107 protein-coding genes, 1 tRNA gene and 1 pseudogene (1 of these 109 running past the window's edge) are annotated in these 115,343 nt (G+C 61.4%); 39 read left to right on the forward strand and 70 right to left on the reverse strand.

The window, feature by feature from the left end:
• Positions 1-92: 92 nt before the first annotated feature.
• The 6 genes from ACODSR_RS12715 to ACODSR_RS12740 form a co-directional block, all read right to left on the reverse strand.
• A complete protein-coding gene (locus tag ACODSR_RS12715) occupies positions 93-392 on the reverse strand; it encodes a hypothetical protein (protein ID WP_489077008.1) in 300 nt (99 codons plus the stop codon).
• 256 nt (positions 393-648) lie between these two features.
• Positions 649-996: a hypothetical protein gene (locus ACODSR_RS12720; protein ID WP_489077010.1), complete on the reverse strand. Its 348-nt coding sequence runs from the start codon at positions 994-996 to the stop codon at positions 649-651.
• Positions 993-2,510 (reverse strand): type IV secretory system conjugative DNA transfer family protein, encoded by a 1,518-nt coding sequence (locus tag ACODSR_RS12725; RefSeq protein WP_489077012.1) that lies wholly within the window; start codon positions 2,508-2,510, stop codon positions 993-995. Before ACODSR_RS12725 ends, ACODSR_RS12720 begins: the two co-directional genes overlap by 4 nt.
• 1 nt (position 2,511) lies before the next feature.
• Positions 2,512-3,300, reverse strand: a complete 789-nt coding sequence (locus ACODSR_RS12730) for a hypothetical protein (protein WP_489077014.1) — start codon at positions 3,298-3,300, stop codon at positions 2,512-2,514.
• Between the two features lie 115 nt (positions 3,301-3,415).
• Positions 3,416-3,673, reverse strand: a complete 258-nt coding sequence (locus ACODSR_RS12735) for a hypothetical protein (RefSeq protein ID WP_489077016.1) — start codon at positions 3,671-3,673, stop codon at positions 3,416-3,418.
• Positions 3,674-3,858: 185 nt separating this feature from the next.
• The gene (locus ACODSR_RS12740; RefSeq protein WP_489077018.1) at positions 3,859-4,251 is read right to left on the reverse strand and encodes a hypothetical protein; all 393 of its coding nucleotides are present in this window, start codon (positions 4,249-4,251) and stop codon (positions 3,859-3,861) included.
• Between the two features lie 231 nt (positions 4,252-4,482).
• On the opposite strand from ACODSR_RS12740, the gene ACODSR_RS12745 reads away from it, so the two are divergent.
• Positions 4,483-4,917 carry a hypothetical protein gene (locus tag ACODSR_RS12745; RefSeq protein WP_489077020.1) on the forward strand — a complete coding sequence of 145 codons (435 nt, stop codon included), beginning with the start codon at positions 4,483-4,485 and terminating at the stop codon, positions 4,915-4,917.
• Between the two features lie 94 nt (positions 4,918-5,011).
• On the forward strand, positions 5,012-7,585 hold the full coding sequence (locus ACODSR_RS12750) for a tetratricopeptide repeat protein (protein ID WP_489077022.1): 2,574 nt from the start codon (positions 5,012-5,014) through the stop codon (positions 7,583-7,585).
• A gap of 87 nt (positions 7,586-7,672) precedes the next feature.
• Here ACODSR_RS12750 and ACODSR_RS12755 read toward each other — a convergent pair whose 3' ends face one another.
• The 3 genes from ACODSR_RS12755 to ACODSR_RS12765 are packed head-to-tail and all read right to left on the reverse strand — an operon-like array spanning position 7,673 to position 9,046.
• On the reverse strand, positions 7,673-8,263 hold the full coding sequence (locus tag ACODSR_RS12755) for a hypothetical protein (RefSeq protein ID WP_489077024.1): 591 nt from the start codon (positions 8,261-8,263) through the stop codon (positions 7,673-7,675).
• A 4-nt stretch (positions 8,264-8,267) separates the two neighbouring features.
• The gene (locus ACODSR_RS12760) at positions 8,268-8,759 is read right to left on the reverse strand and encodes a GNAT family N-acetyltransferase (RefSeq protein WP_489077026.1); all 492 of its coding nucleotides are present in this window, start codon (positions 8,757-8,759) and stop codon (positions 8,268-8,270) included.
• Positions 8,756-9,046: a type II toxin-antitoxin system TacA family antitoxin gene (locus tag ACODSR_RS12765; RefSeq protein WP_489077028.1), complete on the reverse strand. Its 291-nt coding sequence runs from the start codon at positions 9,044-9,046 to the stop codon at positions 8,756-8,758. Before ACODSR_RS12765 ends, ACODSR_RS12760 begins: the two co-directional genes overlap by 4 nt.
• A 237-nt stretch (positions 9,047-9,283) precedes the next feature.
• On the opposite strand from ACODSR_RS12765, the gene ACODSR_RS12770 reads away from it, so the two are divergent.
• Positions 9,284-10,213, forward strand: a complete 930-nt coding sequence (locus ACODSR_RS12770) for a hypothetical protein (protein WP_489077030.1) — start codon at positions 9,284-9,286, stop codon at positions 10,211-10,213.
• A gap of 4 nt (positions 10,214-10,217) precedes the next feature.
• Here the strand turns inward: ACODSR_RS12770 and ACODSR_RS12775 are convergent, their stop codons facing one another.
• A complete protein-coding gene (locus tag ACODSR_RS12775) occupies positions 10,218-10,877 on the reverse strand; it encodes a hypothetical protein (protein WP_489077032.1) in 660 nt (219 codons plus the stop codon).
• Positions 10,878-11,125: 248 nt separating this feature from the next.
• Between ACODSR_RS12775 and ACODSR_RS12780 the strand changes: the two genes are divergently transcribed.
• Positions 11,126-11,728, forward strand: a complete 603-nt coding sequence (locus tag ACODSR_RS12780) for a recombinase family protein (protein ID WP_489077034.1) — start codon at positions 11,126-11,128, stop codon at positions 11,726-11,728.
• Here ACODSR_RS12780 and ACODSR_RS12785 read toward each other — a convergent pair.
• Both ACODSR_RS12785 and ACODSR_RS12790 read right to left on the reverse strand, forming a co-directional pair.
• Entirely contained in the window at positions 11,717-12,106 is a 390-nt protein-coding gene (locus ACODSR_RS12785; RefSeq protein WP_489077036.1) for a helix-turn-helix transcriptional regulator, read from the reverse strand. The two genes, ACODSR_RS12780 and ACODSR_RS12785, sit on opposite strands and share 12 nt — an antisense overlap.
• A gap of 275 nt (positions 12,107-12,381) precedes the next feature.
• On the reverse strand, positions 12,382-12,918 hold the full coding sequence (locus tag ACODSR_RS12790) for a hypothetical protein (protein WP_489077038.1): 537 nt from the start codon (positions 12,916-12,918) through the stop codon (positions 12,382-12,384).
• A gap of 191 nt (positions 12,919-13,109) precedes the next feature.
• Between ACODSR_RS12790 and ACODSR_RS12795 the strand changes: the two genes are divergently transcribed.
• Genes ACODSR_RS12795 through ACODSR_RS12805 form a run of 3 tightly spaced genes read left to right on the forward strand, consistent with a single transcriptional unit; the run spans position 13,110 to position 13,882 of the window.
• On the forward strand, positions 13,110-13,301 hold the full coding sequence (locus ACODSR_RS12795; RefSeq protein ID WP_489077223.1) for a hypothetical protein: 192 nt from the start codon (positions 13,110-13,112) through the stop codon (positions 13,299-13,301).
• A gap of 46 nt (positions 13,302-13,347) precedes the next feature.
• Entirely contained in the window at positions 13,348-13,626 is a 279-nt protein-coding gene (locus ACODSR_RS12800; protein ID WP_489077040.1) for a hypothetical protein, read from the forward strand.
• Positions 13,586-13,882 carry a hypothetical protein gene (locus tag ACODSR_RS12805; protein WP_489077042.1) on the forward strand — a complete coding sequence of 99 codons (297 nt, stop codon included), beginning with the start codon at positions 13,586-13,588 and terminating at the stop codon, positions 13,880-13,882. The genes ACODSR_RS12800 and ACODSR_RS12805 overlap by 41 nt, the downstream gene beginning before the upstream one ends.
• Positions 13,883-13,920: 38 nt before the next feature.
• On the opposite strand, the gene ACODSR_RS12810 is transcribed toward ACODSR_RS12805, so the two are convergent.
• Complete coding sequence (locus ACODSR_RS12810; protein WP_489077044.1) at positions 13,921-14,349, reverse strand: hypothetical protein; 429 nt, start codon at positions 14,347-14,349, stop codon at positions 13,921-13,923.
• A 148-nt stretch (positions 14,350-14,497) separates the two neighbouring features.
• On the opposite strand from ACODSR_RS12810, the gene ACODSR_RS12815 reads away from it, so the two are divergent.
• A complete protein-coding gene (locus ACODSR_RS12815) occupies positions 14,498-14,968 on the forward strand; it encodes a Ros/MucR family transcriptional regulator (RefSeq protein WP_489077046.1) in 471 nt (156 codons plus the stop codon).
• Positions 14,969-15,047: 79 nt separating this feature from the next.
• Positions 15,048-15,296 carry a hypothetical protein gene (locus ACODSR_RS12820; RefSeq protein WP_489077048.1) on the forward strand — a complete coding sequence of 83 codons (249 nt, stop codon included), beginning with the start codon at positions 15,048-15,050 and terminating at the stop codon, positions 15,294-15,296.
• Positions 15,297-15,314: 18 nt separating this feature from the next.
• On the opposite strand, the gene ACODSR_RS12825 is transcribed toward ACODSR_RS12820, so the two are convergent.
• Both ACODSR_RS12825 and ACODSR_RS12830 read right to left on the reverse strand, forming a co-directional pair.
• Positions 15,315-15,752: a recombinase family protein gene (locus tag ACODSR_RS12825; RefSeq protein WP_489077050.1), complete on the reverse strand. Its 438-nt coding sequence runs from the start codon at positions 15,750-15,752 to the stop codon at positions 15,315-15,317.
• Between the two features lie 147 nt (positions 15,753-15,899).
• A complete protein-coding gene (locus tag ACODSR_RS12830; RefSeq protein ID WP_489077052.1) occupies positions 15,900-16,418 on the reverse strand; it encodes a hypothetical protein in 519 nt (172 codons plus the stop codon).
• A 128-nt stretch (positions 16,419-16,546) separates the two neighbouring features.
• Between ACODSR_RS12830 and ACODSR_RS12835 the strand changes: the two genes are divergently transcribed.
• The gene (locus ACODSR_RS12835) at positions 16,547-17,626 is read left to right on the forward strand and encodes a hypothetical protein (protein WP_489077054.1); all 1,080 of its coding nucleotides are present in this window, start codon (positions 16,547-16,549) and stop codon (positions 17,624-17,626) included.
• Positions 17,627-17,789: 163 nt separating this feature from the next.
• Here ACODSR_RS12835 and ACODSR_RS12840 read toward each other — a convergent pair whose 3' ends face one another.
• Positions 17,790-20,267: a S8 family peptidase gene (locus ACODSR_RS12840; RefSeq protein WP_489077056.1), complete on the reverse strand. Its 2,478-nt coding sequence runs from the start codon at positions 20,265-20,267 to the stop codon at positions 17,790-17,792.
• Positions 20,268-20,271: 4 nt separating this feature from the next.
• Entirely contained in the window at positions 20,272-21,288 is a 1,017-nt protein-coding gene (locus tag ACODSR_RS12845; protein WP_489077058.1) for an AAA family ATPase, read from the reverse strand.
• A 438-nt stretch (positions 21,289-21,726) separates the two neighbouring features.
• Between ACODSR_RS12845 and ACODSR_RS12850 the strand changes: the two genes are divergently transcribed.
• Together ACODSR_RS12850 and ACODSR_RS12855 are read left to right on the forward strand one after the other, a co-directional pair.
• Positions 21,727-22,257 (forward strand): antirestriction protein ArdA, encoded by a 531-nt coding sequence (locus ACODSR_RS12850; RefSeq protein ID WP_489077060.1) that lies wholly within the window; start codon positions 21,727-21,729, stop codon positions 22,255-22,257.
• Between the two features lie 2 nt (positions 22,258-22,259).
• Positions 22,260-22,550, forward strand: coding sequence for a hypothetical protein (locus ACODSR_RS12855; protein ID WP_489077062.1), 291 nt, complete (start codon positions 22,260-22,262; stop codon positions 22,548-22,550).
• Positions 22,551-22,632: 82 nt separating this feature from the next.
• On the opposite strand, the gene ACODSR_RS12860 is transcribed toward ACODSR_RS12855, so the two are convergent.
• Complete coding sequence (locus ACODSR_RS12860; protein ID WP_489077064.1) at positions 22,633-22,776, reverse strand: hypothetical protein; 144 nt, start codon at positions 22,774-22,776, stop codon at positions 22,633-22,635.
• A gap of 153 nt (positions 22,777-22,929) precedes the next feature.
• Complete coding sequence (locus ACODSR_RS12865; protein WP_489077066.1) at positions 22,930-23,100, reverse strand: hypothetical protein; 171 nt, start codon at positions 23,098-23,100, stop codon at positions 22,930-22,932.
• Positions 23,101-23,600: 500 nt separating this feature from the next.
• On the opposite strand from ACODSR_RS12865, the gene ACODSR_RS12870 reads away from it, so the two are divergent.
• Entirely contained in the window at positions 23,601-24,032 is a 432-nt protein-coding gene (locus tag ACODSR_RS12870) for a hypothetical protein (protein WP_489077068.1), read from the forward strand.
• 48 nt (positions 24,033-24,080) lie between these two features.
• On the opposite strand, the gene ACODSR_RS12875 is transcribed toward ACODSR_RS12870, so the two are convergent.
• The 4 genes from ACODSR_RS12875 to secA form a co-directional block, all read right to left on the reverse strand.
• A complete protein-coding gene (locus ACODSR_RS12875; RefSeq protein WP_489077070.1) occupies positions 24,081-25,364 on the reverse strand; it encodes a relaxase/mobilization nuclease domain-containing protein in 1,284 nt (427 codons plus the stop codon).
• Positions 25,361-25,729 carry a hypothetical protein gene (locus ACODSR_RS12880; RefSeq protein WP_489077072.1) on the reverse strand — a complete coding sequence of 123 codons (369 nt, stop codon included), beginning with the start codon at positions 25,727-25,729 and terminating at the stop codon, positions 25,361-25,363. Before ACODSR_RS12880 ends, ACODSR_RS12875 begins: the two co-directional genes overlap by 4 nt.
• Positions 25,730-25,923: 194 nt before the next feature.
• On the reverse strand, positions 25,924-26,289 hold the full coding sequence (locus tag ACODSR_RS12885; protein WP_489077074.1) for a PilZ domain-containing protein: 366 nt from the start codon (positions 26,287-26,289) through the stop codon (positions 25,924-25,926).
• Positions 26,290-26,412: 123 nt separating this feature from the next.
• On the reverse strand, positions 26,413-29,139 hold the full coding sequence (gene secA, locus ACODSR_RS12890) for a preprotein translocase subunit SecA (protein ID WP_489077076.1): 2,727 nt from the start codon (positions 29,137-29,139) through the stop codon (positions 26,413-26,415).
• Between the two features lie 193 nt (positions 29,140-29,332).
• Between secA and argJ the strand changes: the two genes are divergently transcribed.
• Positions 29,333-30,559: a bifunctional glutamate N-acetyltransferase/amino-acid acetyltransferase ArgJ gene (argJ, locus tag ACODSR_RS12895; protein ID WP_489077078.1), complete on the forward strand. Its 1,227-nt coding sequence runs from the start codon at positions 29,333-29,335 to the stop codon at positions 30,557-30,559.
• Positions 30,559-31,356 carry an inositol monophosphatase family protein gene (locus ACODSR_RS12900; protein WP_489077080.1) on the forward strand — a complete coding sequence of 266 codons (798 nt, stop codon included), beginning with the start codon at positions 30,559-30,561 and terminating at the stop codon, positions 31,354-31,356. Before argJ ends, ACODSR_RS12900 begins: the two co-directional genes overlap by 1 nt.
• A gap of 43 nt (positions 31,357-31,399) precedes the next feature.
• Here ACODSR_RS12900 and trxA read toward each other — a convergent pair whose 3' ends face one another.
• The 9 genes from trxA to ACODSR_RS12945 form a co-directional block, all read right to left on the reverse strand.
• The gene (trxA, locus tag ACODSR_RS12905; RefSeq protein ID WP_294134703.1) at positions 31,400-31,720 is read right to left on the reverse strand and encodes a thioredoxin TrxA; all 321 of its coding nucleotides are present in this window, start codon (positions 31,718-31,720) and stop codon (positions 31,400-31,402) included.
• A gap of 30 nt (positions 31,721-31,750) precedes the next feature.
• On the reverse strand, positions 31,751-35,182 hold the full coding sequence (gene addA, locus ACODSR_RS12910) for a double-strand break repair helicase AddA (protein WP_489077082.1): 3,432 nt from the start codon (positions 35,180-35,182) through the stop codon (positions 31,751-31,753).
• Complete coding sequence (gene addB, locus ACODSR_RS12915) at positions 35,163-38,132, reverse strand: double-strand break repair protein AddB (protein ID WP_489077084.1); 2,970 nt, start codon at positions 38,130-38,132, stop codon at positions 35,163-35,165. The genes addA and addB overlap by 20 nt, the downstream gene beginning before the upstream one ends.
• A complete protein-coding gene (locus tag ACODSR_RS12920; protein WP_489077086.1) occupies positions 38,125-38,835 on the reverse strand; it encodes a nucleotidyltransferase family protein in 711 nt (236 codons plus the stop codon). The genes addB and ACODSR_RS12920 overlap by 8 nt, the downstream gene beginning before the upstream one ends.
• Positions 38,832-39,818 (reverse strand): aminoglycoside phosphotransferase family protein, encoded by a 987-nt coding sequence (locus ACODSR_RS12925; RefSeq protein WP_489077088.1) that lies wholly within the window; start codon positions 39,816-39,818, stop codon positions 38,832-38,834. Before ACODSR_RS12925 ends, ACODSR_RS12920 begins: the two co-directional genes overlap by 4 nt.
• On the reverse strand, positions 39,815-40,273 hold the full coding sequence (tsaE, locus tag ACODSR_RS12930) for a tRNA (adenosine(37)-N6)-threonylcarbamoyltransferase complex ATPase subunit type 1 TsaE (protein ID WP_489077090.1): 459 nt from the start codon (positions 40,271-40,273) through the stop codon (positions 39,815-39,817). The genes ACODSR_RS12925 and tsaE overlap by 4 nt, the downstream gene beginning before the upstream one ends.
• Entirely contained in the window at positions 40,266-42,611 is a 2,346-nt protein-coding gene (locus tag ACODSR_RS12935) for a sensor histidine kinase (protein ID WP_489077091.1), read from the reverse strand. The genes tsaE and ACODSR_RS12935 overlap by 8 nt, the downstream gene beginning before the upstream one ends.
• Positions 42,612-42,874: 263 nt before the next feature.
• Positions 42,875-44,293: an adenosylhomocysteinase gene (gene ahcY, locus ACODSR_RS12940; protein WP_489077093.1), complete on the reverse strand. Its 1,419-nt coding sequence runs from the start codon at positions 44,291-44,293 to the stop codon at positions 42,875-42,877.
• A gap of 155 nt (positions 44,294-44,448) precedes the next feature.
• The gene (locus ACODSR_RS12945) at positions 44,449-45,009 is read right to left on the reverse strand and encodes a YqgE/AlgH family protein (RefSeq protein ID WP_489077225.1); all 561 of its coding nucleotides are present in this window, start codon (positions 45,007-45,009) and stop codon (positions 44,449-44,451) included.
• Positions 45,010-45,129: 120 nt separating this feature from the next.
• Here ACODSR_RS12945 and ACODSR_RS12950 point away from each other — a divergent pair, with 120 nt between their 5' ends.
• On the forward strand, positions 45,130-45,612 hold the full coding sequence (locus ACODSR_RS12950; RefSeq protein WP_489077095.1) for a peroxiredoxin: 483 nt from the start codon (positions 45,130-45,132) through the stop codon (positions 45,610-45,612).
• 73 nt (positions 45,613-45,685) lie between these two features.
• Complete coding sequence (locus tag ACODSR_RS12955) at positions 45,686-47,140, forward strand: AMP nucleosidase (RefSeq protein WP_489077097.1); 1,455 nt, start codon at positions 45,686-45,688, stop codon at positions 47,138-47,140.
• On the opposite strand, the gene ACODSR_RS12960 is transcribed toward ACODSR_RS12955, so the two are convergent.
• The 8 genes from ACODSR_RS12960 to ACODSR_RS12995 form a co-directional block, all read right to left on the reverse strand.
• A complete protein-coding gene (locus ACODSR_RS12960) occupies positions 47,141-48,292 on the reverse strand; it encodes a GGDEF domain-containing protein (RefSeq protein ID WP_489077099.1) in 1,152 nt (383 codons plus the stop codon). It lies immediately after the preceding gene.
• Between the two features lie 31 nt (positions 48,293-48,323).
• A complete protein-coding gene (locus tag ACODSR_RS12965) occupies positions 48,324-50,075 on the reverse strand; it encodes a M2 family metallopeptidase (protein WP_489077101.1) in 1,752 nt (583 codons plus the stop codon).
• Between the two features lie 180 nt (positions 50,076-50,255).
• On the reverse strand, positions 50,256-51,017 hold the full coding sequence (locus ACODSR_RS12970; protein WP_489077103.1) for an alpha/beta fold hydrolase: 762 nt from the start codon (positions 51,015-51,017) through the stop codon (positions 50,256-50,258).
• Between the two features lie 72 nt (positions 51,018-51,089).
• Positions 51,090-51,527, reverse strand: a complete 438-nt coding sequence (locus ACODSR_RS12975; RefSeq protein WP_489077105.1) for a type II toxin-antitoxin system VapC family toxin — start codon at positions 51,525-51,527, stop codon at positions 51,090-51,092.
• Positions 51,527-51,769 (reverse strand): FitA-like ribbon-helix-helix domain-containing protein, encoded by a 243-nt coding sequence (locus ACODSR_RS12980; RefSeq protein WP_489077107.1) that lies wholly within the window; start codon positions 51,767-51,769, stop codon positions 51,527-51,529. Before ACODSR_RS12980 ends, ACODSR_RS12975 begins: the two co-directional genes overlap by 1 nt.
• Positions 51,770-51,814: 45 nt before the next feature.
• Entirely contained in the window at positions 51,815-52,840 is a 1,026-nt protein-coding gene (locus ACODSR_RS12985) for an aspartate-semialdehyde dehydrogenase (RefSeq protein WP_489077109.1), read from the reverse strand.
• Positions 52,841-52,985: 145 nt separating this feature from the next.
• Positions 52,986-55,214, reverse strand: coding sequence for a S9 family peptidase (locus ACODSR_RS12990; RefSeq protein WP_489077111.1), 2,229 nt, complete (start codon positions 55,212-55,214; stop codon positions 52,986-52,988).
• Positions 55,215-55,332: 118 nt separating this feature from the next.
• A tRNA-Val gene (locus ACODSR_RS12995) sits at positions 55,333-55,407 on the reverse strand.
• A gap of 140 nt (positions 55,408-55,547) precedes the next feature.
• Here ACODSR_RS12995 and ACODSR_RS13000 point away from each other — a divergent pair.
• Positions 55,548-55,664: an entericidin A/B family lipoprotein gene (locus tag ACODSR_RS13000; RefSeq protein ID WP_489077113.1), complete on the forward strand. Its 117-nt coding sequence runs from the start codon at positions 55,548-55,550 to the stop codon at positions 55,662-55,664.
• 15 nt (positions 55,665-55,679) lie between these two features.
• Here the strand turns inward: ACODSR_RS13000 and ACODSR_RS13005 are convergent, their stop codons facing one another.
• Positions 55,680-55,868 carry a hypothetical protein gene (locus ACODSR_RS13005; protein ID WP_119745793.1) on the reverse strand — a complete coding sequence of 63 codons (189 nt, stop codon included), beginning with the start codon at positions 55,866-55,868 and terminating at the stop codon, positions 55,680-55,682.
• 173 nt (positions 55,869-56,041) lie between these two features.
• On the opposite strand from ACODSR_RS13005, the gene hslV reads away from it, so the two are divergent.
• Together hslV and hslU are read left to right on the forward strand one after the other, a co-directional pair.
• Complete coding sequence (gene hslV / locus ACODSR_RS13010; protein WP_489077115.1) at positions 56,042-56,608, forward strand: ATP-dependent protease subunit HslV; 567 nt, start codon at positions 56,042-56,044, stop codon at positions 56,606-56,608.
• A gap of 149 nt (positions 56,609-56,757) precedes the next feature.
• Positions 56,758-58,059 (forward strand): ATP-dependent protease ATPase subunit HslU, encoded by a 1,302-nt coding sequence (gene hslU / locus ACODSR_RS13015; RefSeq protein ID WP_119745797.1) that lies wholly within the window; start codon positions 56,758-56,760, stop codon positions 58,057-58,059.
• Here the strand turns inward: hslU and ACODSR_RS13020 are convergent, their stop codons facing one another.
• The 4 genes from ACODSR_RS13020 to phaR form a co-directional block, all read right to left on the reverse strand.
• Entirely contained in the window at positions 58,060-58,584 is a 525-nt protein-coding gene (locus ACODSR_RS13020; protein ID WP_489077117.1) for a hypothetical protein, read from the reverse strand.
• An 85-nt stretch (positions 58,585-58,669) separates the two neighbouring features.
• Positions 58,670-60,196, reverse strand: a complete 1,527-nt coding sequence (gene proS / locus ACODSR_RS13025; RefSeq protein WP_489077119.1) for a proline--tRNA ligase — start codon at positions 60,194-60,196, stop codon at positions 58,670-58,672.
• Positions 60,197-60,282: 86 nt separating this feature from the next.
• A complete protein-coding gene (locus tag ACODSR_RS13030; RefSeq protein WP_489077121.1) occupies positions 60,283-60,627 on the reverse strand; it encodes a hypothetical protein in 345 nt (114 codons plus the stop codon).
• 6 nt (positions 60,628-60,633) lie between these two features.
• Positions 60,634-61,224, reverse strand: coding sequence for a polyhydroxyalkanoate synthesis repressor PhaR (phaR, locus tag ACODSR_RS13035; protein ID WP_217672347.1), 591 nt, complete (start codon positions 61,222-61,224; stop codon positions 60,634-60,636).
• Here phaR and ACODSR_RS13040 point away from each other — a divergent pair.
• A complete protein-coding gene (locus tag ACODSR_RS13040) occupies positions 61,223-62,311 on the forward strand; it encodes an alpha/beta fold hydrolase (protein WP_489077123.1) in 1,089 nt (362 codons plus the stop codon). The two genes, phaR and ACODSR_RS13040, sit on opposite strands and share 2 nt — an antisense overlap.
• Before the next feature lie 49 nt (positions 62,312-62,360).
• Entirely contained in the window at positions 62,361-63,533 is a 1,173-nt protein-coding gene (locus ACODSR_RS13045) for an acetyl-CoA C-acetyltransferase (protein ID WP_489077125.1), read from the forward strand.
• Positions 63,534-63,591: 58 nt separating this feature from the next.
• On the opposite strand, the gene ACODSR_RS13050 is transcribed toward ACODSR_RS13045, so the two are convergent.
• The 8 genes and pseudogenes from ACODSR_RS13050 to ACODSR_RS13085 form a co-directional block, all read right to left on the reverse strand.
• Complete coding sequence (locus ACODSR_RS13050; RefSeq protein ID WP_294134766.1) at positions 63,592-63,741, reverse strand: DUF2256 domain-containing protein; 150 nt, start codon at positions 63,739-63,741, stop codon at positions 63,592-63,594.
• A gap of 19 nt (positions 63,742-63,760) precedes the next feature.
• Positions 63,761-65,350: an MFS transporter gene (locus ACODSR_RS13055; RefSeq protein ID WP_489077127.1), complete on the reverse strand. Its 1,590-nt coding sequence runs from the start codon at positions 65,348-65,350 to the stop codon at positions 63,761-63,763.
• 165 nt (positions 65,351-65,515) lie between these two features.
• Positions 65,516-66,205, reverse strand: a pseudogene (locus ACODSR_RS13060) (DUF2490 domain-containing protein).
• Positions 66,206-66,329: 124 nt separating this feature from the next.
• Complete coding sequence (locus ACODSR_RS13065; protein ID WP_489077129.1) at positions 66,330-68,330, reverse strand: ATP-binding protein; 2,001 nt, start codon at positions 68,328-68,330, stop codon at positions 66,330-66,332.
• Between the two features lie 470 nt (positions 68,331-68,800).
• Complete coding sequence (bioB, locus tag ACODSR_RS13070; protein ID WP_489077227.1) at positions 68,801-69,805, reverse strand: biotin synthase BioB; 1,005 nt, start codon at positions 69,803-69,805, stop codon at positions 68,801-68,803.
• Positions 69,806-69,926: 121 nt separating this feature from the next.
• Positions 69,927-72,080, reverse strand: coding sequence for a methylmalonyl-CoA mutase (gene scpA / locus ACODSR_RS13075; RefSeq protein ID WP_489077131.1), 2,154 nt, complete (start codon positions 72,078-72,080; stop codon positions 69,927-69,929).
• Positions 72,081-72,267: 187 nt separating this feature from the next.
• Positions 72,268-72,705, reverse strand: coding sequence for a methylmalonyl-CoA epimerase (gene mce / locus ACODSR_RS13080; protein ID WP_489077133.1), 438 nt, complete (start codon positions 72,703-72,705; stop codon positions 72,268-72,270).
• A gap of 102 nt (positions 72,706-72,807) precedes the next feature.
• A complete protein-coding gene (locus tag ACODSR_RS13085; RefSeq protein WP_119745821.1) occupies positions 72,808-74,340 on the reverse strand; it encodes an acyl-CoA carboxylase subunit beta in 1,533 nt (510 codons plus the stop codon).
• A gap of 229 nt (positions 74,341-74,569) precedes the next feature.
• On the opposite strand from ACODSR_RS13085, the gene ACODSR_RS13090 reads away from it, so the two are divergent.
• Together ACODSR_RS13090 and ACODSR_RS13095 are read left to right on the forward strand one after the other, a co-directional pair.
• Positions 74,570-75,985 (forward strand): helix-turn-helix domain-containing protein, encoded by a 1,416-nt coding sequence (locus tag ACODSR_RS13090; RefSeq protein WP_489077135.1) that lies wholly within the window; start codon positions 74,570-74,572, stop codon positions 75,983-75,985.
• Positions 75,986-76,040: 55 nt separating this feature from the next.
• Complete coding sequence (locus ACODSR_RS13095; RefSeq protein ID WP_489077136.1) at positions 76,041-76,748, forward strand: 2OG-Fe dioxygenase family protein; 708 nt, start codon at positions 76,041-76,043, stop codon at positions 76,746-76,748.
• Positions 76,749-76,878: 130 nt separating this feature from the next.
• Here the strand turns inward: ACODSR_RS13095 and gor are convergent, their stop codons facing one another.
• Positions 76,879-78,225, reverse strand: coding sequence for a glutathione-disulfide reductase (gene gor / locus ACODSR_RS13100; protein ID WP_489077138.1), 1,347 nt, complete (start codon positions 78,223-78,225; stop codon positions 76,879-76,881).
• 181 nt (positions 78,226-78,406) lie between these two features.
• A complete protein-coding gene (gene pgi, locus ACODSR_RS13105; protein WP_489077140.1) occupies positions 78,407-79,912 on the reverse strand; it encodes a glucose-6-phosphate isomerase in 1,506 nt (501 codons plus the stop codon).
• A gap of 176 nt (positions 79,913-80,088) precedes the next feature.
• On the opposite strand from pgi, the gene lepB reads away from it, so the two are divergent.
• The 3 genes from lepB to era all read left to right on the forward strand — a co-directional run bounded on the left by lepB (position 80,089) and on the right by era (position 82,735).
• A complete protein-coding gene (gene lepB / locus ACODSR_RS13110; RefSeq protein WP_489077142.1) occupies positions 80,089-80,928 on the forward strand; it encodes a signal peptidase I in 840 nt (279 codons plus the stop codon).
• Complete coding sequence (rnc, locus tag ACODSR_RS13115; RefSeq protein ID WP_489077144.1) at positions 80,925-81,596, forward strand: ribonuclease III; 672 nt, start codon at positions 80,925-80,927, stop codon at positions 81,594-81,596. Before lepB ends, rnc begins: the two co-directional genes overlap by 4 nt.
• Positions 81,597-81,826: 230 nt before the next feature.
• The gene (era, locus tag ACODSR_RS13120) at positions 81,827-82,735 is read left to right on the forward strand and encodes a GTPase Era (protein WP_489077146.1); all 909 of its coding nucleotides are present in this window, start codon (positions 81,827-81,829) and stop codon (positions 82,733-82,735) included.
• Positions 82,736-82,890: 155 nt separating this feature from the next.
• On the opposite strand, the gene topA is transcribed toward era, so the two are convergent.
• The 4 genes from topA to plsY all read right to left on the reverse strand — a co-directional run bounded on the left by topA (position 82,891) and on the right by plsY (position 87,902).
• Complete coding sequence (gene topA, locus ACODSR_RS13125) at positions 82,891-85,464, reverse strand: type I DNA topoisomerase (protein WP_489077148.1); 2,574 nt, start codon at positions 85,462-85,464, stop codon at positions 82,891-82,893.
• A gap of 174 nt (positions 85,465-85,638) precedes the next feature.
• Complete coding sequence (locus ACODSR_RS13130; protein WP_489077229.1) at positions 85,639-85,926, reverse strand: GIY-YIG nuclease family protein; 288 nt, start codon at positions 85,924-85,926, stop codon at positions 85,639-85,641.
• 297 nt (positions 85,927-86,223) lie between these two features.
• Positions 86,224-87,306, reverse strand: a complete 1,083-nt coding sequence (gene dprA / locus ACODSR_RS13135) for a DNA-processing protein DprA (protein ID WP_489077149.1) — start codon at positions 87,304-87,306, stop codon at positions 86,224-86,226.
• Entirely contained in the window at positions 87,303-87,902 is a 600-nt protein-coding gene (gene plsY, locus ACODSR_RS13140; RefSeq protein WP_489077151.1) for a glycerol-3-phosphate 1-O-acyltransferase PlsY, read from the reverse strand. Before plsY ends, dprA begins: the two co-directional genes overlap by 4 nt.
• Positions 87,903-88,003: 101 nt before the next feature.
• On the opposite strand from plsY, the gene murI reads away from it, so the two are divergent.
• Both murI and hemA read left to right on the forward strand, forming a co-directional pair.
• Positions 88,004-88,807: a glutamate racemase gene (gene murI / locus ACODSR_RS13145; protein WP_489077230.1), complete on the forward strand. Its 804-nt coding sequence runs from the start codon at positions 88,004-88,006 to the stop codon at positions 88,805-88,807.
• A 140-nt stretch (positions 88,808-88,947) separates the two neighbouring features.
• On the forward strand, positions 88,948-90,174 hold the full coding sequence (hemA, locus tag ACODSR_RS13150; RefSeq protein ID WP_217674892.1) for a 5-aminolevulinate synthase: 1,227 nt from the start codon (positions 88,948-88,950) through the stop codon (positions 90,172-90,174).
• Between the two features lie 169 nt (positions 90,175-90,343).
• On the opposite strand, the gene ACODSR_RS13155 is transcribed toward hemA, so the two are convergent.
• Positions 90,344-90,988: a class I SAM-dependent methyltransferase gene (locus ACODSR_RS13155; protein WP_489077153.1), complete on the reverse strand. Its 645-nt coding sequence runs from the start codon at positions 90,986-90,988 to the stop codon at positions 90,344-90,346.
• Positions 90,988-92,217, reverse strand: a complete 1,230-nt coding sequence (locus tag ACODSR_RS13160) for a BtaA family protein (protein WP_489077155.1) — start codon at positions 92,215-92,217, stop codon at positions 90,988-90,990. Before ACODSR_RS13160 ends, ACODSR_RS13155 begins: the two co-directional genes overlap by 1 nt.
• A gap of 135 nt (positions 92,218-92,352) precedes the next feature.
• Between ACODSR_RS13160 and ACODSR_RS13165 the strand changes: the two genes are divergently transcribed.
• The 6 genes from ACODSR_RS13165 (at position 92,353) to ACODSR_RS13190 (ending at position 99,208) form a co-directional block, all read left to right on the forward strand.
• Positions 92,353-93,348, forward strand: a complete 996-nt coding sequence (locus ACODSR_RS13165; RefSeq protein WP_489077157.1) for a ligase-associated DNA damage response exonuclease — start codon at positions 92,353-92,355, stop codon at positions 93,346-93,348.
• A gap of 124 nt (positions 93,349-93,472) precedes the next feature.
• Entirely contained in the window at positions 93,473-95,056 is a 1,584-nt protein-coding gene (locus ACODSR_RS13170; protein WP_489077159.1) for a cisplatin damage response ATP-dependent DNA ligase, read from the forward strand.
• 37 nt (positions 95,057-95,093) lie between these two features.
• The gene (locus tag ACODSR_RS13175; protein ID WP_489077160.1) at positions 95,094-95,297 is read left to right on the forward strand and encodes a hypothetical protein; all 204 of its coding nucleotides are present in this window, start codon (positions 95,094-95,096) and stop codon (positions 95,295-95,297) included.
• Positions 95,298-95,381: 84 nt separating this feature from the next.
• The gene (locus ACODSR_RS13180) at positions 95,382-96,587 is read left to right on the forward strand and encodes a saccharopine dehydrogenase family protein (protein WP_489077162.1); all 1,206 of its coding nucleotides are present in this window, start codon (positions 95,382-95,384) and stop codon (positions 96,585-96,587) included.
• 107 nt (positions 96,588-96,694) lie between these two features.
• On the forward strand, positions 96,695-97,867 hold the full coding sequence (locus ACODSR_RS13185) for a carboxynorspermidine decarboxylase (protein ID WP_489077164.1): 1,173 nt from the start codon (positions 96,695-96,697) through the stop codon (positions 97,865-97,867).
• A 150-nt stretch (positions 97,868-98,017) separates the two neighbouring features.
• Entirely contained in the window at positions 98,018-99,208 is a 1,191-nt protein-coding gene (locus ACODSR_RS13190; protein WP_489077166.1) for a type III PLP-dependent enzyme, read from the forward strand.
• Between the two features lie 69 nt (positions 99,209-99,277).
• Here the strand turns inward: ACODSR_RS13190 and ACODSR_RS13195 are convergent, their stop codons facing one another.
• Genes ACODSR_RS13195 through ACODSR_RS13225 form a run of 7 tightly spaced genes read right to left on the reverse strand, consistent with a single transcriptional unit; the run spans position 99,278 to position 107,093 of the window.
• A complete protein-coding gene (locus ACODSR_RS13195; protein ID WP_489077168.1) occupies positions 99,278-100,483 on the reverse strand; it encodes a class I SAM-dependent RNA methyltransferase in 1,206 nt (401 codons plus the stop codon).
• Positions 100,480-101,865, reverse strand: coding sequence for an NAD(P)H-hydrate dehydratase (locus tag ACODSR_RS13200; RefSeq protein WP_489077170.1), 1,386 nt, complete (start codon positions 101,863-101,865; stop codon positions 100,480-100,482). Before ACODSR_RS13200 ends, ACODSR_RS13195 begins: the two co-directional genes overlap by 4 nt.
• Positions 101,862-102,230: a hypothetical protein gene (locus ACODSR_RS13205; RefSeq protein ID WP_489077172.1), complete on the reverse strand. Its 369-nt coding sequence runs from the start codon at positions 102,228-102,230 to the stop codon at positions 101,862-101,864. The genes ACODSR_RS13200 and ACODSR_RS13205 overlap by 4 nt, the downstream gene beginning before the upstream one ends.
• Positions 102,227-102,943: an N-formylglutamate amidohydrolase gene (locus tag ACODSR_RS13210; RefSeq protein ID WP_489077174.1), complete on the reverse strand. Its 717-nt coding sequence runs from the start codon at positions 102,941-102,943 to the stop codon at positions 102,227-102,229. The genes ACODSR_RS13205 and ACODSR_RS13210 overlap by 4 nt, the downstream gene beginning before the upstream one ends.
• Positions 102,940-103,815: a 4-(cytidine 5'-diphospho)-2-C-methyl-D-erythritol kinase gene (locus ACODSR_RS13215; protein ID WP_489077175.1), complete on the reverse strand. Its 876-nt coding sequence runs from the start codon at positions 103,813-103,815 to the stop codon at positions 102,940-102,942. Before ACODSR_RS13215 ends, ACODSR_RS13210 begins: the two co-directional genes overlap by 4 nt.
• A complete protein-coding gene (locus tag ACODSR_RS13220; protein WP_489077232.1) occupies positions 103,802-105,421 on the reverse strand; it encodes a tetratricopeptide repeat protein in 1,620 nt (539 codons plus the stop codon). The genes ACODSR_RS13215 and ACODSR_RS13220 overlap by 14 nt, the downstream gene beginning before the upstream one ends.
• Positions 105,422-105,440: 19 nt before the next feature.
• Positions 105,441-107,093 carry an electron transfer flavoprotein-ubiquinone oxidoreductase gene (locus ACODSR_RS13225; RefSeq protein WP_489077177.1) on the reverse strand — a complete coding sequence of 551 codons (1,653 nt, stop codon included), beginning with the start codon at positions 107,091-107,093 and terminating at the stop codon, positions 105,441-105,443.
• Positions 107,094-107,221: 128 nt separating this feature from the next.
• Between ACODSR_RS13225 and ACODSR_RS13230 the strand changes: the two genes are divergently transcribed.
• The 4 genes from ACODSR_RS13230 to ACODSR_RS13245 all read left to right on the forward strand — a co-directional run bounded on the left by ACODSR_RS13230 (position 107,222) and on the right by ACODSR_RS13245 (position 111,407).
• Positions 107,222-107,953 (forward strand): uracil-DNA glycosylase family protein, encoded by a 732-nt coding sequence (locus ACODSR_RS13230; protein WP_489077179.1) that lies wholly within the window; start codon positions 107,222-107,224, stop codon positions 107,951-107,953.
• Positions 107,950-109,731: a lytic transglycosylase domain-containing protein gene (locus tag ACODSR_RS13235; RefSeq protein ID WP_489077181.1), complete on the forward strand. Its 1,782-nt coding sequence runs from the start codon at positions 107,950-107,952 to the stop codon at positions 109,729-109,731. Before ACODSR_RS13230 ends, ACODSR_RS13235 begins: the two co-directional genes overlap by 4 nt.
• On the forward strand, positions 109,731-110,258 hold the full coding sequence (moaB, locus tag ACODSR_RS13240) for a molybdenum cofactor biosynthesis protein B (RefSeq protein WP_489077183.1): 528 nt from the start codon (positions 109,731-109,733) through the stop codon (positions 110,256-110,258). The genes ACODSR_RS13235 and moaB overlap by 1 nt, the downstream gene beginning before the upstream one ends.
• An 81-nt stretch (positions 110,259-110,339) precedes the next feature.
• Complete coding sequence (locus ACODSR_RS13245) at positions 110,340-111,407, forward strand: PA0069 family radical SAM protein (RefSeq protein ID WP_489077185.1); 1,068 nt, start codon at positions 110,340-110,342, stop codon at positions 111,405-111,407.
• 3 nt (positions 111,408-111,410) lie between these two features.
• Here the strand turns inward: ACODSR_RS13245 and dnaE are convergent, their stop codons facing one another.
• Complete coding sequence (gene dnaE, locus ACODSR_RS13250; protein ID WP_489077187.1) at positions 111,411-114,944, reverse strand: DNA polymerase III subunit alpha; 3,534 nt, start codon at positions 114,942-114,944, stop codon at positions 111,411-111,413.
• 73 nt (positions 114,945-115,017) lie between these two features.
• Positions 115,018-115,343 carry the end of an ABC transporter ATP-binding protein gene (locus tag ACODSR_RS13255; protein ID WP_489077189.1) on the reverse strand. It continues 346 nt past the right edge of the window, so the window shows 326 of its 672 coding nt (coding positions 347-672); its start codon lies beyond the right edge, outside the window; the stop codon is at positions 115,018-115,020.

Consider the following 115,343-nt stretch of genomic DNA (forward strand, 5'->3'; position numbering starts at 1 on the left):
CCGACGGAACGTCAGATCATCACTTTATGCTTGCAACGCGGGAGCCATCCACAGACGACAGTAAATGACGGCCTTGTGATTGGTCTTTCTGGTCATGGCGCACCCGGCTCTTTGAGACTTGGATTGTTGATCGTACCTTCGTCACGAAGGGCTCTCCGCTCGACTATGCGAGACCTGCGCACTTTAGCATATGCGTCAACACCGTCAAAAGAATAGTTTGCGGTTGCGGCAAGAGAAATCTGAATAGAACTGATACCATGAGACTTATCGGCGGAGGCCGTCGCGAAATTGTCGATAATTCGAATGAACTCATCCTGCTTTTCGACAGAAAAATTCATACCAAATAAAATCCTGCGAATTTCAGCTAATTCGTCAGGCGGTAAATTACTCATACATCTCATCCCTGCCGCCATTCACGGCATCAGCAAAAGCTATCGAGAGTATGTTTAGAGCGTTTGTTTCTTTCGCCTGGGCGGAAGCTGTTGGGCTTCGCGCCATTCCTCGTTACCAGCAATTCAAATCAGCTACGCACATTCAGTCTCATGGACAGTTCCGCACATCATCGCGTGCGACAATGTAGGAGCTTACCCCCTATAAATATTGTGGCATAAATCGTTGCAAGATCGCAACAAATTTGCGTTTGCCCGATTATCTTCCGATGCCATCGTCAATGTCGAGACCCGACATTCGCTGCGCTGCCTTCTCAATTCGCATGAGGCGCAAATATTGTTTTCGTTCCACCAGATGCGTAGCGGCGCGGAAGAGATGGGCTTTCCTGTCATCCACCGCGCCATCAGGGCGGAAGGAGGGCTGCGGCTGTTCTTTCAGCAGAAGTTCCGTGTAGCGCGACGAGACCCATTGCTTTGCATTGCGTTCGTAATGCGCCTCTGCATTGCCCCTCACGCGATCCGCTTTGCTCTCGACCGTCGATGCGTTCGATGCGGGCTGGTTCGCGGCGGGCGCGAAATGCCCGCCGAGATTTGGCGTGGCGCTCATTGCGCACCTCTGTGCAGATCGCGAACGTCGCGGATACGTTCGTTCCACGGGGCGACTTCATAATAGGGAATGCTCTGCGCCTTGATGATGTGCGGCATCGTGGCGAGACGGATGAACAAATCCTCTCTGCCGACGATATCGTCATTTTGCAGTACCGAGCGGCGCGTTTCGCCAAGGTTGGCGCTCGCGCTCTCGACTACGCCGCCGCTGTGACTGACGCCCGGCATCAATATGGTGGCACTGCCTGACCAGAGTTCGAGATCGCGGATGAGGCTTGGTTCACGAACATATTTCATCGTCATTACCGCCGCCTGATCCTCAAATTCCTTGATGGCGCTTTCAGACCATCTGTCGGCCATCGAGAATCTGCCCTGAGAAAAAATCCAGAGCTGGACCCCTTTTGCGCGATAGACCTGTAACGCACGACGAATAGACGGTGCGGGCGGAAGTTGGGGAAACTCATCAAGCAGAAACGTCGTGCTAACCGCGCCGTTGTGCCGGGCAATCGTTTCGATGGCATAGTTGACGACGAGGCTGATCCACGGCGCGGCCACACCGAGTTTCACGGCAGGTACCATCACGTAGACCGTGTGGGGTTTCTGCTTCAGTTTGGTGAAGTCGAAATCATGCGCCGCCGTCGCCTTTTCAAAAGTCTTGCCCGGCTCGAATGTGTTGAGCGCATCTACCGCGTCGGCTTTGTAAGCCTCCATCTGCTTAGGCGCTTTTTGCGCCGTGTTTTGTAAGCCTTCAGCCTTTCGTGCAATCGACTCGATGCCGCACGTCTTCATCATTGCGAATGCCAACTCCGTGTCATCGACACTGGAGTTTACGAAGCGCCAAAGGTTGCCAAGCGTGCAACGCTCAGGCTCGAAATGCGCCAGATATTCCAGTCGAAGGGCGATGTACCGCAGCGCCCCTTTTCGGACCCAGGCATCGCCGCCGGGTTTTACGGGCGCAGGCAGGAGGATTTGCGCCATCTCCTCGGCCTCCGTGTCGATCCGCTCTCCCCGCTTGACGATATCGACAAGGAGCTGAAACGGATTGATGCGCGTGTTGGGAAAGCCGTGCAGGTTGAATGGATTGAGAAAGATGCAGCCCGCGCCGAGCGTGCTACGAAACTGCGCCGAGGCCCAGGCATTCTCGCCGTCCTTGGTGTCGAGAATCACAAGGCTTCGCCCTTGGACATGGGCGCAATTGGGCAGGATGAGATCGCGCCCTTTGCCGCCACCCGTCATTAGGTAGGACAGCATCGGCGCATCGCCGTTGTAAAAAATTAAGCGGCCATCAAGGCCGCTTAGGAAAAGTCCGTTGGGATCGAGCAGTCCTGCCCGCTCGACATCCCGCAATTGCGCCAAACGCCCGCCGCCATATCTGGTCGATGCTTTGGCTTCGTGCATCCGCCTTTCGGTTTCATAAGCGCGGCGACGAGCCTGTTCGGCATAATCTGCTTCAAGAGTTTGGCGATGGAGAGCCATGAAACCCTCCATCCCCTTGTAGAAGTTACCGCCGCGCATATCAGCGACGCGCTTCCAGCGTGCCGCCGATAGTGACGGTGCGTTCGCCCAGGCTTGGCGGCGGCGGGATATCCAGCGGCTTGATCGTCGCCAGCGTCGCTGCGACATCCTGCGGGCTGGCGATGTTGACGTTCCAGCCCGTGATATCGGCATGAGCGCCAATTTGAGCGGCCCTGATCAGCTCGGCGGTCAGTTCCGCGCTGCGATTGTCGGCATATTCGCGGGCCATCTGCGATGAATTTTCGTCTACCGCGCTTCCGACTTGACCCCAGAGCCGAGCGAGGTTGATGAGGCCGATATCGACCCCATGCTCGCCCTGCTTCTGCGCGATGAGAGACGCGGCAAGACGCCCCTGCATCTGTGTCGTGGCTTCCGCATAGATTTTTGCCTGATCGTAGGTTGCTGTGTAGTTCGTCAGGACGCCCTGAACCACAGCCTTATATTGCTCGGCCTTTTGATCAGAGGCCAGTTTCAACTGGACCGCCCATGCGTCAAATCTACTTTGTTGTTGTAATTCAGCAGCTTTTACCGCCGCTGCAATCCGAGCATCGTACCTACCCATAAAAGTGGACGGACGAAACCCTGGTGGCGCGTACATCTCCAGCCCGAAAAGCAGCGTCGCGCCCGACATGAACACGACCGCTGTTTTGAGGATATTGGGAATGCGGAAACCGCGAGATGGCCGATACTCGTATCCGTCTTGGCGATGTTCATTGTCGTTAGCGGGTGGCGACGACGATACAGTTTGAGCAGGTTGGTCCCTGCTATAATCGATAGCATATTGGGTCATGATACATTCCTTCGGAAAAGATGAACTGCGCTATGGCGCGTCATCCAGCATCGCGATTGCACGGCGCAATGTGGGCGGAAGTTGGAGCCGCCTAACTTGAGGCGGCTCCATAAGATCAGCAGATGATGAGTGCGGCCTGTCCGGGATGCTTCATCGCCAACGCCAGCCACAGGAGCATCAGCCTTGCCCGTGTCTGTAGTTGCGCTTGCTGGACAGGCGGCGTCACGCCGAACATCATGAAACGGCTCAGCCACCTCAAGGACGGGTCATCTTCCGTCCGAAAAACGTGATCCACGTCGATGTTGAGGGGATTGATCCGCTGTCGTTCATCAGTGACGACAATGCCCCTATAGGTCATGAACTGATCGTTCATGAAATCCAGAATCTTATACCGGGACAAGCCCTTTGCTCGATACGCGATAGCTAAACGGTTGACGCATGACGGCTTCGAGATCGTCTCTTCCGAGGGGCAGCGGATGAAGCCTGAATCGAAAGGTTCGTTATCATTGTCAGCCGAACAGTTGCATGGAATGCGACCATAAAGGCATACGGGACAGGTCATGAGAATGCTCCATCGTTCGGCATCGCTCGCGCGGCACCATGATTGAATAGGATCGAAGGGGGGACGGCCCCGCCGGAACGAGGCCGCCTCACGTCACTGGAAAACGGAGCGCAGCGCTGCGGTGGACGGCTGGCGAAAACTTTCACCTCGCTATTCCATGTGCAGGCCTCGTCCTGCCCATACGACCGATCTATAATATCGGCATCAATATAGAGTCGCCTCCCGTCCCAACCGTAGATCGTGCCATCGAACCCGTATATTTTGGCTGCAAGCCAATCAGTCGATTTTAGGCGAGACAGATTTAGTGCGAGGATTCGGATCGCAAGACTTTCGATGAAATCGAGGCTCAGGAGCCGCTCGCGCGGCAGTGTCGTAATGACGGTATTCATAACGCTCTCCAACGGAAAATAGGGAGCGGCCGCGTCCGGAGCTACCGGACCCTGAATCAGTGCTTACGTATGCCCCTGAGCTAGATCGTCTGGGGTGGAGAGCCTCCGGAGGACGTCCGGAAATCGCCCGGAGCAACGCTCCGGCACAGCTATTCTGTAAATTTGACATCGACTGTACTATTCGTGTAATACAGTCAGATAGGAGACACCGAAGAACGGTGCGTCGCACGTATGGAGCGCTATTGCGTAGATTTTAAAGAAGTAGTGATCGAAGACATGCACTTCGATCTGCTCACCCCGTATTTCAGAGGCCAAACGATGCTGCGCGAGCAATGGACGCGGGCTTCTGACGGAGTCATCCACCGTGAAGGTGGACCTGCCATCCTCTATTATGAACCGGGCTGCTATCCGAACGGTGGTCATGACCCGAACCCGAGCGCGTGGTTCTGGATGAAAGACGGCTTAGTCCATCGCGACTTATTACAGGCGTTCATGGCGAGCGTTCCCGGCTTTCAACTGCGATTTGAAGGCGACTGCCAAAACGGCAAGCTTCATAATAGCGAGAACCCTGCCCTTCTGATCGAAGACTGGGAGGGGAAGAACATAATCAAACTTCACTATCGCAACGGGGTTCCTGGTGGTGGCCCTACGGAGCGCAGTCCCTAATCCGCAACCAGGCAGGCAGCGCCATGGCCTCTCAAATTTGAGTCCCTAGAAACCAAACCCTTCGCTATAAGCATAGCGAACAGGGGTATAGTCGTTGAGTGAGCCGGACTTTGCTGCGTTGGCGGCATCGCTGAAAGGGGCAAAGGAAAAGCCATTCCAAGAAATTGTCGATTATTTTCGCTCAAAATTTCATGGCATTGGTGGCACGCGGTTCGATCAGTTTCTCGAACAGCTCAAAGGCGAAGACTTTGCCGGTTCGCTTGTCCCGCTTCCATCAAAAGCGACTATCCACCGCGCCGAGATTATCAGTGACTGGCTGACCGAAGCTAGGCGAGGAAATCAGCCCGCATTTCGGGCGCTGCTGTTAAAATGGCTCTGGATTTACGACCGTCCGACATTCGCCCTTTACGAGGGCTTGGTTCGGGGAGCGCAGAGAGGCCAGCGGAAAGCAGATCTAGTGCTGCCCGCATCGGCTGAGGATTTGATATACTCAAGCGGCAGTTCGGTCGAAGAGCATAATCCCCTGCGTTTGTTAGGACCTGGTATTCATGCTCACCCGACTCATTTTTCGAACCGGCTCATCCCGCAGATTATTGGTCGCGAAGTTGAACTTGCGACGCTACATAGTTTCGTAGCTCAAGGGCCGGGCTTCCGCTGGGTGCAACTGGCGGGGGGCGGCGGTCAGGGCAAAAGTCGCATGGCCTACGATCTCATCGCGCATGTCGGTGAGCGCTGGAATGCCGGATTTCTATCGAAAGACGATCTCGACGAGTTTCAGGGTGTCAAAGGTGCCTTTCGGTCGGACGTTTGGCGACGCTGGCAGCCGTCGAAACCACAGCTAATTATTTTCGACTATGTGATCGGACGCGAAGCCGAAATCGGTCATGCGATGGATCAACTCGCGAACCGATACGATCAATTCGACGTTCCTGTTTGCGTATTGCTTCTGGAACGTCAGCAATGGAACCGGGGCGCGGCGCGTGAAGGAATAGCGGAATGGTTTGCCGCACTCCACGAAAGAGGCGACAATCAGCGCATACGCAATGACCTGTCGTCTCCGGCATTCCGGTTCGAGACTGGCATCGTCGAACTGCAAAGCCTACCTATTGAAAACTTGGCAAGCATTGTTCGTGAACTCGCGCCTGTTGGTATCGATTGGCTTCAATCTGATATCGGCATCCAAGACATATTAAGCCGGATTGATCAGACAGGTTCCCCTCTCTACGCTTATTTCGTCGCACAGGCGATTACCGAGGAGGCTTTCGTTCCGGAATGGGAAAAGCCGGAATTGCTTCAGTATGTCTTTAGCCAGCATCTACGCAAGCGATGGAACGCGCCACTAGGGCCACGCCCCAGCTTGAGCGACGATCATCCGGCAGTGCAGCTTGCGGTGCTTTCCACCATGACACAGGGCTTCGATTGCAAGACGCTGCCCGCCGCCACGGGTATTGAAAAAAACGGGCTCGTCCGCAGGCAGGCCATTGCCCTCGTTGGCGGTCCTGTCGATGGAGGCCCGATCGGCGTTGGCCACCACATACCTGCGTTAGAGCCGGACATCCTGGGTGAATGGTTCGTGCTCACCGCCATCGAAAATGGTCACACGACCGAACGTGTGATCGACGCCGCTTTTCAAATCCGGCCTGATGCAGCCATTCAGTTTTTACTTCGAGCCTTGGAGGATTTTCCGAACCATCCTGCCATCGTGTCGCTGTTGTTGCGCTATAATGAAACGCTTAGGGAAGATGTCTTTGCCCCTTGGCTAAGAAGAATTTGCATGGCGCTTTATTTTGCCAAGCGACCACTCCCCGATCACATTTTTACCATTTTGAAGAGGCGGTGCGATCGAGATGAATTAGAAAGCATAAATACGCTTGGTTTCATTTCGCGTTATGGTCATGAAATTCAGAGAGATGAGCAGAGCGCATTCGAGCTGACTGTCCGAGCTGCACATTTGGGCGACGCTCACAACATGCTCTCTCTGAGTTATTACTTTGACGAAGAAATTTCGTCTCGAGAAGAGCTTGAGTTCGCTGCAGCATGGTGCCTGCGGGCTGCTGAGGCAGGCAATGTTGAGGCGATGATACAGACGGGCGACCGCTATTGGTATGGCAATGCCCTTCCCAAAGACAGCAATACTGCACTTCATTGGTACAAGTCGGCATTTGACGCTCCGGTCGATGATGAGCGCCAGCACATGGTTGCCGCCTATCGCATTGCGCAAAGCTATGAGTATGGAAACGATGACTTGGAGAAGGATTTCGAGCAGGCCGTAGCGTGGTACAGGCGGGGCGAAGCCATAGGCGATAGCGGCTCAATGCTTCGACTAGCTAACGCCTATATCCACGGACATCTCGGGCTAAAACAAGATGGCAAAAAGGCTTTTGAGCTGATTGAGCGCGCCGCAATACAGGGAAACTATAAGGCTTATACGGCGCTTGGCAATTGCTATGCAGAAGGTCTCGGGATTGTTGAGAATCCTTCCATGGCCGCTCACTGGTATCGCAAATCTGCCGATGTTGAGGACGCTACGGGCATGTTCAATCTCGGTCTCTGCTACGAAGAAGGTTACGGCGTAGAGCAGAATTCAAAATTTTCGAAACATTGGTACGCAAAAGCGCTGAACAATCCCAACTTTCGACCACCGCCGGACTGGGTCAATCCTTTATGATCAGCGTGTTCCGGCATTTTAGACAGGACTGCACAAAGACATCATTCATTGCTGGGCGAAGGTGCGGTTAAGCCGCCGTCGCATTCGTCAGATTGAGTTGCGGGGCGGAATACGCTGTACCTTACCCGGCTTGCGTATGGGCGCTGGCAGAGGAGTAGATAAATCCGGCGCGGCCCCGAGCCACGCCTTCACAAACTCCCAGTAAACTTCGTTGGTCGTGGCAGCCTGTCGATATAGCCAACCCGCGATGATACGGGCGTTCAGACCTTCAGGAACGTGGCTTATGCCATTGAGCAGGGTGGCATGATCGATGCCCGTCCGGGCAAGTTCCGACCGTAGCAACTTCGACATTTCTGCCGTGACCTCGATACGTTTTACGCCGTCCGCAAAACGCTTGCCACGTTTAGGTAGCGGAGCGCCATTGGACGACACGCGCTCGGCATTATCTGGAAGCCTTGCCCACCTTTCGACTACGTAATCTATATGCCGCCCCGGTGCTGAGCCGAGCAGCCCGCTAATCCAGCGGTTCACAGCAGCGACGGTCAACCCGTCCGGTAAATCAGGCGCGTCTTTGAGAAGCATCATGGCAGTGATGCCAGTGCGTTTAATTTCCGCGCGGAGATTTTGCCGCATGGCTTTTGTGATGGGAACAGTCGTGCCGTGGACGCTTGGCTTCATGCAATCACAGTGCGGCTCGTAATTCCGCTATCGAGATCATAAGCGTCATATCGCTGGTAGGCGATTGCAGGAATCCGAGCGCCAAATAAAACGCTTTGGCTTCCTCGCTTATCGCATGGACGACGATCCCGCGTATGCCGATTTCATCGCCTGCGGTGATTACCCGCTTGGCGGCATCGCGCACCATGGCGCGGCCTATTCCCTTGCCGTGGTAGCCTTTGCCGATGGCAAGCCGACCTAATACAACCACGGGAATTGGATCGGGCATGTTCCGCCGCATCGTGCCACTGGCCTCGTTCGTGCTGATCGAACCCGACGAAAGCGCGTAATAGCCAGCTACGTTATCGCCTTCGCAGATAACGAACGTGCGGCTTGCGCCTGCGGCCTGATTGGCGCGGGCGCGGCGACGCAACCATTCATCGAGCGACGCTACCCCTGAATCGAAACCGTCAAGATTGTGATGGTCGGCAAGCGGCGCAGGTGCGGATAAAATCACTGCGGCTCCCAGGGTGCCTTGGTCTGCATGGTTTTGCGCAGCCTGTCATTCGACTGCGGCGGCGCATCGAGCATTGCGACGAAACGCTCATAGGTTTCGGCATCGACGGAAATCACCGTCTGATCAAGAATGGCATCCTCCGCCGCACGGCGCGAAGCCTCGATCATGAAGTCCGTTCGGGAGCGCCCCTGCATCTGGGCTGCGCGATCAATCAGGGCGCGGGTATCCTCCCGCATCTTGAGATTGACGGCTTTAACATGGGTATCGGCGGTTTGCGGTGCTGGCATGGTCATTTCCTTTCCATGATCATATCACAAAAAGATACACGATGTGTATCTAAAAATGGACCACTGGTGAAGGAGGGTTGCCACGCCGGAGTTACATCCGGGGGGACGTGGCTCCGGCGCGACAGTGCAATATACAAATCAGGGCTCAGTAAAGGTAGATAAAAATTGAATTTAATTTTATCTGCATTTTATCATTTACATAACTGTCATTAATAATGATGCTTTATTATCTGACCAATGAGCGACGATATTGAAGACAAAGATAATAATGATAAGCCGATGCAGCCCGATATGGCGCAGGCCGAGCAAATCCTGTTCTATCAGGATGCGCCGATAAGCGGTCCTTCTTGGTTGAAAGATGCCGCCCAATCGAAGGCGAACTTCGCGCAACGCCTTCCTGGCACATCGGAATGGACGATTGGCAACGGCGCGGGATCGTTGAGCCAGCTTACCCGCGAGGAGATAGCGCAAAAGGAAAAGGAAGAATCTGCCGAAATGTTCGAGCAGATATCCGAAACCCTTGAACATATCCGTGAGGAAGAGCGGCAGCGCGAAGAATGGGCGCAAGCCAGACATAAATATGCCGGGATCGAAATGACCGGGGAAGAATGGGGTGAATTTGCCGACCAGTTGAAAGGCGACACCCCTCTTCGCAAATGGCTCCTCGCTCAAATGAAGAAGGACGGTAAAACTGACGCGCAAGCGAAGGAACTGACCGACTTAGTGGCTTTGCGAGCCGAGATGCAAAAAATCCCGGAAAACCAATGGAATGATGAACAGCGTGCGGCGGACGCGCGGTTGAAAGGCGATCCCGACCTCAGCAAACAGGTCGAAGACTACACAGCTAGAGCGGGGAAACAGCATTTCGAGATCAACGGTCAGAAAGTTGAGCGGAACGCCACGGTTGCAAACCTAGAAACGGATGTATCGACCCAAGCCAGAGCGGATATTTTGTCACAGACTTCCGCCACATCGGCTGCGCCCCTTTCAACAAAGCCAGCCATATATGCTTCGGGCTTGGATGAGCCAGCTTTTCCATCCGCTCCAGATTTAGGTGAGCATCATCGCGCAGCGATGCAAGCCAAGGTGCCGCTTGATGCTCCAAAGCAGGTCGCGGCATTAACGCCACCCACGCCCACTTCGCCGGGCGGCGGCTTCGACGTTTAGCGTCTTATTTCGGAGAAACCATCGCCACTTGTGGATTGAGACGGGCCAAACCCGCTGCGGTATATTCTGTGTCGGCCATCTGCATCATGTCGAGTGGGCGACCGTCCGCTAGGCGCGTCACGAGATATCCGCCCTTCACTTCCATATTGCCCAGCAGAACGATCGGCAGGCCAAGTCTCTCAGACCCGGTGGCGTCGCGGTGTACCGTGTCAGCCACAACCATCGGACGAGTGCCATGCTTTTCACTGTTGCGAATAGCTAAATCGAAATCGCCACCCAGCAGCGCTTCTTTAGGAAGCCCCGGCTTGCGCGCGTCAAAAATGTGGACGTTCGTAAGTTTGGATGCCACGCACACCTTTGTGGATGTCTCTGCGCGTGGCTTATCGCCTTCAAGCTGATAGCCTAGCGAACCGTCCGCATTTGACGTGACCGTATTCATCCAACGCGGAAATACCGTATCGGAAATCCTGCCTGTCGGGCTGGTCGGTCGAGCTTCACGATCACCGATGATCATCGTGCGCTGACCTTCGGCTTTCAACGCCGCGTTCATCTCTGCCATCGGAAGACATTGCTTTGCTTCAAGCGCCTGCGCCGACGTAGATACGCAAGCCGTCGCAAGCAATGAAGCCATAAAGGCCGATTTGAGAATGCTGTTACTGTTCATTTTATGCCCAATCTGAAAGACGCTACCTTGTCAGGCAGCAAATCATTCAAAATCGGCGAGCTTCTGTACTTTATACAGTCTCGTGAACCATCGTTGCCGATACTCTTTTTTCTTCAATTCCGATACGGCTTGTGTTAAATATTTATCCAAGGAAGCGGCGGTTTTGCCGTCCTTGGTGATCTGGGCTTTGCCTCGAAACGGGCAGTCTCACTGAGGATGGTTCATGAGACTCCAGCCGGACACAGGACATGGAAACGAAAACCCGGCTGATCGGCTATGCCCGCGTCAGCACCGCAGACCAGAATAGTGATTTACAGATCAATGCCTTACAGGCTGCGGGTTGCGATCCGATCTTTGAGGATCGTATCACAGGCGTTGCCGTCTCCCGCGAAGGTCTGGACCTTGCCTTGGCCTCAATCGGCCAGGGCGAAAAGCTGATAGTCTGGAAACTGGACCGCCTTGGCAGGTCGATCCCCCATGTCATGTCGATCATGGCCGAACTCCGCGACCGGGGCGCAAGCCTCATCAGCCTTACCGAGAATTTCGATACCGGGACCGAGGCCGGAGAGCTTTACAGCACCATCCTCGCCCTCTTCGCCCATATCGAACGGCGCATGATATCCCAACGCACCCGCGCCGGACTCGAAGCCGCCCGCCAACGCGGCGTCCGTCTTGGCGGCAGACCCAAGATGACGGCGGCGCAAATTATTGAGGCGCGGCAAATGATGAAAGATTGCCGTTTCAAGGCCGAAGCCGTTGCCGCGCAATATGGCGTCGGACGGGCAACTTTATTTCGGCACATTAATAGGATGGAAAAAGCAGCACATTTGGCTTCAAACCTAGGCTGTTAAAGCCCATTCACTTCTTGCAGCGGCGCGCGGGAGTTCTCCTGTAGCCGAATAATGATCATACAGTTTCTGCATGTTCACCAAAACATGAGCTGCTTTTGCTCCGAATACGTGAGACAACTTTTTGCTCACAACTCTCGAAACATCCATATTCCCGGTAAGCAATGCATTCAAATCATCTGGAGATATTCGACTTTTATTAGAAACGAAATCCCGATCAATATTCATGTTTGGCATCAAATTGTCACGGATCACTATGCCGGGATGAACCGGCACGAATGCGACGTCACCAGTTTTTGTTGATGCCTCACTGTCGATCGCTGAATCAAAAAAATTCAGCGCATCGTTTCCAAGCATCTTTTCTAACATTTCGCGGCTCATGAATTCTCCCTAGCAATTAATGGTAAAATTACTTTTAATATTGTCCTGCCATTTGAACAAAATGCTTTTACTGCAATCAAGTATGGCGATGAAATAACCGTCTGCCCGAGAACCATCCCGTTTGTAATATGGAAAGATATCGAAATCGAATAACATGAAAATTGACGAAAGTGCGGAATCGGCGCTAGCGATCGCACTCAAAAACTTATCTCTAGATAAGCTACATTCAGGGCATGCAGTAGTATCCAAACTGCAATTAGATAAATCCAGATAACTCAATTCCAGTCCCCCATTCCGGATGCAGTTTCCAATATTTCTGCTTCCAGTCTTCTTCGTTCCTTAGTAACTCTTTGTGCAATTAGCGGACTCATAAAAGAGTTATAAATCAACGCTGCCACAAATCCAGAGAGAGATACAAACAAAAATGCCAGAAAAGTTAACGACGTTGGTCTATTTCCATCAAAGCTTGTTAATAAAAGCAACGCAAAAGATAGAGAAAACCCGGCCAAGCAAAGATACTTGGTAATTTCATCGACATATTCTGTGATGTTTCTTAAAGAATCGAGCTTTCCCTTTATAGTTATTGCTTGGTCGCTGAATGATGGGCCTCCAATCGCCGCTTCGTTCTTGATTACTGGATTCGGGCGCGTGGCCAGCCTGAGAGCTGCATGCATGGTTTCGGATGTTGCTTTCTCTTCCCTCGCAAACACGGCAACCCGGAGCGCGGACAGGGAAAAAAAGGCAGCATTAAGGGCGACCGAAATCTGCGCAAGAGATTGGAAATCCCTTATTTGCACGCACTCTAGTGTCATCGGCTTTCCTGGCTAAAGAGCGCGCAGGATACCGAAAAGCATCGATTTGCCAAGCCACGATGATCATCGCCGATTTTCACCAAGGAGGCGCAAGTCTTATCAGCGTGACCGAGAATTTTGAGACTGGCACCGGAGCCGGATAACTTTAAAGCACCATCCTTGCCCTAGTCGCCTATATCGAGCGGCGGATTATTTCACAGCGGACCCGCGCCGGACTTGAAGCCGCACGAAAGCGCGGCGTCCGCCTGAGTAGAAAACCCAAGATGACGGCTGCGCAAATTATAGAGGCGCGGCAGATGATGAAAGACCGCCGCATCCAAGACCGCTCCTTCATAGCCCATATGCCGCTGCTCTACTCGCCGCATTGGCGCGTAATACCGTGACCAGATTGAGCGGCACATAGAAGATCAGCGTCTTCTAAAAAGTTCGATGACGGTGGCTTCTCTCTATCATTCCTATGTCGCACAGGAAATTGAATTCACCGGGCAGCATATCGGACGCCTCTTTGCACTTCGTCAGCAGGCCGCCAGCGAGCTGCTCGTCATCCGCAGATGGATCAACAACCTCTACCCCGGCTGGTCACACATTTTCGATGAAGCGATGCTGTGCCAACAAACGGACGTATCGCCATGCGCGAAATCACTGAACGCGAGAACGGGGGTCAGTCATGACCACTACTTTCCGCACGATCACGTCGGGCATCGTTGAATGGCATGGCGTCGTGATCGCGGTGACATACGAGCCGCAGCGGTGGGTCGATCATATCCAGATAGAAACGTTGGAACCAAAGCGTGCCCCACTCCCAATCACCGGGACGGGCTACCTGTCCCACTTCTTTTCCAAAGAAGCTGTCGCCAAGGCCGGGGGGCCAGCAGCTTATGTCCGCACGTGGCTCGATCGGTCTACGACGAAGAAAGGCTGGTCCGAAACAGAGGCAGCAGTCCGCCAATACTCGCTGTTTTAACGCAAGCCGCGCCGGGTGAAATTCCGCCCGGCGTCCGCCTATTCTCCCAGTCCGAAATCTCGTGACGCGCCCGTTCGACCGTGCGCATTCCGCCGTTCGATGATCAGGCTCCGAACGGCCCGCTCCAACCGATTGAAACGCTCCCGGATAACTTCTGATTTTTGCGGCGCTGCCTGAACGTAGCGCGGCGGCGACTGCGCCTCATTCGGACGGGATATCCGTACCTGCTTGCTGATCACCATGCGGAAAGCCGCCTTGTCGATATTGAGCTGCCTGCGCTTTTGCTTTTCCACCAGATAGTCAATGTGCCAAGCCGTTTCGTCCAAGGGGCGCTGCGACCCAGCGGCATACTCATCGAGAACGCGGCGCATATGTTTGTCGAGATACGCGTCGGCAGTCGCATAAGCCCGCCTTTTGGCATGGCCAACAGTCGGTATGATTGCGCGGTCTGTTTCACTCTTTTTCACGGCTAACCCATTCTACCATAGTCTTTGGCATTAATGATAATTCGTGATCGCCGATGGTTTGGGCGGAAGTGTCGAACGACCTTCTGACGGTTGGATTATTGGCTGCGATGTCGCTATTCGATAGAGAGCTATATCACCGGAGAAAATCGTGGTCGCTGAAACCGAAACTCTTATCACCCTGACCGCCGACATCGTATCGGCTCATGTCAGCAACAATAGCGTAGCGACTGGCGATGTCGGTGGCCTGATCGAGAAGGTCTTTGCCGCGTTGCAAGGATTGGACGCGCCCGCCGAAGCGATTGAAGAAAAGCCGAAAGGCGCTGTGTCCATTCGCGCATCCATCAAACCCGACCACATCGTCAGCATGATCGACGGCAAGCCATACAAGATGCTCAAGAGGCATCTTGCTCTGAATGGCTATACCCCTGAGTCCTATCGCGACGCCTTTGGCTTGCCGAAAGATTACTCTATGGTGGCGGCCAGCTATGCCGAACAACGCCGCGCCCTTGCCAAAAAGATCGGCCTTGGTCGAAAGGCGAAGGCTGCACCTGAGACCGTCGTCCCTCCGAAGCCCGTCCGCAAGCCGAGAGTCAAAAAGACGGAAACGACAGAAAGCTGACAATCAGGAGCGGCCGATCTTGCCGCCTTCTCCTTTCCAGTTACGATCACGTCCGGGCAGCGGCCAGGAAGGACGCCCTATGACGGAAGAAGACCACGAAGGCAGCGGCGAAGCTTGGTCCGACATTCTCGCGCGCCGCTCACCGGAGGGGCGCGCAGTAGTTGAAGAGCTTATCCGCGCAGAACAAACGGTTTTGGCAATCCAGGCGCGGATCATGGCGGAAATGTCAGAGCGGCGAGAATGTGACGAAGACTATGAAGCCTACCAGGCAGCCATTGCGGAGGTAGATCGCATGAGGGAGAGGGTTTATCATTTGGCACGTCAGTGAGGGCTGCCAAAAACGATATCAGCCCTTCGGGACAGCGCCCCGACCAGAAGCCCGAATGAGGAAACTGCCAACGCGGTACGCCAGCTTCTGTAGCCACGGCGTTTGTGCCGAAATGGCAGGGCCGTAATTGAGGGCGTCGCGCAACCGTATCACCATGGCGGAATCGGGCTCCTCTATGGCTTCGAATTCAATGTGATTGCGGGAGAGGTCAGTGACAAATGTGTGAAGATCGGCAAAGGAGCGCGTGATCCGATCCACGCGGACGACCTTCAATGTATCCCCTGATTTCAGATTGGTTTTTGCTTCCTTGAGTCCCGGACGATGGACGCCGGAGCCGGAAACGGATTTATCCATATATACTATCGAGCATCCCGCCGCTTTGAGCATCTGGACCTGCGGATCGATATCCTGTTCGTTGGTGGCGGTGCGGGCATAGCCTATAATTTTTTCGCTCATCCGTTCTCCTGACTGTTGGGCTGATACAGTATGACATATCGCCGAATCCCTGTGCAAGAGTCATCGTCCAGCCGTTACAAGGCCGAAGATTTCAAAGGAAGAAACGTCGCTTATGCTTACCGCAAGATGTGCGTGGTAGTACCACGCCTATCTTGGCAAGGGAGACGCTGCGCTCTCCCGTTGCATCCCTCTGGCCTGCGGCGCATCACTGGCATCGAGCCAGTTCCACGCCATCGGGGAACCTTCGGCGCTCCCCAAACCCCATCGACAATTGGCGCGTTCCGGCTCCCCTTGACCCCATGACGATTTCATCGGGACCATGGCGTTTGCCGCCCTTGGACCCTGCACATTGGTTTCGCCCATTGAAACGACCGAAGGGGCGTGCCTGCCCCTTGGAACCCAGCCGCCTCCAGCGCGGCAATTGGTGTGCATAATCCCTTTTGGGATGGCAACCACGAGGACTGGATGCCGCTGCTCCGCCAACGGCGGGGCCGCGAGCATGGCGTTGGCATAGTGATAAGCCGCCTCTGCCATTTCAACGGGATCATGTAGCCCGTTGGTGGCGGTGACGGCCTCGGCCAGATCATCGTCGCGCCGGAGTTTGACCGTCGCCCGATCAAAGGCCGGGCCTATTTTTTCGGAAGTAAAGGCATCCGTGAAGAACATGACCCATACGATACTGGCGAGCAGACGGTGGGCCTATCGCCGTCGGGTTACTATTAGCTAGTTCATGTGATATCTGAAATTCGGCAGAGCATTTATGGATTCGCGAATTACATCCGGGGGGATTTTTCATGTCGAGATTTATTCAGCGCTTGGCTATTCCATTAACGGCTATTACTCTTTCAAGCTGCGCTGGAGTTCCGCACCTCTACAAAGCGCCTCCCGAGGATTATCCAATCGCTCTTGCCCCCAAGGTTTATGACATCGTATGGGAGATTTCGTGCGAACTCTCCCTTGCTTCCTCTAAGTATCTTGGAGGCAAAAATTACGCTATCTCCTCGTTTCTCACACTGCAAGTCGATGATGACATCAATCTGACGCCTTCTCTTTCAGCTATTAACCCGTTGAGCGACAAAACTAATTTGACGATCAGTCAAGGCCTGGGGATCGGCGGCGCGAGGCAAAGAACGTTTACCTCTACCTTCAACTTCGACAGCAACACTCTCGTTGGCCGTGAGTGCAAACAGAATGGTGACCGACTTTACAGGTTGGACGGGGATTTGGGCTTGAATGAAATCGTGCGCGATGGTGTTGGCATTGGTAAATTTCAAGATGCAATGAAACTGACTACCCAACCGACACCTCCATCGTTCGCGTCCAAGATCCAGTTCGTTGTGACACGGAGTGTCGGATCACTCGGTCCACTTTGGACCCTGACCAGATTTAAGGGCCCTAGCGGTGCAAATGGCCTGATCAATGGAAAGGCGCTCGCAACTGACAGTCTTATCGTGACATTTGTCTTTAAGCCAGAACCCAAGCCCAATCTTGCTGCAGAACAAGCTTTAATCGCATTGCAGGCCGCAATCGAGGCGTTAATCGAGCAGGAGCGCGCCGCAACGGCCACTGTAAAGGAGAAACGGGAGTTACAGGGTCAATTTGCAGCAAGATTGACAGGACCCGGTTTTAAGTCCTTGCAAACCATAGAGCGCAACAAGTCTATCTTGGAAAGCGCGCGTATTGACGTAGAACGGGCCGAAGACAGGGCTAGCGCCATTAAACAAAAGCGGATTGCTGCGGAGGCGGCTTTGAATGAGGCGAGGAGTGCTTCAATGGCAGCGGCGAATGCCGAAGCTCAGGCGCAAGCAAATGCCACAGGACAAAATCTCATCAATACGATCTTGCTTCAAAATTTGAATGTGTCACCGCGGTAACAGCGGCTAATCCAATTCAAACACCAGTACCGCCCGCCGCTGGCGAGCTGGTTTGCGCTTAGGAGCAAATTGGTCGAACGACTCTATTAAGTAGACGCCATGGATATAAATCAATGACCGTTTTGTACTGTTGGACTATACCGAAATTTGTACCTGTCGTTCGCTAATTTTGGTTTTCGATGTCAATCGTGACATCGACCATATTTTTGATAGGTGTATACAAATCAATGGTAGCGTCATGCGCCTTTACCGTGACAATAAGAGAATAGCGCCGCTTCGCATTGCAATGCTCCCGTGTTGATCGGTCGCGGCACCAGCCGCCTACTGGCTTAATACAAAGCGTATCCCGCCCCAGTAGTTCGATCGCTGGGCCAATCCATGTGTCCGAATGCAGCGATCCTGCGTTGATGTTCTGAGGTCCTAAGGTCCATCGATTGTCGTCAGGTGCCGTTGCAGGAGCAACGAGAGGGTCTTCCCGCTCTGATGCGTTTACACGCTCTTTAAACTTGGCCAGAGTTTCCGCCTTGCGCCTCAGGTCAAACCTTAAGCCGTGGGACTGATATCGGAACGGATTGATGTTCGCAGATCGTCCGGGATTGGGCTCAATAAAATAAGACAGTGTAACTTTTAGTTCGACGGTCTTATTCTCCATTTCTTCCAGTATGTTACGGGGTATAGGCAAATCGTAATAATGACACTCGTTAAATTTGCGACTCCCCTGCAATCTGAATGGCTGAATATCTGCCTGAGAGAACAGAGCGAGATGGTTTTGCGCAGATGCAGTTGCTCGTTCGTAGTCGGGAACTCCATATCCGAAATGTCGGATGAGTTCGCATCTCTCCTTTTTGCCTGGCCGCGCGTCTAGGGCAGTCTTCATGTGTTCCGTCCATTCGGCACTGTGCACCATTAGCCCGCGCAAAGTTTCCGGCCAAAACTCGGGATGGTCCGCTGCCAAACGTGCTGCCAATCGCGCTGCCTGCGCCGCCGCCGCGCTTGTACCCTGAAAGGCAACCAAAGGATCAACAGCCACATCTGCTCCGGTAGAGCATAGGGACATTGATCCAAACGTCATTACGTCACGTCTTGCTGGGCTCACTCCACGATTTCCAGCTTCCATGACTATCTCAGGCTTAATAGGCGCGTTCCTGGGCCAGCTCGCGCTTGTGCAGCTATGAGGGCTTAATGCTCCCGTGTCGGCCAGCGGTGTCCAATCCTCATACCCATTTTCTCCTACAGCGTCGAAATCCGTGTAGCCCCCAACGCTCAATGCGTTCCATGATTGCGCCGGGTCCTCGATTGGATGTTCTTCCTGCGGTCGAAGACGAGCAAACTCTATCGGTGAAGGTGTGTTTCCGCCTGATAGGACAATAAGCCTTTTGGGCGCGTTGCCATCATCTCCCGGCATCGCGCCTATGGCCGCTTGATCTATCGCTGCACTCCACGCTGACGGCCTTGCGCCCGACACTTGGTCGTTTGTAACCGCCATGCAAAAAATCCGGGCTCTGTCTGGAGCGCTTATTTCTGGGAGAGAAATCGCGCTTTGAGTTATTGGACCATAATTATGTGGCTCATGGGTGGCAAACCCATGAGGTGGCATAATTTTGACAGATTCCAGACGGTGCGTAAGCCGTGGCGTAGACCTATCGCTAAGTGGCGCAGTTAAATCGCCATGAAGCGCCAATCCGGCCATGGCCGTTCCATGGCCTTGGGGCTGATCGGCAGTGCCCCAATCCACATTTATAGCGTGCATGTCATTGCTGGATAATGCTGGCTCAATAAGGGCATGAGCCCGATTGACCCCCGTATCGAATATACACACAGCTGGCGCATCGGACGGAGGCCAAGTGATTCTTTCGGCCAAATCGGCTGCCCATGGCGCTTGCTCGCCATGAACATCATCAAGAAAAAACTTTGGAGAATCGTTCGCCCTTCTAAGTTCAGCGATTGCTCCAGTTGAATATAAAAGAAGCTCAATCGCCGACCGCGTTGACCAAACGGGAATAACTACAATCTCAGGAAAATATTGCCGCCGTTCGCGAGCCGCTATGCGTAAACCGAGCCGCGCGCAGACCTCCTCGATCTTGTCCTCGCCATCTGGATGGCACCACAAAGCCCACCAAATTTGATCCTGCGGCCCTTCCGGCATCGCCGCGCGATCATCCGTCCAGAACGATGCTAGAGTGACCGTTCGAAACGCTTCAATCGCTTCTACCTTGGCCTGATTAGGAGGATTCTGAGCCCGCTCAGTGAGTGGCCCAGTTAGATAGTCCTCAATTATTTGCTCCAAAACAGGGCGCGCGTCGTCGGGAACAAAAAGAGTAACGGTCCGATCATTTTCATCGTCAACTTTAACAGAGCCAGACCGGATGCCAACTCCTTTCAAATCGAGCGCGTCGGCGTTCGTACCCGATCTAAGATCCACTTCGATGTACGATCCCTCGGCTGGATCAAGCCTGTTATCTTGCGGACGTAGGACATCCGATAACGCCAGAGCCGCCGTGAGTTCTGTTTTTACGCGATTGCCGTGCGCAACACGGTCACGGGCTCCACTGCCGCCACCGCCACTCCCCGTCCCGGTATATTCCTGTGTAGTTACAAGGCGCGCAATATCGATGTGTGGCAGAGTAAAACGAAGCGGCATAAGTTCAGCTATCGCTATCTAGAAAGGCAGTCCTCATTACATGCCTATCGTGCAAACGATTTAAAAGGTCTTCTGTAGAAATACTTAGATTCTCGTCAAGAATTGCTGTCTTCACTGTGTCATCCACCGCACGAACGATTTCTGCTTGGCTGAGTCCCTCGGAGGCCGTAAGAACTTTCTTCCAAGCAATTCTAGCGAGTTTTGCCGGCTGGGCATTCGTGGTTATCAGCTTTTGTATTTGCTCTGCCGATGGCGCATCGAACTCTACAACCTGATCATACCTTCTCAGCAACGCCCGGTCTAAAAGCGATGGGTGGTTCGTTGAGCAAAGAACGACACTATCGGTTGAATTTCCCTCTTCCATAAATTGCAAGAAGGAGTTCAAGACACGTCTCATTTCTGCAACGTCGTTTGTCGCCGTTCTCTGCGCGCCTACTGCATCAAACTCATCGAACAGGTAAACACCGCGATGCTTGGCGGTTTCATCAAACACCAATCGTAACTTCGCAGCCGTTTCACCCATATATCGCGTAATCAATGCTTCCAGACGAATGACGAAGAAAGGTAATTGGAGTTCACCAGCCAACGCCTCCGCCGACATTGTTTTCCCGGACCCCGGCGGGCCAACAAACAGCACCCGACGATTTGGCACTTTGCCATGCTCGCGCAGCCAATCTCTTTTCCGCTGCTGACGGATTAGATCATTCATACCTGAAATCTGGCGCTCATTTAGAACGACGTCCTTAAGCTTGAAACGCGGTTCGCGCATCTCTATCAGCCCTTGGACGTCTCCTCGTGGAGCCGAGAATTTAATTGGGATAGAAGCTCCCCGAGAACCCTTCGACCGAGCCTTATCAATCTCCGCCCGAAGCTCATCCGCCGTTTGACGGCGGCCCTGCCGAGCCTCAGACGCAGCAACCTGAAGCGCAATCGAGAAAAAAGTTTCCTCGTCACCTTCGGCACGGCTTCTTAACATAGCGAGAATTTGTTTTACGTTCGACACTGCATCCCTCTTGATCAATCTTACACGACTCCCTCCATTTGGCGAACCTTTTTTGCACATAAGCGCATCTGCCGATCGAATTAAACTGTGTAAAATCATTAGCTTATCGTTTTAAGCTCTTTTGAAACCTAGATCGGGAAGGCCATGGCGTGCTGCTCGCACGGCAGTTTAGCTGAGTTCTCGGTGCGGCGTTCCTTTCAGGCCGCGTCCTACGCGCTGTCGCTTACCGAGCCCGTAGTCTCGGCCATCCGGTGGCGCCCGCTAACGCATGAAGGCTTGGGGCGTTGCCCCTGGCGCACTCCGAAATGCCTTCCGCCCAGCTTCATCCGCGTGCCGCTCCTTGCCAGCAGGTTCCCCGCGAAGGCACCCGCTCCGTTTGCACCCCCACTCTCGCCGGAGGGCAGAGTTTCAGAGCCGACCGAGACTCAAGAAACTCAGACCCAAGGGAGACAGAAAATGGGAGAACAGCTATCATCTAAACCGGAACCAAGAATCTACGTCGCTTGCCTTGCCGCCTACAACAACGGCTATTTGCATGGTGAATGGATCGACGCCAATCAGGATGCATGGGCTATCTATGACGAAATCGCCGCGATGCTCAAAGCGTCGCCGATACCGGACGCCGAAGAATGGGCTATACATGACTATGAGGGATTCGAAGGTGTCCGCATCTCCGAATATGCTGGAATCGACAGTGTTGCAGAGAAAGCCGCCTTCATCGCCGAACATGGGAAACTTGGAGCCGAATTGATCGCGCATTTCGGGGAACTGGAAGAGGCGCGGGAGGCGATAAATGAACGCTACCACGGCGCGTTTTCTGACCTAGCCGATTATGTGCAGGAGATTACCGAAGAATGCGTAGCTATCCCCGAAAGCCTCCGCTTCTACATCGACTGGAAGGCGATGGCGCGGGATGCCGAAGTGAACGGCGACCTTATCACCATCGAGACAGCCCACGATCAAATCCATGTATTTTCGGGGTGCTGACCATGGAAAAGCAAAGCTATCAATTGGCATGGCGCGGCATCGAGATTGAGGTGATCTACACGCCGCTGCAATGGAAGACGATTGCCCATCTGGAGGTGCGAAGCATCAAGCCGGAACGCGCCCCGCTTCCTATCACTGAAACGGGATACCGTTCGCATTTTCATCAACCCGGCACCATCGAAGGGTTGGGCGGCGATGTCGTCGCTCAGGTCACGGCTTGGCTGGACGAAGAAGCCGCAACACCGGAATGGAAACGCCATGAAGAAGCCGCGCGGCAATTTTCGTTCTTTTGAACGCCGGATGACGTGTGAATTGGTTCCGTAATTTCAGATATAGAAAAGGCGTCGCTGACATGCAGCGACGCCTTTCACACGCTTATCCGCCGTTCATTTTCTTCTGAGCTTCGGCGAACGCCGCGTTATACTTTTCGCGTTCTTGCGCCGTCGCGTTGCTCATGTCGCGGGCAAGGCGAGCCTGTTCGGCATCGCGCTGCGCAACTGTCTTTGCATATTCGCTCATATCATTCTCCATCGGTGAGGCGACAGACCGTCAAGCCGCCTGCCCTCATCTGACAGCACCTATATCCAAGGTTGGGCGGAAGCCGGATCGTGGATCAAGCAGCTAAATTGTGAATGAAAAGAAGGGACGCTGATGCGCCCCTTCGGATCATTGCTAGGGAGATGGGCCGCGTTTAGCTATTTCGGCACGAATCATCGCAAGAAGCGAGTGCGCCGACCCAGCGTCCGCCGTGGCTGGAACCGAGGCTTGGCTTGCCTCTTGAAAGAGAGCGAAAAGCTGGGCGTCTGATTTTTTGGCCAGATCGATTTTGGTCATTTTGAACATGGATTCCTCCTGTTTGTCTTGCGCCGCCCCGGATGGGCCGCGTTGAAGAGGGAAAATCAGGCCGCATGAATGAGGTGCATTGTCTGCCAAGCGCAACGAACGTGGAGAAGGCTGTTCAGATGCCTTGCACCCATCGACATTCATCGGATGATAAAAAACGAACACAACACGCGTCCCGAACGTGATAAGAAAGACGGAAGAAAACTGTCAAAGCACCAGGGAGATGGGGGTGAGCGGATTTATCGCTTTTCGCGCGATGTCTAAACTCATCGATAGCTCACGTCGGAACTATATTCTCACATAGCGCAGGGTGTATCTGCTACTCGCACGCCAAGCGTCCGGGTTAGGCCTAGGCTTTGATAAAAATTGGGATAAAATCACTCGGTAAAGGGACAGCATTTATGTGGATAAAAACCAACGGCTGGTTATTGGCTTGGCTGCTATTGGTTTCGCCTGCAGTAGCACGTGCCCAGATATCGCGATGGCATGTGGGAACGTGCGTGACACGCAACGAACTTTTGGCTGTCGCCGCTAAATTAAAGCCTGAGCGAGATTTCAAGGTGAACCTAAAGCCAATATATTCGGATAACGTCAGCTATGAGACGATTATCAACATGCCGGATAGCCCCTTCAATGGGAAAACTGTGACATGGGCCATTAATTTGTATGGCAGAATGATCAATGGACCAAAGTTCTCCGAGATGGTCACGCAGCGAATGGCGGAGAAGAAAGAAACGAAATTAGAAGCAACAAAAACCTTGTCTGCGGTTCGAGAAATGGTTTTTGTAACTCTGCGATATACTGGGGTTGGCTTCGTTAAAACGGCATGGGTAAAAGACCCTGCTACTGGCCATGAGGTTATTTTTATTACAGATTTAATTCCTTCGGACGGCGTAGTGAATAAGTACTGTGTTGGTAAAGAGAATGGCTGATACTCTCGCGGTCAACTCGATGCGCAAGACAGTTATGCTCAGGCGACCTTAGCGCCCCAATTCGGGGCCACGAGGAGAACCGGGACCGCGAACCGCACCATCCCTGCTAGGCAATCCATCCCGCGCCATTTGACGATATCGGGCCGCGTCCCGATGCAAACCGAGAATCTGCTGCGCATGGCGTTCACGCTCTGCGACAATCTGACTTTGCAGCCCTTGCCGCTCTTTCATTTGCGATTGCACCAGATCATGGCGCTGATTGCGGTCGCGCGCCAAGGCGAAATGCGCTTCCAATTCATTCTGCTTACGCACTTTGAAATAGCGCCCTGTCAGAATGTCCCACACGCCTTTTGCGCCGTGGCGAATACGAGAAGACCGCACCCGCTGTTCGTCTGTGAATCTTTCACGCTGCATTCGGTCGAGCTTCTGCCGTTCAGCAATATGGGCCTCTTTCATGACCTGTCTCTGTTCATTGAGCGGCCTTATCACATTGCTCGCAATGCGTTTGGCTTCCGAAATATAGCGCGACAGGCGGGGCGCGACCGTCTCGCCAATATGGCGAACGGTATCAGCAACCGAGCGCAATTCTTTCGGATTGCCAAGTCGGGCCACGACGTCCTTTCCCTTCTTGCCGATCATGCGGGCAATAGAGAAAACTTCGCCTTCTATCGACACGGCCACATGGTCGCGCCGATCCCCTTGAGCGAGAAAGAGGCCGCGTTCTTCAAGGGCTTTGGTGAATGCCGGGGCGTTGTCGGACATCGCCCAGCATTCCTGTATCGTCGCCTTAACCTCACGAGCATCCAGACCCGCCCGCCGGGCCTGTTGCCATTCATCCAGCGTGAAGTTGCGAGGATCACGCAACTTCGAATCCCGAAATCCTTCCGGCATCTTCCAGCCGTTTTCGAGATATAAATCTCTGGCAATGTCGCGAAGCTTGCTTTTGAAGAAAGGGAGAGGTTTTGCCGTCATGGTTGCGGCGTCGATCCGTGACCAGACAGCATGTGCGTGACGACGCCCTTCCTTTTCGTGGAAGACGATCATGCGCGGCTGGCCTTTCAGGCCAAGCCGCTCTTCGATTACGTCACAGGCCTTCTCGAAAACCTCGATCCGAACAGACTCGTTCGAGGGCGGGTTGAGCGACACCGAAAACAGAAACTGTTTGCACTTCGTGCCAAGTGACAGGGCGTAGGCTTCCTTCATCGCGCCGAGCAGATCGTCGGACACGAAGCCGCTGACCTCGTGGATTTCGACATGCTCATTTTCTTCAGTCTTCAACAGGTGAAGGCCAAGCTGTTTTGCGCCGCTACGCTGTGACGCTTTCAGAATCATTGCTCAATCTCAAGGTTCAAGGCTTCAATCAGCAAACGACGGATTTCCTGCACTTCTGCGGCGGCAGATCGCAGGGCCGATTCCGTATCCGGCGTCACAGGCAGGCTGCCAGTATTGGCCGACCGGGCTAATTGGTTCAGGTTGGAAGACAGCCGGGATTGACCCAGCAGACCCAGAACCTGAGCCAAAGCCTGATGATCTTTAACCGGAGCCTTGCCGCGCCGCCGGGGCGGCGGGCTTGCCGAATCAAAGAGCCGATGGAGGACATAAGCCGACAGCGACATGCCAACGGCCTCCGTTTCCAGGCGGGCGCGTTGCTCGAATGTGAGCCGAAGGGAGAACGGCGCAGGGCGTTTTTTCGCCATGCCGCCGCCCTCTTACGCTGTCTTGCGCCTCCGCCCGACAGCCGGAAGGCTATCGCGCGGGGCGCTGATATCCTTCCGTTCATTGGTGTTTTGGGCTATTCTACCAAGGCTTGAGTGCTGGAGGATGTCGTTCCATTCCATCAGCATTTCAGGTAATTTGGTTCGAAACTGCTCTCCGCAGGTCCGCCATTCACTCACCCATAAACGCCCGTCGATAGCCGCCGCAGGCTGATTTCGCGCTGCCGGGGCGCTTCCACGGTGCGCACGGATGGTTCCGCGATGACCGCCAGCGGATCGACCTGGCGGCTCAGCAACAGGCCGCAACGCTCCACGCCGCGCCAGATCACCGTGCCGCATACTTCCAGATGGTCTGCGATCACCGTCACACGCGCGCCGATGGGCGGCAGGTAGAAGCCGGTGACCAGAGCGCCATAAGCGGAGATATTCTGGATAGTGATCGGTTCGGTGACGCCATCCCATAGCAAAGTCGCGTGGGCATTGGCCACGAAGCGGCTTTCGCGGCGACGCTCGACCTGGGACCGATAATGGATGCTGTGCATGGCTGTCTCCCGGTTTCCCCCCAGGATCAGATGCAATTGTGTCGCAGCAACCTTGCAGAAGCGATAAGAGGGCTGGTTAACCGGGGGGCAGGCAAGACCTGGTTAGCCCGCCCCGTCCGGTGATCAGGCCAGCGCGCCGTGGCAATGCTTGTATTTCTGCCCCGATCCGCAGGGGCAAAGCGCATTGCGGCTGATGTCGAGATTGGCGAACTCGCCAGCCGGGGCCGTTGGCGCGCGCGGGATGGTCGTCGTGATCCCGCCGAACGTCCCCGCGTCAAAATCAGCGCTGTTATCGTCGCCCGAAAACGGGTCGATATGGGTCGTGATGAAATCGGGCAGCACCGGCAGGTCGAATTCCGGCAGCGGTGCGTCCATGCGGAACTGCACGCGCGCGATGGAGCCGGTCACATCCTCACGGATATTTTCCAGCATCCGCTCGAACAGGGCGAAGGCTTCCTGCTTATATTCGTTGATCGGCGTCTTTTGCGCATAGGCGCGCAGATGCACGACCTGGCGCAGCGCATCGAGCGTCGAGAGATGCTCTTTCCAGTGATGGTCCAGGCTCTGGAGCAGGATCGACTTTTCGATCATGTGCCAGTCAGCCGCATCGACCTCCTTGACCTTTTCCTCGACCGCTGCATTGGCCAGCGCGGTCAGCCGCTCCTCGATCATCTCAGGATCGACCGCATCCTCGGTCAGCCAGACATCGAAATCGGGTTCAAGCCCCAATATCTCGGACGTCCGTGCCTTGAGCTTGGCGATATCCCATTGTTCGGGATAGGTGCCGGGCGGGCAGGCGCTGCCGACAATGTCGTTGACCGTTTCGTGGCGCATGTCGGTGACGACATCGTCCACCGTGTCCGCATCCATGATGTCGGAGCGCTGCTCGTAGATCACCTTGCGCTGGTCGTTCATCACGTCATCATATTCGACGACCTGTTTGCGAATGTCGTAATTGCGCGCCTCGACCTTCTTCTGCGCCGTCTCGATCGCCTTGCTCAGCCATTTGGACGGGGGCAGCGCCTCGCCATCTTCCAGGTTGGACCGGATCATCTTGGCGAACATCGTGTCCGGGCCAAAGATGCGCATCAGATCATCGTCGAGGCTCAGGTAAAAGCGCGACAGGCCCGGATCGCCCTGACGGCCCGAACGGCCGCGCAGCTGATTGTCGATACGACGGCTTTCATGCCGCTCGGTCGCCAATACGAACAGGCCGCCGGCCGCCAGCACTTCGGCCTTTTCGGCTGCAATTTCCGCCTTGATCGCTTCGATCGCCGCGTCGCGCTCCGGCCCTTCGGGCATGTCGCGCAATTCGTCCTCGACCCGCAATTCCAGATTGCCGCCCAGCTGAATGTCGGTGCCGCGCCCAGCCATATTAGTGGCGATCGTCACCACGCCCTTGCGGCCCGCCTGCGCCACGATATGCGCCTCGCTCTCATGGAAGCGCGCGTTCAGTACCGCGTGCGGCACGCCTTCCTGATTGAGGAATTCGGACAGCATTTCGGACTTTTCGATCGACACTGTGCCGACGAGGACCGGCTGGCCCTTTTCTGCATGTTCCTTGATCGTGCGGGCAATGCCGCGGAACTTGTCCTCGATATTCTTGTAAAAACTGTCCTGCTCGTCGATCCGCTGCACCGGCTTGTTGGTGGGGATGGTGACGACGTTCATCTTGTAGATTTCGTAAAATTCGGTCGCTTCGGTCGACGCGGTGCCGGTCATGCCCGAAATCTTGGGATACATGCGAAAATAATTCTGGAAGGTGACCGAGGCGAGGGTCTGGTTCTCCGGCTCGATCTGGACGCCTTCCTTGGCCTCCACCGCCTGATGCAGGCCGTCCGACCAGCGGCGTCCGTCCATCATACGACCCGTAAATTCGTCGATGATGACGACCTTGCCGTCCTTGACGATATAGTCGATGTCGCGGCGGAACATCACGACCGCGCGCAGCGCCTGGTTCACATGATGGACGACCTGCGTATTCTCGAAATCATAAAGGTTGCTGCCCTGGAGCAGCCCCGCATCCTCCAGCAGCCGCTCGATCTTCTCGGTGCCATCCTCGGTCAGGGTGACGGAGCGCTGCTTTTCGTCCTTCTCATAATCACTTTCGGTGATCTGCTTAACGATCGCATCCACAGACACATACAACTCCGACTTGTCGTCGGTCGGCCCGGAAATGATCAGGGGTGTGCGCGCTTCATCGATCAGGATCGAGTCCACCTCATCGACGATGGCGTAATTGAACGGGCGCTGGACCATAGACGCGCGGTCATATTTCATATTGTCGCGCAGATAGTCGAAACCCAGCTCGTTGTTCGTCGCATAGGTGATGTCGGCGGCATAGGCGGCGCGGCGCTGGTCCTCGCTGATGTTCGGCACGATGACGCCGGTTGTCAGGCCCAGGAAACGATAGACCTGGCCCATCCATTCGCAGTCGCGGGTAGCCAGATAGTCGTTCACCGTGACGACATGGACGCCCTTGCCCTCCAGCGCGTTCAGATAGGTCGCCAGCGTCGCCACCAGCGTCTTGCCCTCACCGGTGCGCATTTCGGCGATTTCGCCGCGATGCAGGACGATGCCGCCCACCATCTGCACATCGAAATGGCGCATCCCCAGCACCCGCACAGCGGCTTCGCGCACCGTGGCAAAGGCTTCGGGCAACAGGTCGTCCAGCGTCTCGCCCGCCGCCAGCCGTTCACGGAACCGCACCGTCTGCGCCGCCAGATCCTCGTCGCTCAACGCCTGAACTGCTGGCTCGAACGAGGCAATCTTGTCGACGATCTTGCCCAGCGACTTCACGTAACGCTCGTTGGACGATCCGAAGATGGACTTGGCGAGGGCGCCGAACATGCAAATTCCTGACACAATAGGGAAGCGCGCCCCGTACCAGGGACCACGCGCAGACATGCGCGGCGATTTAGGGAGCGCTCAGCCGATAGTCAATCAAATCGCCGACAGGCGCGTGCGGCGCTGGCGAACAAATTTGACGGCGAATCCGCTCGCTCTGGTTTGACGACCGGCGCGATTGCGCTAAGCGACGGCCATGACTGATCGCTCCCCCCTCGCCCCCGCCGCCTTTCCGGTCCTGCCTTCTATTGCAGGCGTGACGCTGCGCCGCGCGCGCGCCGGATATAAGGCGTGGGAGCGGTGCGACCTCACCTATGTCGAACTGGACGCCGGCACAGCGGTCGCCGGCGTGACGACGCAGAGCAAATGCCCCTCCCCCGAAGTAGAATGGTGTCGCGACGCCATTCCGTTGGGGTCGGCGCGGGCGCTCGTGGTCAATGCGGGCAATGCCAACGCCTTTACCGGCCATCGCGGTCGCGCGGCGGTGGAGGCGATCGCGGCCAAGGTCGCCAATCACCTGACCTGCCTGCCGTCGGATATTTTCATTTCCTCGACCGGGGTGATCGGTGTCCCCTTGCCCATCGACAAGGCAGAGGCGGGCCTGGAAGCAGCCTTTGCCGCTGCGCCCTGTAACTGGGAGGATGCCGCCAACAGCATCGGCACCACCGACACTTTTGCCAAGGGCGCGCATGTCTCCGCGATGATCGGTGGCACGCGGGTTGATCTTGTCGGCATCATCAAGGGATCGGGCATGATCGCGCCGGATATGGCGACGATGCTGGGCTATATCTTCACTGACGCCGCGATTGATCCCGCGCTGCTCCAATCCATGCTGTCGTCCGCCAACAAGCGGACCTTCTCCTGCATCACGGTCGACAGCGATACCTCCACCAGCGACACGGTGCTGGCCTTCGCCACCGGCAAGGCGGGCAACGCGCCGCTCGCCAGCATGGACGATGCCGGGGCGGATGCCTTTGCCGCTGCGCTGGCAGACCTGTGCCGTCAACTTGCCCATCTGGTGGTGCGCGATGGCGAAGGCGCGACCAAGTTCGTGGAGATCAGCGTCGAAGGCGCGACCAGCGACGAGAGCGCGCATCGCATCGCCCTGTCGATCGCCAATTCGCCCCTGGTCAAGACCGCGATTGCGGGCGAGGACGCCAATTGGGGCCGGGTCGTTGCCGCCATCGGCAAGGCGGGCGAACCGGCCGATCGCGACCTGCTGTCGATCCGCTTCGGCGCGACCCAGGTGGCGACCGGCGGTCTGGCAGTGGAAGGCTATGACGAAGCGCCGGTTGCCGCGCATCTCAAGGGCCAGGACATCGTCATCGGTGTCGATCTGGGGCTGGGCGAAGGCCGCGCCACCGTGTGGACCTGCGACCTGACCCACGGCTATATCTCGATCAACGCGGATTATCGCAGCTGATGCTGGACCTGCACGCCCCGGTCGTCGTGCTGATGCAGGACGTCGCCCGCGACATCGTGATGCCGCGCTACCAGAATCTGGCCAGCAGCGAGATCAGTGCCAAGGCGGACGCCGACGATCTGGTCACTATCGCCGACAAGGAAAGCGAGATCCGGCTGGCCGAGGGGCTGGCTGCCATCCTGCCCGAAGCCGGGATCATCGGCGAGGAGGCCTGCGCCGCCGATCCGTCGATACTGGACCGCGCGGGCGACGGCCTCAACTGGATCATCGATCCCATCGACGGCACTGGCAATTTCGCCGCTGGCAGGCCGCCCTTCGGCATCATGATCGCGCTGGCCGACGCCGGGACGACGCTGGCAGGCTGGATATACGATCCGATCAGCGGGCGGATCTGTCACGCGATGCTGGGCGGTGGCAGTCATATCAATGGCGAACGGGTGCAGGCGCGCGAAAGTGGCGGCGATCTGCCTATCGCAGCGCTGGCGGTCTATTTCATGAGCGCCGAAGAGCGCGCGGACATTGCCCAACGATCGCAGGACAGGTTCGCGCTGGTCGATATTCCCCGCTGCGCCGCCGAACAATATCCCCGGCTGGTGCTAGGCCAGAATGACGTGTCGGTGTTCGCGCGGACCCTGCCCTGGGATCATGCGGCGGGCACATTATTCCTCAACGAAGCGGGCGGCTGTTGCCAGCGGCTTGACGGCACGCCCTATGTCGTGGGCGACACGCGCCGCGGCCTGCTCGGTGCATCCTCGCCGCGCCTGTGGGATAGGGCAGCAGAGATATTGTTTCGCTGATGATCCGGGCTTCGTAGCGATAACGAAGCCCGGAACGGCCAGATCAGAGAACGCTCTCGATCCAGCTCTTGAGCGCGCTCTTGGGGGCAGCGCCAACCTTGGTGGCCGCTGGTTCACCGTTTTTGAACAGGATCATCGTCGGAATGCCACGCACGCCATATTGACCCGGCGCATCGGGATTTTCGTCGATATTGACCTTGGCGATCGTGATCTTTTCACCCAGTTCGTCGGAGATTTCCTCCAGCGCCGGGCCGATCATCTTGCACGGGCCGCACCATTCGGCCCAGAAATCGACAAGCACGGGCTTGTCGGAATCGATCACGTCAGCCTTGAAGCTGCTGTCTGTAACTGCCTTGGTGGCCATGACACTAATCTCCTTATCTTGAGGCGCTATCTAGGGTGTCGTCGCATCGCGCTCAACGGGTGAGAGCGGAAAATTCTCCTGCGTGGGCGCGAAGCCGGGCTTGTGCGCCGCCAGCAGCGCGGGCGGCAGGATGATGAGGCGAGGCGCGCTGGTATAGAGCAGCCCTGCCTCGATCGTCCGGTCGGGGAAGATCACCGCCAGCGCGGCGGCATAGGCGGCCATCTGCCGGACATGCGCCACCGGCACGTCATCGACGCCCAGCGGCGCGACGCGGCCAGTCTTGAAATCGACCAACTGGATGCGATCCGCCCCGACGCACAGCCGGTCGACCGTACCCGCAATCACCGCTTCGCCCACGACCGCCGCGATGGGCGCTTCGGCCAGCGCATCGGGGCTGAACAGGTCGGCAAAATCCGGCGCTTCGATCACCCGGAGCGCCTGCGCGATGACATCTTGCCGGACAGCGGCATCCGACGCCCCCTGCTGGACCAGCCAGCGATCCGCAGCGTCGCGACGACGCTCAGGCTCGACGCCGGGCAGTCGCTCGAACAGGGCATGGAGCAACCGCCCCCGCTCCGCCGCCGCCCGCATCGCGGGGGGTGGTGGCGGGTAAGGCACATCATCCTCGACCGGCGCGGAAGGGGCCAGCGGACGCGGAGGGCGCGCTTCGACGGGGGCGGGCCGACGCAGCCAGTCGGGCATGTCGGCCGCCGTGCGTTCCTCTGCCGTTTCCGTCTCCGCCTTCCTGGACGGCAATTCCTCGGTCCCCCGCCAGCGCCGGGTCGCACCCCAGAGCGGATCAGCCTCCCATTCCGCGCCCAGCGAGACCATCGCGCCCTCGACCGCCGCAAACCAGCTTTCGGGCTTCACCTCGCCCTTGGCTCTTGGTCCCAGCGATCCGGCGACGATCAATTTCTCCTCCGCGCGGGTGAGGGCGACATAGAGCAGCCGCCAATGCTCTTCCCGTTCGATCGCTGCCGCCTGTTCCGCGACCTCGCCAATCACGCCCTGCCGCTCCGGCTTGCGCGGGGCGAGAATGGGCAATCCATTCCACAACAGCGAATCCATGCGGTTGCCCGCATCGGGGTCTAGGCAGGCGTCGGCCAATATGACGATCGGCGCCTGCAACCCCTTGGCCCCATGCACCGTCAGCAGCCGCAGCATGTCGCCCTGCGCCGCCGCATCACGCACTATGTCGACTTCGCCCCGGTCGAACCAGTCGATGAAGCGCTGGAGCGAGGGATGGTCGTCACTCTCGAACGCCAGCGCGGCATTCAATAATTCCTCAATCGGATCGATCGCTTCCGCCCCCAACCGTTCGATCAGGCGGCGGCGGCCATCCATCGGCCCGGACAGGATCGCCTCCAGATAGCGATAGGGCGTGGTGAAATCGGCCACCGCCAACAGATCGCGCAGCGGTCGTAACGTCGCATCGTCCAGCGTCTGATTGAGGTGCCGCCAAAGCCCGGTCTTGCGCCCGATCAGCCGGGTCATTAGTTCGTCCTGGGTCCAGCCGATCAGCGGTGACACCAGCAGCGACGCCATGTTCAGCTCATCGTCGGGTTGCACCGCAAAGCGCAACGCCGCCAGCAGATCACGCACTGCCAGCGGCGCATTGAGCCGCAACCGGTCGATCCCGGCCACCGCCACCTTCTCCTCATAAAGCCGCGCCACGATCAGCCGCGCCAGTTCGCTGCGGCGACGAACCAGGATCATGATGTCCCCTGCCCGCACCGGACGCCCCCGGCTTTCGAGCATCACCCCGTCGTCGATCCACTGCTTGATCTGCTGCGCGATTTTCTGCGCCAGCACCCGCTCCTGATCGGCGGCCCAATCCTCCTCACCCTCGGCATCTTCGGACAGGTTGGCTACGACCGGCTTCCATAACATCACTTCGCCGGGATGCCGGTTGGCGCTGATATGATAGACGTCCCCCGCCTCCAGCCCCAGCCGCTCGGCGCGCAGGGTTGAAATGGTGCGGTCGACCACGTCCAGCACGGCGGGGGTGGAGCGGAAACTACGGTCGAGCGACAGGTCATGGAAGTCATGCCCGCTATTGTCGGCGTCCCGCTGGAACAAGATTTGCGCGGCGGCGAAATTGGCGGGGCTGGTCCCCTGAAAGCCAAAGATCGCCTGCTTGAAATCGCCCACGGTGAAGATGGTCCGCACCTTGTCGCCCGGCTGCCATTCCGTCGCAAAAAACTCTTCCGCCAGCGTCCGCACGATTCGCCATTGCGCGGCATTGGTATCCTGCGCCTCGTCCACCAATATGTGGTCGATGCGCTGGTCCAGCTTGTAACGAATCCACTCGGCGATCCCGTCCTGCTCCAGCAGCGCGGCGGCGCGCGCGATCAGATCGTCGAAATCGACCGCACCCGCCAGACGCTTGGCCTGCGCATAGGCGCGCGCATAGGCCCGCCCGGCATGAAGCGCCTGCCCCAGCAGCGCGGCATAATCAGCGCGCAGCTTCATTGCGATCAGTTCGCCGCAATGATCATACAACCGCATTGCCATCTCGGCATAGCCATCGACCGGCGGCACCCACCCCTTGGTCAGCATGATGTCGCCATCCGCCTTGGCCCAGGCGCGATGCAGGTCGGTCAGGGTAGCAGCGCGTCCGGCCGGATCGAGCGCGCGCCATGCGGCTATCCGTTCGCACCGCTCCAGCCCACGCCCCTTGCCCCACTGCACATTGGCCTGCACGATCCGGTCGAGCGTCCGCATGTCGAAGGTCGCATCGTCACACTGATCGGCCAGCCACTGGTCGATGTCGCCCTCCGGCAATCCCAGTTCCGCCATGATCCAAGGCGTAATCGCATCCGGCAAGGCGTCGAGCGCTTCAACCTTAGCGGCACAACGCAGAAGATAGCTTTCCGCACCGCCCTCACCCAGCCGCAGGCTGAGCGCCTGCAACGCCGCAAACAGCGCGTCGTCGCCCGTCTCATGCGCCCGCACCACCATGTCGGCCAGCGTCTGCCGGGCCAAGTTTGTCTGCTCCCGCTGGTCAAGCGGGCTGAAACCGGGCGTCAGGTCCGCCTCCAGCGGAAAGGCGGTCAGCAATTGCTGGCAAAAGCCGTGGATCGTCTGGATACGCAACCCGCCACCGGTCGATTCCAGCACTTCGGCAAACAGCCGCCGGGCAAAGTCGCGCGCATCCGGCCCGGACTCCTCGCCCAACGCCTCCAGATCGGCAAACAGCCCTTTGTCATCCATCTGCACCCAGGCGGCGAGCCGGTCATGGATACGATCTGCCATTTCCGCCGCGCCCGCCTTGGTAAAGGTCAGGCACAATATATTTTCCGGCCGAACGCCCTGAAGCAGCAGACGAAACACCCGCGCGGTCAGCACATGGGTCTTACCCGTGCCTGCCGACGCCGACAGCCAGACATGCGCGTCGGGCGCGGCGGCGCGGGCCTGATTGCCCAGCAAGGGTTGCAGCCCCTTAGCCATCGTCGCGGCCATACCATTCCTCCAGCCGCATCAACTGGTCATAATCGCCATAGTTGGCGACTTCGGGGTTGATCTCCGCACGGAAGGGCGTGGTGCCAAGCAGGAAGGCCTGCGCCAGCTCCTCGAACTGCGCATAGACGTCCATCGTGAAGTCGGCGGTGACGATCTTGTCGCGCTTGCCCAGCGGATCGACCGGGCTTTCGCGATAGCCAAACTGGTCGCCCTTCTTGGCGAGCGACCAATATTCAAAGCCGCCAGCCGTCTTGTTACCCGTGACGCCTTCAAACCCGCCATGTTCGGCAATCACGCCCAACAAGCCCAGTTGCAGCGCAAAGCCAGCCTTGACCTGCCGCGCGCTAGGCGGCTTGCCGGTCTTGTAGTCGATGATGCCCAGCGTACCGTCGGGCAGCCGGTCGATCCGGTCGGCCTTCCCCATCAGCGTGACATCGGCAATGTCAGCCCGCCCTTCCTTCTCGACCGCAAGGATGGTGCGCCCCTCCGCCTTGTCCCGCACGACCTCCGCCGCGATCCAGCGGATCGCCTCGATCAGGCGCGGTTGCCACAGCGCGCGCAGCAGCGGATGGACTTCGGGTCGGTCGAACATGGCGCGGGCGCGCGCTTCAAGATCATCGGGGTCCAGCGTCCCGGCCTCCGCCCAATGCTGGAGAATGTCATGCACCGCCGTCCCGCGCCACGCTGGCCCGGCATCGGCATCGACCGGATCAAGCCGCGCCAGCCGCAGCACCCGCCGGGCGTAGAAAGCATAAGGGTCGGCCTTCAATCGGTCGACATCGGTGACGGGAATGACGGTCGGGCGCGCCGACACAGGCGGCGCGGGCGCGGGACGGCCAACGGGATTATGCATAGCAGGCGTGTCCAGCCCGCGCGCCAGTGCGGCATAGCGATCCGCAACCTTCCATTGCGGCCCTGCCATGGCCTTCAATCGCAACCAAAGCCGCGATGCGACCGCCGGACCACCGCTGCCCCGCCGCGCACGGGTGATCAGCACATGCGGCGCGCCCAGCGCACTGGCGAAATCATGGGCGGCAAGGCCGATGCGCGTCTCCACCCCCGGCAAGCCCAGTTCGCGCCGGATGCGCGGGGCCAGCCACGGATCGGGCGCGGGCAGGCCGGGCCATGTGCCTTCATTAAGGCCACCCAATATCATGAGGTCCGCCTGCACCAGCCGCGCCTCGATCAGGCCCAATATCGCGACGCGGGGATGCCCCCCCTGCGGCGGACGCACCGACACCCCGCCCAGCATATGGTCAAGCAGCACCGGCAGCGCGCGAATATCAGCCTGACGCGGGCCTTCGTCGGCGGCAGCCTCCATCTCGGCGAACAGGTCGGCGGCGGCATGGCCCTGATGCCCGGCCCAGACCGCATCGCCTGTCAACACGCCCGCCTGCTCCCGGATCGCGGCCAGCTGCCCCGCCAGATCGGTCGAGACCGCAAAGGCCTGTTCCAGCGGCTCCAGCAAGGCGCGCGCGGCGGGCCACCAGTCGCGCACCTGATCGCGCAGGACACGCTGCCGGTCATCCTCCCGCGCAACCATCAGCATATCGATGCCCACCAGCCCCGCTTGCGGCCTTGGTCCCCGCAACAACAGGTCGAGCGCCCGCACCCCGTCCAGCCAAGCCAGCCGCCCCTCACCACGCATCACCAGCGGATGTTTGAGCAATGTCAGCAGCGGCACCGGCGCGAACCGTTCCGCCACCGCCTGCGCCATCGCGATCAGCAACGTGCCGGGCGGCAGGCGTGACAGCGGCAGGCCCGCCGAATCATCCGCCTCGATCCCCCAGCGTTTCAGATGCGCCGATACCCGCGTCGCCAGTTGCCGGTCCGGCGTCACCAGCGCGGCAGTGCGCTTCTCTGTCTCCAGCGCTTCGCGCAGCGCAATGGCTATGGCCTGCGCCTCCTCGCCCGGCGTCGCGACTTCCAGCGCCGCCACACCCGCCAGCGAGCGGTCAGCGGTCTTGAGGTCGCGCCAGCGGCTGGTCAGCTTGGGCGGCAGCATCGCGTTGGAGATATTACGCCCGCGCACCGCCCGCGCATCATGCTCACTGCCCCAGCGCCATTGCGCGACATCGTCGCGGGTCGCACTCATGGCGTGGAGCAGACGTTTCAGCGCATATTGCGGATGGCTCTCATGCCCGGCGGGGGCATGGCCGGTGACCGGATCGGGATCGAACGGGCCGATCGCCTCCCACGACTCATCGTCCATATGCTGGTCAAGCCCGGCAAACACGACCATGCCGCCGGGCAGTTCACTGATCCGCCGAAGCAGTCCCGCGACCGCAGGCGCAGTGGTCGAAATGCCAGCCGCCACGACGAAGCCGGTCGGCGGATGCTCGCGCCAGCGTGCCGCCAGCCGGTCGAACAGCCTATTGCGCCGCTCGGTCAGGTCCATGCAGCCCAGCCGCGCCAGCTCGTCCGGCCAGCGGGCGATGACGATCTCGAACAGGCGCAGCGACGTCTGCCAGTGCCGCGACAATTCGTCAGACAAACTAAGGTCGCGCAACGCCGTCACCGGCACCCGCTCTACCTGCATCTGGTCAAGCACCGCGCCCAGCGCCTGTCCCAGTTGCAGCGCCTGACCCGCGTCAATATCGCCCTTCACTTGCTGCACCATGCGCGCAAGGATCATCTGGCGACGCATCGGCGCAATCGCGGGCGGCAGTGCCTCCCCTTCCCCAAGCGGATCGAGCGCGCTGCCGACCTGTTCGCCAATATCCGGGTCGCCGATCGCCACCAGTCGCGGCAGCAACAGCCCGCCACCCGACGCCCGCACGAACGCATCGCTGACCGCTCGCACCGCGCGGTTGCTGGGCAACAGGATCATGCCCTGCGCCAGCGCCATCGGATCGCCACCATGGCGCGCCAGCAGACCAGCGACCAGCGCATCGGAAAAGGCGCGATGCGCCGGAATGGAAAATAGCGCAGGGCGCCCCCGATCACCCATGGGTGATCATGGATTCCACGACGGGGATGGCTTTAGGCGTGCCGACATCGAACCACAGTCCCTGATGCGAGACGCCATACAGCCGCCCCGCCTCGATCGCGCGGTTCCAGAAGGTGTTGGTTGAAAACACGTCACCGGGCGGATCGCGCAATAGCGAAGGCGCCATGATCTGCACACCGGTGAACACAAAGGGTGCGACATAAGCGGTTTTGCGCCGGGTCAGGCGACCAGCCGCATCCATATGGAAATCGCCTGGCCCGCTATGGCAATGGGCGCGGGCCAGCGGCACGAGCAGCAGCAGTGCATCCATCCTGTCCGGGTTCCAGATGCGCTGCATCATGCCCAGCGTTTCCTGCGGCCCGTCAATCCACAGATTGTCGCTGTTGGCGCAGAAAAACGGCTTGTCGCCCAGCAATGGCGCGGCGTGGATCAGGCCGCCGCCGGTTTCGAGCAATTTGGTGCGCTCGTCGGATATGACGAACTCCATGCCGCCCTTGCGGGTGCGCAAATGCGCCTCGACCGTATCGGCGAGATAATGGACATTGACCACCACCTTGCGGATACCGCCCGCCTCCAGCCGGTCGAGCGCATGGTCCATCAGCGGCTTGCCCGCCACCTTGACCAGCGGCTTGGGCCGGGTCGCTGTGAGCGGACGCATCCGCTTGCCAAGGCCCGCCGCCATCACCATTGCCGTGTCGATCATGCCGGTGCATGGTCCGCCAGCGCATCATGGCGCTGATCAGCCGATATATTGGCGGCGAACCACCGCGCCACCGGGTCCAGCGCCGGATGGGCCAGATCGCGCTCCAGCAATCCCCACATGCGCGGCAGGAAGCTCAAATAACGCGGCTTGCCGTCGCGCTGCCACAGGCGGGTGAAGATGCCGATAATCTTGGCATTACGTTGCGCCCCCAGCACCGCATAGGCCGCGTCGAAATCATCGGGCGGCGCGGCAATCGCCTTGTAGCGCGCCAGCATCGCCGCCTCGACTTGGGGCGGCACGTCGCGCCGCGCATCCTGCAACAGCGACACCAGATCATAGGCAGGATGCCCCGCCAGCGCGTCCTGAAAATCGAGCAGGCCAAGCCCGTGCGATGTCGCCCGGTCAATCAGCATGATATTTTCGGCATGATAGTCGCGCAGCACGGTGACGGTTGGGCTAGCGGACTGTTCGACGATCGGCAGCACTGCGTCCCACGCCGCAACATAGGCGTCCTGATCGACCGACAGGCCGATAGCAGGGCAATACCACTCCGTCAGCAGGCCAACTTCGCGCTGATAGACGGCGCGGTCATAGGCGGGCACTGGCGCGGCAGGCAGGCGGTGCAGGTCGGCCAGCAGGTCGATGGCACGGCCATAGACTGCCAGTTCCGCACCAGGTTCATCGTCCAGATGTTCCTTGACCCGCAGGTCGCCGAAATCCTCGATCAGCACCAATCCCCGTTCCAGATCGCGCGCCAATATACGGGGCGCGGCAAAGCCATCCTCCAGAAGATGTTCGGCAATCGTGATGAAAGGACGCGGATCTTCATGCGGCGGCGGCGCATCCATCAGCACCGCGCGGCGTCCGCCGTCGATGACGCGGAAATAGCGGCGGAAGGAGGCGTCGCCAGCCAGCGGCACGATGGCGGCATCGCCCCATCCGGCTTGGCCAAGGAAAGCGGGCGCGGCGGCGGGGGGGATCATATCTGTGACCATCGCTCCGTCCAAGCGTCGGGCACGTCCGCTGTCAAGCGCCGAGCGCCATCCGCCTCGATCATGATGGTCAAACGCAACGCATGGGGCCATAGCCGCGCGCCGAGCCGGTCGGGCCATTCGACGATGAGAAGGCTGTCCATCAGATAGTCGCCCAGCGCCAGTTCCTCCGTATCCTCCGGCGTATCGAGCCGATAGAGATCGACATGCGCGACCGGCAGCCGGACTTCGGGCACGTCATAGGGCTGGACGATGGCAAAGCTCGGACTAGGCGCCTCGCCCGCCAGCCCCAACGCTTCCAATATGCCGCGCGCCAGCGTCGTCTTGCCCGCGCCAAGCCCGCCTTCCAGCGCGATGACATCGCCGATTCGCACATGGGTGGCGATGCGGTGGCCCAAATCGAGCATCGCGGCTTCATCCGCCAGATGCAGCGCGGCGTCAGCCACGGGGCAACTCGATCACCACCATCGTCCCCTGCCCGGCCTGTGACACCAACTCCAGCGTCCCACCATGCGCCTGTGCCAGTTGCCGGGCGAGCGGCAGGCCGATCCCGGCCTTGCCCCCGGTGCGCGCCTGTCCGGCGCGGGCGGCGGGATCGAACAGCAGTTTCTGCTGCTTGGCGGAAATGCCCGGTCCATTGTCGGAAATAACGATCCGCGCCCGATCCGCCCCACCATCGCCATGCAGCAGCACCCGCGCGCTCTTGCCGCAATAACGCACCGCATTTTCGAGCAGATGGTCGATCGCCTGTCCGATCCGGCGGGCGTCACCCTGCACCTGACCCAGGCTGGCCTCTATCGTCACCGCCAGATCAATCCCCTTCGCGCTAGCATCTACGCGGACGCGATCGGCGCTGGCGCGCGCAACGGCGGCCAGATCGACCGGCGCGCGATCGATCGGCAATGTCCCGGCCTCACCCTGCGTCAGGTCCAGCACATTGTCGATCAGCATCGACAGTCGCCCCGTGCTTTGCAGGATTCCGTCGACATAGTCCTTGGCCGATGCGCTCAATTCCCCGGCATAGCCCGCGCTCATCATCTCGGCGAACCCGGCGATCGTCGTCAGCGGCGTGCGCAATTCATAGCTCATATTGGTGACGAAGGCGGTCTTGACCTCATCGGCCTGCTCCAGCGCGACGTTGCGGTCGCGCAGCACCTGTTCGACACGGCGGCTGTCCGTCACGTCAAGCATGGTGAAAAGCGCATTGCCATCGGGCAGCGGGATGGCGGCAAATTCAAAGATGCGCCCGTCGGCAAAACCGACATGGCCGATCCGCTGCTTGCGCTCGACTGTCGCAGCGCGGACCAGTTCGCGCACCAGATTGGACTGTTGCGGCTTGGCCAGACGTTCCTGCACCGCGCGCATCAGATCATCGATGCGCGGATGGGTGGCCAGCATTTCCTCGTCCGCGCCCCAGACTGTTCGGAAACGGCTGTTCCACATCTGTAGGCGACCGTCGGACGAAAACACGCCGATCGATTCGAACAGATTGTCGAACGTCGCCGTCCGCACCCGCAGCAGCGTGTCGCGCGCACTCGACAGCTGCACCTGCTCGGTGCGATCCTCGAAGATCAGCAGCAGGCCGCCGTCGGGCAGAGGCTGGGCATAGACGCGCAAATGGGTGCCGTCCTGCAACAGCCAGTTTTCCTCGACCGGATCGGGCGACAGGAACCAGTCGCGCCGTTCCCCACGCCAGGCGGGAAAGTCGCGATGTTCAGGCAGGCGGCGCGCGTCGCGCATCTGGTCCAGCACCCGCTCGAACAAGGGCGCATCGGCCAATTGCTCCTGATGCAGGCCGAACAGGCTGATGAAGGGCTGGTTCCAGAAGCGCAGCGCCCGGTCAGGACCAAAGCGCGCGACGCCAGCGGACAAGCGATCCAGCAAGTCGCGCTGCGCCGCCTCCAGACGGCGATGCTCGACCCGCGCCTGTTCCAGCTCATGTTGATCGACCGCATAGCCAGCCACTCCGGCCTCGCCCAGTGGTACGTCGACCACGCGCATGGTGCGCCGTTCGCCGTCGATGGTGGCCGGGACCATGCGCTCGACCGGCTCGCCCCGCGCCAGCGCATCGGCGGCGGCGGCCTGCGGGGTCAGTCCACTCACCGCCTCGACCAGTTCGACCCCGCTACCAATCACTTCGCGCGCATCGGCGCCATCCACCGCGCGGACATAGGCGTTGTTGACCAGGCTGAGGCGCAGGTCAGGTGTCCGGTGCCACATCGGGAAGGGCGCGGCCTCGACCAGGCCCGCCAAAGCCTCCAGCGCATCGCGCAACTGGTCCACCTGACCCTTGAGCGCCTGAATTTCGGACTGGCTGTCGGTCGCGTCGAAAATCCACAGCACGACGCCGCCATTGGACGCCAGACCGGGCGCGGCAGGCGCGCCACGCACCAGCAACAGCCGCGACGACCCGACGCCCCGCACCGGCAGGGCAAAGCTCTTTCCCGCCTTCTGCGCCGACGCGATCTCGCGCGCCAGCGCGGCGGCATCGTCAGGCTCCAGCCCACCGTCCGCAGCAGTCAGTTCAGAGGCAAAGGTCGGAACGCGGGGCTTGCCCAGCCATTTGGCGAGGCGGTCGGCCGCCTCCAGCTTTCCATCGGGGTGTATGACCACTGGCGCTGCCGGTGCGGAGGCGAGCAGCATCGCAAGCCGATCAAGCTTGCCCTGCACCTGCATCCCCTCGCGCCGCATCCGCTGGCCGGTGGCGAGCGCCCACACGGCACTACCCAGCCACAGGGCCAGCACGATACCCAATATGATGGCGGCCATGGGGGTCAGCGTCATTGCGCCCTCTGCTCCCATTTCGGCCGAACCTGCCTGTCGCTGTCCATAATCGCACCCGGACTAACGCAAGTCGGGCGCAGCGGGAAGAAGGCGATGCAAAGAATTGACGGACGGCCTATAAAAGCGGCCGAACCAAATCCTCCCCCAGCGGGGGAGGTGGCTGGCGAAGCCAGACGGAGGGGTGTCACCCTATCGAGAGCGCGACACCCCTCCGTCTGGCCTGCGGCCCGACACCTCCCCTTAAAGGGGAGGACGGTCGATCATTAATAGCGGTAATGGTCGGGCTTGAACGGCCCTTCGACCGGCACACCGATATAGTCGGCCTGCTTCTGGCTCAGCTTGGTGAGCTTCACGCCCAGCTTTTCAAGATGCAGTTCGGCGACCTTCTCGTCCAGATGCTTGGGCAGGACATAGACCTCGTTCTTATACTGCTCACTCTTGGTCCACAGCTCGATCTGCGCCAGCGTCTGGTTGGTGAAGCTGGCCGACATGACGAAGCTGGGGTGGCCGGTGGCATTGCCCAGATTGACCAGACGGCCCTTCGACAGGACGATGATCTTCTTGCCGTCGGGGAACTCAACTTCATCCACCTGCGGCTTGATCTCGGTCCACTTCATGTTGGCCAGGCCCGCAATCTCGATCTCGCTGTCGAAATGGCCGATGTTGGACACGATCGCCATATTCTTCATGGCGCGCATATGATCGACGGTCAGCACGCCTTCATTGCCGGTCGCGGTGACGAAAATGTCGGCGCGCGGGGCTGCCTCTTCCATCGTCACGACTTCATAGCCTTCCATCGCCGCCTGCAAAGCGCAGATCGGATCGACTTCGGTGACCAGCACGCGCGCGCCGCCATTGCGGAGCGAAGCGGCAGACCCCTTGCCGACGTCACCGAAACCGGCGACGCAGGCGACCTTGCCGGCCAGCATCACGTCGGTGCCACGACGGATCGCATCGACCAGCGATTCCTTGCAACCATAGAGATTGTCGAACTTCGACTTGGTGACGCTGTCATTCACGTTGATGGCGGGGAAAGGCAGCTTGCCCTTCTTGGCCAGCTCATACAGGCGATGGACGCCGGTGGTGGTTTCTTCCGACACGCCCTTGATGGCGGCGACCGTCTTGGTCAGGAAGCCGGGACGTTCGGCCAGAACGCGCTTGAGCACCGCACAGAAGATCTCTTCTTCTTCGTTGCTCGGCGTGAACAGTTCCTCGCCCGCTTCGACCCGCGCGCCCCACAGGGCGAACATGGTAGCGTCGCCGCCATCGTCCAGGATCATGTTGCACACGCCCGACGGGTCATTGTGCCAGTCGAAGATGCGTTCGACATAGTCCCAATATTCCTGGAGCGTTTCGCCTTTGATGGCGAACACCGGCACGCCCGACGCGGCGATCGCGGCGGCGGCATGGTCTTGCGTCGAATAGATGTTGCAGGTCGCCCAGCGGACCTGTGCGCCCAGCGCGGTCAGCGTTTCGATCAGCACGGCGGTCTGGATCGTCATATGCAGCGACCCGGTGATGCGCGCGCCTTTCAGCGGCTGCGACGGGCCGAATTCGGCGCGCAGGGCCATTAGGCCGGGCATTTCGGTTTCGGCGATATCCATTTCCTTGCGGCCGAAATCGGCCAGGGCGATATCGGCGATCACATAATCCTGCGCCAGGGTGGCGGAAGCGGTGGCCACGGTCGTGTCTCCGTAAACTTGAAATTATGCCTGTACCGCTGGAAAAAAGTCCGGGCGGCGGCGATGGCAAGCGCTTTACCAATCGCCGCCGCCCGTGGCAACTCAATATAAAGATTTCTTTATGTGCTAATACTGATAGCCGACCGAAACCTGCGTCAGGCGGACCCAGCACCCCGGACCAGATGTGACGCATCAACGCCGGCTGCCGCGTAGGACGCGGCCCATTTGCGATGCGTTGGAACCTCGAACAGCAAGTCCGCATTGCCCGGTGCCAGGAACCAACTGTCGCTCGTCAACTCGCGCTCCAGTTGCCCGGCACCCCATCCGGCATAGCCCAGCGCGACGAGATACCGGCTTGGTCCCCGCCCCTGTGCAATCGCCTTCAATATGTCGAGCGAGCCGGACAAACCCCATTGCCCATCGACCTGCACCATGTCCTGCCCCGACCAGTCGAGCGAATGGAGAACAAAGCCGCGCCTCGGCTCGACCGGCCCACCGCGCAGCACCGGCCTGTCGGGAATCGCGCTGCCGTCGATATCGAAACTGTCGAGCAGGCCATGCAGGCTCACCCCCTCCATCTCTTCCCCTACCGCTATGCCCATCGCGCCGTCGACATCATGGACGCACAATGCGACCACGCTATGATCGAAGCGCAGGTCGGCCATGCCGGGAAGCGCGAGCAGGAAATGCCCGCCAAAGAAAGTCGTCTGGTCCATGATCGGAATATAGACAAAGACAGGATGATGCCAAGGATCAGGCGGCATATTCCATCCCGGCTCTTGACAGTGCGCCAGCCAGCAACGACCTGCGCCATCGTCAGTTTCAGGAGAATGATCATGACCATTGCCAAGGGCGACCGTCTTCCCAGCACGACCTTCACGAAAATGACCGAGGATGGCCCGGAGGCCGTGACGTCGGACGAATATTTCGCGGGCCGGACGGTCGCGGTCTTTTCCGTCCCCGGCGCGTTCACGCCCACCTGTTCGGCCAAGCATCTGCCCGGCTTCATCGACAAGGCCGACGCGCTCAAGGGCAAGGGCGTCGATGAAATCGCCTGCACCGCCGTCAATGACGCCTTCGTCATGGGTGCATGGGGCAAGGCAGCCGGTGCCGATGGCAAGGTGACGATGCTTGCCGATGGCAATGGCGATTTCGCGCAGGCCGTGGGCCTGACCATGGATGGCAGCAAATTCGGCCTGGGCCAGCGCGGCCAGCGTTTCTCGATGATCGTCAAGGACGGTGTCGTCACCGAACTCAATGTCGAGGCACCTGGCGACTTCAAGCTGTCGTCGGCTGACCATATGCTGGGCCAGCTCTGATTTCGGGTGTCGGCGCGCGTTTTTGATCGCGCGCCGACTTTCCTCCGTCATGCAACTGCGGTAACAGGGGGCGATGACACAAAGCATCGGCAGCGCCACGGTCGCGCAACTGGACCGCCTCTACCAGACATCCATCGACACATTGCGCGACGCCATGCGCGCCTATGGCCGCGACGGCAGCATACCGCCGCCTCAGGCAAGGCACGACCAACGTTTCTGCTATCCCGAACTGCGCATCACCTATCATGGGGACAGTGACGCGCCGCCGCCCGGTCGGTCCTTCGCCCGCCTGTCCAAACCGGGTAGTTACGTCACCACGGTTACCCGTCCCGCGATGTTCGCCGATTATCTGGCCGAACAGATCGACTTGCTCGTCCGCGACTATGGGGTGGAGATTGAAACGGGCCTCAGCCACCAGCAAATCCCCTTCCCTTATGTGCTGGACGGGCTGGACATGGGCGCGCTCGACGGCACGCCGCCGACCGAACTGGCGCGCTACTTCCCCACGACCGAACTCGCCGAGATTGGCGACGAGATCGCCGATGGCCTCTTCATGCCCGATGCGGATGGCGATCGGCCGCTGGCGCTGTTCGATGGATTGCGCACGGACTTTTCGCTCGCGCGCCTCAAACATTATACCGGCACGCCAGCCGAGCATGTGCAAAGCTACATATTGTTCACCAACTATCACCGCTATGTGGATGAATTTGTCGCCTGGGCCTGCGCAGAGTTGCAGCGGGAGGGTAGCCGCTTTACCGCGCTGTCGGGCGCTGGCGGTGTCTATGTGACCCCCGAAACGGCCGATCCCGCGCGGATGATCGCCGACAGCGCCTGGCGCAAGCATCAGATGCCCGCCTATCATCTGATCGCGCCTGACGGCAGCGGCATCACGCTCGTGAATATCGGCGTCGGCCCCTCCAATGCCAAGACGATCTGCGATCATCTGGCGGTCCTGCGGCCCGAAGCCTGGCTGATGATCGGCCATTGCGGCGGTCTGCGGCCCAGCCAGCGGATCGGCGACTATGTGCTGGCGCACGCCTATCTGCGCGATGACAAGGTGCTGGACGCCATGCTGCCGCCAGAAATCCCGGTCCCGGCCATCGCCGAAGTGCAGGTGGCGATGGCGCAGGCGGCTGAAGCGGTATTAGGCGGTCGCGACCCGGAAGATTTCAAGCGCCGCCTGCGCACCGGCACCGTCGTCACCACCGATGATCGCAACTGGGAATTGCGCTATTCCAGTTCCGCCCTGCGCTTCAGCCTGTCGCGTGCCGTCGGCATCGACATGGAATCGGCGACCATAGCGGCGCAAGGCTATCGGTTCCGCGTTCCCTATGGCACATTATTGTGCGTCTCCGACAAGCCGATCCATGGCGAACTCAAGCTGCCGGGACAGGCCAATCGCTTCTATGAGGAAGCGATTGCCAGCCATTTGCGCGTTGGCCTCATGACCTGCGAATTGCTGCGTGAAGGGGGCGCGAAGCTGCACAGCCGCAAGCTGCGCGCGTTCAACGAACCGCCATTCCGGTGATTATGCAGCAGCGCGCCAGATAGCGACCCGGTCCTTGCCATCGCGTTTGGCATCGTAAAGCGCAGCGTCGGCGCGAGCGACCATGTCGTCCAGTTTCTCGTCGCCTGCCTGCAATTCCGCCACGCCGAAACTGGCGCGGAGTTGCGCGCGTGGGGCGTTGGGCAGGATCAGGCATGTTATTTCCGCGCGTACCCGCTCCATGACGTCAGCGGCAGCTGCCGCCTCGGTTTCCACCAGCAGCAGGCCGAACTCATCGCCGCCCATGCGTGCTACGATGTCGCCGCGCCGCACCGCGCTGGTCAGCAATTGGGCAAAGCCGCGCAGGGCCGCGTCCCCTGCGATATGGCCATGGCCGTCATTCAGCGCCTTGAACCCGTCAAGATCGCACACCACCAGTGCCAGCGGCCGGTTGTAACGCCGGGCATTGGCGATGGCGCGCGCCGCCGCCTCGTCCAGCCCGCGTCGGTTCAGCACATTGGTAAGCGGATCATGCCGCATCTGCCGCCGCAATTGATGTGCCAGATCGCCTGCCACCACCATGATGGCCGCCACGCCCATGCCAACATAGAGGGACGGCAGGCCAAGACTCAATATCGCGCGATAGGTTGCCAGTCCCGTTGCCGGAGGCTTCCCCCAACCGCTGGCAGCGCTGACCACCAAAGCCGATTGAAACAGCGCGAATAGCAGGAACATGGTGAAAAACGCCATTTCCGGTGCGTTGAAACGGCGTTCGCGCGGCCAGAGCGCGGCGGCCGAACTCAGCATCAACATGCCGACATAACCCGGCACGATCATACCCTGAAGCGATCGATCGTGGGTCATTGCTGCATAAATGCCGCCGACAGCCACGATCATTCCCGCGCCGACCATCAGCCGCCATGGCACACTCTGCCCCGACCGCTGGCGCACCCCCACCACGACCAGCGTGCCGCTGACGATGATGCACACCGCCGCCAGCGCCATGAACGGGCCGCTTTTCAGGGCAATTCCACCAGCATTGGCGATCCATTGCATCATCGCCGCACCGTAGGAGAGCGCCCAGCTCAACACATGCCGCTGCCGCCCGAAGTGTAACCACGCCACGCCCATCGCCAGCGCCATGATGACGCTGGTGAAGAAGAGCAAAGCAATGATGATGATCGCCGGGTCCACGGGCGGGGCCTTTACTGACTTTACTTGGCGATTACCAGCCGCATGACTTTCCTTTATTCTGCTGGACCAGCCATTTTTGCAACGGCGCGAAATAGGCGGTCATGGCTTTGCCCGAAATCTCCCGCGTCCCGGTGAAGGCCTCCAATGCGTCCGGCCAGGGCTTGGACGCGCCCATCTCCAGCATCGCATTAAGTTTGGCCCCTACGGCTTTGTTTCCATAGAAGGAACAACGGTGCAGCGGTCCTTTCCAGCCGGACTGTTTGCAGGCGGCTTCATAGAATTGCTGCTGCAAAATACCCGCCAGGAAATAGCGGGTATAGGGCGTATTGCCCGGAATATGGAATTTGGCCCCCGCGTCGAACTTCGTTTCATCGCGGGACACGGGCGGGACAATGCCCTGATACTGGCGGCGCAGGTCGGTCCAGCCCTTTTCATACTGGCTCTGCGGGATCGTGCCGCTGAACACGCCCCAGCGCCATTTGTCGACCAGCAGGCCGAACGGCAGGAAAGCAACCTTGTCCATCGCCTGCCGCAGCAGCAGGCCGATATCCTTGTCCGGGCCCGGCACCTTGGCGGCGTCCAGCAGGCCGATCTTCACCAGATAATCTGGCGTGATCGACAGGGCGACAAAATCGCCGATCGCTTCGTGAAAGCCGTCATTGGCCCCGTCCAGATAGAGCGGCTTTTGATTCTGATAGGCGCGCTGGTAATAATTATGGCCCAGCTCATGATGGATGGTCACGAAGTCGTCGCTATTGACCTTCGTACACATTTTGACGCGTATGTCGTCCTTGTTGTCGAGATCCCAGGCCGACGCATGGCAGACGACTTCGCGGTCCAGCGGCTTGATGAACTGTGTCCGGTCCCAGAAGGTCGCGGGCAGCGGCGCAAAGCCCAGCGAGGAATAGAAACCCTCGCCAATCTTGAACATCTGCTTTTCCCAATAGCCGCGCCGCTGCTGTTCGGGGGTGTCGGGCGTATCGACCTGACCGGACCGGGTTTCGACATAACCCTTGGCTTTCAGCAAATCGCCGACATCATAACCCAGATCTCCCGCACCCTTGGGCGCCACGACATCATAGATATTGCCCCAGGACTGCGCCCACATATTACCCAGCAAATCGGCACGGATCGGCCCGGACGCGGGCTGCACCGCGTCGCCATATTTCTCGTTCAGCTTGGTGCGAGTGTAGCAATGCAGCTGGTCATAGAGCGGCTTGACCTCAGCCCAGATCTTGTCGGTCAGCTTCGCAAAATCATCGGCAGGCATGTCATATTTCGACCGCCACATCGCGCCGGTGTCGGCAAAGCCCAGTTCCTTGGCCCCCGCGTTGGCGATGTCCACCAGCTTGGCATAGTCGCCCCGCATCGGCGCGCCGACATTGTCATGCCAGCTGACCCACATTTCCTTCAGCTCTTCGGGGTTACGGTTATTCCCCATCTGCTCTTCAATATCGCTGCCGTTGATCGGCTGGCCTTTCAGCGTCCCCTTGCCCTTGCCATAGGCCGATTGGAGCCGGGTCGCGAGATCGTTCAGTTCCTGCGCCGCGCCGGGCGCTGTAGGCGCGGGCAGCGTCAGCGCGGTGCGCAACAGGTCCAGTCGGCGCTTGGTTTCTACTGACAGGCCCGGCGCGGTCGCATATTTGGCGGCTTCCAGCGCGTAATCGACATTCATCGACGTGCGGATCGCGCCGAAATAGGCGGCGACCGCATCGCTATCGTCGCTCAGATAGGTGGAATTGACCCAGTCGGCGCGGCTGGAGATCAGCGAATGATCGAACATCGCCTTTTCCGCCTAGGCGAGGAACGCTTCGGCCTCCGCGGCGGTCGGCGCAGGTGCCTGCTGCGCAAGGACGGGCGATGCAGTAAGCGCGGCCGCAAGCGCGGCAAGCGAGATGGCGATTTTCATGGGAATTCCCCTCATAGACTTATGAGGGGAAGGTGACTTGGCCGGGCTATACAGTCAAGCGGTCAGGAAATCGACCATCGCCTGCCCCATTTCCTTGCGGGTGACGGCGTTCATATGATTGCCCGGTATCTCGACATAGCGACCATTGGGCAGCAGGTCGGCCAGTTCGTGCGCCACGCCATTATCCCGGTCGTCCGCGCCGCAGATGATCTCGGTCGGCTGCTGTATCGCCGCGATCGTCTCGCGCGGCGTATCGACAAATGTGTTCAGGATATGCAGCATCGCCACCGGATCGCCCTTGGTGGTCTTGAGGAAGGCCTCCGTCATCCATTCCGACGTGCCACGCTCGAACGTGCCAAGGTTATTGAGGACATTCTTGTAATAGCCGCCCTTGTCGAGCGTCTGCACCAGCCCGCGCAACCCCATACCCGCCAGGATCACGCGGCGCGGCGCAGCCCCGCGCGCCAGCATTCGCACGCTCGTGCGTGCTCCTAACGAATAGCCACCCAGATCATAATCAGTCAGCCCAAGCTGCTCGACCAAAGCCAGCCCGTCATCGGTCAGCGCGTCGGGCGGATAGGCGGCGATATCATGCGGCTTCCCACTCTCCCCATGGCCGCGCAGGTCCGGCATGATCAGACGAAAACCGGCCTCAACCAGTTTCGCGGCATGGCCGTAGCGTATCCAGTTGGTGTAAGCGTTGGAGAAATAGCCGTGGATCAGCACCAGATCGCGGCCCTCCCCCACCATATGCACCGCGATCGGCAGGCCATCAAAGCCCTTGATCTCAATCCGCTGCAGGGGAAGGTCGGTCATCGGGGCAAATCCTTATTCGGCGGCGGCTTGCCGATATGGCGTCAGGCGCGGCGGCGCAAGAGCGCTATCCTGTCATTCCGCCCAGGAAGAGCGATCCATCAACCCCGAAACCAGCGCTGCAAAAGGCGTGTCAGCACAGCGCCGGACCAGCCTGCGGTCAGCGGTGACCACAACCGTTTCCAGCATCTCGGCGGTGGCGAGAAAGAAGCAGTCGTAGGCAGGGTGGTCCAGTGCCAGACTGATCGCCATCGCTCGATCGGCCAGTTGTCCGGTCGGGACCAGGTCGACAAGATCGGGCAGGATAGCCACGGCTTCGCGCGCCTGTGCTGCATCAATTTCCTGTGCGCGCACCTTCTTCCACATCACATTGGCGAATTCGGCAGTCAGAAAATCTGGCGCGATGAGCCGACGCGGCAGCAGCGTAAGCGCCACGGTCGTTTCAGCAGACATCGCCGGATCGGCACTGCCGACAACCCAGCGGGCCGCCACGCTGGTATCCACCACCAGCATCAGGGGCGATCATCATCCCGGAGCAAATCTTCGGCAGGTGTCTGCCGGACATGTTGCGGAGTCATTGCCCTGATCGCTTCGAGGCGCGTTAGCGTCGCGCGCAGGCGCTCACCTGTCATCGGCCGCCCGCGTGTCAGCGCTTCACGCAGTTCCGCTTCCAGCGAACGCTGGTTACGCGCTGCTAGTTCGCGATAGGCCGCGATCAGGCTGTCGTCGAGATTGCGGATAAGAACTTGGCCCATGCGGTCATGCTATCATTATGATAGCATTACCGCAAGGAGGCAGAATCAGCCCTTCTTGAGGTGGCGACGGCCCAGCAGTTCGGCGATCTGCACCGCGTTCAGCGCCGCGCCCTTGCGCAGGTTGTCGCTGACGCACCAGAGCGAAATGCCGCTGTCGACCGTCGGGTCCTCACGCACGCGGCTGATGAAGGTTGCGAAGTCGCCCACGCATTCGATCGGGGTGATGTAGCCGCCATCTTCGCGCTTATCGACCAGCATGATGCCGGGCGCTTCACGCAAAATGTCCTGCGCTTCCTTGGCGCTGATTTCCTTCTCGAACTCGATGTTGATCGCTTCGGAATGACCCACGAACACGGGTACGCGCACGCAGGTGGCAGTCAGCTTGATCTTGGGATCGAGGATCTTCTTGGTTTCCGCGACCATCTTCCATTCTTCCTTGGTCGACCCATCGTCCAGGAAAACGTCGATATGCGGGATCACGTTGAAGGCGATCTGCTTGGTGAACTTCTTGGCTTCGGCCGGATCGCCCACGAAGATGTTGCGCGACTGTTCGAACAACTCATCCATGCCAGCCTTGCCCGCGCCGGACACCGACTGATAGGTGGCGACGACGACGCGCTTGATGATTGCCGCGTCATGCAGCGGCTTTAGCGCCACGACCATCTGCGCAGTCGAACAGTTGGGGTTGGCGATGATATTCTTCTTCTTGTAGCCGTCGATCGCGTCCGGGTTCACTTCGGGCACGATCAGCGGCACGTCCGGGTCCATGCGATACAGCGAGCTATTGTCGATCACGACGCAGCCGGCCGCCGCCGCCTTGGGTGCATATTCAGCGGTCGGACCACTGCCCGCGGCGAACAGAGCAATGTCCCAGCCGGTAAAGTCGAAATGTTCGATATTCTGGCATTTGATCGTCTTGCCGCTGTCACCGAAATCGACGGTCAGCCCCTGCGAGCGCGACGATGCGACCGCGGCGATCTCGTCAATCGGGAACTCGCGCTCGGCGAGAATGGTCAGCATTTCGCGGCCCACATTCCCGGTGGCACCTACGACGACGACCCGATAACCCATGACTAAAGACTCCACTCCGATGCAAATATTGCGGAGTGCGCGCCATAGCGGCGTTGCGCCATTTGTCCAGTGGCAAGCCCTTTGTTGCGCGAAAGGCCAGCTTTTGACGCCGGACGTTGCCGGGATACGGCAACGTCCTCGTTACCTATGGCTTGGGCGCTTCAGGCGACACGCCGCGCCGGGCCAGAAAATCCTCGATCGTGCGCCACAGATGCACGCTGATCCCCGGCCCGCCGACACGGTGGGTCTGGCCCGGATAGGCCATCATCTCGAACGGCACCGCCGCGCCCTGCATCTTCGCCATCAAAGCGGTGGCATTGTCGAACACGACATTGTCGTCGGACATGCCGTGGATCAGCATCAACGGATCGCTGATCTTCACCGCCTCCTCGATTGCGCCGGACGCCGGATAGGCACTGGGCTTGTCCTGCGGCATTCCCAGATAGCGTTCGGTATAATGGGTGTCGTAATACTCCCACTTCGTCACCGGTGCGCCCGCGACCGCCGCCGCAAACACGCCCGGCGCTTTTTCCAGCAGCTTCAACGACATATAGCCGCCATAGGACCAGCCATAGGTGGCAATCCGCTTGGGATCGACGAACGGCTGGGCTTTCAGCCAATCTACACCCGCCAATTGATCCTCAACCTCCACCGACCCCATGGCACGATAGAGATGATCCTCAAACGCCTTGCCACGATCGGGCGTACCGCGATTATCCACCGCAAAGACGATCCAGCCCCGATCGACCAGATACTGGTTCAGCGCGCCGGACCATGTGTTGGTCACCTGCCGCCCGCCGCCCGGCCCGCCATAATGGATCATGAACACGGGATAGCGTTTGCCCGGCGTGATCGGCGGGGTCATGATCTTGGTGTAGAGCATCGTGCCATCCTTCGCCCGGATCGTGCCGAACCGGGTGTGGACATGGCTCGCCAAATAGGGCGCATAGGGATGATCGCCCGTCAACGCATTTTCCGACAACCATTGCAACTGCTTGCCACTGCTGTCGGCCAGATAGACCTGCTTGGGCTGATCGCTATTCTGGCGGGTGATGACGACCCGGCTTGCCGCGCCATCCATCACCGCGTCATTCCACCAGCCGCTGGTCGTGATCCGACGCGGCGCGGCGGGCTTGCCGATCGGCGCGCTATAGAGTTGCTGCTCCAGCGGCGTTTCGCGATTGCCGGTGAAATAGGCCAGCCCGGCCTTCTCATCCACTGCCACCAGCGTTTTGACCTCCCAGTCGCCGCTGGTCAGCGCGGTCCATTTGCCATCATGCACCCGGTAGAGATGGCCATGGCCGCTTTTTTCCGACCACCAGAGGAAATCGCCGCCCGGCAGCGGATGGAAATTGTCGCTGAGGTTGATCCAGCTTTTGGCGGTTTCGGTCAGGACTACCCTCGCCTTGCCGGTAACCGGATCGACCGCCAGCAGGTCGAGCCGCTTCTGGTCGCGCGTCTCGCGCTGAACATAGAGGGTCCGACCATCCTTGGCCCAATCGACCCGCGCCAGATAGATGTCGCGGTCCGGTCCCAGATCGACCTTCACCTGCCCCGACCCGTCCGGCTTCATGACATAGAGGTCAACGATCGCATTGGGTGTCCCGGCGGCGGGATAGCGTTGCTCATAAACCTTGGTTCCCTCCCCGCCGATCGCGGTACGGGTAACGATGCCGACCGGGCTTTCATCCACCCGCGCGACCGCAATCAGGGCATCGTCGGGCGACCACCAATAGCCGGTCCGCCGGTCCATTTCCTCCTGCGCAACAAATTCGGCGACACCCCAACTGACCGTATCGCTGGCCCCCTGCGTGACCTGCCGTTCCACTCCACCGATGCGTTGCACGAACAAATTGCCGCCGCGCACGAAGGACACAAAGCCGCCCTTGGGGCTGACCACGCCGTTGAGTTCGCCGTCAGGCGTGTCGGTCAGCCGCTGCACCTTGCCATCCAGCGCGGCGAGATAGAGATCGCCATCGACGGGGACCAGAATGGACTTGCCATCAGGCGACCAGTCATAGCTGGTAATGCCGCTGCTGCCCGCGACGGAACGGTCACGCTCCCGCTGCATTTTTTCCGCTTCGGACAGGGCCGCGCCGCTGCCGGTCTTGCGCGAATCGACCAGCATCCGCTGTTTGCCGGTGCGGGTGTCGATCGCCCACAGGTCGAGCCGCTCCTTCTCGTCCGCGCGGGGTTTGAGCAGGGTAACGAGCGACCCATCGGGCGATAATTTCAGCGCACGGGGCTGCGGCCCGGCCAGGTCGGGGTTGGCAAAGACCCGTTCGAGCGTCAGCGTCTCCTGCGCGATGGCTGGCATGGTGGACAGCATGAGCAGCGCGCCAAAGGCTGCGCCGGATTTCCAATAGGGCGGCATCGACATCCTTTCAGGTCGGCGACCGCACGGGACGCCGGATCAAGGGCAAAGATTAGCCCGATGAGACTGAAAAGATCAATGGAGGGAAATAATCTGTCCCTGCCATGGCGCTTTGCCATGGTGGGCGCGGCAGGGATTGAACCTGCGACCCCACCCGTGTGAAGGGTGTGCTCTACCACTGAGCTACGCGCCCCCTGTCGGGAGGAGGCGGCCATTGGCATCGCTGGCGCGCCCTGTCAAGCGCGGGGGCATCCCGTCCCGCAAATTGCGGCTTTGCACTGCGTCGCGCTCACGCTTAAAACGGTCACACCGCAAATATGGAGTGACGGATTAATGCGTAAAGCGCTGTTTCTGGTGATCATGGCCGCGCTGGCCGCGTGCAACACGGTGCAGGGCGTGGGTCGCGATATCGAGTCCGTCGGTCGCGCCGGGAAAGACGCAATGCGCTGACCAATAGTCGGTGAATTATTGCAACACGCGCCCGATGGCTGTCGCATTTTTCCGCAGACGGACGCCGTCGCATCCCGGTTCGCCACAGTTGCAGGCTTCGATCGTGTAGCGCACGCCACACATGACCAACACGTCATGATCGAAACTATAGTTGGAAATGCCCGCGCGCTCGACCTTTTCCTGTGCTCTGGCCTTGAGAGTCATGCGAGTCCCCCCGTAAATGCGGATGCTGATGATTGATGTTGCGATGCACAATGTCAATTGATCGACATTTGTTCCTGAACGAATTGTCAGAATATTGTCGCCAAAATGCAACGCTTCGCCGTCGCTACTAAGGTGACTTGCACCACACGGCACAGCGTCCCATATGCCGCCCCATGAACGACCATAACAGCAGCGCCATGCCGGTCTGGCATGGCACCACCATCATGTCCGTGCGCAAGAATGGAAAGGTCGTCGTCGCTGGCGATGGCCAGGTTTCCATGGGCCAGACGGTGATGAAACCCAACGCCCGCAAGGTCCGCCGCCTGCATGACGGCAGTGTCATCGGCGGCTTTGCCGGCGCCACCGCCGACGCCTTCACCCTGTTCGAGCGGCTGGAGGCGAAGCTGGAGCGCCACAATGGCCAGTTGATGCGCTCCGCCGTGGAGCTGGCCAAGGATTGGCGCACCGACAAATATCTGCGCAATCTGGAAGCGATGATGATCGTCGCGGACAAGGATGTGACCCTGATCCTGACCGGCAATGGCGATGTGCTGGAGCCGGTGAACGGCGTGGCCGCGATTGGATCTGGCGGCAATTTCGCCCTCGCCGCCGCCCGCGCGCTGGTGGATTATGAGGCGGACGCTGAAACGCTGGCGCGCAAGGCCATGGCCGTGGCGGCGGACATCTGCATCTATACCAATGATCAGTTGACCATCGAAACGCTGGATAGCGCCTCTTAACTCATAAAGCCCCTCCCTTCCAAGGGAGGGGTTGGGGTGGGTAGCGAGCGCAGCGAGCCGCAACCCCATCCCACCAATGTTGCCAGTGACCGCTGCGCGACCACACCCACCCCCTGCCCCTCCCTTGAAAGGGAGGGGGGAGTCTTTTGATGAACGACAATCTGACCCCCAAAGCCATCGTCGCCGCATTGGACGCCCATATCATCGGCCAGCACGACGCCAAGCGCGCCGTTGCCGTTGCCTTGCGCAACCGCTGGCGGCGCCAGCACCTGCCCGATGATTTGCGCGACGAGGTGACGCCCAAGAATATCCTGATGATCGGGCCGACCGGCTGCGGCAAGACCGAGATCAGCCGTCGCTTGGCCAAACTGGCCGACGCCCCGTTCGTGAAAGTCGAAGCGACAAAATTCACCGAAGTCGGCTATGTCGGCCGCGACGTCGAACAGATCGTCCGCGATCTGGTCGAGGAAGCCGTGCGGCTGGAAAAGGACCGCCGCCGCGAAGCCGTGCGCGAAGCCGCGTCCGAGGCCGCCATGGCCCGCCTGCTCGACGCATTGACCGGCAAGGAAGCAAGCGAGGCCACGCGGCTGTCCTTCCGTCAGAAGATCGAACAGCATCAGATGAACGATGTCGAGGTCGAGGTCGAAGTCGCCGACAGCCCCTCCATGCCGATGGAAATCCCCGGCATGGGTGGTCAGGTCGGCATGATCAACCTGTCCGACATGATGTCCAAGGCGTTCGGTCAACAGCAGAAGAAGCGCCGCAAGATGCGCGTCGCCGATGCGTGGGACAAGCTGGTCGAGGAAGAGCAGGACAAGCGGCTGGATCAGGACGATGTCGCCCGCGTCGCCATCACCAGCGCTGAGCAGAACGGCATCGTGTTTCTCGACGAGATCGACAAGATCGCGGTCAGCGACGTGCGCGGCGGGTCCGTTAGCCGCGAGGGCGTGCAGCGCGACCTGCTTCCCCTGATCGAAGGCACGACCGTCTCGACCAAATATGGCCCGCTCAAGACCGACCATATCCTCTTCATCGCGTCCGGCGCGTTCCACGTCGCCAAGCCCAGCGATCTGCTGCCCGAACTCCAGGGCCGCCTGCCGATCCGTGTCGAACTGAAAGCACTGACCGAGGAGGATTTCGTCGCCATCCTCTCCGACACCAAGGCCAGCCTCGTGGCGCAATATCGCGCGCTGCTGGCGACCGAGGAGGTGACGATCGACCTGACGCCGGATGGCATCCGCGCCGTCGCCCGCATCGCCGCCGAAGTGAATGGCGAAGTCGAAAATATCGGCGCCCGCCGCCTCCAGACGGTGATGGAAAAGCTGCTGGAGGATGTCAGCTTCGAGGCCGAGGACCGCCGCGGCGAAACGCTGGTGATCGATGCCGCCTATGTGGAGAAGCAGTTGAGCGCGATCGCGCACGACACCGATTTGAGTAAATATGTGTTGTAGTTAAAAAAGATCAGCTAATTTTGCATCTCGCTCTTGTTCAGCGAGATGCATTTTAGTCGATCCATACTCTACCGTTACAGCACCCTCGCCACCGCCATATGCAGCCGCTCCAACATAAATAGTATCTATGTCCTCAGGTACACTTGCACAATTTTTTCGATCCCAAGTATAGCCGTAGTAGCGCTCCTTACTTTCGAGCGCGCTTAGCCAATATTGCGGACCTTCCCAGATAGAGCCGGCCATTAAAAAATCAGTTTTCTGAGGGCTTCCGTATCTCAGCCTTATTTGCTCGGCAATCTTGTCAGTTAACGCAACAATATTTTGTCCAAAACTGTCTATGGAAATAATAGGTGCGTTAGCCTTAACCCAAACCACACCGAGACTATCTGTCGCTTCTACAATATAATCACTAAAAGCAGGATGAGGAGTTGGAGCAGATACTCGAAATTTCCCCTGTCCAATCTCTTCCAGAATTTGAAGGTCTGATAGGGGACCAAAAATACTAATCCCGAATGGTGCAGACATAATTACCCCCTCATCATCGACGCAATCGTGCCCGCCAATTTTTGAGATTGCAATATATCTTCAATCGGAAATTAATCCGCGTTGATCAATAACTCCGCCCAACCAGCACTCGCTCCACCGCTGTCTCGCCAGTAAACACGCACACTCCGTCAGCGGCCTCCGCATCATTAGGCACATTGCGCAGCGTTAGCTTCTCGCCCTTGAGCCACTGCACCACCTTCTCCAGCGCTTCGCCAGTGGGCTTTGCCCATTGCACCAGCGCCCAGCCCGGCTTGGCACTGGCGTTGAAATAGGCCTTGAGCGCTTCAATGTCGGTGATCGAGCGGTCGATGCTGCCGTCCAGTCGCGCCTTGGCGTCCGCGAACAGCGACGCCTGCACATCCTCCAGCATCGCCACCGCGCCCGCGACGAAATCGCCCTTCGCCACCACCTGACTGTCCAGCTTGCCGTCGGCGCGATAAAGCCGGTCGCGACGGATGACCGACACGTTGCCGCCCGCAACATCGCGCCCGCCGACCTCGATAACGATCGGCGCGCCCTTCTTGACCCAGCCCCAACGCTTGGTCGCCGCCTTGGCCGGGCGTCGGTCGAGCAGCGCCCGCACCGGTTCACGAAACACGTCGAGCGCGTTGAGCTGGCTCACCAGATCGGCGCAATAATCGACGATAGCGGCGTCCTCGTCGGTATCGCGCAGCATCGGCACCACGACCACCTGATAGGGCGCAACACGCGGCGGCACGCGCAGCCCGTCATCGTCGCCATGGACCATGATCAGCCCGCCGATCATCCGCGTGGACATGCCCCAGCTGGTCGTCTGCGCCAGTTCCTGTGCGCCCTCGCTATTCTGGAACTTGATATTCTGGGCCGCAGAGAAGGTCGTGCCCAGAAAGTGCGACGTGCCCGCCTGCAACGCCTTGCCATCCTGCATGATGGCTTCGATCGAATAGGTCGCAACCGCGCCGGGGAAGCGTTCATTTTCCGGCTTTTCGCCGGCTACCACCGGCATGGCGACGCAATCTTCCGCAAAGCTGCGATAGACTTCCAGCATCTTCATCGTCTCTTCCATCGCCTCATCGACGGTGGCGTGGGCGGTGTGGCCTTCCTGCCAGAGGAATTCGGTGGTGCGCAGGAACATGCGGGTGCGCATTTCCCAACGCACGACATTGGCCCATTGGTTGATCAGCACGGGCAGGTCGCGCCATGACTGGACCCAACGGCTGAACGCCGCGCCGATCACCGTTTCGGACGTGGGGCGCACAACCAGCGGCTCCTCCAGCTTCGCTTCGGGATCGGGAACCAGCTTGCCGTCCTTCTGGATCAGCCGGTGATGGGTGACGACCGCCATTTCCTTGGCAAAGCCGTCGACATGCTCGGCTTCCTTCTCGAAATAGGAAAGCGGGATGAACAGCGGGAAGTAGCAATTTTCATGCCCCGTCGCCTTGATCCTCGCATCGAGCAGGGTCTGGATACGCTCCCATATGCCATAGCCCCATGGCCGGATGACCATGCAGCCGCGCACGCCGCTTTCTTCGGCCAGGTCAGCCTCCGAAATGACGGCCTGATACCAAGCGGAGAAATCCTGCTCACGGGTGACGGAAAGGGCGTGTTTCACGGGAATGGCTTGCCTGCTGTAGGGAATGGATGGCGCGCAATAGGCCAAGCGCGCTATCCCCGTCCACCCCCGACGCACATTGGCGTTCAGCCGACGGCAACGCCCAGTTTTTCGAGCCAGGCCCGCGCCTGTTTCGGCTCGCCCGGCGCGTCGGACGCCACCGGGCCGCGCGCGGCGAGGAAGGACTGGTGCAGCGCAAACGGCTCCAGCCCCAATTGATCACGCAGCGTGTTGATGTCGGCGGCCAGTTCATCCAGCGTCGCTATGACGGGGGCTGCCTTGGCGCGGGCCTGCCGGTCAGGCTTATGGTCGAACAGACCCCACACGCCGCCTGCCGTCACCTGCAACGCCGCGATCAGCGCCGCGTCATAGTCGGCTTCCAACTCGGCCCGCCGCACGTCCAGTCGTTCGAGTCGGTCGGCCTTCGCCATTGGGGGTCAGCCCAGCTTGTCGATCTTGGCGTTGAGCGCGGCCAGTTGCGCCTTCAACACAGCGATCTCATCGTCCTTTTCGGCTTCGGCCGGGGTCGCAACACCGGGCATACCGGGCATACCGGGGACACCCGGCATCAGCCCGCCAGCGCCCTTGAACGCACTGGTTGCCGCCTCGAACATCTGCATGTTGCGCTTGGCGATCTCGGCCAGTGGGCCGCCGCCGAATGCGCCCTGCATCGCTTCCTGAAACTGCAATTGATTCTTGCGGAACGCATCCATCGACGCTTCGAGATATTGCGGCACCATCGACTGCATCGAATCGCCATACATGGAGATCAACTGACGCAGGAAATTGACCGGCAGCATATTTTCGCCGCGCTGTTCTTCTTCCATGATGATCTGGGTCAGGACATTGTGGGTGATATCCTCGCCACTCTTGGCGTCGACCACCGTGAACTCGCGGCCCTCGCGCGTCATCTGCGACAACAGATCAAGGGTGATGTAACTGGACGTTTCGGTGTTATAAAGCCGCCGGTTAGCGTATTTCTTGATAACCACCGGCTCTGATTCATTAGCCGCTTTAGATTTGGCCATGGACACCTCTCCCGCACCTGCACACTCCTCATTAGCACAGGGCGTTGCCGCACCGCAACATGGCCCAAGGCCTTTACCCCTTTTTCTCAACATTTTATGGCGCGAAACAGAGGGCGATCCAGAGCTGCGCAAACGCGCCTTCATCGGTCTGCGCCGCTATCAGCAGGCGCAGCGCCCCGCCCCGCCGTCTGCCCCCGCCAGCATGGCGCAGATCGGCAGCGCCCGGTTGCTGCGCTATGGTGTTGATAATGGCCGCGCACCGGTGGTTTTCGTCCCCTCGCTCATCAATCCGCCGCAGGTGCTGGACCTGTCCGAACGCCGATCTTTGCTGCGCCACATGGCCGCAGCAGGACATGACGCCTATCTGGTCGACTGGGGCAGTCCGTCAGCGCGGGATGCGATGATGGGGCTGGATGGTCACATCACTGACCGGCTTTTGCCATTGTTAGCCTCCCTGCCGCGACCTCCCATATTGGTGGGCTATTGCCTGGGCGGCACGCTGGCGCTGGGCGTGGCTATGCTGCACCCGATGCGGGCGGTGGCGACGATCGCTTCGCCTTGGCGATTCGATGGTTTCAGCGACGCCGACCGACAGGAAATCAGCGCCCTGTGGCGCGGGGCCAAGCCCATGTGCGACCGTCTGGGCTATGTGCCGATGGAAGTGCTGCAATCGGGCTTCTGGGCGATGGACCCGGCGCGCACGATCCGCAAGTTCGCTGCTTTCGCCGATGTTGCAGCAGAATCGGATGGGGAGCGGGCCTTTATGGCAGTGGAGGATTGGGCCAATGGCGGCCCACCGCTAACCTATGGCGCGGGACGCGATCTGTTCGATGAGCTCTATGCGGATAACGCCAGCGGAGAGGGGCGCTGGACTGTCGGAGGCCAAACAGTCGATCTACAGGGGCTTGCCTGCCCGACCCTGTCGATCCGCTCGACAACGGATCGCATCGTCCCTGCCGCCGCTTCGACCCAATTGGCTACAGACTGGCAATTCAAACTGGGTCATGTCGGCATGGTCGTGGGTGGACAGGCGCGCGAAACGCTGTGGTTTCCATTGTCCCAATGGGTTTCCAGCCATGGCGGATGATGCTATGTGCGCCTGCGAAAAGAGACCCCAATAATAGAGGATCGAGCCTTTGTCAGATATCGTCATTACCGCCGCCAAGCGCACGGCCGTCGGCAGCTTCATGGGTGCGTTCGGATCGACTCCGGCGCATGAACTGGGCCGTCAGGCGATCATCGCCGCGCTGGCGCAGGCCGGCGTCGCGCCCGACGAAGTGGACGAAGTGATATTGGGCCAGGTGCTGAGCGCCGGTCAGGGGCAGAACCCGGCGCGGCAGGCCGCCGTCAATGCGGGCATCCCGGTCGAGCGCACCGCGATTGGCCTCAACCAGCTCTGTGGCTCCGGCCTGCGCGCTGTGGCGCTTGCTGCCCAGGCGATTCGTGCGGGTGATGCGAACATCATGGTGGCTGGCGGGCAGGAAAGCATGTCACTTGCCCCCCATGCGCAATATCTGCGCGGCGGCAGCAAGATGGGCAATGTCAGCCTGGTCGACACGATGATTCATGACGGCCTGACCGACGCCTTCAACAATTATCATATGGGCATCACCGCGGAAAATCTGGCCGAGAAGTATCAGATCAGCCGCGAAGCGCAGGATATCTTTGCCGTCGCCAGCCAGAACAAGGCCGAAGCCGCACGGGCATCGGGCCGCTTCGCCGACGAAATCGTGCCGGTCACGATAAAGGGGCGCAAGGGCGACACCATCGTCGATGCCGACGAATATATCCGCGCCGGTGCCACCATCGAAGCGATGGAGAAGCTGAAGCCAGCCTTCAAGAAGGACGGCACTGTCACCGCCGCCAACGCCAGCGGCCTGAACGATGGTGCCGCCGCGCTGGTGCTGATGACCGCCGATGCCGCTGCCAAGCGGGGCGCAACCATTTTGGGCCGGATCGCCGGTTTTGCGACCTGCGGCGTAGATCCCTCGATCATGGGCATCGGCCCGGCCCCGGCCAGCCGCAAGGCGCTGGAGAAAGCAGGCTGGTCGATCGCAGACCTCGACCTGATCGAAGCCAATGAAGCCTTCGCCGCGCAGGCGCTGTCGGTGGGTCAGGAACTGGGCTGGGATGCGTCCAAGGTCAATGTCAATGGCGGCGCGATCGCCATCGGCCATCCGATCGGCGCGTCGGGCGCGCGGGTGCTGACCACACTGCTCTATGAAATGGCCAAGCGCGACGCGAAAAAGGGTCTGGCGACGCTGTGCATCGGCGGCGGCATGGGCGTGGCGATGTGCATCGAACGCTGATCGACTAACAGGTTGCCAAATGGCCGTCGCTCCACACGGAGCGGCGGCCTTTTTCGTGTCAGGCTTGGCGCGGGGCGCTGCGGCAACGGTCGGAACAATAGACCACATTGTCCCAGTCGCGTTCCCACTTCTTGCGCCAGGCAAAGGGGCGCTGGCAGACCGGGCAGGTCTTGGTCGGCAGATCCCGCTTGGCAACGCCGCGTGGCATGGATGATCCCCCGGTTGTGCTACGCGTCCAGCGGGCGATCCCTTGTTTCCGGCAGCGCCACCAAGCAGGTGATAAGCGCCAGCGCCACGACGGCCAATGTGTACCAAAGCCCGGCATAGGGATCACCCGTCCGCGCGACGATATATTGGCTGACCAGTGGCAGGAAACCGCCGAAATAGCCTGTACCGATATGATAGGGGATCGACAGCGACGAATAGCGGATGCGCGCCGGGAAATATTCCGACAAGAGCGCCGCCACCGGCCCATAGGTCGCGCCTGACAGCGTCCAGAGCAGCAAGAGCGCCGCGAAAATTGCCATGGCGCGTGGCCAGTCCGGCGTCACGCTCCCGGTCGGATAGCCCCCGGCTTTCAAAGCAGCGTCCAGCCCGGCGGCGCTTAGGTCCGTGACGACCAGATCGCCGATCTGCACCGCAGGCGTGGGCGCTGCCTGCTTGTCATAGGGGATGCCGCGCTTGGAAAAATGGTCGAGCAACTTGCCGCAGGCGGTCGGCTGGACCTTGGCGAAGGGATCGAACACGCAATCCGGGCCGCGCACCACGACCGGCGCGCGTTCCCCCGCCTCGACCAGAGCCGGGTTCGCGGTCGCGCCCATGAACTGGTAGAGCGGAATTAACAACACCAGCACCAGCGCATAGCCGATGACGATCGGCTTTTTGCGCCCGATCCGGTCGGACAGATGGCCGAAATAGACGAACGCCCCCATGCCGGCAAAGGCGCTGCCGCCGACCAACAATTGCGCGATACCGGGCGAGACATGCAGGCCGCTCTGAAGGAAATAGAGCGCCTGGAACATGACGGTATAGGCGATTACCGTGAACCCGGCAGCGATGCCGACCATCGCGACCAGCATCCGCTTCTTGTTGCCCGGATAGGTGAAGGCTTCCTTGATCGGATTTTTCGACTGGGTGCCCGCCTTCTTCATCGCGGTGAATACCGGGCTTTCGCGCAGCATCAGCCGCATCCACAGCGATATGCCAAGCAGGGCAAGCGAGAAAAGGAAGGGCAGCCGCCAGCCCCAATCGGCCCAAATCTGTGGTCCGACCAACCATTGCGTGCCGACCACGACGATCAGCGACAGGATGAAGCCGCCGATCACCCCGGCCTGAATGAAGCTGGTATAAAAACCGCGCCGGCCCGGCGGCGCATGTTCGGCAACATAGATGGCTGCGCCGCCATATTCGCCGCCCAGCGCCAGCCCCTGTGCGATCCGCAGCGTGATCAGGATGATGGGTGCGGCAATGCCGATGCTGGCGGCGGACGGGGTGAGGCCCACCCCCGCCGTCGCGACGCCCATCAGGATGATGGTGGCAAGGAACGTATATTTGCGGCCCAGCCGGTCGCCCAAATAGCCGAACAATGCCGCGCCGATCGGGCGGAAGGCAAAGCCGATCGCGAAACCCGCCAGCGTGTAGAGCAGTTCGACGGTAGGATTGTCGGTCGGAAAGAAGGTTCGCCCGATGATCGGCGCGAGGACGCCATAGATATAGAAATCATACCATTCGAACACGGTGCCGAGCGCCGAGGCGGTGATGACCAGCCGGTCGCGCTTGACGTTCATTACATAGTCGCTGCCGACCGCTTCGCTCATCCCTGCCCCCTTAACTTCGCACTTTTCCCGGCAATTGTGAAATTGCGTTACCCCAAGGGGTAATTAAATTTCCAACACCCCTTTGCGCAACCGCCAATGTCGGGGCGCGAAACAGGGGCCGATATCGCATGAAGCGGGGGCGATAGGACAGGCTAAAAAAGTGCCTCAGCGGCGCAGTTGCAGCGTCACCAGCAGGACATGATCGACATCATCGGCCCGCCCGCGATTTTTGACATATTGGTTGAGATAGCCGACCTCCATGGTCGACTTGCCTGCGACCGGCAGTTCCAGCCCGGCAAAGCTGCGCAACCGGTCAAACCCCTTGCGCGCCCCCCAGTCGGTATCGTTCAGCGCTACGAACCCTTCCGCATAGGTCAGCGCCGACACGCCGCCCGACTTGCCGGTCAGCGGCACCGCCAGCCGCAGCATCTGCCGCAACCGCCAGCCCATATCGTCGCCGCTCGACACCCAGCGCTGCTCGATCCGGGTGCGCGAGGAGAGCGGCCCGCCCGCAACATTGCCCAGCGACCAGTTGATCTGCTGGAAGGCGCGATGCTCCCGCGTCTCACCGCCACCGGACCGCGGCGTGCGGACATAGGCATAGCCCTGATAGACGGTCAGCCGGTCGGACAGTCTGACGCCGATCGCGGGCCGCAGCAACATCTGGTCCAGCCCGTCCATGTCCCTGCCAAAGCGTGACTGGACCTAGGCGAAATAGACGATGTCGCCCGAAACTGATCCCTGCGCGATGGTCTGGAGCCAGAACTGCTCATCGTCGGCACCGTGCGCGGGCAGCGCGATCATGGCCGTGAAGATGGCGGAAAGGCAGAGGATCGTCTGTCGCAGGCTGGTCATGCCGCGGCTGCTAAGGGATAGGCCGGGATCGGGGCAAGACGCGACAGCCCAGCGAAACATTAAATAACAAAGGGCCGCCCTGCCTGTGCGGGGCGGCCCTGGGTTTTCGCGACGCAGCTTGCGCCTATTCCATTTCGAGAATGACCGCATCCACGGCCAGGCTGTCGCCCTGCGCCGCCGACACGCTCTTGACCACGCCCGCCTTTTGCGCGCGCAGGATGTTTTCCATCTTCATCGCCTCGATCACGGCGAGCGGCTGCCCGGCCTCGACCTTGTCGCCTTCGCCCACATGCAGGGCGACCAGCAGGCCCGGCATCGGGCAGATCAGGAAGCGCGACAGGTCTGGCGGGATTTTTTCGATCATGTGCGCAGCATAGGGTGCAGCATGGGCGGGCAGGATACGCAGTTTGTGGCTGGCCCCGTGGCAGGTCAGCACGAAACCCGATCGCACCGGCGCGATGCGGACGGCGAGTTGCTCGTCGCCAAATTCCGCCTCGATCAGGCGATCGCCCGGCGTATATTCCAGCGCCAGGTCGAGGGGCTGCCCATCGACCGTCACTTCGTCCCCGTCGATCTCGACCTCATGGATCGCGTCACCAATCTTGACCTGCCAGCCGGTCGGCGGGGCGAGGCGCTTGCCCAGCTGTCCGTCGATCCGGCGGGCGCGGTCGGCCTGCGCCATCGCCGCGAACGCGCCAATGGCGGACAGCCGCACCAGCAGTTCGGGCGAAGCAGGCGCGCCCTGGAACCCGTCGGGATATTCCTCCGCGATGAAGCCGGTGGTGATGTTGCCCGACCGGAACCGCTCATGCTGCATCAGGGCGGACACGAAATCGATATTATGGCCCGGCCCCTCAATCTCGAACTTGTCGAGCGCCTCGATCTGCTTGTCGATGGCTTCGAGGCGCGTGGGCGCCCAGGTGATCAGCTTGGCAATCATCGGATCGTAGAACATGGAGACTTCGCCGCCCTCCTCCACGCCGTCATCCACGCGGATCAGCGCGCCGCTTTCATCCGCGCCGGTTTCGGGCGGGTTATAGCGGATCAGGCGACCGGTCGAGGGCAGGAAACCGCGATAGGGATCTTCGGCATAGACGCGGTTCTCGATCGACCAGCCGTTGATCTTGACGTCCGCCTGGGTGAAGCTGAGCGCCTCGCCATTGGCGACGCGGATCATCTGTTCGACCAGATCGACGCCGGTGATTTCCTCGGTGACGGGATGTTCGACCTGCAACCGGGTGTTCATTTCCAGGAAATAGAAGCCGTCCCCGGTCTTGTCCTCACCGCTCACGATCAGTTCGACCGTGCCTGCGCTGAAATAGCCGACCGCACGGGCCAGGGCGACGCATTGTTCGCCCATCTTCTTGCGCATTTCGGGGGAAACGAAGGGTGAAGGCGCTTCCTCGACCACCTTCTGGTGGCGACGCTGGATCGAACATTCGCGTTCGTTCAGGTAGACGATATTGCCATGCTGGTCGCCCAGCACCTGAATTTCGATATGGCGCGGGCTTTCGATGAACTTTTCGATGAACACGCGGTCATCGCCGAAGCTGTTAAGGCCTTCGCGCTTGGTCGCCTCAAAGCCCTCGCGGACGTCCTGTTCGCTATAGGCCAGCCGCATCCCCTTGCCGCCGCCGCCTGCCGACGCCTTCATCATCACGGGATAGCCGATCTCGTTGGAGATGCGGACGGCATGTTCGGTGTCATCAATGACGCCGACGAAACCGGGGACGACATTGACGCCCGCTTCCAGCGCCAGCTTCTTGGACTCGATCTTGTCGCCCATTGCCGCGATGGCGTTCGCCGGGGGGCCGACAAAGATGATGCCTTCCGCGTCCAGCGCCTTGCGGAAACTCTCCCGCTCCGACAGGAAACCATAGCCCGGATGCACCGCGTCCGCGCCGGTCTGCTTGCACGCCGCGATGATCTTGTCGGCGATCAGATAGGATTGGGCGGCAGGCGACGGGCCGATATGCACGGCTTCGTCCGCCATCAACACATGCGGCGCGCGCGCATCGGCATCGGAATAGACCGCAACGGTCTTGATGCCCATCTTCTTCGCGGTCCGCATGACACGACACGCAATTTCGCCACGGTTCGCGATCAGGATCTTGGTGATTGCCATTTTAGTCTCGTTTCCCCGATTTGCGGATGGCCCAAAGTGCGATCAAAACTCCGGCTGAAGCCAAACCGCAGAACACCCAATAAAATTGCCCATATTCAGAACAGAAATCATCCATGCCAAATCTGCTGCATGGCGTAGCGTTTAATGCAGCCAAGCCAGATACAAGGCTAATTAACCCGCAAAACAGTGCGGCGAGGCCCAAGACGCACAACTTCAGCCGTTTCACTCAATCGTCACCCTGAACTTGTTTCAGGGTCCATCGTGCCCCACGAGCCATCGCTCTCGGAGGCGAAATGGATGCTGAAACACGTTCAGCATGACGGAGTGTGGAGACGCGGATCATGCAGCAGGAACTCCAAACATATGCGTCATGCCGGACTTGATCCGGCATGACGCTTTCTTCCCGCGTAACGGCAGCGAAGAAGCGGGACCCCGGATCAAGTCCGGGGTGACGAAGGTGGGAGTGAGACTCACTCCGCCGCCTCCATCGCAACCTTCACCTCGGCCTGCATCGGCACCACGCCCAGCTTGGCGAACAGCGCGGCATCCGCATTGTCGCCCGCATTCGCTGTGGTCAGCAGCTTGTCGCCGGTAAAGATGCTGTTCGCGCCCGCCATGAAGCACAAAGCCTGACACGCATCCGACATGCTCTCTCGCCCCGCCGACAGACGCACCATGCTCTGCGGCATCACGATCCGCGCGACCGCGACCGTCCGCACAAACTCGATCTCGTCGATCTTGGCGAGCGGGGTGTCGGCCAGCATATCGCCCAGCACCGTCCCCTTGACCGGCACCAGCGCGTTGATCGGCACGCTCTGCGGGTGCTGCGGCAGCACGGCCAGCGCGTGCAGGAAGCCAACGCGGTCCTCGCGCGTCTCGCCCATGCCCACGATCCCGCCGGAACAGACGTTGATCCCTGAATTACGAACATTTTCCAGCGTTTCCAGCCGGTCATCGAACGTCCGGGTGGTAATCACCTTCTCATAATGTTCGGGTGAGGTGTCGATATTATGGTTGTAATAATCGAGGCCCGCGTCAGCCAGCACCTTGGCCTGCCCTTCGCTCAGCATCCCCAGCGTCATGCAGGTTTCCATGCCCATCTGGCGCACGCCCTTCACCATCTGGACGATGGCGGGCATGTCCCGCTCCTTGGGATTGCGCCAGGCCGCGCCCATGCAGAAGCGTGAGCTGCCCGCATCCCGCGCCTGTGCCGCCGCCTGCATCACAGCCTGCACGCTCATCAGTTTCTCGGCCTTGAGGCCGCTCTCTGCCGACGCGGACTGGTTGCAATAGCCGCAATCTTCCGGGCAGCCGCCGGTCTTGATCGACAGCAGGGTGGAAAGCTGCACCTCGTTACGCGGGAAATTCGCGCGGTGGATGGTCTGCGCCTCGAACATCAGATCGTTGAACGGCAGGTCGAACAGCGCGGCGATTTCGGCGCGGGTCCAGTCCGTGCGGGCGGTGATGTCCGTCATCGTCACTTACCACCTCCGTTCGCTTCGAGCGAAGTCGAGAAGCGGCAAGCGCTGTGCCAACGTTTCTCGACTACGCTCGAAACGAACGGCTGTTGGGTGCGGATAAGGATGAAGAAGGTAGTCAAGCGGCGTCCTCCAGCCCCGCAGGGGGCATGTTGTGGCCGAGGAGGCGCAGCACGTCGGCGGCGCATTCCACGACATTGGACCCCGGTCCATAAATGCCCTGGACGCCCGCGTCACGGAGATAGTCATAATCCTGCGGCGGGATGACGCCGCCCGCAATCACCTTGATGTCGGTGCGGCCCGCTTCGCGCAGCTTGGCGATCAGGTCCGGGATCAGCGTCTTGTGGCCCGCCGCCAGCGACGATGCGCCCACGACATCGACGCCGCTGTCCAGCGCCAGCACGACCGTTTCATCGGGCGTCTGGAACAGCGGTCCCGACACGACGTCGAAGCCCATGTCACCGAACGCGGATGCGATCACGTTGGCGCCCCGGTCATGCCCATCCTGCCCCATCTTGGCTATGAGGAGTTTGGGTTTGCGACCGAGGCGCCGCTCGACGGCCTGCACGCCGTCGAGTACTTGTTGCCAGCGGCTGTCGCCCTCATAGGGCGCGCTATAGACGCCCTTCACCGGCGTCGGCTGGGTTCCGTAACGATCGAAGCTTTCTTCCATCGCCGAAGAAATTTCGCCCAAAGTCGCGCGGGCGCGGGCGGCCTCCACGGCGAGGGCGAGGAGGTTGTTGTCGAGGCTGGACGGCCTGGCCGCGCCGTCGCGCAGCGCCTGCAACGCCGCTTCGCATTTCGCGCTGTCGCGCTCCGCCTTCACCCGGTTGATCCGGGCGATCTGGCCTTCGCGCACCTTGGCATTGTCGATGTCCAGCGTGTCGAGGAAATCCTCGCTCGCCAGCCGATATTTGTTCACGCCCACGATGACGTCATCGCCGCGATCGACCCGCGCCTGCCGCGCCGCCGCCGCCGTCTCGATCATCGCCTTGGGCCATCCTGCCGCCACGGCCTTCGCCATGCCGCCATCGGCCTGCACCTTCTCGATGATCGCCCAGGCTTCATCGACCAGTTGCTGTGTCAGCGCCTCGACATAATAAGACCCACCCAGCGGATCGACCACCTTGGTCATGCCGGTTTCTTCCTGGATCACGATCTGCGTGTTGCGCGCGATACGGGCGGAAAAATCGGTGGGCAGCGCGATCGCTTCGTCCAGCGCATTGGTGTGCAGCGATTGGGTGCCGCCCAGCATCGCGGCCATCGCCTCGATCGTGGTGCGCATGACGTTGTTGTAGGGGTCCTGCTCGGTCAGCGACACGCCCGACGTCTGGCAATGGGTGCGCAGCATCTTGGACCGCTCGTCCTTCGCGCCCAGTTCCGTCATTGCGCGATGCCACAGCACGCGGGCCGCGCGCAGCTTGGCGATCTCCATAAAGAAGTTCATGCCGATGGCGAAGAAGAAGCTCAGGCGTCCGGCGAACTTGTCGATGTCGAGGCCGCTGGCCACGCCATATTTTACATATTCCATGCCGTCGGCGATGGTGAAGGCCAATTCCTGCACCTGCGTCGCGCCAGCTTCCTGCATATGATAGCCGGAAATGGAGATGCTGTTGAACTTGGGCATCTCACGCGACGTATAGCCGAAAATGTCGCTGATGATCCGCATGGATGGTTCGGGCGGGTAGATATAGGTGTTGCGGACCATGAACTCCTTGAGGATGTCGTTCTGGATGGTCCCGTCGAGCAATTTGCGGTCGACACCCTGCTCCTCGCCCGCGACGATGAAGAAGGCGAGGATGGGAATGACCGCGCCGTTCATCGTCATGCTGACCGACATCTGGTCGAGCGGAATCCCGTCGAACAGGATCTTCATATCCTCGATCGTGTCGATCGCCACGCCAGCCTTGCCAACGTCGCCGGTGACGCGCGGATGGTCGCTGTCATAACCGCGATGGGTCGCCAGATCGAACGCGACCGACAGCCCCTTCTGACCGGCGGCGAGGTTGCGGCGATAGAAGGCGTTGGATTCCTCGGCGGTCGAAAAGCCTGCATATTGGCGGATGGTCCATGGCCGCCCCGCATACATGGAGGCGCGCACGCCCCGCGTGAACGGCGCAAAGCCCGGCAAGCCCGGATCGACGGTCACGTCGTCGGCGGTGTAGAGCGGCTTGACCGCGATCCCTTCCGGGGTCGCCCAGGTCAAATCCTTGCCCTTCACTTCCTTGGCGGCAGCGGCAGCCCATTGATCCAGCGTCGGCTTGTCGGTCATATTCCACCCTCACTCCCTCTCCCCAGCGGGGAGAGGATATGCAGGCTTGGCAGCTTGTCTGCCTAGCCGAAGTTGGAGAGGGTGGCCGACCCATCGGGCGTCGCGCCCCCTCTCCGCTGCGACTAAGGGTCTGCTGCGCAGCCCCCAAGTCTCGCTGCCTCCCCCCGACGGGGGGAGGTTTTAATCGCTAGTGCGCCGCCTTCGGCGTCTCCATGATCTCGGTCAGCACCCCGTTCATATCCTTGGGATGCACGAAGAAGATCGGCGTGCCATGCGCCCCGATCCGCGGCTCGCCCAGCACCCGCGCGCCCTTCGCCTCGAACCATGCCTTCGCCTCAAGAATGTCGGGTACTTCATAGCACATATGATGCTGCCCCCCGGCCGGGTTCTTGGCGATGAAGGCGGTGATCGGCGAGCTTTCGTCGAAAGGCTCGATCAGCTCGATCTGCGTCCCCGCCGTGCCATTCTCACCCGGCGTATCGACGAAACAGACCTTCACCCCCTGCGCAGGCAGGTCGAACGGTTCATGGATCTTCGTCGCGCCCATCACATCGCGATAATAAGCGATGCTCTGTTCAAGGCTGGGCGTGGCGACGCCGATATGATTGAGACGGCCGAGTTTCATATCACTTTCCTGTTCCGTCACCCCAGCGAAGGCTGGGGCCTCAGGCCTCGAAAGGCCGGTCAAGCCGCATGAGATGCCAGCCTTCGCTGGCATGACGTCATATTAAAGCGGAATATTGTCATGCTTCTTCCACGGATTCTCCAGCGCCTTGTTGCGCAATTTCCGCAGGCCCAGCGCGATCCGCCGCCGCGTCGAGTGCGGCTGGATCACTTCGTCGATGAAGCCCTTTGAGGCGGCCACGAACGGGTTGGCGAAGCGTGCTTCATATTCCGCGGTGCGCTCGGCAATCTCGTCCGCCGTCTTGCCGCGGAAGATAATCTCCACCGCGCCCTTGGCTCCCATCACTGCGATTTCGGCGGTCGGCCAGGCATAGTTCAAATCGCCGCGCAGATGCTTGGACGCCATCACGTCATAAGCGCCGCCATAGGCCTTGCGTGTGATGATGGTGATTTTCGGCACCGTCGCTTCGGCATAGGCGAACAGCAGTTTGGCGCCATGTTTGATGATGCCATTATGTTCCTGCGCGGTCCCCGGCAGGAAGCCCGGCACGTCCACCAGCGTCACGATCGGTATCTCGAACGCATCGCAGAAGCGGACGAAACGCCCGGCCTTCTTGGACGAATTAATGTCCAGCACGCCCGCCAGCACGAAAGGCTGGTTGGCGACGATGCCGACAGTCCGCCCCTCGACCCGGCCAAAGCCGCAGATGATGTTACCCGCATGAGCAGGCTGCACTTCGAAGAAATCGCCTTCATCCACGATCTTCCTGATCAGTTCGTGCATGTCATAGGGCTGGTTCGCATTGGCGGGGATCAGCGTGTCGAGGCTCGGCTCGATCCGGTCCCACGGGTCGGCGCTCGGCCGCTCCGGCACCGGTTCCTTGTTCGACGCGGGCAGGAAGTCCACGAAATCGCGCACCGCCAGCAATGCCTCGATATCATTTTCGAACGCCACGTCCGCCACGCCCGACTTGGTCGTATGCGTCACCGCGCCGCCCAGTTCCTCCTGCGTCACCACCTCGTTCGTCACCGTCTTGACCACATCGGGGCCGGTCACGAACATGAAGCTTGAATCCTTCACCATGAAGATGAAGTCGGTCATCGCGGGCGAATAGACCGCGCCGCCCGCGCATGGCCCCATGATGACGCTGATCTGCGGCACCACGCCCGACGCCAGCACATTGCGCTGGAAAATCTCGGCATAGCCCGCAAGCGACGCCACGCCCTCCTGAATCCGCGCGCCGCCGCTGTCATTCAGGCCGATCACCGGCGCACCGACTTTCAGCGCCATGTCCATGATCTTGCAGATTTTCATCGCGTGCCGTTCGGACACTGCGCCGCCATAAACCGTGAAATCCTGGCTGAACAGGAATACCAGCCGACCGTTGATCGTGCCGGAGCCGGTGACGACGCCATCGCCGGGAATATGCGCCTCATCCATGCCGAAATCGGTGCAATTATGCTCGACATACATGTCCAGCTCTTCAAAGCTGCCCTCGTCCAGCAACACCTCGATCCGCTCACGCGCGGTCAGCTTGCCCTTGCCATGCTGCGCGTCGATGCGGCGCTGGCCGCCACCCATGCGAGCACCTTCGCGCTTGGCTTCCAGCTGTTCGATGATGGCGAGTTTCGACATAGGCATATCTCTCCGGTCAGGGCGCGGACTTGTTATGACGCCCTTTTCCCGTCTTTGCGATTTTTCGCAAATGTAAATTTGCTAATTTGCAAATCACCACTTCGCAAATTAGTGTCGCTTGTACTTCCCTCCGTTCGTTTCGAGCGAAGTCGAGAAACGTCGCGCCCCTGTTTCTCGACTTAGTTAGAAACGAACGGAGCTTGGGTTACACAAAGGACAGGCATACACCATGGCACGCGGCAATAGTATATTTGCAGGACCAAGGCTGCGCCAGTTGCGCCTCGACCATCGCATGGATCAGGCGACGATGGCGCAGGCGCTGGGCATATCCGTATCCTACCTGTCCCAGATGGAAAATGACGATCGCCCCCTGACCGCCAAGGTCAAGGCGGCGCTGGCCAACGCATTTCCGACCGATTGGGCGAGTTTCGACGCGCGCGAAGATGAGCAGATGCTCGGTGCCTTCACCTTTGCGCTCAGCCATCCCGAACTGCCCGGCGTCGCGCTGGAGCCGGAGCGGATCGAGAAATTGCACCTGCAATTCCCCGAATTCGCGGCCCGCTATCTCGACCTTTACAACGCCCATATCCGTGCCAATGAACGCATCAACATGATCGAGGAAGCGATCGCCAACGACAGCACGGTGCAGGCGCGCCTGCCGTGGGAGGCAGCGCGCGACTGGTTTCATGAGGCGGGCAATTATGTCCACGCGATCGACTGCCTGGCCGAGGATATGGCCGCCAGCTTCACCGCCGGGCAAGCTTTGGACGAGGGGATGCTGGTCGAGGCGCTGGCGCGGCGACATGGTATCGAAACGCTGATCGCCGACACGCCCGACAGCGCACTGCGATCCTATAGCAGCGTCACGCGCAAGCTGTTCGTCAACGCCGCCCTGCCCACCGAAAGCCGCAAGTTCATGCTGGCGCATCAATTGATGATGCTGGAGGGACAGGCAGTGATCGCCGACGTGGTCACCAAGGCCGCCCTGCCCGTCCCCGGCGCGGACCGGCTGCTGGCGATCGGCCTTGGCAATTATGCGGCGGGGGCGCTGCTGATGCCCTATGCACCGTTCCGGGAGGCCGCGCGGGTGATGCGCCACGATATCGACCGGCTGGCCCGCACCTTTGGCGTCAGTTTCGAGCAGGCCTGCCATCGTCTCTCCACGCTGCAACGGCCCGGCCTGCGCGGCATCCCCTTCTTCTTCTGCCGGGTCGATATGGCGGGCAACATCACCAAGCGGCACAGCGCCACGCGGCTGCAATTCGCCCGTTTTGGCGGCGCTTGTCCCTTGTGGAACGTCCATGAAGCCGTCGCCATCCCCGACCGCATTAACGTGCAACTAGGCGAGACGCCCGACGGGGTGCGCTATGTGTCGATGGCCAAGGGGCTGGTGAAACCATCGGGCAGCTACAGCCGCACCCCGCGCCGCTTTGCCGTGGTGCTGGGATGCGAAACCGCCCATGCGGCGAACTTCGTCTATGCCGACGGGCTGCGGCTGGAGGATGAGGGCGCAGCGACACCGATCGGCATCACCTGCCGCCTCTGTTCACGCCAAAGCTGCGACCAGCGCGCCTTCCCGCCAGCCGACCGGCCGATCCATGTCGACCCGGACAATCGCCAGATCGTCCCCTACTGGATCGGGTGAAGCCAGCCTGCGGAAAGCGGCCCTGTCGCTCGTTTGGGTTGGGCATTAGGGATGCATGATGACCGATAGTGCGCTGATCGACCCCGTAACTGATGCTCTCGCGACGACTGGCTATGCACGCCTGTCGGGCGAAGAAAGTTTCGCGCAACTGGGCGTCGATGCGGCTGACTGGCGCGCTTTCGCCGATAGCTGGAACGATCTGGGGCCGGACCTCTATATGGCCGACGGCGGACGCTATCGCCGCCGCCGCCACGCGACCTTTCGCTATGAGCATGGCGATTTTGCCCGCCAGCCGCACCAGCCCCATTATCAGAGCCCCGACTATAATGCGCTCAATGGTGATGTGCAGCGCTGGTTCGATCCGGTCGATCAGGCCACGATCGACAATCCGGTCTGTCGCGCGATCTTCGCCTTTTGCGCCGGTCATTTCCCGACGACCGGCCCCGCCCATGTCGAAATGCACCAGTTCCGTATCGAAGCCAAACCCGGCGAAGTCGGTCGCCCGACGCCCGAAGGGCTGCACCGCGACGGGGTGGACCATGTGTTCGTGATGCTGATCGAAAGGCGCAATGTGCGCGAGGGCGTGACCCGCATCGGCGCGCCCGACGGCACGGCGCTGGGCGAGTTCATGCTGGCGGAACCGGGCGACGCGATGCTGATCGATGACCGGCGGATATTGCATGGGGTGACGGAAATTCACGCGGTGGATGTCGCGCAACCAGCCTGGCGCGATGCGCTGGTGGTGACGTTTGTGCATCAATAATCCTGCCCCGGCGGGGGAGGTGGCAGGCGGAGCCTGACAGAGGGGTGTAACCCTCTCGATAGGGTGACACCCCTCCACCATCGGCTACGCCGACGGTCCCCCTCCCCTTAAAGGGGAGGATTTTTTCGGATTATTTCAACAGCACCAATTCCTCCGCCATGCTCGGATGTAGCGCCACAGTGTCATCGAAATCCTGCTTGGTCAGCCCTGCCTTCACCGCGATGGCGGCGGCCTGCAATATCTCCGGCGCGTCGGGACCGATCATGTGCAGCCCCACCACCCGGTCGGTCGTCGCGTCCACGATCATCTTGTAGAGCGCCCGCTCCTCGCGCCCCGCCAGCACATATTTCATCGGGCGGAAGTCGGACGTATAGACCTTGACCGTCCCCAGCTTGTTCTTCGCCTGCGCTTCGGTCATGCCGACCCCGGCCAGCGGCGGATGGCTGAACACGGCGGACGGCACGCAGTCATAATCGACCGTGCGCGGGTTCCCCCCAAACACCGTGTCGGCAAAGGCATGACCCTCGCGGATCGCCACCGGGGTCAGTTGCAACCGATCGGTGACGTCGCCCACGGCATAGATGCTCTCGCAACTGGTCTTGTTATACTCATCGACCTTGATCGCGCCCTTGTCGTCCAGTGCGACGCCCGCACTCTCCAGCCCCAGCCCATCGACATTGGGCTTGCGCCCGGTCGCAAACAGGATGATGTCGGCGGCAACCGGATCGCCCGACGCGAAGTGGACGCACAACGTGCCGTCCTCCTTCTTTTCGATCCGCTCCATCTGCGCGTTGAAACGGAAATTGATGCCCTTGGTCATCGAAATCTGGAGCAGCCGGTCACGTATCTGCTCGTCATAGCCGCGCAGCAGCGTGGCGGACCGGTTCACGATCGTCACATGGCTGCCGAACTGGTGGAAGATGCCGGCAAATTCATTGGCGATATAACCGCCGCCAACGATGACGATGCGCTTGGGGCATGCGTCCAGATGGAACACTTCGTTGGAGGTGATGCCATGTTCCGCGCCCTCAATCTCCGGCATGATCGGCCAGGCACCGGTCGCGACGAGGATATATTTCGCGGTCACTTCGCGACCGCTGGCCAGCTTCACGCTGTGCGGCCCGGTCACGACCGCCCGTTCGGGGATCATCTCGACCTTATGGCTGTTCAGCGTATTCTTGTAGAGACCTTCCAGCCGGTCAACCTCACCCAGCACATTGTCGCGCAGCGTGGTCCATTCAAAGCCGCACTCTGGGACATTCCAGCCAAAACGGCGCGCGTCCTTCAGATCCTCGGCGAAATGCGCGCCGTAGATCAGCAGCTTCTTGGGCACGCAGCCGCGAATGACACAGGTGCCGCCGACGCGAAATTCCTCGGCCACCGCAACCTTCGCCCCATGCGCCGCCGCCACGCGCGACGCCCGCACGCCGCCCGATCCTGCACCGATGACGAAAAGGTCGAAATCAAACTCGCTCATGCCTGGCCTCCGATTGGGTGCGGGGGATATGGCGGTTGGGCGCGGGAGTTACAAACGGGATTTTTATACTCGGTCCGTTCGGGCTGAGCGAAGTCGAAGCCCTCCACTGAGCGAAGTCGAAGTGGCTTCGCTGCGCTCAGCCTAGCCCTTCGACTTCGCTCAGGGCGAACGGATTGATGGACTATTCCGCTCCCAGCGCAATCTCGATCAGCGCCATGGTCGATGGGTCAAACCCGGTCGGTCCATCGGTCTCGATAGACTTGGCAATCTCCTTGCCCAGCTCCACGCCGAACTGGTCGAACGGGTTGATCCCCATCAGCACCGCATTGGCAAAGGTGCGATGCTCGTAAAAGGCGATCAGCGCGCCCAGCGCGTGCGGGGTCACATCGTCCATCAGGATGGTGGTGGACGGCCGGTTGCCGGGATAGGCGCGCGCCGGGTCGGCGGCATTATCCTTGCCTCGCAGCAACGCCGCCCCCTGCGCAAAGCAGTTGACCAGCAGCGCGCGATGATGCGCCGGGTCCAGCGCATGGCCAGGCTCGATCGACGCGATAAACTCTACCGGCGTGATGATCGTCCCCTGATGCAGCAACTGGAACACGGCATGTTGCGCGTCCGTCCCCACCCCGCCCCAGGTGATCGGCGCGGTCGGGCCATCGACCGGCGATCCGTCCAGCTTCACCGCCTTGCCATTGCTCTCCATCTCCAACTGCTGGAGATAGGAGGGCAGCAGCGCCAGCCGCTCGTCATAGGCGAACACGGCGCGGGTCTGGCAGCCCATTACACGCGCATAATATTGGTCGGCAAAGGCCGCGATCAGCGGGATATTCTGCGCCGGATCGGACAGGCGGAAATGGCGGTCCATTTCGGCCGCGCCCTCCAGCAGGCTTTCAAACGCATCCCAGCCCAGCGCCAGCGCGGCGGGGAAACCGATCGAGGACCAGAGCGAATAACGCCCGCCCACGGACTCGGCAAAGGGCAGGATGCGGGTTTCATCGACACCCCATTCCATCGCCCGTTCGGGCGCGGCGGTCAGCGCGACGACGCGGCCATAGGGATCATCCACCCCGCCCTCGACCATCCAGTTGATCGCGCTTGCGGCGTTCAGCATGGTTTCGCTGGTGGTGAAAGTCTTGGAGGCGATCGCGATCAGCGTCGCATGGGGATCGAACCCCTCGATCGCCCGCTCCAGCGCCGTGCCATCGACATTGGACACGATCGCCACGTCATAACGCACCCCGTCACCGTCCAGCGCATCGACGATCAGGTCGGGACCAAGCGCCGACCCGCCAATGCCGATATGCAGGATATGGCGAATCTCGCCCAGCGCCCCGGCCTCGATCGCGTCGATCAGGCCGCGCATCCGGTTATGCAGCATCTTGGCATGGGCAACGCTGTCGGGGTTCCCCTCGCCACGCTCGGCAGGATGCTCGGCGGCGCGGCCTTCGGTGTTGTTCACCGCCTCGCCCGCAAACAGCGCGTCGCGCCGCCGGGCAAAGCCCTGCTCGTCGGCCAGCGCCAGAAATCCGGTCATCAGATCATCGGTCAAATGCGTCTTGGACCAGTCGAACCGGATTGGTCCCTGGGTCAGCACCAGCTTGGACAGGCGGTCGGGATTGGTCGTAAAAATCGACTTGAGGTCGGCTTGCGGCAGGGCGGCGATGGCCGCCAGTGCAGGACTCGGCATGGAATATCCTCTTCGATGAAATCGAAACCGGCGCTGCACCTGCCGATTCTTGGCCTCTTTAGCCAATGTTTCGACCAATTGCATCGGTCAGGACGCGCTTGACGTGTCAGGCGCCAAGCCCCAAAAGCCGCGACGGCCCAATTACCGGCCATTTCACAGGGATTGAACGGCCACCCATGACTGCAAAATCGGAAACGCGGGACTTTATCTGGTTCCTCGCCAGGCTGGGCCTGTTCGTCTTTGTGCTGCGCAGTTTCATCATTTCGCCGTTCAATATTCCGTCGGAATCGATGCAGCCACGCCTGCTGATCGGCGATTATCTGCTGGTCGCCAAATGGCCCTATGGCTATTCGCGCTATTCGCTGCCCTTCAGCTTGCCCCTGATCCCCGGCCGCATTTTCGCGTCCACGCCCGCGCGCGGCGACGTCGTGGTGTTCAAGGCACCACCAAGCCAGAAAAACGACTATATCAAGCGGGTGATCGGCCTGCCCGGTGACATGATCGCCGTGCGCGGCGGCACGGTCTATCTCAACGGCGCGGCCATCCCCAAGCAGAAGGTCGCCGACCTCGTTATTCCGGTGACCCCGAACATGACCGATGCGGCGGCGAAGGAAGGCGCGGAGTCCCCCTGCTATCGCCCCGATTTCGAGGAAGCTGCACCCGGCGGTGGCAAGCAGTGCCGCTACCCGCAATATCGCGAAACACTGCCCGCGACCAAGGATGCGCCCGCGAAAAGCTATAATGTCCTCGATCTGGTGCCGGACGGCGCAGCGGATGATCGCGATACGGTGCTGGTGCCGCAGGGCCATTTGTTCATGATGGGCGACAATCGTGATCGCAGCGCCGACAGCCGCTTCCCGGCGGTCGAAGGCGGCGGTATCGGCCTGGTGCCGGAAGAAAATCTGGTGGGCAAGGCAATGATCTCGGTGTTCTCGACCGATGGCAGCGCCAACTGGCTGCTGCCCTGGACCTGGTTCTCGGCTGCGCGCTGGAACCGTATCGGGGAAGGCTTTTGAGTAAACCCGACACGGCGGGCTGGCTGGCGGCGCTGATCGGGCGTTCGCCACGCGACCCTGCGCCGTTCCAACAGGCGCTGACCCATGGCAGCGCGAACCCGGTCAATTATGAGCGGCTGGAGTTTCTGGGCGACCGGGTGCTGGGGCTGCTGGTGTCCGAATGGGTGTTCGAGCGCTTTTCGGGCGAGCCCGAAGGCAAATTGTCGCGCCGCTTCAATGCGCTGGTGTCGGGCGAAACCTGCGCAGACGTGGCGCGCGCAGCGGGCGTCCCCACCCATCTGGTGCTGGGCAAGCAGGCGCGCGACGATGGCGCGGCCAATAGCGACAATGTGCTGGGCGACGTGATGGAGGCGCTGATCGGCGCGCTCTATCTGGAGGCGGGGCTGGAGGAAGCGCGCACCCTCGTCCGTCGCCTCTGGGCCGACCGGGTGGACACCCAGACCGCCGCCCCGCGCCACCCCAAATCCGCGCTCCAGGAATGGGCCGCCGCCAACAAGCGCAAGCCCCCTGAATATGAAGTCAAGGACCGCTCCGGCCCCCATCACGCGCTGCGCTTCATCGTATCAGTGACGATCAAGGGCGCGGGCGAGGCCAGCGCGACCGGCGGATCGAAACAGGAAGCCGAAACAGCGGCAGCGGCGGCGTTGCTGGAGAAGCTGACGGGGTGACGCCGATATGCTACACCATACTCCCAAGCAGACCGATCTCAACTGGAAGGCGCCTAATTTTACTACGTCATGCTGAACTCGTTTCAGCATCCATTTCTCGTCACAAGCGGCGGCTCGTGCGGCGCGATGGATCCTGAAACAAGTTCAGGATGACGCGGAAGAGACAACCAAGAGTCATACGCAATTCTCCTCCGCCTGCGCGGGAGTATTTGGAACAGAATGGAATAAAATTGACGGTTGAATTAGAAGCCCAGCGCTGCGGCGTCATTGCCATTGTCGGCGCGCCCAATGCGGGCAAGTCCACGCTGGTCAACGCGCTGGTGGGGCAGAAGGTGGCGATCACCAGTGCCAAGGCGCAGACCACGCGCACCCGTGTGATGGGCGTCGCGATAGAAGGCGACGCGCAGATCGTGCTGGTCGATACGCCGGGCATCTTCGCGCCCAAGCGGCGGCTGGACCGCGCCATGGTGCAGGCGGCCTGGGGCGGCGCGCAGGGCGCGGACCTGATCGCGATGGTGGTGGATGGCAAGGCGGGCCGTGGCCCCAAGCTGGAACCCATCATCGAAGCGCTCAAGCATCGCACCGAACGCAAATGGCTGATCCTCAACAAGGTGGACATCGCCATCAAGGAAAAGCTGCTGACCCATACCCAGGTGCTGAACGACACGCTGGGCTTCGACGAAATCTTCTTCGTGTCCGCCGCGACCGGCGATGGCCTGCCTGAACTGAAAGCAGCCTTCGCCGCCGCGATGCCGGAAGGGCCATGGCATTTCCCCGAAGATCAGGTGTCGGACGCGACCGACCGGATGCTGGCGGCGGAAATCACCCGCGAACAGCTTTATCACCAGCTCCACGCCGAACTGCCCTATGCCGCCGCTGTCGATACCGAACAATATAAGGAACGGCAGGACGGATCGGTCGAAATCCACCAGCAAATCCTGGTCGGCCGCCCGACCCAGCGCGCCATCGTGCTGGGCAAGGGCGGGCAGCGCCTCAAGGAAATCGGCTCAAAAGCGCGTGAGGAACTGGCGAACCTGCTGGGGGTGAAGGTCCATCTCTATCTGCATGTGAAGGTCAAGGAAGATTGGGAAAATGATCGCGGGATTTACCGCGACATCGGGCTGGACTGGGTGGAATAGCAGCCCTTCACAAACCGCCGTCATCCTGACGGAAGTCAGGATCCATTCGGCGCTACGCTGCTTACTCTCGTAGCGCTGCGCCGAATGGATCCCGCATCAAGCCTGTCCTGAGCCTGTCGAAGGGTGCGGGATTACGGAGTGAATGGACGCGACGCTTACTCCGCCGCCGCCACCTTCTTCTTCGCAGGTGCTTTCTTCGCAGCTGGCTTCTTCGCCGCGCCATCTTTCTTAGCCGCCGCCTTCTTGGGCGCGGCTTTCTTCTTCGCGCCCTTCTTGGCCGGGGCCGCCGCCGCGCGGGCGTCGATCAATTGCGCCGCTTCCTCCAGCGTCAGCTGGTCCTTGTCCACCGTCTTGGGCAGGGTCGCATTGGTCGTGCCGTCGGTGACATAAGCGCCATAGCGGCCCTCCATCAGCTTGATCTCCAGCTCCGTGCGCGGATGCGCGCCCAGCACCTTCAACGGCTCGCGGCCAGCGCTACGCGGCCCCCGGTTGGCGGCTTCGGCCAGCTTCACCACTGCGCTGTTCATGCCGACTTCGAAAATCTCCGACGTCGATGACAGCCGCCCATATTTGCCGTCATGCAGCAGATAGGGACCAAAGCGCCCGATATTCGCCACGATCGGCTTGCCCGTTTCGGGGTGCAGGCCGATTTCGCGCGGCAGGCTCAGCAGCTTGATGCCCCAGTCGAGCGTCAGTTCGCCATCGGGCAGATCCTTGGGAATCGATCCGCGCTTGGCCTCCTTGCCTTCGCCCATTTCGATATAGGGACCAAAGCGGCCGGATTTCTTGACGATATCTTGGCCCGTTTCGGGATGCTTGCCCAGCACTTCGGGACCAGTATCCTCGCCATCCTTGCCGCCCGGCTGGCCGAATTTGCGGGTATATTTGCATTCCGGGTAATTGGAGCAGGCAATGAACGCGCCGAACCGCCCGCCGCGCAGCGACAATTGCCCCTCCGCGCAGAGCGGGCAGGCGCGCGGATTGCTGCCGTCGGCCTTAGGCGGGAACAGCATCGGCTCCAGAAACTTGTCGAGCGCCGCGGTAATGTCGCTCGGCTTCTGTTCCATGACCTCGGCGGTCTTGGGCTTGAAGTCCTTCCAGAAGGCTTCCAGCACCGCCTGCCATTGGGCGCGGCCACCGGAAATATCGTCCAGCTCGTCCTCAAGGCCTGCGGTGAAGTCATAGGAGACATAACGCTCGAAAAAGCGTTCCAGAAACGCCGTCACCAGCCGCCCGCTCTCCTCGGCGAAAAAGCGGTTCTTCTCGATCCGCACATAGTCGCGGTCTTTCAGCACCTGCAACGTCGAGGCATAGGTGGACGGACGCCCGATCCCCAGTTCCTCCAGCCGCTTGACCAGCGATGCTTCCGAGTAACGCGGTGGTGGCTGGGTGAAATGCTGCTCGGCGCTCACCTTCTTCTTGGCGGGCGCGTCACCTTCGCTCATGCGCGGCAGCAGTTTGCCGTCATCATCGTCGCTGTCGTCACGCCCTTCCTCGTACAGCGCAAGGAAGCCGGGGAAGATCACCACCTGCCCGGTCGCGCGCAGCGTATGCGTGCCGGTGGCGTCGTTCATGTCGATCGTGGTGCGTTCCAGCCGTGCCGACGCCATCTGGCTGGCCAGTGCCCGCTTGAACACCAGGTCATAGAGCCGCGCATGATCGCCGCTGCCCACCTTGTCCCGCGAAAAATCGGTCGGGCGGATGGCTTCATGCGCTTCCTGCGCATTCTTAGCCTTGGTCTGGTAGATGCGCGGTTTGTCCGGCACATAGCCGCCGTCATAGCGTTGCGCGATCGCAGCGCGCGCGGCGGAAATGGCGCTGCTGTCCATCTGCACGCCGTCGGTCCGCATATAGGTGATCGCGCCATCCTCATAGAGTTGCTGCGCGATCCGCATCGTATGGCTGGCGGAAAAGCCGAGCTTGCGCGCCGCTTCCTGCTGGATGGTCGATGTCGTGAAGGGCGGCGGCGGGTTGCGGGTGAGCGGCTTGGTCTCGACCTTCTCCACCGTGAAGCGCCCGGCTTCGACATCGGCCTTGGCCGCCATCGCGTCGCCCTCACGGCCGATCGTCAGCCGCTCGATCTTCTCGCCCTTCCAACGGACCAGCCGCGCGGTGAAGGCGGTGCCGTCCTGCTCCATGTCGGCGGCGACCGACCAATATTCCTGCGGGCTGAAGGATTCGATCTCCCGCTCCCGCTCCACCACCAGCCGCAGCGCGACCGACTGGACCCGGCCTGCCGACTTGGCACCCGGCAGCTTGCGCCACAGCACCGGCGACAGGGTAAAGCCCACCAGATAGTCGAGCGCCCGGCGCGCCCGATAGGCGTCGATCAGATCCTCGTCCAGCGCGCGCGGCTTCGCCATCGCGTCCAGCACGGCGGCCTTGGTGATCGCGTTGAACGTCACCCGGTCCACAACGGCTGGCAGCGCCTTCTTGGCGCGCAGCACCTCCTGCACATGCCAGCTGATCGCTTCCCCTTCGCGATCAGGGTCAGTCGCCAGGATCAATCGTGACGCGCCCTTGGCGGCATCACTGATGGCCTTGAGCTGCTTGCCCTTGTCGCCATAATTTTCCCACTGCATCGCAAAGCCGTCGTCCGGGTCCACCGACCCGTCCTTGGCGGGCAGATCGCGGATATGGCCGTAACTGGCCAGAACATGAAAATCCCCGCCCAGATATTTCTCGATGGTCTTGGCCTTGGCAGGCGATTCGACGATGACAAGCTGCATTTACGGCCCCGAACTTTGATGCCTCACACGTACGCGCGAGTCTGGAAGGCGATGACGGCGGGCGTCAAGCGGTGCGTGTGATTAGGGGAGATGCGAAGGGAGCGCCAGCCCCTAGCGCTGCCGTCATGCCAGCCCCTACCCCGTCATGCCAGCGAAGGCTGGCATCTCAGGCGACTACACGATGAAGTCGAAGAGATCGCTCCACTCCGGGTTCATTTCCTCGATCAACCGGATTTTCCATTCGCGCTTCCACGCCTTGATCGCTTTCTCCCGCGCTATGGCATCCGCGATATGATCATGGCGCTCCGCCAGAACGAGACGATGGAGATTATACTGGCGACAGAAATCCGATCCAACGCCGCGCCGATGCTGGTCCACGCGAACATGGAGCGAATTGGTCACGCCGACATACAGCACGCCACGCGGCTTGTTGGTCATGATGTAGGTCCAGCCGCCGCGCATGGGGCGAATGTTACGCGCCACCGCCTGAGATGCCAGCCTTCGCTGGCATGACGGTGGAAAATTAATCGTCGCCGAAATTACCTTCGGACATATAGGCTACGACCGCTTGAAAGCCGAACAGAAGTAGCACCGCAGCCACCCCGCATATCCAACTGGCCATTGGGTCAGTCCTTGAAAGATAAAGGAAGCCAAAGCCGAGTGGCAACACTGTGACAACCATCGCTATCGCAACGAAATGTCCTTCGCGACTGACCGGCTTGTAGATGAAACCCGATTTACGGAACCATGGATATTCCCTCACCGCAAACTCACCCTACCCCCCGCCAGCCGGTCCAGCCGCTCGGCCAGTTCCAGTTCCAGCAGCACCGTCTGCACCACCGCCGGGCTAAGCCCGCTCAGGCGGATCAGTTCGTCCACCGGCACCGGCGCATGGCCGAGCAGCGCGACGACGGCGTTGCGTTCGCGCGCCGCGACGTCGCTGGACACCGGTTCACCTGCGAAATCGAAACTGCCCTGCCGCACCATGCGGATGTCGATGCTGCCCACCGCCTCCAGCACATCGTCGGCATTCTGGATCAAGGTCGCGCCTTCGCGGATCAATTGGTTGCAGCCCTGCGCGCGCGGGTCGAGTGGCGATCCCGGCACCGCCATCACCTCCCGCCCCGCCTCGCCAGCCAGCCGCGCGGTGATCAGAGAACCCGATTTGGGCGCCGCCTCCACCACCACCGTGCCCACCGCCAGTCCGGCGATGATCCGGTTGCGCGCGGGGAAATGCCGCGCCAGCGGCTGCACGCCGGGCGGATGCTCGGTCACCAGCAGGCCGCTCTCTGCAATCTGCGCCTGCAAATCCCGGTTTTCCGGCGGAAAGACGACGTCCACCCCACAGGCGATGACGCCAATCGTTCCGCTGCCCACCGATCCCTGATGCGCCGCCGTATCAATCCCCCGCGCCAGCCCTGACACGACCACCGCGCCGCGCTGACCCAGATCCTGCGCCAGCGTCCGCGCAAACCGCACCGCCGCCGCCGACGCATTGCGCGCGCCGACCATGGCGATGCACTGGCCCGCCGCCAGCCCCGCATCCCCCCGCACGATCAGAGCAGGGGGCGCGCCTTCAAACTGGTCCAGTAAAGCGGGATAGTCCGCGTCCCCCATCAACAAATAGCGTGCGCCCAACGCCCGCGACGCTGCGATCTCCCGCTCCACCGCGCCCGCATCGGCCACGCTCGCCTTGCCGCCACCGCGCGCCGCCAGATCGGGAATGGCGCGCAACGCCGCGCCTGCCGTGCCGAAGCGCGCCAGCAATTGCCGGTAGCTGACCGGGCCGATCCGCGGCGATCGAATGAGCCGCAGCCGGTCGAACCGCTCCTGCTCGCTCACTCTTTGCTGGACCCGATCTTCGGTTCAGTCCCCTGCATCAGCCGCGCGATATTGGCGCGGTGCCGCCACAGCAGGATCAGCGCCATGGCCAGCGCCACCGGCACCAACTCGATCCGCCCCATAAACCACAAGGCGACCGGCGCACTCACTGCCGCCGCCATGCCGCCCACCGACGACCATTTGGTGCCAAACAGCGCGCCCAGCCAGACAGCGGCAAAAATGCAGCCAGCAGGCCAATGGAGCGCCGTCACCACGCCCATCATCGTCGCCACGCCCTTGCCACCGGCAAAGCGCAGCCAGACCGGATAGCAATGGCCGATAAAGGCCGCCGCCCCCGCCATCGGCCCGCCCCCGTCGATCAGTGCCGCGCCAATCAGCACCGCCGCCGCGCCCTTGAGCAGATCGAGCAGCAGCGTCGCCGCAGCCAGCCCCTTGCGCCCCGTCCGCAACACATTGGTCGCGCCGATATTGCCGGAGCCAATCTGCCGCAAATCGCCCGCGCCGGTGAAGCGGGTCAGCAACAGACCAAAGGGAATGGACCCCAGCAGATAGCCAAGGACCAGAACGAACAGGGGAAGCAGCCAGGGAAGTGTCATGTTCTCGCCGATAATAGGATCAGGCGACCATAGCGTGACAGCCGGGGCGGGCAATGCCTCTGTTGACACCCCTGCCCGATGCCGCGACATATCCCTCCATAATGACGGTCGCGCCACAAGCTCCCATTCTCTTTTTCGATTCCGGCGTCGGGGGTCTGTCCATCCTCGCCCCCGCCCGCGCGCTGATCCCGACCGCGCCGGTCGTCTATGCCGCCGACAGCGCGGGATTTCCCTATGGCACGAAGAGCGAGGCGGAGATTGCCGCGCGGGTGCCGGCGCTGCTGGGGCGGTTGGTGGAGCGATACCGCCCGCGCCTCGCCGTCATCGCCTGCAACACTGCCTCGACCATCGCCCTCAGCCATGTGCGCGCGGCGCTCGACATTCCGGTTGTCGGCACCGTCCCGGCGATAAAGCCGGCCGCGCTGGCGTCCAGAACCCGCGTGTTCGGCGTGCTGGGGACCGACGCCACGGTGCGCCAGCCCTATGTCGACAGGCTGGCGGCGGAACATGGCGCGGACTGCATCATGCTGCGCCATGGCTGCGCGGCGCTGGTGCAATTGGCCGAAGCCAAGCTGCGCGGCGAACCGCTCGATCCTGCCATTACCCGCGCCGCGCTGGCGGGCCTGACCGACCAGCCGGGCGGCGACCGGATGGACATAGTGGCGCTGGCCTGTACCCATTTTCCGCTGGTGGAGGCGGAACTGGCCGCAGCCGCGTCCCGTCCGCTCACCTTCGTTCATGGCGGCGAAGGCATCGCCCGGCGCATAGCTTTTCTGACGCAGGGCCAGCCCTGGCCGGACGCGCCAGCCCCCGGCATCGCCGTGTTCACGCGGGTCGATGATCATGTCCGCGCGCTGGCCCCGGCGCTCGCCCGCTATGGTCTGAACCGGATCGAACAGCTCTGATTCCGCCCCTTGGACAAAAGGTCCGATTTCATTGATCGGTATTTCTCCCTATGTCTGCGAACGGTTAGCGCTGGTAAAGCGCGCCATCTGCCGGTAAATGGCCGACCAGAGGATGCGGGTTGTCAAGGGATTGGGCGAGCGTGAACTACAAGCATATCTTTGCGCAGGCGATCGACCGTCTCCATGAAGAAGGCCGGTATCGGGTTTTTATCGACATCCTCCGCAACCGGGGTGCCTACCCCAATGCGCGCTGTTTTCACGGCCATAATGGTCCAAAGCCCATCACCGTCTGGTGTTCCAACGACTATCTCGCCATGGGCCAGCATCCCAAGGTCGTAGCGGCCATGGAAGAGGCGCTGCACGACGTCGGCGCAGGCTCTGGCGGCACCCGCAATATCGGCGGCAACACCCATTATCATGTCGATCTGGAAGGCGAACTGGCCGACCTGCATGGCAAGGACGCAGCTTTGCTGTTCACGTCGGGCTATGTCTCGAACGAGGCGACGCTCTCCACGCTGGCCAAGCTGCTGCCCGGCTGCATCGTCTTTTCCGACGAGTTGAACCATGCCAGCATGATCGCGGGCATCCGCAATTCGGGCTGCGAAAAGCGTGTTTTCCGTCACAATGACGTCGATCATCTGCGCGAATTGCTGGAGGCCGAAGATCCCGAAGCCCCCAAGCTGATCGCGTTTGAGAGCGTCTATTCGATGGACGGCGATGTCGCGCCGATCGCCGCGATCTGCGACTTGGCCGACGAGTTTAACGCGCTCACCTATCTGGATGAAGTCCATGCGGTGGGCATGTATGGCGCACGCGGCGGCGGCATTTCGGAACGGGATGCTGTCGCGGACCGGCTGACCATCATCGAAGGGACGCTGGGCAAGGCGTTCGGCGTCATGGGCGGCTATATCGCGGCTGACCAGATGATCGTCGACGTGATCCGCAGCTATGCGCCCGGCTTTATCTTCACCACCTCGCTCTCCCCCGTGCTGGTCGCGGGCGTGCTGGCTAGCGTGCGGCATCTCAAAGGCTCCAGCGAAGAGCGCGAGGGTCAGCAGGCGTCGGCTGCGCTGCTCAAGCAACTCATGGCCGAATCCGGCCTCCCCGTCATGGATACGGTCACCCATATCGTCCCGCTGATGGTGGGCGATCCGGTCAAGGCCAAGCGGATCAGCGACATTTTGCTCGCCGAATATGGCGCCTATGTGCAGCCGATCAATTACCCGACTGTCCCCCGCGGCACCGAACGCCTCCGCTTCACCCCCGGCCCCGCCCACACCGAAGCGATGATGCGCGATCTGGTGAAGGCGCTGGTGGAAATCTGGTCGCGCCTCGACCTGGAACTGGCGGAACGCAAGGCGGCGTGAGGAAAAATCCTTCTCCCATTGGGAGGAGGATACGCAGCCTTACTGGCGCAGCCAGTTAGGCGAAGTTGGATGAGGGCATCCGCCCTATCGGTAGGTCACATCCCCTCACCACTGCGACTAGGCAGCGAGCTGCCAAGTCTCGTTGCCTCTCCCGGCGGGAGAGGCAAGGTCAAAGCCGCACTACCCCACCCCGCACCGCATAACCGCGATACAGCGCCCGCACGCTTGGCTCACCGCCCACATCGCGCGCAACCGCCTCGATCGCATCGCCCAGCACCGCGCGCGGCGTCACATGGAACCGCGCAAGCCAGCCGAACAAAGCTGCGCGCCACGCGCCCGGCAACCGTTCCTGCTGCCCGAAATCCACCACCTCCAGTCGCCCGCCCGGCGCGACACAGAGCGCGGCCTGGCGTAATGCTGCCTCCCATTGCGGGATCATCGACAGTGCATAGCTTATGAACACCCGGTCGAACGTCGCCCGCCCGAACAGCGCTTGCGGATCGAAATCGACCGCATCGCCCCGCGCCAGCCTGACGCGGCAGGCCATGCCGACCCGCTCCACCGCAATCTGCGCTGTGCCCAGCATCGCCTGCGAAATATCGACGCCATAGAGCCGCGCATGGGGCCAGACCTTACCCACCGCGATCAGGTTGCGCCCGGTGCCGCAGCCAATTTCCAGCACGCTGCCACCCGATGGCGGGGCAAGATCGGCGATCAGGCCATCACGCCCCAACAGATAATATTTGCGCGTGATGTCATAAATGTGCCGCTGCCACCGATAGGTGCCGTCCATCAACCGCCCATGGTCGCTCATCACGCGTCCTTCAGCACATAGAGATGCACGCCGCCATAAATGGCCGACCGGTCGCGCGCGGTGTAATCGCGTGACGCCTCGGCCTGATACGCCCACTGGTCCATCACCACGTCCACGACCCGTCCGGGCAGGATGCTGGGTTCTCCTGCCGTGCGGAACAGTACTCGCGCGCCCGGTTTCGCCGTCCGCGTGATCTGCGCCCACAGCGCATTCAACTGATCGTCATCCATCCAGTCTTGCGCATCGAGCAATATGTAGCGATCCGCCGACGCGGCGGGCTGATCGCGCAGGAAATCGGTGAAATTGACATGCCGCACATCGACCCGGTCCGCCCGCGCCCGCACCGCGTCATGATTGGCCGCTTGCAAATAGGGCGGCAACGGCCCCTCACTTGCAGGGTCATTGGCAGCATAGCCCCGCCCGAACGCCTGCACCGCGAAATAATTATCCTTCAGATCAAAGTCACAGGCCAGTTTCTTGAGACGCGCTTTCAGCACCGCGTCCATCCGCTCATCGCCCGCCAGCGCCTCGAACTGCGCGGGCGGGATGCCCAGGCCAAAGAGCGAGGCGGGCTGGCTGGTCAGCCAGCGCACAAATGCCTTATCGAAAATCGGCGCCAGCTCCGCCTCGAAAATCACCCGCTGCTCGGCCAGCGTCGTGGCGTCCAGCATCCGCCGGGGATTGACGCCATGCAGCCGCGCCAGCAGATGCGCCGCGCCAATAAAGCGCCCCAGCAGGCCATGCTTGTAAATGCCGCGCGCAAAGCCGCCGATCCGCCGCCGCCCAATGAGGTCACGCCCTTCCCAGTAACGCCGCGTCGCCTCATCCAGATGCGGGGCCACCACATCCCGATAGGCCGCAACATTCTCGCGGCTGTCCGCCTGTGCGAAAAAACGGTGGAAGGCGGCATGATCGGGCAAAGTCCGCGCCGCCATCAGCTTCAATCGGTTGAGCGCGATGTGCGCGGTATTCAGGTCCACGGCGGTGATCTTCGCCGGATCGGCGGTCAGATAGGACAGCACATTGCAGCCCCCCGACGCGATCGTCACGACATGGCAATCGGGCGTGATCGCCAGCGCCTCCATATCCACCGCCGGGTCCTCCCAAATCTGGGCATAGACCAGACCCCGGAACGCAAAGGTAAAGGCCCGCTCCAGCAGCCCCTGCTTCGACAGATGGCGGTGGCGATGCACCGCGCGCGTGATCTTCTTATGGGCCGGTGCCGCCATGCTGTTCAAGCCTCCTCGCTATCGGGTCGTGGCGTGGCCCATAGGGCAACTGCGCGTCGTCACCGTGACGATAGCGTTACGTACCTGTGACCAGCTTGCGGAACCGGCGGCCCGCTCACATCTTCTAACCTGCTCATGGCCCATTGGATCGAACCCCACCCCACCGGCATCTATGTCCGCCCCGCCGATGCCTGGATCGACCCGTCGGTCCCGCGCGACCGGGCGCTGGTGACCCATGGCCATGCCGATCATGCGCGCGGCGGCCATGGCCATGTCTGGGCAACGCGCGAGACGCTGGCGATCATGGCGCTGCGCTATGGCACCGCGTCCGGCACGCCGGTCGGCTATGGCGAGGACATCCGGCTGGGTGGCGTGACCATCCGCTACGTTCCTGCCGGGCATGTGCTGGGATCGGCGCAGATCGTCCTGACCCATGCGGGCGAGCGCGTCGTTGTAACCGGCGACTATAAACGCCGACCCGACCCCACCTGCTTGGCCTTCGAGCCGGTCCCCTGCGACATCTTCGTCACCGAAGCGACCTTTGGCCTACCCGTATTCCGCCACCCTGATACGGGCAGCGAGATAGACCGGCTGCTCGCCGCGCTCCACGCCAACCCGGACCGCTCCGTGCTGGTCGGCGCCTATGCGCTGGGCAAGGCGCAACGGGTCATCTGCGAACTGCGCGCGCGCGGCCACCACGACCCGATCTACCTCCACGGTGCGATGGAACGCATGTGCAATCTCTATGTCGAACTCGGCGTCGAGATGGGCGACCTGCGCCCCGCCACAGGCGTTGCGGCAAAGGATATGCGCGGCGCCATCGTCATCGCACCGCCCTCCGCCCTCAACGACCGCTGGAGCCGCCGCCTGCCCGATCCGATCACCGCGATGGCGTCCGGCTGGATGCGCGTGCGCCAGCGCGCCCGGCAGAAGAATGTCGAACTGCCGCTGATCCTGTCCGACCATGCCGACTGGGACGAGCTGACCGATACGATCCGTGAGGTCGCCCCCACCGAAACCTGGATCACCCATGGGTGCGAGGAAGCTTTGCTCCACTGGTGCATGACCCACCAGATCAGGGCGCGGGCGCTAGCGCTGGTCGGGCGGGACGATGAGGAGGAGGAAGGGTGACCAACATATCCGTTCGTCCTGAGCGAAGTCGAAGGACTCGGCTGAGCCGCAGGCGAAGCCACTTCGCTCCGCTCAGTAGAAGGCTTCGACTTCGCTCAGCCCGAACGGATATGGGAGTCTTTCGATGAGACCTTTCTCCCAACTGCTCGACGCGCTCGTCTATACCCGCTCGCGCAACGGCAAACTCGCGCTGATCGCCGCTTATCTGCGCGCCGCGCCGGACCCGGATCGCGGCTGGGCGCTGGCTGCGCTCACCGGCAATCTGAACCTCAAGGCGGTCAAATCCTCCGCCATCGGTGAGATGATTCGCGCCCGCGTCGATCCTGTTCTCTATGAAATGAGCCGCGATTATGTCGGCGACCTGGCTGAAACCGTCGCCCTGCTCTGGCCCCCGCCACCCAGTGAACCACCCGACATGGACGATGGCACGCTGACGCTCGCCACCGTGGTCGATCGCCTGCACGCCACCAGCCGCGCCGCCGCGCCTGATGCGCTGGCGCAGATGATGGACCATCTCGACGCCTCAGGCCGCTTTGCCCTGCTCAAACTCGCGACCGGCGGCCTGCGCGTCGGCATCTCCGCCCGCCTGGCCAAGACCGGTTTCGCGCAGGCATTTGGCCTCGACGTCGATGATGTCGAACAGGTCTGGCACGCCCTCTCGTCGCCCTACGCCGCCCTGTTCGACTGGGCCGAAGGCCGCGCCGCCCGCCCCGATCCGGCAGGCACACCCTTCTTCCGCCCGTTCATGCTTGCCCACCCGCTCGAAGCCGACAGCGTGGACCTGACCGACTATGCCGCCGAATGGAAATGGGACGGCATCCGCATCCAGATCGTCGGGACGGGAAGCGAAACCCGCCTCTACAGCCGCGCGGGCGACGACATTTCCGCCAGCTTCCCCGAAATCGCCGCCGCCTTCACCGGCCATGCCGTGCTGGATGGCGAGTTACTGGTGCGGGGCGAGTTTCAGGGTGGAGAGGCGGCCTCCTTCAATGCCTTGCAACAGCGCCTTGGCCGTAAGGTCGTCAGCGCCAGGATGCAGGCCGACTATCCCGCCTTCGTCCGCCTCTACGACCTGCTGCTGGAAGGCGACGAAGATTTGCGCGCCCTGCCATGGGCGCAACGCCGCGCCCGGCTCGAAGCCTATATGCCCAGTCTCGACGCCACCCGCTTCGACCTGTCCGCCATCATCGACGCTGCCAATTTCGACGTCCTCACCGACATCCGCGCCGGCGCCCGCGATGCCGCGATCGAGGGCGTGATGCTCAAACGCCGCGACAGCCCCTATGTGGCCGGGCGCAAGGCTGCGCTCTGGTATAAATGGAAACGCGATCCGCTGACCGCCGACTGCGTCATGATGTACGCCCAGCGCGGTCACGGCAAACGCTCCTCCTTCTATTCGGACTATACGTTCGGCTGCTGGACGTCGGACGGAGATCTGCACCCGGTGGGCAAGGCCTATAGCGGCTTCACCGATGAGGAATTGAAATGGCTAGACCGCTTCGTCCGCCAGAACACGGTCGCCCGCTTCGGCCCGGTGCGGGAGGTGGAAAAGACGCTGGTGCTGGAGGTCGCATTTGACAGCATCCACGACAGCAAACGCCATAAATCCGGCCTCGCCATGCGCTTCCCCCGGATTGCCCGCATCAGGCGGGATAAGCCAGCGGCGGAGGCGGACACGGTGGAGGGATTGCGGAAACTGGTCAATTGATGCAAGTCTTGAACCACGTCGATGGAGTCCGTTTCCGATGACCGCACCTGCCCATCTCGCCCTGACGAACTGGCACGCGGCGCTGCGACGTCAAGCGGACGAACGCGGCATCGGCTGGGCAATTTCCAGCGTGCCCGACGATTATCGCGATGCGTTCGACGGTGGGGTCGCCCCCGATGACTATCTCGCCGACATCGAACCGCTCACCGAATGGCGCGGATGCGGATGCGGCGGCGGATAGTTGAGGCGTGACTTTGCGCTGTAACGTCGAGCGCCTATATGGGCGCTTTCGCGCAGGGCGCGGGTTACGCATGGAGCAATTGAATTGAGCAAGGTTCTGGTCATCGGCGCTGGTGGCGTCGGGTCTGTCGCTGTACACAAGATGGCGATGAATCCTGATATTTTCAGCCACATCACCCTGGCCAGCCGCCGTATCGTCAGTTGTGAGAAAGTGGCCGAATCGGTTCTGGCCCGCACCGGCGTAACCATCGACGTGGTGCAGGTGGATGCCGATGATGTCGCCGCCACCATCGCCCTGATCGAGAAGGTGCAGCCCAAGCTGGTCGTCAATCTGGCCCTGCCCTACCAGGACCTCAACATCATGGACGCGTGCCTCGCGACCAGGACCGATTATCTCGACACCGCCAATTATGAACCGCGCGACACGCCCAAGTTCGAATATGGCTGGCAGTGGGCCTATCAGGAACGGTTCAAGGAAGCGGGCATCATGGCGCTGCTGGGTTCGGGTTTCGACCCCGGCGTCACCAGCGTGTTCGCCAGCTATATCAAGAAGCATCTGCTCGACACCATCGACACGCTCGACATTCTCGATTGCAATGGCGGCGACCATGGCCAGCATTTCGCGACCAACTTCAACCCGGAAATCAACATCCGCGAAGTGACCGCCCCGTCGCGTCACTGGGAAGGCGGGGAATGGGTCGAAGGTCCGGCTCTGAGCCACAAGCAGACATTCGATTTCGATCAGGTCGGCCCCAAGAATATGTACCTCATGTATCATGAGGAGCTGGAAAGCCTCGCCAAATTCTATCCCGAAATCAAACGTATCCGTTTCTGGATGACGTTCGGTGACGCCTATTTGAAGCATTTGGAAGTCCTCCAGAATGTCGGCATGACCCGCATCGACCCCGTGATGTACGAAGGCAAGGAAATCATCCCGCTCCAGTTCCTCAAGGCCGTGCTGCCCGAACCGTCCAGCCTGGGTTCCACGACCAAGGGCAAGACCAATATCGGCGACATTGCGACGGGCACCAAGGATGGCGTGCAGAAAACCGTCTATGTCCTCAACATCTGCGATCATGAGGATGCCTATGCCGAAACCGGCAATCAGGCGGTCAGCTACACCACCGGCGTCCCCGCCATGATCGGCGCGGCGATGATGCTGACGGGCGCATGGAAGGGAGAAGGCGTGTTCAACATCGAACAGTTCGATCCCGATCCCTTCATGGACATGCTCAACAAGCATGGCCTGCCCTGGCAGGTAAAGGAACTGGACGCGCCGCTGGCGTTTTAATTCGTTCGCCCTGAGCGAAGTCGAAGGGCCAGCCAGAGCGTAAGCGAAGGCATCTCACTAGCGTTCGATGTAGGGCTTCGACTTCGCTCAGCCCGAACGGAGAGTTTATGGAAACCAAAGCCGGCGATCCCGCCGCCTTCGCGCATTTCGATCTGTATCGCGTCCCATCCCCCGCCTTCGTGGTGGATGAGGCCGCGATCCGGCGCAACCTTGCCATCCTCGCCGACGTCCGCGATCGTGCGGGCATCAGGATATTGGGCGCGCTCAAGGCCTTTTCCATGTGGTCGCTGGGCAGCGTTATGGGCGAATATCTGGACGGCGTCTGCGCATCGGGCCTCTACGAAGCGCGCCTTGGCCGCGAAGAATATCAGGGCGAAGTTGCCACCTATTGCGCCGCCTACAAGCCTGCAGACCTGGCCGAAATCCTGACTATCTCCGACCATGTCATCTTCAACAGCCCAGGCCAGATCGCCCGTTTCAGGCCGCAGATCGATGCCGCCCGCGCCGCTGGACACAGCTTCGACATCGGCCTGCGCATCAACCCCCAAAACCCCGAAGGCGAGGTCGCCAAATATGACCCGTCGCAGCCGCACAGCCGCCTCGGCTTCCCGGTCAGCCAGCTGACGCCCGATCATCTGACCGGCGTGGACGGCATCCATTTCCACAACCTGTGCGAACAGGACCTCGCCCCGCTGGAACGCACTTGGGCCGCGGTCGAACCGCATATCCTGCCGCACCTAGCGACTCTCAAATGGCTCAATTTCGGCGGCGGCCATCACATCACCCGTGCCGATTACCAACGTGACGACCTCGTCGCCTTCCTCCAGGGCGTCAAGGCACAGACTGGCCTCACCCTCTATCTGGAACCAGGCGAAGCGATGGCGCTCGACGCGGGCATCCTCGTCGGCGAGATACTCGACGTCATCGACAATGGCATGGAAGTCGCCATCACCGACATCTCCGCCACCTGTCACATGCCCGACGTGATCGAGGCGCCCTATCGCCCGGCCATGCTCCACGAGCCATCCGACGGCCCCGAAACGCGCCTGGGCGGGCCATCCTGCCTGGCTGGCGACATCATCGGCGACTATCGAATCCCCGGCGGCGCGGAACCGGGCGCGCGCATCGCCTTCCTTGATCAGGCGCATTATTCGATGGTCAAGACCAACACCTTCAACGGCGTCCCCCTGCCTGCCATCTGGCTCTGGGACTCAACCACCGACAAACTCAGGGAAATTCGCGCCTTTTCCTATCAGGATTTCAAGGCCCGCCTCTCCTGAGCCACGCTTCATGGCCCCCTGCGCAACAAAATTTACTCATGCGCTTTACAGGGGGGACCCCTACGCATATAGCGACCGTCCGCTGCCCCATGGGACTTCCACCGCAAGGCAGCTTCTTATGCCCATGAACGACACTGGAGGTCCCTTGAATTGCACAAGCATCCTAGCGCGCTGGGGGTAGCGACCACCCTCACACCGGCAGCACCGGTAACGCTGATTCGCCCGCAGGCTGCGGCCCGCGCTGCCCGATTCTTCGTGGAGAAGTTTCCGGGGCGCTCGCTTTATGCTGTAAAGGCCAATCCCTCGCCCGATTTGCTTCGGACGTTGTGGGACAGCGGTATCTCGCACTTTGACGTCGCTTCCATCGCGGAAGTGCGCCTTGTCGCGGAAACACTGCCGGACGCGAAGCTTTGCTTCATGCATCCGGTCAAGGCTGAAGAAGCCATTGCCGAAGCCTATGCCATCCATGGCGTGCGCACCTTCTCGCTCGACACGATCGACGAGCTGGAAAAGATCATGCGCGCCACGGGCGATGCTACCGATCTGGAACTGTGCGTCCGCCTGCGCGTGTCGTCGGAACATAGCGAACTGTCCCTCGCGTCGAAATTCGGCGCGGAACTGGGCGAAACCCGCGAATTGCTGATGGCCACCCGCCAGGCCGCCGATGCTCTTGGCATCTGCTTCCATGTCGGCAGCCAGGCAATGTCGCCACAGGCCTATAGCGACGCGATCGAGCGGGTCCGCGCGGCGATCGTCGATGCGGCGGTCACTGTCGACATCATCGATGTCGGCGGCGGCTTCCCGTCTGTCTATCCGGGCATGGAGCCGGTCGCGCTCGAAAATTATTTCGACGCGATCCACCGCGGGTTTGAAAGCCTGCCGGTCAGCTATTCGTCCGAACTATGGTGCGAACCCGGCCGGGCGCTGTCCGCCGAATATAGCTCCATCATCGTCCGGGTAGAGCGCCGTCGCGGCACCGAACTCTACATCAATGACGGTGCCTATGGCGCCTTGTTCGATGCGGCGCATATCGGCTGGCGTTTTCCCGTCGTGCTGCTGCGCGACGAGGAAAGCGACGCGGCGATGACCGGCTTCTCTTTCTACGGTCCGACCTGCGACGATATGGACCATATGGTCGGTCCGTTCATGCTGCCCGACGATGTGGCGACCGGCGACTATATCGAAATCGGGATGCTGGGCGCCTATGGCTGCGCCATGCGCACCGGCTTCAACGGTTTCACCGCGGAAACCGTGGTCGAGGTAGCGGACGAGCCGATGGCCAGCCTCTACGCCGAACCGGTCCCTGCCCGCCGTCGCGCGACTGTCATCAAGCTGGGCTAAAAGGCTCAAGCTCCCCTTTGGAGAGGGTGCCTGTCCCTCGCTGCGTCCCCCCGCAGCGGGGGACAGTTTTTATCGGCGGAATATCCCCACCATCTCGACATGGGTGGACCAGCGGAACTGGCCGACCGGACGCACCTGATCCAGCCGGTATCCGCCCGCCTGCAAGTGCGCAGCGTCCCGCGCAAAACTCGCCGGATTGCAAGACACATAGGCGATCACCGGCACGCTCGACTGCGCCAGTTGCATCACCTGTTCCCGCGCCCCCGCGCGCGGCGGATCGATCACCACGGCGGCAAAGCGGTTCAACTCTTCAGGCGTCAACGGACGGCGGAACAGGTCGCGATGATCCGCCACCATCCGCCGCTGCGCCCGCTGCCCCGCCAGCTTCAGCGCCAGCACCACGTCGCGCGCACCCTCCGCCGCATAGACCGGTCGCTCCGCCCCCAGTGCCAGCGCGAATGTGCCAAGCCCGCAAAACAGGTCCGCCACCGCGCCCGTCTCCGGCATCGCATCGCGCACCGTTTCTACCAGCGCCGCTTCGCCATCGGGCGTGGCTTGCAGGAAGGAGAAGGGCGGGAACGCCACCGGCACGCCGCCAAATGTCACCGTCGCGGCCTCCGGCTCCCAGCGTGTCTGCGGCCCGTCGCCCTCGTCGATCGTCAGCCGCGCCAGCCCATGCGTCCGCGCAAAATCGCCTAGCCCTTCGTCCGCCGCCAGCCCCTCGACCTTCACGCCCTCCAGCAGCAGGTCGACGCCCTGGTCGATCAGCGACAGGCGCACATGCGCCGCCCGCTTGTCCGGCAGGATCAGCCGCAGCAACCCCCGCAACGGCGCCAGCAGCGCGAACAGGCGCGGGTCCAGCACAGCACACATTTGCAAGTCGATCAGCGTATGGCTGCCCGCCTCGGCAAAGCCGATCGTGATGGTCTTGCCCGCCCGCGCCGCGCGCAGCGATGCCCGCCGCCGCGTCATCGGTGGCGAGAGATGCGGCGGCAACACCGTCTGCGCCACGACGCCCTGCCCCGCCAGCGCACCAACCACACGCCCAGTGACGAAATCAGCCAGGCTGGCCTCATCGACATGCTGCAATTCGCACCCGCCACAGGTCGGGAAATGCACGCAGGGCGGCTCGACGCGATGCGGCCCGGCGATGGTCGTGCCATCGGCCAGCAGCCGGTCGCCCGGCGCGGTCAGCGCGGCATGGCGGCCATCGGTGGTAATGCCATCGCCCCTGGCGGCGATGCGGATGATGATGTCTGGGTCAGTGTCGGTCACAATCGCGCGGCGATAGCCGCTGGCAACGCGGCAAGCAAATCATCGGCGATAAAAGCCGCGCTCGCCCGCCGCGCCGCATTGCCATGCAGCCACACGGCCTCACCCGCCGCGCGGAATGCGTCGCCCGTCACCGCCAACCGCCCGGCAACCAGCCCCGCCAGCACATCGCCAGTCCCGGCGGTCGACAGCCAGTGCGACGCGCCCGACGCCACCGCCACCCGACCGTCCGGCGCTGCAATCACGCTGTCCGCGCCCTTGTAGATCACCACCGCGCCGCTGCGCGCTGCCGCCGCCCGCACCCGGTCGATCTTGCTGCCCGGCAGGTCGCCGAACAGCCCCACAAATTCGCCCTCATGCGGGGTCAGGATCGCGCCGTCTGGTATCTGATCGACCCCGATCAGGGTCAGCGCATCTGCATCCAGCACCAGCCGATGCCCACAACCCAGCACCGCATCGAGCCGCGCCCGCGCCACAGCGTCGCGCCCCATGCCCGGCCCGACCAACACCGCCGCCAGCCGCGCATCGTTCAGCCCATCACGCAGCGCCTCGATCGTCCCGGCCTCCTGCGTCACGATAGCGTCAGCCCCATGGCGCAGATCATCCGCCGCCAGCCGCCGCACCATCCCCGCGCCCGATCGCGCCGCCGCCTGCGCCGCCAGCAGGCTGGCCCCGGCCATCGCGCCCCCGACCACGGCAACCAGTCCGCGCCTATATTTATGATCCTCCGCGCCCGGTGCGGCGAGTCGGGGCGGCATCAGCCGGTGAACCCTGTCCGACGCTGGAACGCCAATGTCAGCGCAGATCAGCCGCGCGACATACCCCGCCGCCGGGTAGAGCAGATGCGCCGGCTTGAGCGCACCCAGCGCGATACAGACGCCAAAATGCGGCACGGCCGACAGTAGCGCACCGCTGTCCGTCTCCACCCCGCTCGGCAGGTCGATCGCATAGCTGTGGCTTGCCGCCCCGGTCAGGTCGCACAGCCGTGCCGCCACCGCCGGATCAAGCCCCCGCGACAGGCCCGTGCCGAACAGCGCATCAACGAGTTGCATCGCAGGCCCAGCCGCCGCCACATCTTCGACCGGCCCGTCCCACGCCGCCCGCGCCCGGCGACTGGACTCCGTGCCACTCTCCCGCAGCGCCGCCACCCGCACCGGCACGCCCCGCGCCCGCAGCAGCCGGGCGATCACATAACCATCGCCGCCATTATTGCCCGGCCCGCACAGGACCAACGTGTCGCGCACCCCGCCCGCGCGCCAGATGATCTCGGCCGCCGCCGCGCCCGCTTTTTCCATCAATCCATAATCATCGACACCCGCATCGAACAACGCCTGTTCCGCTGCGCGCATCTGCGCGGCGGTCAGGATGGGCGTCCCGGCATTCATGGCGCCGATCCGGCGACCTTTACGGGCAGGCGATAGCGGTCGCCGCCAATGCGGATTTCGACCAGCCCGGCCTCGACGATCTGCAACCGCGCCATCTCCGCACCATCCGCCGCCTCCAGCCCGCGTCCATCAGCCAGCACCCGGAAACGGCGAAACCCGCCATCGGGATGACGGATCGTCAATATCTCGCCCGCCCGCTCGATCAGGCAATCCCGCGCCCAGGCCGCATCCGCCCCGATCGCGCAGTCCGCCTTGCCATCATCGACCGGACCCGCAGCCTGCTCCGGCTGCACCGCATTGCCCAGCTTGCCGGTTTCCCCGCCACAGGCCGCGAGCAACAGGACAGCCGCCAGCAAGAGCCTCACGTCAACGCCTTCCGGCACGCCAGCACCACCGGCCCCAAAATATCGGCAAAGCGCCGCTGGCCCGTTGCGTCCCCCACCAAGTCCTGCCGCATCTCGATGCCCAGATAGGGGATGCCATTGGCTTCGGCGTGGCGGTTCATCGTCGCGTTCAATTGCTTGCCTGAATAGGGCAACTGGTCCCCGACGATCAGCCCCTCTGCCTCCAGCAAGGGGATTGCGATCCGCGCGGCGCGATCATCCTGATTATACAGCACGCCAATCTCCCAGGGCCGTTTTTGCCCCGGATCGCTGGCCAGATGCGGCGTGAAGCTATGCACCGACAGGATGAACGGCGCGGTCATCGCCGCCAACAGCCGCTCGACCTGATGATGATAGGGATGGTGGAAACGCACCATCCGCTGCGCCAGATCGGCGTCGCGATTGCCGGATATGGCATGGCCGTCGCTCATCACCGGCAACAGGCCCGGCGCATCGGCCTCGCGATTAAGGTCGATCACCAGCCGCGATACGCCGCCCAATATCGCGGTGCAGCCCAGTTGCGCCGCCAGCAGCGCGCTGACCTCAGCCACGCCGATGTCGATGGCGATATGATTGGTCAGCAACGCGGGGTCGATGCCCAGGTCAATATCGTCCGGCACCCGCGCCGATGCATGATCGGCGATGATCAGCACGTCCAGACCGCCGCCGTCAATCTGGGTAAAGGCCTCGCTCATGCCGTCCTGATCCGCGTTTCCATCATCCACCAGTCGCGATGCGCCGCCTGCACCGCCATCGCCGCGTCGGCCATCGCCGCATCGCTATCGAACAGCGCAAAGCATGTCGCACCAGACCCGGACATGCGCGCCAGCCGCAACCCCTGATGCCCTGCCAGCGCAGCCAGCACCTGCGCAATCACCGGTGCCTCTGCCATCGCGGGCGCTTCCAGATCATTGCGCCCCTGCGCCACCAGCGCCTCCAGACTCGCCGCATCGAGCGGTCCGCGATCCACCCGGTCCCAACCGCTGAACACCTGCGCCGTGGACAGGCCGACCCCCGGATTGACCAGCAGCATCGCCATCCCCTCCAGCCCCTCGACCCGGTGCCGTCGCAGCCCTTCGCCGCGCCCCGTCACCATCTGCGTCACGCTGGCGACGCAAGCCGGAACATCGGACCCCAGATCGAGCGCCAGCCCCGCCAGCTCCTCCGCCTCGATCCGCACATCCCACAAGCGCGCCAGCAACCGCAGCGTCGCGGCCGCATCCGCCGACCCGCCGCCAATCCCCGACGCCACCGGCAATATCTTGGTCAGGCGGATCGCCGCGCCGCGCTGATCGCCCAGATAGGCCTGCAACGCCCGCGCCGCCTTTATGACAAGATTGCCCGGCCCCGCCTCCAGTGAGCGGCCAAACGGCCCGTCGATGATCAGGTCGATCGCCCCGTCGTCGGTCGCCACCGCACTCAGCTGGTCGCCATGTTCGGCAAAGGCGAACAGGCTTTCCAGCGCATGATAGCCATCGTCCCGCCGCGCCCGCACATGCAGCGCGACATTCACCTTGGCATAGGCGGTTTCGATCATCAGGCCCGCGTCCAGATCAGGGTGCGGCATATTCAGGCTTCAATCCCTGCTCGACCTTCGCTGCGATCCGCGCCGCGCCATCCCCCTGCGCAAACAGCGACGCCGCCGCCCAGGCATAGCGCGCCTCATAGCGCCGCCCTGCGCTCCACAGCGCGTCGCCCAGATGCTCATTGATCGTCGCGTCGCCCGGCGCACCCGCCGCCGCCCGCTCCAGCACCGGCACCGCGCCCGCCACATCGCCGGTCACATAATGCGCCCAGCCCAACGAATCGGCGATCGAGGCATCCTGGGGTTTCAGCGCACTCGCCTTCTTGATCAGGTCCAGCGCCGCCGCGACATTCTGCCGCCGCTCAATTTGCGCATAGCCCAGATAGTTCAGCACCATCGGTTCGTTCGGGGCCAGGGCCGCCGCCCGCTCCAGCACGACCCGCGCCTCGTCCCAGCGCTTGCCCTGTTCCAGCGCACTGCCTTCGAACAGCAGCAGCGCCCAGGGCAGTTCGCCCTCGCCATAGCCCGCCTGCGCGGCCCGGAACGCCGCCGCCGCACCGTCAAAATCATCCATATCCGCCAGCAACCGCCCCAGCCGCACCTGCCGTTCGCTTCCTGCGCCCGGTTCCGCCGCCAGCGATCGTGCCAGCGCCAGCGCCGCCTGCGTCTCGCCCGCCGCCGCCAGCGCATCGACCAGTTCCGCCTGACCCAGCGCCCCATACCAGCCGTCGACCGGCACCTTGCGCGCTTCGGCAACGCCGCCCAGCGCCAGCCCGCCCGCACTCAGCAGCTGCGCCGCCACCAGCTGCGCCTCCGCCCCGCCCGGATCGGCAAAGGTCGCGATCCGCGCCAGCCGAATGCCCATCGCCGCGCCGCTGGGGTCCGACGCCACATCAACCGCCAGCCGCGACAGCAGCCGGGCATAGCCCTGCACCGGCGTGATCGCCGCCGCCTTCACCTTGCCCCGCGCCAGATCGGCCCGCGCCCGCGCAAAGGCCGCTTCGCCCGGCGGCAACAGCATCAGCGCCTCCGCCTTCGCGCCCCGCCCTGCCAACTGCGCCGCCAGCGTCAGCCGCAACAGCGCGCTATCGCCGCCACGCAGCGCAATCGCCCGCCGAATCGCGGGCACCGCCGCCGTCAGATCGCCGCGACCCAGCGCCTGCAACGCCACATGCTCATCGACATAACGCTGCGCCAGCGCGGCAAAACGGTCCTGCCCCGCCACCACCGGCGCGGCATAATGCCCCTCACCCAATGTGATCCAACTGGTGATGATGGGCGCGAGGAAGGAGAAATTCCCTTCCTCCACCATCCGCGCCGTCAGCGTCCGCGCGCCCGTCCAATCCTTGCGCCCCAGCGCCTCACCGATCAGCAGCAGCGTGCCGTCGCGCGGCAAAGCCCCCTGCCCCTCCAGCAAGGCCGCCGACCGCAAGGCCAACGCCCGGTCGCCGCTTTCCAGCGCCTGACCATAGGATCGCCGCGCCACTTCGACACTCGCCGGATCAAGCGTCAGCGCCGCGCGATAGCTGTCCACCGCCAGCCCCATCGCCCCATCCCCGTCCGCCAGCCGCGCCCGCGCATAGGCGTGCAGCGCGCCCTGCGGATCGACCGACGCCCCGGCTGGAAAAACCGCCGGGGTCGTCAACAGCATGAAAAGGATCAGGCGCTTACATATTGGGATAGTTCGGTCCTCCACCGCCTTCTGGGACGACCCAGTTGATATTCTGGGTCGGGTCCTTGATGTCGCACGTCTTGCAATGGACGCAATTCTGCGCGTTGATCTGGAAACGGGGATTGCCCTCTTCCTGACCGACCACTTCATAGACGCCTGCGGGACAATAACGCTGCGCCGGCTCGTCATAAAGGGGCAGGTTGTAGCTGATCGGGATCGCGGGATCCTTCAGCTGCAAATGAACCGGCTGGTCCTCTTCATGATTGGTGTTGCTCAGGAACACCGACGAGAGGCGATCGAAACTCACCACGCCATCGGGCTTGGGATAGGCGATCTTTTCGCACGCCTCCTTGGGCCAGATTTTCTCATTGTCCGGCTTGTGCTTCATCGTGAACGGCAGGCCGATTTTGAGCGTCCGCATCCACATATCGATGCCCGCCAGCGCGGTGCCGATCGTGCCGCCGAACTTGCTCAGCAGAGGCTCAGCATTTTTTACCAGCTTCAGCTCATCGGCGATCCAGCTGGAGCGCAGCACATCCTCATAATCGGTCAGAACGTCGCTGCCGCGCTGGCTCTGCACCGCGGCAAAGGCCGCTTCGGCCGCCAGCATCCCGGACTTCATCGCCGTATGCGTGCCCTTGATCCGTGGCACGTTCACAAAGCCCGCCGAACAGCCGATCAGCGCGCCGCCGGGGAACACCAGCTTGGGAATGGACTGCCAGCCGCCCTCGTTGATCGCCCGCGCACCGTAAGAGACGCGCCGGCCGCCTTCGAGATATTTGCGGATTTCCGGGTGCTGCTTCCAGCGCTGAAATTCCTCGAACGGGTAGAGATGCGGGTTGCGATACCCCAGCCCGACGACAAAGCCCAATGCCACCTGGCCATTGGCCTGATGGTAGAGGAACCCACCACCATAAGCATCGGTCAGCGGCCAGCCCTGCGAATGGATGACGAGGCCCGGCTTGTGCATGGCAGGATCAATGTCCCACAATTCCTTCATGCCCAGTCCATAGACCTGCTGTTCGCAGTCCGCGTCGAGTGCGAACTGACGCTTCAATATCTTGGTCAGGTGGCCGCGCGCGCCCTCGGCAAAGAAAGTATATTTCGCGTGCAGCTCCAGGCCGGGCTGATAATCGCCCTTCTTCACGCCCTCCCGGTCGACACCCATGTCGCCGGTGGCCACGCCCTTCACGCTGCCATCTTCGTTATAGAGAATTTCGGCAGCGGCAAAGCCGGGGAAAATCTCGACGCCCAGACCCTCGGCCTGCTCGGCCAGCCAACGGCACAGATTACCCAGCGATCCGGTATAGGTGCCCTTATTATGCATCCAGCCCGGCGTCATGATGTGCGGCATCGCCATCTTGCCGCTCTTGGTCAGGAACCAGTGCTGATTGTCGGTCACCGGCGTCTCGGCCAGAGAACAGCCCATGTCGCGCCATTCCGGCAGCAATTCGTCCAGCGCCTTTGGGTCAATCACCGCGCCCGACAGGATATGGGCGCCGATTTCCGACCCCTTTTCCAGCACGCACACGGCCAGTTCCTGCCCGGCGTCATTGGCCAGCTGTTTCAGCCGGATTGCCGATGACAATCCCGCCGGTCCCCCACCGACGATGACGACGTCATAGGGCATCGATTCCCGTTCGCTCATAAACCCTCCAATGGGCCACCGGCGGGCTGCACCCCGTCCATCCAGTCGCCTTATTACTCCAACGCTTTGCCAATCATGGCGATGAAGAATCTTGACCCCTTCGTCAACCTCTGGCCCTAGATGATTATATGCGGGGTGAATTGCAGGATCATGCGGCGGCTGCCGACGCCTATATGGCGTGGTGGACGCTCGCGGGCGTGGATGGCGCCGTCGGCGATTCGCCGGTCAACTGGCTGCGTCCTGTGGCTGCCGCCGATCCTAAAGCGACGATTCGCGCCGGCACGGCGTCCGCCACCACTGAAAAAGAGCCCCAAAGCCTCGATTCGTTCCTTGGCTGGCTTGCCACCGATCCTGCCCAGCCCGAACGGCGCTGGCCCGGCGCACCCATATTGCCAACCGGTGGCGAAGGCGCATCGCTGATGGTCGTCACCGACCTGCCCGATCCGGCGGACATGGCGGCGGGGCAATTGCTCGCCGATCGCGCTGGCGCCCTGTTCGACGCGATGCTGCGCGCGATCCGGCTGGACCGCTCCACCATTCATCTGGCTTCGCTCTTCACCGCCCGTCCGCCCGGCGGCATGGTGGAGGCCGCTGATCTTTCCACCGTGGCCGACCGGATGCGCGCCCATGTCGCCCTCGCCCGGCCGCGCCGCCTGCTGCTGCTGGGCGATCGGACGATCCGTGCGCTGCTTCCGACGGATGCCGCCACGCCCCCCGATGGTTTACGCGACTTTAACCATGAAGGCGGCATTGTGCCTGCCGTCGCCACATTTCATCCCCGCCTGCTGCTGACCCAGCCAGCGGCGAAAGCGGAATGTTGGCGCGCCCTGCAAAGTCTGATCGAGGAAGTCCGCCCGTGATTCGTGCCGCGACCCAAATGTCCAGCCTGGCCCTGATGGCCATGGGACTGACTGCAACGCTGCCCGCCCGTGCCGAAACCGCCCCGATTTCTCCTGCAATCACCGCCGCGCCCGCTTCGCCGCTTCAGATTGGCGACGGGGCAAAGGCCAGCTATCGCGCCATCTTCACCGCCCTTCAGGGCCAGCAATGGGCCGAAGCCAGAACGATGATCAACGCGCTGGATGCGCAGGATGCCGTCCGCCCGTTCGCTTTGTCCGAACTTTATCTCGCAAAAGGATCGCCCAGGGTCGAACTGTTCGACCTGCTCGACCTCATCAACAAGGCCGCTTGGCTACCCAGGGCGGACCAGCTATCCCGCCTCGCCGAAAAGCGCGGCGCGACCATGTTGCCCACCCTGCCGCAGGTGCAGAAAATGGTGTGGCTGGGGTCTGCGCCCCGCCGCGAATATGTCGGATCGACCAAGACCGACACGCTGGCGATCGCGCTGGCGGGCCAGATCCAGAATTTCGTCAAGATCGACGATCCCGTCGGCGCCGAAGCGCTGCTGGCCACCGGCGAAACCGGCCTGACGCCAGAAGGGCTGACCGAAGTGCGCCAGCGGGTCGCCTGGGCCTATTATATCGAAAATGACGACGCCAATGCCCGCCGCATGGCCGCCCGCGCGCTCGAAACCCGCACCGGCGGCGACTGGACCGTGCAGGCGCATTGGACCGCAGGCCTTGCTGCATGGCGTCAGAATGACTGCCGCGCCGCGGCCCCCGCCTTCGCCAATGTCGCAGCCTTTGCCACCAACGCAGACATGCGCGCCGCTGGCGCCTATTGGGCCTCGCGCGCCTATATGGTCTGCGGCGAAGCAGGCAAGGTCGCCAACTATCTCAAACTCGCCGCTCGTTCGGAAGAAACCTTCTACGGCCTGCTGGCGCGCGAATCGCTGGGGATGCCGCTTGGCGCCCCACCGGTCGCCACCCGGTTCGGTCAGGCTGAATGGCTGGCGCTCAAGGACAGCCCCAATGCCCGTGCCGCCATCGCCCTCGCCGCGATCGGCGATACCGGCCGCGCCGACGAAATGCTGCGCTATCAGGCCAGGATTGGCGGCACCGCCCAATATGACGCGCTGCTCCGCCTGGCGAGCGCGCTCAATCTCCCCGCGACCCAGCTCTGGCTTGCCCATAATGGCCCGGCGGGCAAGCAACCGGCCAGCTTCGCCCGATTCCCCGCGCCCGACTGGCGCCCCGACGGCGGCTGGCGGGTCGATCCTTCGCTGATCTACGCCCACACTTTGCAGGAATCGGGCTTCCGTTCCGATGTCGTCAGCAGCGCGGGCGCGCGCGGCCTGATGCAGGTGCGCCCCGGCACCGGCAGCGACATGGGGCTGGCGTCTGCGGCGCAACTCTTCGTGCCCTCCACCAACATGGAATTTGGCCAGCGCTATCTCGAAGCGCTGCGCGACATGAGCGCCACCGGCGGGCTACTCCCCAAGGTGATGGCGGCATACAATGCCGGTCCTCTGCCGGTCGAACGGTGGAACAGCCAGGTCAAGGACAAGGGCGATCCATTGTTGTTCATGGAATCGCTGCCCTATTATGAAACCCGCGCCTATGTGAACATCGTCATGCGCAATTACTGGATGTACCAGATCCAGGCGAAGGGGACCGCTGACTGCCTGACCGGCATGGCGCAGGGCATGTGGCCGACCTTCCCCAATGCCAAGGGGGTGAAACTTGTTCGCATCAGCCAGGCCGATGGCCGCGCCAGCATGGGTGGCGGGTCCGACTGATGCCGATCGACGAAAGCCGGACATTCATTCCCGTCCGCATCGCCGTCCTCACCGTGTCCGACACGCGCAGCGCCGCTGACGATCGTTCCGGCGACACGTTGGTCGAGCGGCTGGAAAGCGCGGGCCATATATTGGCTGCCCGCTATATCGAGCGCGACGACAAATCGGCGATCGTCGCCCGGCTCCACGCCTGGATAGACGATCCAGACATAGACGTGATCCTGACCACCGGCGGCACCGGCGTCACTGGCCGCGACATCACCCCCGAAGCGCTGGCCCAGGTGCAGGACAAGGAAATTCCGGGCTTTGGCGAACTGTTCCGCTGGCTCAGCTACCAGACGATCGGCACATCCACCATCCAGTCCCGCGCCACCGCCTGCGTCGCGCGCGGCACCTATATCTTCGCGCTCCCCGGATCGACCGGCGCAGTCAAAGATGCGTGGGACGGCATCTTGTCCAGCCAACTCGACAGCCGCTTCCGCCCCTGCAATTTCGTCGAACTGATGCCCCGCCTGACGGAGCGCTGACCCGGACTTGCCATATGCGATATGGGCTAGCTTTACGAACTTCCGATTGACATTTTGTTCCTTTTATGTTCTTATCCCGTCATGGGAATAGAGAAAGGGAGAGGCGCAACACTCAACGCACAAAGTGTGCGTTTTTCCCTGCCCAAACGCGAAACCGACGGTGACTGGCTCGACGCCGTGGCCGATATTGACGGACCGGTCCCCCGCCGCCGGACGCAGGTGACGGTCGAACATCCCCGCACGATCATCACCCGCAACACGTCGCCCGACATTGGTTTCGACCAGTCGATCAACGCCTATCGCGGCTGCGAACATGGCTGCATCTATTGCTACGCGCGGCCGTCCCACGCCTATCATGACCTGTCGCCGGGGCTGGATTTTGAAACGAAGCTGTTTGCCAAGCCCGACGCCGCCAAATTGCTGCGCGCCGAACTGTCGAAGAAAAATTACGCCGTCATGCCCATCGCCCTGGGCACCAATACCGATCCTTACCAGCCGATCGAGAAGGACTGGGGGATCACGCGATCTATCTTGGAACTGCTGGCGGAATGTCGCCATCCCGTGTTCATCACCACCAAGTCCGACCGCATCCTGCACGACTTGGATCTACTCGCCGCCATGGCGCGCGACAGGCTGGTGTCGGTCGCGATTTCGGTGACGACGCTCGACCCGGCGGTCGCCCGCACGCTGGAACCGCGCGCACCGCATCCGCTGCGCCGGGTGGAGGCGATCCGGCGACTGGCGGACGCTGGCGTGCCGGTCTATGCCAGCCTCTCGCCAATCATCCCGGCCATCACCGATCATGAGATTGAGAATATCGTCGCCCGCGTCGCCGCCGCTGGCGCGCGCGAAGTCACCTATATCCCCGTCCGCCTGCCCCATGAAGTCGCGCCTTTGTTCCGCGCCTGGCTCGATGCCCATTATCCCGATCGCGCGGCGCGGGTGATGGCGATCATCCGCGAGTTGCGCGGCGGACGCGACAATGACCCCAATTTCGGCAGCCGGATGCGGGGCCATGGCGTATGGGCGGACCTCATCCGCTCCCGTTTCGTCAAGGCCCGCAAGCGCGCCGGGCTGGGGGCGGAACGCCTAACCCTGCGCACCGACCTGTTCCGCCCACCCGAAGGCGCGCAGATGCGGCTGCTATGATCGTCAGCCGACCAGTCGCATCCCCGCCCGGCGGTTGCGGGTGCGATAGCCGTCCTGCGTCGCCTCCATCCGCTCGAACCGGTGGATCGTCAGGTTGGGAATCACCGATATGGCATCGACCTGATCCGCGCCCAGCAGGAAATCATCGCCCAGGAACAGCCGCACCGCCTGCCCGTTCGCAGCCGGCGTGCGCAGGAACAATTCGCTCCGCCCGCCCCGGCTCTGCGCCATCAGCGCCGCCAAAGCCTCGACCGCCGCCGGATCAGTCGCATCGACCACCAGTTCCATCCGCGACGCGCCGGCGATCAGCTTGAACGGCTCGATCTTGCGCACCGTCACACGCGGCGTTTCCTCGCCCGGCAGTCGGTCCAACTCGACATAGAGCAGCGCACAATCGCCATCCCGCACCAGTTCCTCGATCGCCTTGCAGGCATCCTCCTCGAAGCAGCTGGCCTGAAACTGCCCGCTACTGTCGGAAAATGTCGCATTGGCATAACGCGCCCCGCGCTTGGTCTCGCGCCAGCGCACATCCTCGACCATCGCCGCCATGACGCCAGTGGCGCGCGCCTCGCCGGTCAATGGCTCCACGCAGATCGCGCCATAGCTTTTTGCCCCCCGCGCATCGGCCAGATGGCGGTAGCGATCGACCGGGTGGGCGGAGAAATAGAAGCCGAATGCCTCCTTCTCTTGCGCCATCCGGTCCGCCACCGACCAAGCCTGATGCGGCGGAATACGGACGTCGGCATGGGGCGTCTCAACATCGCCAAACAGCCCGCCCTGCCCGCTTTCCCGCGCCTGCGCCGCGCTCGACGCAACGCTCAATATCGTCTCGGCCGCTGCGTGAACCCCCGCCCGGTCGGCATGGATCGCATCGAATGCACCAGAGGCCGCCAGACTCTCCAGCTGCCGCCGGTTGAGCAGGCGCGGCTCGATCCGGTCGGCAATATCATCCAGGCTCTTGAACAGCCCACCGGCGTCACGTTCCGCGACCAGCTGGTCCATCGCCTTCTCACCCACGCCTTTCAGGCCGCCCAGCGCATAGCGCACCGCATAGCCCAGACGCGGATCATCGCCCTCATGCGCGATCGGCTCGACCGAAAAGTCCGCCTGGCTGCGGTTAATGTCGGGCGGCAGACAGGTCAGCCCCATGCGCCGCATATCGTCCACGAACACGGTCAGCTTGTCGGTCAGGTGAATATCGAACGCCATCGACCCGGCATAGAATTCCGCCGGATAATGCGCCTTGAGCCACGCCGTCTGATAGGCAAGCAAGGCATAAGCCGCCGCGTGCGATTTGTTGAAGCCATAGCCTGCGAACTTGTCGATCAAGTCGAACAATTCATTCGCCTTGGTCGGCTTGATGTCGCTAGCGGCACAGCCGTCGACAAAGCGGGACCGCTGCGCGTCCATCTCCGCCTTCACCTTCTTGCCCATCGCGCGGCGCAACAGGTCGGCGTCGCCCAGGCTATAGCCAGCCAATATCTGCGCGGCCTGCATCACCTGTTCCTGATAGACGAAGATGCCATATGTCTCTTCCAGGATCGGCTTCAGCAATATGTGGGGATATTCAATCTCCTCCTGCCCATTCTTGCGCCGCCCGAACATCGGGATGTTGTCCATCGGGCCGGGCCGATACAGCGAGACCAGCGCGATGATGTCGCCGAAATTGGTCGGGCGGACGGCGGCCAGCGTCTTGCGCATCCCTTCCGATTCCAGCTGGAACACGCCGACCGTATCGCCGCGCTGGAGCAGGTCATAGACGGCGCTATCGTCCCAGCTGAGCGTATCCAGATCGACCGTGACACCCCGCGCCGCCAGCAGTTGCACCGCCTTTTGCAGCACCGACAGGGTTTTCAGCCCCAGAAAGTCGAACTTCACAAGGCCCGCACCCTCGACATATTTCATGTCGAACTGGGTGACAGGCATGTCGGACCGCGGATCGCGGTAAAGCGGGACCAGTTGCTGCAAGGGTCGGTCGCCAATCACCACGCCTGCGGCATGGGTGGAACTGTGGCGCGGAAAGCCCTCCAGCTTCATCGCATAGTCGATCAGCCGTTTGACCTGCGCGTCATTGTCATATTCCGCGCGGAACTCCGCCACGCCGTTCAGCGATCGTTCCAGTGTCCAGGGATCGGTCGGGTGGTTGGGCACCAGCTTCGCGAGGCGATCGACCTGGCCATAGCTCATCTGGAGGACGCGCCCGGTATCTTTCAGAACCGCGCGCGCCTTGAGTTTTCCGAATGTGATGATCTGCGCAACATGATCGGTGCCATATTTCTGCTGGACGTAGCGGATGACTTCACCCCGCCGTGTTTCGCAAAAATCGATGTCGAAGTCGGGCATCGACACACGTTCCGGGTTCAGGAAGCGCTCGAACAGCAGGCCCAGTTGCAGCGGATCAAGATCAGTGATCAGCAGCGCCCAGGCGACGACCGAGCCTGCGCCGGAACCACGGCCCGGACCCACCGGAATATCATGGTCCTTCGCCCATTTGATGAAGTCGGCAACGATCAGGAAATAGCCGGGAAAGCCCATCTGGATGATGATGTCGGTCTCAAATTTGAGCCGGTCGAGATAGGGCTGGCGCGCTGCGTCGTCGATGATGCCGAGCTTGGCCAACCGCGCGTCGAGACCGGCACTCGCCAGATCGCGCAGCATCCGCGCCTCGCCCTCGATATCGCCAGCCAGGCTCGGCAGGATCGGCTTGCGCTTGGGGGCTGCAACCGCGCAGCGCTGGGCGACGACCAGCGTGTTGGCCAATGCTTCGGGCAGATCGTCGAACAGGCGCCGCATTTCGGCTGCCGGTTTCATCCAGGCGTCGGGCGAACTGGTGCGCCGGTCGGGCATGTCAACGTAAGCGCTGTCGGCAATGCAGAGCATGACGTCATGCGCGGCGTGGAAATGCGGCTCGGTAAAGCAGGTCGGGTTAGTCGCGACCAAGGGCAGGTTGCGGGCATAGGCCAGCTCCAGCAACTCCGGCTCGGCCTTCCCCTCGACCGGATCGAGCCGACGGCAGATTTCGATATAGAGCCGGTCGGGGAACAGCGCTTCCAGCCGCTGCGCATAGGCCAGCGCCGCGTCGGGCTGATCCTCCGCGAACAGCCGTGCCAGTGCGCCCTCACCCCCTGCCGTCAGCGCGATCAGCCCGTCGGTGCGGCCTTCCAGCACGTCCAGCCCGACATGCGGCACTTCTTCCAATGGCCGGTCGAGATGTGCCATCGACACCAAAGCGCACAGATTGTCATAGCCCGTCTCATCCTGCGCATAGAGCGCCAGCCAATCATGCACCGGGGCCGCATTAGCCGGACGACCGGGCCGCAATATGCCCAGCATCGCACCGATCAGCGGTTGCACCCCCTCGCTCTTGCAGGCGTCGGAGAAGGCCATCGATCCGTAGAGACCATTGCGGTCGGTGATCGCGGCGGCGGGGAAACCCAGCGCCTTGGCCTGCTTGGCGATCTTCTTGGGATCGATCGCCCCCTCCAGCATGGTGTAGGAGGAGAAAATGCGGAGCGGAACGAAAGCGGCGTGAGGCATGGAGCATACTATCCAGAAGGCTTGATTCGTGACCAGCCCTGCTGGAGAAAAGTCTGTGGGTAAGATTGGATCGTTACTCCAAAACGCCCTCATGCAACCGGACCACCCGGTCCATCTTGGCCGCCAGCCGTTCATTATGGGTCGCGACCAATGCCGCCGATCCTTCTTCGCGCACGAGCCGCAGAAATTCGGCCAGCACGATGTCGGCGGTGCGCTCGTCCAGATTGCCCGTGGGTTCGTCCGCCAGCACCAAGGCGGGCCGGTTGGCAAGGGCGCGGGCGACGGCGACACGTTGTTGTTCGCCACCCGACAATTGGCTAGGGCGATGGTCGAGGCGATGGCCTAGGCCCAAAGATGTCAGCAGCGATTCCGCGCGGGTTCGCGCAATCGCCATGTCGG

The organism is Sphingobium sp. FG125, assembly GCF_057809795.1.

Coding starts and splice junctions, on each gene's coding strand:
- ACODSR_RS12715 (WP_489077008.1), bottom strand. CDS start 392: ATGAGTAATTTACCGCCTGACGAATTAGCTGAAATTCGCAGGATTTTA.
- ACODSR_RS12720 (WP_489077010.1), bottom strand. CDS start 996: ATGAGCGCCACGCCAAATCTCGGCGGGCATTTCGCGCCCGCCGCGAAC.
- ACODSR_RS12725 (WP_489077012.1), bottom strand. CDS start 2,510: ATGCGCGGCGGTAACTTCTACAAGGGGATGGAGGGTTTCATGGCTCTC.
- ACODSR_RS12730 (WP_489077014.1), bottom strand. CDS start 3,300: ATGACCCAATATGCTATCGATTATAGCAGGGACCAACCTGCTCAAACT.
- ACODSR_RS12735 (WP_489077016.1), bottom strand. CDS start 3,673: ATGAACGATCAGTTCATGACCTATAGGGGCATTGTCGTCACTGATGAA.
- ACODSR_RS12740 (WP_489077018.1), bottom strand. CDS start 4,251: ATGAATACCGTCATTACGACACTGCCGCGCGAGCGGCTCCTGAGCCTC.
- ACODSR_RS12745 (WP_489077020.1), top strand. CDS start 4,483: ATGGAGCGCTATTGCGTAGATTTTAAAGAAGTAGTGATCGAAGACATG.
- ACODSR_RS12755 (WP_489077024.1), bottom strand. CDS start 8,263: ATGAAGCCAAGCGTCCACGGCACGACTGTTCCCATCACAAAAGCCATG.
- ACODSR_RS12765 (WP_489077028.1), bottom strand. CDS start 9,046: ATGCCAGCACCGCAAACCGCCGATACCCATGTTAAAGCCGTCAATCTC.
- ACODSR_RS12770 (WP_489077030.1), top strand. CDS start 9,284: ATGAGCGACGATATTGAAGACAAAGATAATAATGATAAGCCGATGCAG.
- ACODSR_RS12775 (WP_489077032.1), bottom strand. CDS start 10,877: ATGAACAGTAACAGCATTCTCAAATCGGCCTTTATGGCTTCATTGCTT.
- ACODSR_RS12780 (WP_489077034.1), top strand. CDS start 11,126: ATGGAAACGAAAACCCGGCTGATCGGCTATGCCCGCGTCAGCACCGCA.
- ACODSR_RS12785 (WP_489077036.1), bottom strand. CDS start 12,106: ATGAGCCGCGAAATGTTAGAAAAGATGCTTGGAAACGATGCGCTGAAT.
- ACODSR_RS12790 (WP_489077038.1), bottom strand. CDS start 12,918: ATGACACTAGAGTGCGTGCAAATAAGGGATTTCCAATCTCTTGCGCAG.
- ACODSR_RS12800 (WP_489077040.1), top strand. CDS start 13,348: ATGACGGTGGCTTCTCTCTATCATTCCTATGTCGCACAGGAAATTGAA.
- ACODSR_RS12805 (WP_489077042.1), top strand. CDS start 13,586: ATGACCACTACTTTCCGCACGATCACGTCGGGCATCGTTGAATGGCAT.
- ACODSR_RS12820 (WP_489077048.1), top strand. CDS start 15,048: ATGACGGAAGAAGACCACGAAGGCAGCGGCGAAGCTTGGTCCGACATT.
- ACODSR_RS12825 (WP_489077050.1), bottom strand. CDS start 15,752: ATGAGCGAAAAAATTATAGGCTATGCCCGCACCGCCACCAACGAACAG.
- ACODSR_RS12830 (WP_489077052.1), bottom strand. CDS start 16,418: ATGTTCTTCACGGATGCCTTTACTTCCGAAAAAATAGGCCCGGCCTTT.
- ACODSR_RS12835 (WP_489077054.1), top strand. CDS start 16,547: ATGTCGAGATTTATTCAGCGCTTGGCTATTCCATTAACGGCTATTACT.
- ACODSR_RS12840 (WP_489077056.1), bottom strand. CDS start 20,267: ATGCCGCTTCGTTTTACTCTGCCACACATCGATATTGCGCGCCTTGTA.
- ACODSR_RS12850 (WP_489077060.1), top strand. CDS start 21,727: ATGGGAGAACAGCTATCATCTAAACCGGAACCAAGAATCTACGTCGCT.
- ACODSR_RS12855 (WP_489077062.1), top strand. CDS start 22,260: ATGGAAAAGCAAAGCTATCAATTGGCATGGCGCGGCATCGAGATTGAG.
- ACODSR_RS12860 (WP_489077064.1), bottom strand. CDS start 22,776: ATGAGCGAATATGCAAAGACAGTTGCGCAGCGCGATGCCGAACAGGCT.
- ACODSR_RS12865 (WP_489077066.1), bottom strand. CDS start 23,100: ATGTTCAAAATGACCAAAATCGATCTGGCCAAAAAATCAGACGCCCAG.
- ACODSR_RS12875 (WP_489077070.1), bottom strand. CDS start 25,364: ATGATTCTGAAAGCGTCACAGCGTAGCGGCGCAAAACAGCTTGGCCTT.
- ACODSR_RS12880 (WP_489077072.1), bottom strand. CDS start 25,729: ATGGCGAAAAAACGCCCTGCGCCGTTCTCCCTTCGGCTCACATTCGAG.
- ACODSR_RS12885 (WP_489077074.1), bottom strand. CDS start 26,289: ATGCACAGCATCCATTATCGGTCCCAGGTCGAGCGTCGCCGCGAAAGC.
- secA (WP_489077076.1), bottom strand. CDS start 29,139: ATGTTCGGCGCCCTCGCCAAGTCCATCTTCGGATCGTCCAACGAGCGT.
- argJ (WP_489077078.1), top strand. CDS start 29,333: ATGACTGATCGCTCCCCCCTCGCCCCCGCCGCCTTTCCGGTCCTGCCT.
- ACODSR_RS12900 (WP_489077080.1), top strand. CDS start 30,559: ATGCTGGACCTGCACGCCCCGGTCGTCGTGCTGATGCAGGACGTCGCC.
- trxA (WP_294134703.1), bottom strand. CDS start 31,720: ATGGCCACCAAGGCAGTTACAGACAGCAGCTTCAAGGCTGACGTGATC.
- addA (WP_489077082.1), bottom strand. CDS start 35,182: ATGGCCGCGACGATGGCTAAGGGGCTGCAACCCTTGCTGGGCAATCAG.
- addB (WP_489077084.1), bottom strand. CDS start 38,132: ATGGGTGATCGGGGGCGCCCTGCGCTATTTTCCATTCCGGCGCATCGC.
- ACODSR_RS12920 (WP_489077086.1), bottom strand. CDS start 38,835: ATGATCGACACGGCAATGGTGATGGCGGCGGGCCTTGGCAAGCGGATG.
- ACODSR_RS12925 (WP_489077088.1), bottom strand. CDS start 39,818: ATGATCCCCCCCGCCGCCGCGCCCGCTTTCCTTGGCCAAGCCGGATGG.
- ACODSR_RS12935 (WP_489077091.1), bottom strand. CDS start 42,611: ATGACGCTGACCCCCATGGCCGCCATCATATTGGGTATCGTGCTGGCC.
- ACODSR_RS12945 (WP_489077225.1), bottom strand. CDS start 45,009: ATGGACCAGACGACTTTCTTTGGCGGGCATTTCCTGCTCGCGCTTCCC.
- ACODSR_RS12950 (WP_489077095.1), top strand. CDS start 45,130: ATGACCATTGCCAAGGGCGACCGTCTTCCCAGCACGACCTTCACGAAA.
- ACODSR_RS12955 (WP_489077097.1), top strand. CDS start 45,686: ATGACACAAAGCATCGGCAGCGCCACGGTCGCGCAACTGGACCGCCTC.
- ACODSR_RS12965 (WP_489077101.1), bottom strand. CDS start 50,075: ATGTTCGATCATTCGCTGATCTCCAGCCGCGCCGACTGGGTCAATTCC.
- ACODSR_RS12970 (WP_489077103.1), bottom strand. CDS start 51,017: ATGACCGACCTTCCCCTGCAGCGGATTGAGATCAAGGGCTTTGATGGC.
- ACODSR_RS12975 (WP_489077105.1), bottom strand. CDS start 51,527: ATGCTGGTGGTGGATACCAGCGTGGCGGCCCGCTGGGTTGTCGGCAGT.
- ACODSR_RS12980 (WP_489077107.1), bottom strand. CDS start 51,769: ATGGGCCAAGTTCTTATCCGCAATCTCGACGACAGCCTGATCGCGGCC.
- ACODSR_RS12985 (WP_489077109.1), bottom strand. CDS start 52,840: ATGGGTTATCGGGTCGTCGTCGTAGGTGCCACCGGGAATGTGGGCCGC.
- ACODSR_RS12990 (WP_489077111.1), bottom strand. CDS start 55,214: ATGCCGCCCTATTGGAAATCCGGCGCAGCCTTTGGCGCGCTGCTCATG.
- ACODSR_RS13000 (WP_489077113.1), top strand. CDS start 55,548: ATGCGTAAAGCGCTGTTTCTGGTGATCATGGCCGCGCTGGCCGCGTGC.
- ACODSR_RS13005 (WP_119745793.1), bottom strand. CDS start 55,868: ATGACTCTCAAGGCCAGAGCACAGGAAAAGGTCGAGCGCGCGGGCATT.
- hslV (WP_489077115.1), top strand. CDS start 56,042: ATGAACGACCATAACAGCAGCGCCATGCCGGTCTGGCATGGCACCACC.
- hslU (WP_119745797.1), top strand. CDS start 56,758: ATGAACGACAATCTGACCCCCAAAGCCATCGTCGCCGCATTGGACGCC.
- ACODSR_RS13020 (WP_489077117.1), bottom strand. CDS start 58,584: ATGTCTGCACCATTCGGGATTAGTATTTTTGGTCCCCTATCAGACCTT.
- ACODSR_RS13030 (WP_489077121.1), bottom strand. CDS start 60,627: ATGGCGAAGGCCGACCGACTCGAACGACTGGACGTGCGGCGGGCCGAG.
- ACODSR_RS13040 (WP_489077123.1), top strand. CDS start 61,223: ATGGACACCTCTCCCGCACCTGCACACTCCTCATTAGCACAGGGCGTT.
- phaR (WP_217672347.1), bottom strand. CDS start 61,224: ATGGCCAAATCTAAAGCGGCTAATGAATCAGAGCCGGTGGTTATCAAG.
- ACODSR_RS13050 (WP_294134766.1), bottom strand. CDS start 63,741: ATGCCACGCGGCGTTGCCAAGCGGGATCTGCCGACCAAGACCTGCCCG.
- ACODSR_RS13055 (WP_489077127.1), bottom strand. CDS start 65,350: ATGAGCGAAGCGGTCGGCAGCGACTATGTAATGAACGTCAAGCGCGAC.
- ACODSR_RS13065 (WP_489077129.1), bottom strand. CDS start 68,330: ATGGCAATCACCAAGATCCTGATCGCGAACCGTGGCGAAATTGCGTGT.
- bioB (WP_489077227.1), bottom strand. CDS start 69,805: ATGACGGACATCACCGCCCGCACGGACTGGACCCGCGCCGAAATCGCC.
- scpA (WP_489077131.1), bottom strand. CDS start 72,080: ATGACCGACAAGCCGACGCTGGATCAATGGGCTGCCGCTGCCGCCAAG.
- mce (WP_489077133.1), bottom strand. CDS start 72,705: ATGAAACTCGGCCGTCTCAATCATATCGGCGTCGCCACGCCCAGCCTT.
- ACODSR_RS13085 (WP_119745821.1), bottom strand. CDS start 74,340: ATGTCGAAACTCGCCATCATCGAACAGCTGGAAGCCAAGCGCGAAGGT.
- ACODSR_RS13090 (WP_489077135.1), top strand. CDS start 74,570: ATGGCACGCGGCAATAGTATATTTGCAGGACCAAGGCTGCGCCAGTTG.
- ACODSR_RS13095 (WP_489077136.1), top strand. CDS start 76,041: ATGATGACCGATAGTGCGCTGATCGACCCCGTAACTGATGCTCTCGCG.
- gor (WP_489077138.1), bottom strand. CDS start 78,225: ATGAGCGAGTTTGATTTCGACCTTTTCGTCATCGGTGCAGGATCGGGC.
- pgi (WP_489077140.1), bottom strand. CDS start 79,912: ATGCCGAGTCCTGCACTGGCGGCCATCGCCGCCCTGCCGCAAGCCGAC.
- lepB (WP_489077142.1), top strand. CDS start 80,089: ATGACTGCAAAATCGGAAACGCGGGACTTTATCTGGTTCCTCGCCAGG.
- topA (WP_489077148.1), bottom strand. CDS start 85,464: ATGCAGCTTGTCATCGTCGAATCGCCTGCCAAGGCCAAGACCATCGAG.
- ACODSR_RS13130 (WP_489077229.1), bottom strand. CDS start 85,926: ATGCGCGGCGGCTGGACCTACATCATGACCAACAAGCCGCGTGGCGTG.
- plsY (WP_489077151.1), bottom strand. CDS start 87,902: ATGACACTTCCCTGGCTGCTTCCCCTGTTCGTTCTGGTCCTTGGCTAT.
- murI (WP_489077230.1), top strand. CDS start 88,004: ATGACGGTCGCGCCACAAGCTCCCATTCTCTTTTTCGATTCCGGCGTC.
- ACODSR_RS13155 (WP_489077153.1), bottom strand. CDS start 90,988: ATGAGCGACCATGGGCGGTTGATGGACGGCACCTATCGGTGGCAGCGG.
- ACODSR_RS13160 (WP_489077155.1), bottom strand. CDS start 92,217: ATGGCGGCACCGGCCCATAAGAAGATCACGCGCGCGGTGCATCGCCAC.
- ACODSR_RS13165 (WP_489077157.1), top strand. CDS start 92,353: ATGGCCCATTGGATCGAACCCCACCCCACCGGCATCTATGTCCGCCCC.
- ACODSR_RS13170 (WP_489077159.1), top strand. CDS start 93,473: ATGAGACCTTTCTCCCAACTGCTCGACGCGCTCGTCTATACCCGCTCG.
- ACODSR_RS13175 (WP_489077160.1), top strand. CDS start 95,094: ATGACCGCACCTGCCCATCTCGCCCTGACGAACTGGCACGCGGCGCTG.
- ACODSR_RS13185 (WP_489077164.1), top strand. CDS start 96,695: ATGGAAACCAAAGCCGGCGATCCCGCCGCCTTCGCGCATTTCGATCTG.
- ACODSR_RS13200 (WP_489077170.1), bottom strand. CDS start 101,865: ATGAATGCCGGGACGCCCATCCTGACCGCCGCGCAGATGCGCGCAGCG.
- ACODSR_RS13210 (WP_489077174.1), bottom strand. CDS start 102,943: ATGAGCGAGGCCTTTACCCAGATTGACGGCGGCGGTCTGGACGTGCTG.
- ACODSR_RS13215 (WP_489077175.1), bottom strand. CDS start 103,815: ATGCCGCACCCTGATCTGGACGCGGGCCTGATGATCGAAACCGCCTAT.
- ACODSR_RS13225 (WP_489077177.1), bottom strand. CDS start 107,093: ATGAGCGAACGGGAATCGATGCCCTATGACGTCGTCATCGTCGGTGGG.
- ACODSR_RS13230 (WP_489077179.1), top strand. CDS start 107,222: ATGCGGGGTGAATTGCAGGATCATGCGGCGGCTGCCGACGCCTATATG.
- moaB (WP_489077183.1), top strand. CDS start 109,731: ATGCCGATCGACGAAAGCCGGACATTCATTCCCGTCCGCATCGCCGTC.
- ACODSR_RS13245 (WP_489077185.1), top strand. CDS start 110,340: ATGGGAATAGAGAAAGGGAGAGGCGCAACACTCAACGCACAAAGTGTG.
- dnaE (WP_489077187.1), bottom strand. CDS start 114,944: ATGCCTCACGCCGCTTTCGTTCCGCTCCGCATTTTCTCCTCCTACACC.